This is a genomic window from Indibacter alkaliphilus LW1 (assembly GCF_000295935.2).
In the GTDB taxonomy this organism is placed as follows: Bacteria; Bacteroidota; Bacteroidia; order Cytophagales; family Cyclobacteriaceae; genus Indibacter; species Indibacter alkaliphilus.
On the sequence record NZ_ALWO02000031.1, the window covers coordinates 1 to 115,343 of the forward strand.

General features: G+C 39.5%; 107 protein-coding genes and 1 pseudogene (1 of these 108 running past the window's edge). 63 read left to right on the top strand and 45 right to left on the bottom strand.

What is annotated here, in order from left to right:
* From A33Q_RS08270 to rlmD, 4 genes are all read right to left on the bottom strand, one after another.
* A partial coding sequence (locus tag A33Q_RS08270) for an IS3 family transposase (protein ID WP_235062783.1) occupies positions 1–824 on the bottom strand: 824 nt, incomplete at its 3' end.
* Positions 821–1,216, bottom strand: a complete 396-nt coding sequence (locus A33Q_RS08275) for a transposase (protein ID WP_016254947.1) — start codon at positions 1,214–1,216, stop codon at positions 821–823. The genes A33Q_RS08275 and A33Q_RS08270, both read right to left, overlap by 4 nt.
* A 769-nt stretch (positions 1,217–1,985) precedes the next feature.
* Positions 1,986–2,363 (bottom strand): hypothetical protein, encoded by a 378-nt coding sequence (locus A33Q_RS08280; protein WP_009034455.1) that lies wholly within the window; start codon positions 2,361–2,363, stop codon positions 1,986–1,988.
* On the bottom strand, positions 2,360–3,772 hold the full coding sequence (gene rlmD / locus A33Q_RS08285) for a 23S rRNA (uracil(1939)-C(5))-methyltransferase RlmD (protein WP_009034456.1): 1,413 nt from the start codon (positions 3,770–3,772) through the stop codon (positions 2,360–2,362). Before rlmD ends, A33Q_RS08280 begins: the two co-directional genes overlap by 4 nt.
* 165 nt (positions 3,773–3,937) lie before the next feature.
* Here rlmD and A33Q_RS08290 point away from each other — a divergent pair, with 165 nt between their 5' ends.
* Together A33Q_RS08290 and A33Q_RS08295 are read left to right on the top strand one after the other, a co-directional pair.
* Positions 3,938–4,750, top strand: a complete 813-nt coding sequence (locus tag A33Q_RS08290; protein ID WP_009034457.1) for an SDR family oxidoreductase — start codon at positions 3,938–3,940, stop codon at positions 4,748–4,750.
* On the top strand, positions 4,751–8,689 hold the full coding sequence (locus A33Q_RS08295; RefSeq protein ID WP_009034458.1) for an AAA domain-containing protein: 3,939 nt from the start codon (positions 4,751–4,753) through the stop codon (positions 8,687–8,689).
* Positions 8,690–8,692: 3 nt separating this feature from the next.
* Here the strand turns inward: A33Q_RS08295 and A33Q_RS08300 are convergent, their stop codons facing one another.
* From A33Q_RS08300 to recQ, 4 genes are read right to left on the bottom strand one after another with little or no spacing between them, the layout of a single operon-like run.
* Positions 8,693–9,139 carry a gliding motility lipoprotein GldH gene (locus A33Q_RS08300; RefSeq protein ID WP_009034459.1) on the bottom strand — a complete coding sequence of 149 codons (447 nt, stop codon included), beginning with the start codon at positions 9,137–9,139 and terminating at the stop codon, positions 8,693–8,695.
* Position 9,140: 1 nt separating this feature from the next.
* Positions 9,141–10,535: a PSP1 domain-containing protein gene (locus A33Q_RS08305; RefSeq protein WP_235062784.1), complete on the bottom strand. Its 1,395-nt coding sequence runs from the start codon at positions 10,533–10,535 to the stop codon at positions 9,141–9,143.
* 42 nt (positions 10,536–10,577) lie between these two features.
* Entirely contained in the window at positions 10,578–11,873 is a 1,296-nt protein-coding gene (gene purD / locus A33Q_RS08310) for a phosphoribosylamine--glycine ligase (RefSeq protein WP_009034461.1), read from the bottom strand.
* A gap of 14 nt (positions 11,874–11,887) precedes the next feature.
* On the bottom strand, positions 11,888–14,068 hold the full coding sequence (gene recQ / locus A33Q_RS08315) for a DNA helicase RecQ (protein WP_009034462.1): 2,181 nt from the start codon (positions 14,066–14,068) through the stop codon (positions 11,888–11,890).
* 386 nt (positions 14,069–14,454) lie between these two features.
* On the opposite strand from recQ, the gene A33Q_RS08320 reads away from it, so the two are divergent.
* From A33Q_RS08320 to A33Q_RS21840, 4 genes are all read left to right on the top strand, one after another.
* Positions 14,455–15,528, top strand: coding sequence for a mannose-1-phosphate guanylyltransferase (locus tag A33Q_RS08320; protein ID WP_040490266.1), 1,074 nt, complete (start codon positions 14,455–14,457; stop codon positions 15,526–15,528).
* A complete protein-coding gene (locus A33Q_RS08325) occupies positions 15,528–15,869 on the top strand; it encodes a nucleotide pyrophosphohydrolase (RefSeq protein WP_009034464.1) in 342 nt (113 codons plus the stop codon). The genes A33Q_RS08320 and A33Q_RS08325 overlap by 1 nt, the downstream gene beginning before the upstream one ends.
* Before the next feature lie 107 nt (positions 15,870–15,976).
* Positions 15,977–16,456, top strand: a complete 480-nt coding sequence (locus A33Q_RS08330) for a hypothetical protein (protein ID WP_040490267.1) — start codon at positions 15,977–15,979, stop codon at positions 16,454–16,456.
* Positions 16,453–16,602, top strand: a complete 150-nt coding sequence (locus A33Q_RS21840) for a DUF2256 domain-containing protein (RefSeq protein WP_009034466.1) — start codon at positions 16,453–16,455, stop codon at positions 16,600–16,602. Before A33Q_RS08330 ends, A33Q_RS21840 begins: the two co-directional genes overlap by 4 nt.
* Before the next feature lie 19 nt (positions 16,603–16,621).
* Here the strand turns inward: A33Q_RS21840 and A33Q_RS08340 are convergent, their stop codons facing one another.
* The 3 genes from A33Q_RS08340 to A33Q_RS08350 all read right to left on the bottom strand — a co-directional run bounded on the left by A33Q_RS08340 (position 16,622) and on the right by A33Q_RS08350 (position 22,051).
* Entirely contained in the window at positions 16,622–19,060 is a 2,439-nt protein-coding gene (locus A33Q_RS08340) for a zinc-dependent metalloprotease (RefSeq protein WP_016254952.1), read from the bottom strand.
* A 64-nt stretch (positions 19,061–19,124) separates the two neighbouring features.
* Positions 19,125–21,227, bottom strand: coding sequence for a ComEA family DNA-binding protein (locus A33Q_RS08345; protein WP_009034468.1), 2,103 nt, complete (start codon positions 21,225–21,227; stop codon positions 19,125–19,127).
* Complete coding sequence (locus A33Q_RS08350; protein WP_009034469.1) at positions 21,224–22,051, bottom strand: PorV/PorQ family protein; 828 nt, start codon at positions 22,049–22,051, stop codon at positions 21,224–21,226. Before A33Q_RS08350 ends, A33Q_RS08345 begins: the two co-directional genes overlap by 4 nt.
* Before the next feature lie 291 nt (positions 22,052–22,342).
* On the opposite strand from A33Q_RS08350, the gene A33Q_RS08355 reads away from it, so the two are divergent.
* Entirely contained in the window at positions 22,343–23,065 is a 723-nt protein-coding gene (locus A33Q_RS08355; RefSeq protein WP_009034470.1) for a class I SAM-dependent methyltransferase, read from the top strand.
* Between the two features lie 67 nt (positions 23,066–23,132).
* Here A33Q_RS08355 and A33Q_RS08360 read toward each other — a convergent pair whose 3' ends face one another.
* Complete coding sequence (locus tag A33Q_RS08360; protein WP_016254955.1) at positions 23,133–24,575, bottom strand: BamA/TamA family outer membrane protein; 1,443 nt, start codon at positions 24,573–24,575, stop codon at positions 23,133–23,135.
* A gap of 72 nt (positions 24,576–24,647) precedes the next feature.
* Between A33Q_RS08360 and yidD the strand changes: the two genes are divergently transcribed.
* Positions 24,648–24,878 (top strand): membrane protein insertion efficiency factor YidD, encoded by a 231-nt coding sequence (gene yidD, locus A33Q_RS08365; protein ID WP_009034473.1) that lies wholly within the window; start codon positions 24,648–24,650, stop codon positions 24,876–24,878.
* Here yidD and A33Q_RS08370 read toward each other — a convergent pair.
* Genes A33Q_RS08370 through A33Q_RS08390 form a run of 5 tightly spaced genes read right to left on the bottom strand, consistent with a single transcriptional unit; the run spans position 24,860 to position 30,172 of the window.
* The gene (locus A33Q_RS08370) at positions 24,860–25,984 is read right to left on the bottom strand and encodes a prolipoprotein diacylglyceryl transferase (protein ID WP_009034474.1); all 1,125 of its coding nucleotides are present in this window, start codon (positions 25,982–25,984) and stop codon (positions 24,860–24,862) included. The genes yidD and A33Q_RS08370 overlap by 19 nt on opposite strands.
* A 42-nt stretch (positions 25,985–26,026) precedes the next feature.
* A complete protein-coding gene (gene nadE, locus A33Q_RS08375) occupies positions 26,027–27,874 on the bottom strand; it encodes an NAD(+) synthase (RefSeq protein WP_009034475.1) in 1,848 nt (615 codons plus the stop codon).
* A gap of 44 nt (positions 27,875–27,918) precedes the next feature.
* A complete protein-coding gene (gene rnc, locus A33Q_RS08380) occupies positions 27,919–28,659 on the bottom strand; it encodes a ribonuclease III (RefSeq protein WP_016254957.1) in 741 nt (246 codons plus the stop codon).
* 1 nt (position 28,660) lies between these two features.
* On the bottom strand, positions 28,661–29,914 hold the full coding sequence (gene fabF / locus A33Q_RS08385) for a beta-ketoacyl-ACP synthase II (RefSeq protein WP_009034477.1): 1,254 nt from the start codon (positions 29,912–29,914) through the stop codon (positions 28,661–28,663).
* 18 nt (positions 29,915–29,932) lie between these two features.
* Positions 29,933–30,172, bottom strand: a complete 240-nt coding sequence (locus A33Q_RS08390) for an acyl carrier protein (protein WP_009034478.1) — start codon at positions 30,170–30,172, stop codon at positions 29,933–29,935.
* A 152-nt stretch (positions 30,173–30,324) separates the two neighbouring features.
* On the opposite strand from A33Q_RS08390, the gene A33Q_RS08395 reads away from it, so the two are divergent.
* The 6 genes from A33Q_RS08395 (at position 30,325) to A33Q_RS08420 (ending at position 36,128) form a co-directional block, all read left to right on the top strand.
* Positions 30,325–30,753 carry an IPExxxVDY family protein gene (locus tag A33Q_RS08395; protein ID WP_009034479.1) on the top strand — a complete coding sequence of 143 codons (429 nt, stop codon included), beginning with the start codon at positions 30,325–30,327 and terminating at the stop codon, positions 30,751–30,753.
* Positions 30,754–30,766: 13 nt separating this feature from the next.
* The gene (gene pyk, locus A33Q_RS08400) at positions 30,767–32,197 is read left to right on the top strand and encodes a pyruvate kinase (RefSeq protein WP_009034480.1); all 1,431 of its coding nucleotides are present in this window, start codon (positions 30,767–30,769) and stop codon (positions 32,195–32,197) included.
* A 247-nt stretch (positions 32,198–32,444) separates the two neighbouring features.
* Positions 32,445–33,866: a fasciclin domain-containing protein gene (locus tag A33Q_RS08405; RefSeq protein WP_235062785.1), complete on the top strand. Its 1,422-nt coding sequence runs from the start codon at positions 32,445–32,447 to the stop codon at positions 33,864–33,866.
* A gap of 118 nt (positions 33,867–33,984) precedes the next feature.
* Positions 33,985–35,028 (top strand): sensor histidine kinase, encoded by a 1,044-nt coding sequence (locus A33Q_RS08410; protein ID WP_009034482.1) that lies wholly within the window; start codon positions 33,985–33,987, stop codon positions 35,026–35,028.
* Entirely contained in the window at positions 34,988–35,758 is a 771-nt protein-coding gene (locus tag A33Q_RS08415; RefSeq protein WP_009034483.1) for a LytR/AlgR family response regulator transcription factor, read from the top strand. Before A33Q_RS08410 ends, A33Q_RS08415 begins: the two co-directional genes overlap by 41 nt.
* A gap of 4 nt (positions 35,759–35,762) precedes the next feature.
* A complete protein-coding gene (locus A33Q_RS08420) occupies positions 35,763–36,128 on the top strand; it encodes a hypothetical protein (RefSeq protein ID WP_009034484.1) in 366 nt (121 codons plus the stop codon).
* Here the strand turns inward: A33Q_RS08420 and A33Q_RS08425 are convergent, their stop codons facing one another.
* Genes A33Q_RS08425 through A33Q_RS08445 form a run of 5 tightly spaced genes read right to left on the bottom strand, consistent with a single transcriptional unit; the run spans position 36,129 to position 39,875 of the window.
* Entirely contained in the window at positions 36,129–37,697 is a 1,569-nt protein-coding gene (locus tag A33Q_RS08425) for an NFACT RNA binding domain-containing protein (RefSeq protein WP_016254958.1), read from the bottom strand.
* Positions 37,698–38,462: an MBL fold metallo-hydrolase gene (locus A33Q_RS08430; RefSeq protein ID WP_009034485.1), complete on the bottom strand. Its 765-nt coding sequence runs from the start codon at positions 38,460–38,462 to the stop codon at positions 37,698–37,700.
* Positions 38,459–38,737: a hypothetical protein gene (locus A33Q_RS08435; RefSeq protein WP_009034486.1), complete on the bottom strand. Its 279-nt coding sequence runs from the start codon at positions 38,735–38,737 to the stop codon at positions 38,459–38,461. The genes A33Q_RS08430 and A33Q_RS08435 overlap by 4 nt, the downstream gene beginning before the upstream one ends.
* An 11-nt stretch (positions 38,738–38,748) precedes the next feature.
* Positions 38,749–39,126 (bottom strand): response regulator, encoded by a 378-nt coding sequence (locus A33Q_RS08440; protein ID WP_009034487.1) that lies wholly within the window; start codon positions 39,124–39,126, stop codon positions 38,749–38,751.
* Positions 39,123–39,875, bottom strand: a complete 753-nt coding sequence (locus A33Q_RS08445; protein WP_009034488.1) for an Hpt domain-containing response regulator — start codon at positions 39,873–39,875, stop codon at positions 39,123–39,125. Before A33Q_RS08445 ends, A33Q_RS08440 begins: the two co-directional genes overlap by 4 nt.
* Before the next feature lie 55 nt (positions 39,876–39,930).
* On the opposite strand from A33Q_RS08445, the gene miaA reads away from it, so the two are divergent.
* Positions 39,931–40,848, top strand: a complete 918-nt coding sequence (gene miaA / locus A33Q_RS08450) for a tRNA (adenosine(37)-N6)-dimethylallyltransferase MiaA (protein ID WP_009034489.1) — start codon at positions 39,931–39,933, stop codon at positions 40,846–40,848.
* Positions 40,849–40,858: 10 nt separating this feature from the next.
* On the opposite strand, the gene A33Q_RS08455 is transcribed toward miaA, so the two are convergent.
* The 3 genes from A33Q_RS08455 to A33Q_RS08465 form a co-directional block, all read right to left on the bottom strand.
* Positions 40,859–41,230 (bottom strand): hypothetical protein, encoded by a 372-nt coding sequence (locus A33Q_RS08455; protein ID WP_009034490.1) that lies wholly within the window; start codon positions 41,228–41,230, stop codon positions 40,859–40,861.
* Positions 41,231–41,232: 2 nt separating this feature from the next.
* Complete coding sequence (gene pfkA / locus A33Q_RS08460) at positions 41,233–42,207, bottom strand: 6-phosphofructokinase (protein WP_009034491.1); 975 nt, start codon at positions 42,205–42,207, stop codon at positions 41,233–41,235.
* 215 nt (positions 42,208–42,422) lie between these two features.
* Entirely contained in the window at positions 42,423–42,776 is a 354-nt protein-coding gene (locus A33Q_RS08465; RefSeq protein ID WP_040490268.1) for a single-stranded DNA-binding protein, read from the bottom strand.
* 232 nt (positions 42,777–43,008) lie between these two features.
* On the opposite strand from A33Q_RS08465, the gene A33Q_RS08470 reads away from it, so the two are divergent.
* Entirely contained in the window at positions 43,009–44,517 is a 1,509-nt protein-coding gene (locus A33Q_RS08470; protein WP_009034493.1) for a S10 family peptidase, read from the top strand.
* A gap of 74 nt (positions 44,518–44,591) precedes the next feature.
* On the opposite strand, the gene A33Q_RS08475 is transcribed toward A33Q_RS08470, so the two are convergent.
* A complete protein-coding gene (locus A33Q_RS08475) occupies positions 44,592–44,918 on the bottom strand; it encodes a hypothetical protein (RefSeq protein WP_009034494.1) in 327 nt (108 codons plus the stop codon).
* A 382-nt stretch (positions 44,919–45,300) separates the two neighbouring features.
* On the opposite strand from A33Q_RS08475, the gene A33Q_RS08480 reads away from it, so the two are divergent.
* The 6 genes from A33Q_RS08480 (at position 45,301) to A33Q_RS08500 (ending at position 50,103) form a co-directional block, all read left to right on the top strand.
* Positions 45,301–47,316, top strand: coding sequence for a tetratricopeptide repeat-containing sensor histidine kinase (locus A33Q_RS08480; protein WP_009034495.1), 2,016 nt, complete (start codon positions 45,301–45,303; stop codon positions 47,314–47,316).
* A 402-nt stretch (positions 47,317–47,718) separates the two neighbouring features.
* Positions 47,719–48,348, top strand: a complete 630-nt coding sequence (locus A33Q_RS08485; protein WP_040490270.1) for a response regulator — start codon at positions 47,719–47,721, stop codon at positions 48,346–48,348.
* A 5-nt stretch (positions 48,349–48,353) separates the two neighbouring features.
* Positions 48,354–48,509, top strand: coding sequence for a hypothetical protein (locus A33Q_RS22165; RefSeq protein WP_016254963.1), 156 nt, complete (start codon positions 48,354–48,356; stop codon positions 48,507–48,509).
* Positions 48,510–48,631: 122 nt separating this feature from the next.
* Complete coding sequence (locus tag A33Q_RS08490) at positions 48,632–48,892, top strand: hypothetical protein (RefSeq protein WP_009034497.1); 261 nt, start codon at positions 48,632–48,634, stop codon at positions 48,890–48,892.
* Between the two features lie 166 nt (positions 48,893–49,058).
* The gene (locus tag A33Q_RS08495; protein WP_316929408.1) at positions 49,059–49,424 is read left to right on the top strand and encodes a YceI family protein; all 366 of its coding nucleotides are present in this window, start codon (positions 49,059–49,061) and stop codon (positions 49,422–49,424) included.
* Positions 49,425–49,725: 301 nt separating this feature from the next.
* A complete protein-coding gene (locus tag A33Q_RS08500; RefSeq protein ID WP_009034499.1) occupies positions 49,726–50,103 on the top strand; it encodes a GxxExxY protein in 378 nt (125 codons plus the stop codon).
* Positions 50,104–50,239: 136 nt separating this feature from the next.
* Here the strand turns inward: A33Q_RS08500 and A33Q_RS08505 are convergent, their stop codons facing one another.
* Positions 50,240–50,539, bottom strand: coding sequence for a HigA family addiction module antitoxin (locus A33Q_RS08505; protein ID WP_009034500.1), 300 nt, complete (start codon positions 50,537–50,539; stop codon positions 50,240–50,242).
* A gap of 1 nt (position 50,540) precedes the next feature.
* Positions 50,541–50,825: a type II toxin-antitoxin system RelE/ParE family toxin gene (locus tag A33Q_RS08510; protein ID WP_009034501.1), complete on the bottom strand. Its 285-nt coding sequence runs from the start codon at positions 50,823–50,825 to the stop codon at positions 50,541–50,543.
* A 180-nt stretch (positions 50,826–51,005) separates the two neighbouring features.
* Between A33Q_RS08510 and A33Q_RS22170 the strand changes: the two genes are divergently transcribed.
* The 25 genes and pseudogenes from A33Q_RS22170 to A33Q_RS08625 all read left to right on the top strand — a co-directional run bounded on the left by A33Q_RS22170 (position 51,006) and on the right by A33Q_RS08625 (position 80,072).
* Entirely contained in the window at positions 51,006–51,146 is a 141-nt protein-coding gene (locus A33Q_RS22170) for a hypothetical protein (protein ID WP_016254966.1), read from the top strand.
* Positions 51,147–51,185: 39 nt separating this feature from the next.
* Positions 51,186–51,377 (top strand): hypothetical protein, encoded by a 192-nt coding sequence (locus A33Q_RS08515; protein WP_009034502.1) that lies wholly within the window; start codon positions 51,186–51,188, stop codon positions 51,375–51,377.
* 355 nt (positions 51,378–51,732) lie between these two features.
* Positions 51,733–52,077, top strand: coding sequence for a helix-turn-helix domain-containing protein (locus tag A33Q_RS08520; protein ID WP_009034503.1), 345 nt, complete (start codon positions 51,733–51,735; stop codon positions 52,075–52,077).
* Entirely contained in the window at positions 52,071–53,357 is a 1,287-nt protein-coding gene (locus tag A33Q_RS08525) for a type II toxin-antitoxin system HipA family toxin (RefSeq protein WP_009034504.1), read from the top strand. Before A33Q_RS08520 ends, A33Q_RS08525 begins: the two co-directional genes overlap by 7 nt.
* Positions 53,358–53,595: 238 nt before the next feature.
* The gene (locus A33Q_RS08530) at positions 53,596–54,885 is read left to right on the top strand and encodes an agmatine deiminase family protein (RefSeq protein WP_009034505.1); all 1,290 of its coding nucleotides are present in this window, start codon (positions 53,596–53,598) and stop codon (positions 54,883–54,885) included.
* A 210-nt stretch (positions 54,886–55,095) separates the two neighbouring features.
* Positions 55,096–55,617, top strand: a complete 522-nt coding sequence (locus tag A33Q_RS08535; RefSeq protein ID WP_009034506.1) for a hypothetical protein — start codon at positions 55,096–55,098, stop codon at positions 55,615–55,617.
* Positions 55,618–55,801: 184 nt separating this feature from the next.
* Positions 55,802–56,599 carry an SDR family NAD(P)-dependent oxidoreductase gene (locus tag A33Q_RS08540; RefSeq protein WP_009034507.1) on the top strand — a complete coding sequence of 266 codons (798 nt, stop codon included), beginning with the start codon at positions 55,802–55,804 and terminating at the stop codon, positions 56,597–56,599.
* A gap of 50 nt (positions 56,600–56,649) precedes the next feature.
* Positions 56,650–57,036 (top strand): amidohydrolase, encoded by a 387-nt coding sequence (locus A33Q_RS08545; protein WP_009034508.1) that lies wholly within the window; start codon positions 56,650–56,652, stop codon positions 57,034–57,036.
* Positions 57,037–57,190: 154 nt separating this feature from the next.
* Positions 57,191–57,271: pseudogene (locus A33Q_RS22580) on the top strand (DUF418 domain-containing protein); the annotation flags it as partial.
* A gap of 333 nt (positions 57,272–57,604) precedes the next feature.
* On the top strand, positions 57,605–60,388 hold the full coding sequence (locus A33Q_RS08550) for a TonB-dependent receptor (protein ID WP_009034509.1): 2,784 nt from the start codon (positions 57,605–57,607) through the stop codon (positions 60,386–60,388).
* A gap of 32 nt (positions 60,389–60,420) precedes the next feature.
* The gene (locus A33Q_RS08555) at positions 60,421–61,776 is read left to right on the top strand and encodes a hypothetical protein (protein WP_009034510.1); all 1,356 of its coding nucleotides are present in this window, start codon (positions 60,421–60,423) and stop codon (positions 61,774–61,776) included.
* A gap of 47 nt (positions 61,777–61,823) precedes the next feature.
* Positions 61,824–62,774 (top strand): hypothetical protein, encoded by a 951-nt coding sequence (locus A33Q_RS08560; RefSeq protein WP_009034511.1) that lies wholly within the window; start codon positions 61,824–61,826, stop codon positions 62,772–62,774.
* 12 nt (positions 62,775–62,786) lie between these two features.
* Positions 62,787–64,295, top strand: a complete 1,509-nt coding sequence (locus A33Q_RS21525) for a leucine-rich repeat domain-containing protein (protein ID WP_009034512.1) — start codon at positions 62,787–62,789, stop codon at positions 64,293–64,295.
* 357 nt (positions 64,296–64,652) lie between these two features.
* Positions 64,653–64,934 carry a hypothetical protein gene (locus tag A33Q_RS08570; RefSeq protein ID WP_009034513.1) on the top strand — a complete coding sequence of 94 codons (282 nt, stop codon included), beginning with the start codon at positions 64,653–64,655 and terminating at the stop codon, positions 64,932–64,934.
* A 181-nt stretch (positions 64,935–65,115) separates the two neighbouring features.
* Entirely contained in the window at positions 65,116–68,832 is a 3,717-nt protein-coding gene (locus A33Q_RS08575) for a hypothetical protein (RefSeq protein WP_009034514.1), read from the top strand.
* Between the two features lie 99 nt (positions 68,833–68,931).
* Positions 68,932–69,504, top strand: a complete 573-nt coding sequence (locus tag A33Q_RS08580) for a flavodoxin family protein (RefSeq protein WP_009034515.1) — start codon at positions 68,932–68,934, stop codon at positions 69,502–69,504.
* Between the two features lie 81 nt (positions 69,505–69,585).
* Positions 69,586–70,929, top strand: coding sequence for a DUF418 domain-containing protein (locus A33Q_RS08585; protein WP_009034516.1), 1,344 nt, complete (start codon positions 69,586–69,588; stop codon positions 70,927–70,929).
* A gap of 57 nt (positions 70,930–70,986) precedes the next feature.
* Positions 70,987–71,370, top strand: a complete 384-nt coding sequence (locus A33Q_RS22620) for a KilA-N domain-containing protein (RefSeq protein ID WP_009034517.1) — start codon at positions 70,987–70,989, stop codon at positions 71,368–71,370.
* 494 nt (positions 71,371–71,864) lie between these two features.
* A complete protein-coding gene (locus A33Q_RS08595; RefSeq protein WP_040490273.1) occupies positions 71,865–74,000 on the top strand; it encodes a S9 family peptidase in 2,136 nt (711 codons plus the stop codon).
* A 33-nt stretch (positions 74,001–74,033) separates the two neighbouring features.
* Positions 74,034–74,402 (top strand): DMT family protein, encoded by a 369-nt coding sequence (locus tag A33Q_RS08600; RefSeq protein ID WP_009034519.1) that lies wholly within the window; start codon positions 74,034–74,036, stop codon positions 74,400–74,402.
* Positions 74,399–75,214 carry a prephenate dehydratase gene (locus tag A33Q_RS08605; protein WP_009034520.1) on the top strand — a complete coding sequence of 272 codons (816 nt, stop codon included), beginning with the start codon at positions 74,399–74,401 and terminating at the stop codon, positions 75,212–75,214. Before A33Q_RS08600 ends, A33Q_RS08605 begins: the two co-directional genes overlap by 4 nt.
* Before the next feature lie 10 nt (positions 75,215–75,224).
* Positions 75,225–76,388 carry an aminotransferase class I/II-fold pyridoxal phosphate-dependent enzyme gene (locus A33Q_RS08610; RefSeq protein WP_016254975.1) on the top strand — a complete coding sequence of 388 codons (1,164 nt, stop codon included), beginning with the start codon at positions 75,225–75,227 and terminating at the stop codon, positions 76,386–76,388.
* A gap of 3 nt (positions 76,389–76,391) precedes the next feature.
* The gene (locus A33Q_RS08615) at positions 76,392–77,240 is read left to right on the top strand and encodes a prephenate dehydrogenase (RefSeq protein WP_009034522.1); all 849 of its coding nucleotides are present in this window, start codon (positions 76,392–76,394) and stop codon (positions 77,238–77,240) included.
* 195 nt (positions 77,241–77,435) lie between these two features.
* A complete protein-coding gene (locus tag A33Q_RS08620) occupies positions 77,436–78,140 on the top strand; it encodes an SIMPL domain-containing protein (protein ID WP_009034523.1) in 705 nt (234 codons plus the stop codon).
* A 411-nt stretch (positions 78,141–78,551) separates the two neighbouring features.
* Entirely contained in the window at positions 78,552–80,072 is a 1,521-nt protein-coding gene (locus A33Q_RS08625; RefSeq protein WP_009034524.1) for a M20/M25/M40 family metallo-hydrolase, read from the top strand.
* A 215-nt stretch (positions 80,073–80,287) separates the two neighbouring features.
* On the opposite strand, the gene A33Q_RS08630 is transcribed toward A33Q_RS08625, so the two are convergent.
* On the bottom strand, positions 80,288–81,256 hold the full coding sequence (locus tag A33Q_RS08630) for a DUF6807 domain-containing protein (RefSeq protein ID WP_009034525.1): 969 nt from the start codon (positions 81,254–81,256) through the stop codon (positions 80,288–80,290).
* A gap of 92 nt (positions 81,257–81,348) precedes the next feature.
* On the opposite strand from A33Q_RS08630, the gene A33Q_RS08635 reads away from it, so the two are divergent.
* The gene (locus A33Q_RS08635) at positions 81,349–82,566 is read left to right on the top strand and encodes a M20 family metallopeptidase (RefSeq protein ID WP_009034526.1); all 1,218 of its coding nucleotides are present in this window, start codon (positions 81,349–81,351) and stop codon (positions 82,564–82,566) included.
* Between the two features lie 39 nt (positions 82,567–82,605).
* Here the strand turns inward: A33Q_RS08635 and A33Q_RS08640 are convergent, their stop codons facing one another.
* On the bottom strand, positions 82,606–84,393 hold the full coding sequence (locus tag A33Q_RS08640) for an alpha-L-fucosidase (RefSeq protein ID WP_009034527.1): 1,788 nt from the start codon (positions 84,391–84,393) through the stop codon (positions 82,606–82,608).
* Positions 84,394–84,557: 164 nt separating this feature from the next.
* Between A33Q_RS08640 and A33Q_RS08645 the strand changes: the two genes are divergently transcribed.
* Together A33Q_RS08645 and A33Q_RS08650 are read left to right on the top strand one after the other, a co-directional pair.
* On the top strand, positions 84,558–85,355 hold the full coding sequence (locus tag A33Q_RS08645; RefSeq protein ID WP_040490274.1) for an endonuclease/exonuclease/phosphatase family protein: 798 nt from the start codon (positions 84,558–84,560) through the stop codon (positions 85,353–85,355).
* Between the two features lie 69 nt (positions 85,356–85,424).
* The gene (locus A33Q_RS08650) at positions 85,425–86,300 is read left to right on the top strand and encodes a 3-keto-disaccharide hydrolase (protein WP_009034529.1); all 876 of its coding nucleotides are present in this window, start codon (positions 85,425–85,427) and stop codon (positions 86,298–86,300) included.
* Positions 86,301–86,616: 316 nt separating this feature from the next.
* Here A33Q_RS08650 and A33Q_RS08655 read toward each other — a convergent pair whose 3' ends face one another.
* The 7 genes from A33Q_RS08655 to A33Q_RS08685 all read right to left on the bottom strand — a co-directional run bounded on the left by A33Q_RS08655 (position 86,617) and on the right by A33Q_RS08685 (position 93,031).
* Positions 86,617–87,504, bottom strand: coding sequence for a dienelactone hydrolase family protein (locus A33Q_RS08655; protein WP_009034530.1), 888 nt, complete (start codon positions 87,502–87,504; stop codon positions 86,617–86,619).
* Between the two features lie 283 nt (positions 87,505–87,787).
* Positions 87,788–88,729, bottom strand: a complete 942-nt coding sequence (locus A33Q_RS08660; RefSeq protein ID WP_009034531.1) for a DUF4097 family beta strand repeat-containing protein — start codon at positions 88,727–88,729, stop codon at positions 87,788–87,790.
* An 11-nt stretch (positions 88,730–88,740) separates the two neighbouring features.
* Positions 88,741–89,565, bottom strand: a complete 825-nt coding sequence (locus tag A33Q_RS08665) for a hypothetical protein (RefSeq protein WP_009034532.1) — start codon at positions 89,563–89,565, stop codon at positions 88,741–88,743.
* Positions 89,566–89,585: 20 nt separating this feature from the next.
* Positions 89,586–90,623, bottom strand: coding sequence for an outer membrane beta-barrel protein (locus A33Q_RS08670; RefSeq protein WP_040490275.1), 1,038 nt, complete (start codon positions 90,621–90,623; stop codon positions 89,586–89,588).
* 21 nt (positions 90,624–90,644) lie between these two features.
* A complete protein-coding gene (locus A33Q_RS08675) occupies positions 90,645–91,400 on the bottom strand; it encodes a hypothetical protein (RefSeq protein ID WP_009034534.1) in 756 nt (251 codons plus the stop codon).
* Complete coding sequence (locus tag A33Q_RS08680) at positions 91,393–91,962, bottom strand: RNA polymerase sigma factor (protein ID WP_009034535.1); 570 nt, start codon at positions 91,960–91,962, stop codon at positions 91,393–91,395. Before A33Q_RS08680 ends, A33Q_RS08675 begins: the two co-directional genes overlap by 8 nt.
* 160 nt (positions 91,963–92,122) lie before the next feature.
* Positions 92,123–93,031 carry a glycosyltransferase family 2 protein gene (locus A33Q_RS08685; RefSeq protein WP_009034536.1) on the bottom strand — a complete coding sequence of 303 codons (909 nt, stop codon included), beginning with the start codon at positions 93,029–93,031 and terminating at the stop codon, positions 92,123–92,125.
* Positions 93,032–93,340: 309 nt separating this feature from the next.
* Here A33Q_RS08685 and A33Q_RS08690 point away from each other — a divergent pair, with 309 nt between their 5' ends.
* Positions 93,341–94,864, top strand: coding sequence for a GH3 family domain-containing protein (locus A33Q_RS08690; protein ID WP_009034537.1), 1,524 nt, complete (start codon positions 93,341–93,343; stop codon positions 94,862–94,864).
* Positions 94,865–94,871: 7 nt separating this feature from the next.
* On the opposite strand, the gene A33Q_RS08695 is transcribed toward A33Q_RS08690, so the two are convergent.
* Entirely contained in the window at positions 94,872–95,438 is a 567-nt protein-coding gene (locus A33Q_RS08695) for a M48 family metalloprotease (RefSeq protein ID WP_009034538.1), read from the bottom strand.
* Between the two features lie 278 nt (positions 95,439–95,716).
* On the opposite strand from A33Q_RS08695, the gene A33Q_RS08700 reads away from it, so the two are divergent.
* The 3 genes from A33Q_RS08700 to A33Q_RS08710 all read left to right on the top strand — a co-directional run bounded on the left by A33Q_RS08700 (position 95,717) and on the right by A33Q_RS08710 (position 98,319).
* On the top strand, positions 95,717–97,255 hold the full coding sequence (locus A33Q_RS08700) for a DUF4394 domain-containing protein (RefSeq protein ID WP_009034539.1): 1,539 nt from the start codon (positions 95,717–95,719) through the stop codon (positions 97,253–97,255).
* 151 nt (positions 97,256–97,406) lie between these two features.
* Positions 97,407–97,853, top strand: a complete 447-nt coding sequence (locus A33Q_RS08705) for a nuclear transport factor 2 family protein (protein WP_040490287.1) — start codon at positions 97,407–97,409, stop codon at positions 97,851–97,853.
* A gap of 10 nt (positions 97,854–97,863) precedes the next feature.
* Positions 97,864–98,319, top strand: a complete 456-nt coding sequence (locus A33Q_RS08710) for a GNAT family N-acetyltransferase (protein WP_009034541.1) — start codon at positions 97,864–97,866, stop codon at positions 98,317–98,319.
* Positions 98,320–98,615: 296 nt separating this feature from the next.
* Here the strand turns inward: A33Q_RS08710 and A33Q_RS08720 are convergent, their stop codons facing one another.
* From A33Q_RS08720 to mltG, 5 genes are all read right to left on the bottom strand, one after another.
* On the bottom strand, positions 98,616–99,824 hold the full coding sequence (locus tag A33Q_RS08720; protein WP_009034543.1) for an acetate/propionate family kinase: 1,209 nt from the start codon (positions 99,822–99,824) through the stop codon (positions 98,616–98,618).
* Positions 99,825–99,955: 131 nt separating this feature from the next.
* Entirely contained in the window at positions 99,956–102,055 is a 2,100-nt protein-coding gene (gene pta / locus A33Q_RS08725) for a phosphate acetyltransferase (RefSeq protein ID WP_009034544.1), read from the bottom strand.
* 82 nt (positions 102,056–102,137) lie between these two features.
* On the bottom strand, positions 102,138–103,094 hold the full coding sequence (locus A33Q_RS08730) for a YihY/virulence factor BrkB family protein (protein ID WP_016254982.1): 957 nt from the start codon (positions 103,092–103,094) through the stop codon (positions 102,138–102,140).
* Positions 103,095–103,105: 11 nt separating this feature from the next.
* On the bottom strand, positions 103,106–103,513 hold the full coding sequence (locus A33Q_RS08735) for an acyl-CoA thioesterase (RefSeq protein WP_009034547.1): 408 nt from the start codon (positions 103,511–103,513) through the stop codon (positions 103,106–103,108).
* A 1-nt stretch (position 103,514) separates the two neighbouring features.
* A complete protein-coding gene (mltG, locus tag A33Q_RS08740; RefSeq protein ID WP_009034548.1) occupies positions 103,515–104,558 on the bottom strand; it encodes an endolytic transglycosylase MltG in 1,044 nt (347 codons plus the stop codon).
* A 74-nt stretch (positions 104,559–104,632) separates the two neighbouring features.
* On the opposite strand from mltG, the gene A33Q_RS08745 reads away from it, so the two are divergent.
* The 4 genes from A33Q_RS08745 to A33Q_RS08760 all read left to right on the top strand — a co-directional run bounded on the left by A33Q_RS08745 (position 104,633) and on the right by A33Q_RS08760 (position 109,021).
* Positions 104,633–105,037: a (deoxy)nucleoside triphosphate pyrophosphohydrolase gene (locus A33Q_RS08745; protein WP_009034549.1), complete on the top strand. Its 405-nt coding sequence runs from the start codon at positions 104,633–104,635 to the stop codon at positions 105,035–105,037.
* Positions 105,038–105,134: 97 nt separating this feature from the next.
* A complete protein-coding gene (locus tag A33Q_RS08750; RefSeq protein WP_009034550.1) occupies positions 105,135–105,764 on the top strand; it encodes an L-threonylcarbamoyladenylate synthase in 630 nt (209 codons plus the stop codon).
* Positions 105,765–105,788: 24 nt separating this feature from the next.
* Positions 105,789–106,415, top strand: a complete 627-nt coding sequence (locus A33Q_RS08755; protein ID WP_009034551.1) for a WbqC family protein — start codon at positions 105,789–105,791, stop codon at positions 106,413–106,415.
* Between the two features lie 74 nt (positions 106,416–106,489).
* A complete protein-coding gene (locus A33Q_RS08760; RefSeq protein WP_009034552.1) occupies positions 106,490–109,021 on the top strand; it encodes an ATP-dependent Clp protease ATP-binding subunit in 2,532 nt (843 codons plus the stop codon).
* 256 nt (positions 109,022–109,277) lie between these two features.
* Here A33Q_RS08760 and A33Q_RS08765 read toward each other — a convergent pair whose 3' ends face one another.
* The gene (locus A33Q_RS08765) at positions 109,278–110,381 is read right to left on the bottom strand and encodes a fatty acid desaturase family protein (RefSeq protein WP_009034553.1); all 1,104 of its coding nucleotides are present in this window, start codon (positions 110,379–110,381) and stop codon (positions 109,278–109,280) included.
* A 94-nt stretch (positions 110,382–110,475) separates the two neighbouring features.
* Positions 110,476–110,661, bottom strand: a complete 186-nt coding sequence (locus tag A33Q_RS08770) for a hypothetical protein (RefSeq protein WP_009034554.1) — start codon at positions 110,659–110,661, stop codon at positions 110,476–110,478.
* A 591-nt stretch (positions 110,662–111,252) separates the two neighbouring features.
* On the opposite strand from A33Q_RS08770, the gene A33Q_RS08780 reads away from it, so the two are divergent.
* From A33Q_RS08780 to ctlX, 5 genes are all read left to right on the top strand, one after another.
* A complete protein-coding gene (locus tag A33Q_RS08780; RefSeq protein ID WP_009034555.1) occupies positions 111,253–112,734 on the top strand; it encodes a potassium/proton antiporter in 1,482 nt (493 codons plus the stop codon).
* Between the two features lie 6 nt (positions 112,735–112,740).
* The gene (locus A33Q_RS08785; RefSeq protein WP_009034556.1) at positions 112,741–113,094 is read left to right on the top strand and encodes a hypothetical protein; all 354 of its coding nucleotides are present in this window, start codon (positions 112,741–112,743) and stop codon (positions 113,092–113,094) included.
* A 142-nt stretch (positions 113,095–113,236) separates the two neighbouring features.
* Positions 113,237–113,653: a hypothetical protein gene (locus A33Q_RS08790; protein WP_152527394.1), complete on the top strand. Its 417-nt coding sequence runs from the start codon at positions 113,237–113,239 to the stop codon at positions 113,651–113,653.
* An 83-nt stretch (positions 113,654–113,736) separates the two neighbouring features.
* Entirely contained in the window at positions 113,737–114,645 is a 909-nt protein-coding gene (locus A33Q_RS08795) for a hypothetical protein (RefSeq protein ID WP_009034558.1), read from the top strand.
* Between the two features lie 27 nt (positions 114,646–114,672).
* Positions 114,673–115,343, top strand: the 5' portion of a protein-coding gene (ctlX, locus tag A33Q_RS08800; RefSeq protein WP_009034559.1) for a citrulline utilization hydrolase CtlX. 265 nt of this gene lie beyond the right edge of the window; the window shows 671 of its 936 coding nt (coding positions 1–671); the start codon lies at positions 114,673–114,675; its stop codon lies off the right edge, out of view.

A 115,343-nucleotide genomic window follows, 5' to 3' on the forward strand; every position in this document is an offset into this window, starting at 1 on the left:
CTTTCTTGGGCAGATAAATGTACTAATTTTTGATAAAATCCCATAGGAGTAAATCTCATTTTGAAAGCTCTGTGTAGTCTTTTTGTGTTGTAGTGTTCAACTGCTTTTCCCACTTTTTTCTTCAGGTCTTTTAAGTCCTTAATCTGCCATCTTTTGAGGTATTCATTTTTAATAATTCCGTTGATTCGTTCTGCATAAGGATTTTCCCATGCAACTGTTCCCATACTGATGTGAATATGGTTTTCTTTTAGTAAACAAGTATATTCCTTACTACTATACTGGGATCCTCTGTCTGAATGATGGATCAAGCCCCAAGACCGGTAATTCATTATCTTGAGAGCCATTTTCATAGCCTCTGTATTTCCTTCTGTCCTCAGATGATCGTTGACTGCATATCCTACTACCAATCTGGTATAAACGTCAATGATAAACACCAAATAATAATGCTCACCGTTTAAGTGAAAATAGGTTATGTCGCTTTGGATTACCTGAAATGGTCTTTTTATTTCCATCCCCTCTATCAGGTTGGGATAAATATAAGCCCCGATATAAGTAGTTCTATGATAATTACTTACACGTTTGACTCCATAACCTAATTCCATGAAAATCTCACAGAACTGATCCCTTCCCATAAAGGATGGGCGCAATGTGTAATACATCTTTTCAACCCCACAACCAGGGTGTTCTTCCTTGAGCTGATCAGCTAATACAACTAACTCTGAAAGCTCCTTATCAAAAGACTCCTGTCTTTTCTTAGCCTGATGAACGGCTTGCTTGCTCACCCCAACAGTCCGATAAAGTTCGCTAAGTGAATAGCTCATCATTTTTTGGTTGGATTGGAACCACCAGAGAGTGGGGTGTTGGAGTTTTTTTTAATATCAATCGAATAGTTCTCCTTGGCCAGATCAATCATCTTCTCTAGGTAATCAATCATGATCTGCTTCTGTCCAACTGCCCTTTCTAGCTCTTTAACTTTTTCTTCAAGTTCTTTAAGCTTATTAGTTTGACTATCCTTCATCTCAACTATCCTGATATTTTTTTCATTGTAGGTCGAATACTTGTAAATCCATCTGTAAATAAGAGCATTCCTAATACCATAAAAACGTTCTATNTGAACAACAGACATCACTCCTTTCTCATAATCATCAACCAATTTACGCTTAAATTCCTCAGAAAATCTTCTGTGGGAATTAATCCTTTTTCCTGTTTTTAACATCTAGTTTATGGGTTAAAAACGGTCAACCTATTTCAGGGAATGACAGGATGAAAAGGAGAATCGAAGATTGAGAGTAGACTGCCAGCCGTGAGAGGAGAGCCAAGAATCCAGAGCCAAGAGCCAAGAATCAAGATTGGAAAAGTGATCAAGAATCAAGACAGAACCAAATGCCATAGGCATGACAGATATAATAGCCCGGGAATTTATTGCTGGGTTTAAATATTAAGTGTGAGTTTTCAAAGTGCCGTAGGATTTCCTGCCAAAGCTATGGTACGGACGATATTCAAAACAATCATAAAAGTGTCATGTAATTTTAGGACTTGGCAAGCAGGAAAAGTAGGGGTGAAGAAGAAGGGTAGTAAAATCCCAGAGGGATTTCCTGTTGGTAGCAAGATGTCTCAATAATGGGGTTTCAAGCCTGTAGGGCTTGCCTGATGTTTTGAAAAAAAATCAATTAAAATTGAATGTCGAATGATTGAAGTCTAAATTAGATGGGAGAGCCAAGATAAATTTTAGATTTTACCATGTAGATTTTAGATTTAAAATCGCAAAAAGACCAGTGATAATCTGATAGGAAAGTTTGGCCGAAAGGACTTTACCGTCAGGTTGTGCCTCCGGCACAAATCTTTGCGTCCTCAAAACGATTGCTTAAGAAAGTACAGAAAGGATATAGCCGTAAAGCTCAATTATCATCAACCAATTCTTTGCGTCATTGCGGGAAAAAGAATTTCGAATTTTAATTGATAAATAATGACGTATCCTTACTCCATCAATCCTCCGGATAAGGAATATATACAAAACTGGTGAAGTCCTGATCGACTACAAATAGGCAACAAAATTCATCAGGATCTTTATAGGCCTTTTCAAAATCTTCGATCAATTCCTCAGAAACAAGCTTTCTTTGGATGAATTCATCGATATAGGTGATGTAATAATTCCAGTCCAGCTGTTTTTCTTCTTTGCCCAAAAGCAACTGGCCAATTGGCTGTTCTTCTTTGGAAATAGGGAAAATGGGATACCTGGAAAACTTTCTGCTCCTCACTTGATAGGAAGCTTCCTTGAGTATCTCAGATACTTTTATAAAATCCTTGGTGATGGTTCCCAGGTATTTTCCGTTTAATTCTGGATCATTGAAATCTGAAATCATGATTTTTTCAAAGTTAAGCGTACAACATTTTCTACATGATACGTTTGCGGGAACATGTCCACGGGCTGTATTTTATCCAAGCTGTATTTTTCTGACAATAAAGCGACATCTCTGGCCTGAGTGGCAGGGTTACAACTCACATAGACAATCTTCGGGGCCTCAAGCTGGAGTAACATATTGACCACGTCTTCATGCATTCCGGCTCTTGGTGGATCGGTGATGACTACATCGGGCTTGGAATGCGAAGCAATAAATTCATCATTGAGCATATCTTTCATGTCTCCGGCATAAAAGAGCGCATTGTTTATTCCGTTCACTTCTGCATTGAGTTTGGCATCTACAATGGCTGCTTCCACATACTCAATACCAATCACCTGCTTAGCTTGCTTGGCTACAAAATTGGCAATGGTACCAGTCCCTGTGTACAAATCGTACACTACCTCATCACCCTGAAGGTCTGCAAATTCTCTTGTTACTTTGTACAATTCGTAAGCCTGTTCAGAATTGGTTTGGTAAAAAGACTTGGGTCCGATTCTGAATTTCAGACCTTCCATTTCTTCTTCGATAAAAGGCTTGCCCGCGTAGGTCACTACCTCCAGGTCATGAAAGGTCTCATTTTTCTTCAAATTGACGATGTATAGCAGGGCGGTGATTTGCGGGAATTTATTTTTCAAAAACGCCATCACCATGTCAATTTCTTCCGTTTTGTCTGCTCCGAACTGTACAATCACCATGCTTTCACCGGTACTGGTACTACGGATGATCAGGTTTCGAAGTAAACCGACCTGATTTCTGATATCATAAAAAGACAGCTTATTGTCCAGCGCAAATTCCCTAAGTTCATTTCTGACTTCATTGGAAATATTGCCTTGCAGGTAACAATGCTCGATATCTACGATTTTGTCAAACATCTTCGGAATATGGAACCCCAATGCATTTCTTTCAAACTCTGCTCCTGAATCTATTTCTTCCCTCGTCAGCCAGCGGTTGTTGGAAAAAGTAAAGTCAAGCTTATTTCTATAATACCGGGTATTATCCGAACCTATAATTGGTTGGACTTCAGGCATGTTTTCAACCTTCCCAATCCGGCTAAATTGATCCACTACCTGTTGTCTTTTATAGCTTTTTTGCAAATCATAGTTGATGTGTTGCCACTTACAACCTCCGCAGGTACCGAAATGGCTGCAAAAAGGCTCTATTCTATCTTTGGAATACTCATGAAAGTGTACCGGTTCCCCTTCCATAAAGGAGCTTTTGCCTCTTGTAATTCTGACATCTACGACATCTCCTGGTGCCACATCTTTCACAAATACCACTTTCCCGTCATGATGTCCCACGCATTTTCCCTCAGTAGCAATCCTTTCTATCTTCAGGTCGGTGACCACCTTATTTTTCATCTTTCTTGACATGGGCGCAAAATTAAGAAAAAAGCCTTAGCCCCTACCGTTTTCCAAATAAGATTCCTAAAAGCCCTCCGATCTGATGGGCCTAAAAATAATATTTCGGTCAAAAGCCATTTTACTTTCACAGCTCCGGCCTATATTTTTATCTTTATCCCACAAAAGAGCTTATAAATGAAATTCAAAGATAAAGTAGTCATCATTACCGGTGCCACATCTGGAATTGGGGAAGCCTGTGCCATGGCTTTTGGGAAAGAGGGAGCTAAGGTGGTGATCACAGGAAGAAAACAAGTGAAAATCGATAATAGCTTACATAGACTACAGCAGGAAGGAATAGAAGCAATGGGGGTTCTGGCAGATGCTGCTTCTGAGACAGACAATGAAAAAATAGCCCTGGAGACCATCGAAAAGTATGGAAAGATTGATGTTTTGATTAATAATGCAGGGATTTCTATGCGTGCTCTTTTTGAGGATCTTGATTTGGATGTGTTCAAAAAAGTGATGGACACCAATTTTTATGGAGCGGTATATGCCACTAAATACTGCTTGCCTGAAATCCTCAAAAACACCGGAAGCATAGTAGCCGTGTCTTCCATTAATGGTTACCGTGGAACTCCCGCCCGAACAGCTTACACTGCAAGCAAATATGCAATGAACGGGTTTTTTGAGGCTCTTCGAACAGAAGTGATGAAAAGAGGCGTACATGTGCTTGTGGCAAGTCCGGGTTTTACCGCCTCCAATATTCGGAACAATGCGCTTACAGCAGACGGGCAGTCTCAGGGAGAATCACCAAGGGAAGAAGATAAAATGATGAGTGCGGAAGAGGTTGCTGCGGAAATCCTGAAAGCTACGATCAAAAGAAAAAGAGACCTTGTCTTGACCAAGCAGGGGAAATTGGCAGTATTTCTGAATAAGTGGATGCCTGGAACTATGGATACATTGGTGTACAATACTATGGCAAAAGAAAAAGATTCACCTTTCAAATAGATGACGCTCAAAGAAACCCTTCAGATCTACTTGAATAGATTAGTTGACTTATCCAGCAGAAATAGGTCAATTTATCTTTATAAGCTACTCAGCAGTCAGATGATAGACTTGAAGGATTTAAATTTTTTGAATGGATCTGCTGATTTTTCAATTATTCAAGAGCTTTTGGGGAAGAAAAAGAAAATACCCTTAATTGCCCTGACAGATTTGAGGGATGAAAAAAACAACCTGATATCAATTAGGCTGAAACGACTTCAACACCTCAGCAAGACAATAGAAGGAGAGACCGGAGAGAAAAGCCTTCAACTGGCCTGGCCCTTTGTAGAAGGTAAACTGATGAACGGACAACTGATACGATGTCCTTTGATTTTTTTTCCTGTGGAATTGGTCAAAGAGGAAAGACAATGGATATTGAAAAAGGTTAGCTCTGAAGAGCCGGAATTTAACCGTTCTTTTCTATTGGCATTGACAAATGCTGGGCAACTGGATTCGAAAAAAATCATGGATGAAAATCCGGTTGGAGGATTTTCCAAGGAAGCAGTTGCTTTTAGAAATAACTTATACGCATGGATTAAGGGAAGATTACCTATCAACTTTTCCCAAGAACTATATGAGGATAAGTTAACAAGATTTCCGGACGTCAACCGCTCCTTGGATGAAGATCGATTAGGATTTGGTCAGTTGGCTTTGAAACCCTATGCTGTTCTTGGACATTTTTCCCAGAGTGCTGGGTTTTTGATTGAGGATTATGAGCATTTGATTACCCAGGAGGACTCAGCTGACTTGGAGCAGCTTTTCGAAAAATACTTTACCAGGGAAAGTGAGTCTCTGGAATCTGCCAGGGAGGAGCAGATGTATACGGTTTTTCCCATAGATGCAAGTCAGGAAAATGTACTCAAAGCGGTAAGGTCAGGGCATTCCTGCGTGGTGGAGGGACCTCCCGGTACAGGTAAGTCCCAATTGATCAGCAATCTTGCCATCGATTACATGTGCAGGGGAAAAAGGGTGCTCGTCGTCTCCCAGAAAAGGGCAGCTCTTGATGTGGTTTTCAACCGCCTTTCGGAAAATGGCTTTGGTGCTTTTTTAGGGTTGGTACACGATTTCAGAGGGGATAGAAAGGGGTTGTTTGAAAAAATAGCTGATCAGATACAGTCCTTGGAAAGGTATCGGGAGCTCAATAGAACGGTAGATGCCATCCAGTTGGAAAGACAATTTTCTCAGCTCTCCAGACTAATTGAAAGTCATTCGGAATATTTTGAGGATTTCAGAAAAGCTTTGTTCAACACAGAAGAGTGTGATGTCCCGATCAAAGAATTGTACCTAAGCTCAACTTTGGAAGAATCCTATTTTGACATGATCCAGCATTACAAAAGGCTGACTTTTGATAAGGTACCTGACTTTTTGAGGGATTTTAAAGAGTACGGAGTTTATTACCGTAAATTCCAGCAGTCAGATTCTTTTTGGTTGCACCGGGTAGATTTCAGTAATTTTTCGGGTAGTTCCCAAAACCGTATTTCTGAAATTCTGGATGAAATTGTTTTGTTCAAATCGCATATTTCAGATTATTTAAAAAAGGGAGAGAGTTTTGAACCTGCAGTTCTTTTTGAGCTTTTTGGCAATAAGGTAAAATTCGGTCAACTCATTCAAGAAATGCGGGACCCTGAGACAAAGGAAGTTCTGATTAGGATTTCGGAGGTGAAAACTGAGGAAATTGACTTGCTGTGGCTTCAAAACAAACTGGATACTGTAAAAAAACTTCTAGCACATGAGGGAGTTGATTGGTACTGTTCGGATGAAGAGGTAGAGGAATGCTTAACCCTAGCTATTCAATATGCAGCCAAGAACAAAAAGTGGTGGTCGGGTTTTGACTGGCCATGGGAAAGGAAAAAATATCAGAGAATTTTAGAACTATTGGAGGCTAATCAGCTTGAGAAAGAAGAAATAAATATTTTGATTTCCAAGCTTGAAAACAGGCAAAACCTCAACCACCAACTGACTCTGCTATCTGCAAAGGATTGGCTGGAGTTGCCTTCAAGGCCTTTTGATTTCACTTCTTTCAATCACTTTGCGACAGTACACCTGGCCGCTGTCCAGACCAAATTGACACTTCATGAGTGGGGTAAAACCGGTGAGTTTATTTATTCCAGGATCAAAGATCCAGTAAATAGTGAACGGAGCTTGGATTGGTTAAGGGACCAAGTGAATTACCTGGAAAGCAAGCTGGGGCAATGGCTTGTTTATTTTTCAAAAATTCAAATACAGCATCTATTTGTACAAAGCAGGGGGAAGGATATTCATGCCCTGAAAAATGAGCTGCCCAAATTTTTTGATGAATTGGTGGCTTTTGATGGGCTCAGAAAAAGGTTAGGTTCAGTTGAAATAGCATTGATGGAAAAGATATTGGATACCTATCCCGAAAGTTCATTCAATGAGATGGTTGGTTTTTTTCTTTCGGGATTGAAGCATGCTTGGATAGATCATATTGAAAAAAAATATCCTGTACTTCGTGAGATCAGCACTCCTAAGGCACTGAATATGCAGGAGGAGTTGATGAGTGCTGTAGTAGAGAAATGGAAAATATCACGTTTTATTGCTGAGTTGCGCCTGCGTGAAAAGACCTTTCAAGAGTTAGAATTTAACCGTCTGGGGAACCTTCTGACATACCGTGAACTGCTTCATCAAGTAAGTAAGAAAAAACGAGTTTGGAGTATTAAAAAGCTTGTTGAATCCTTTGAAAGTGAAATCTTCCGATTGGTACCTTGTTGGTTGTGTTCACCGGATACAGTTTCAGCTTTGTTTCCAATGCAGCAGAGTTTTGACTTGGTCATTTTCGATGAGTCTTCCCAGTGTTTTGTGGAAAGGGGTCTACCAGCAATGTTAAGGGGTAAGCAGGCAGTGATAGCGGGTGATTCCTGTCAGCTTCAGCCTTTTGATCTATACCAAGTGAGGTTGGATACAGATGAAGAGGGGTTGGAAACGGAAACCGATTCACTTTTAAATCTAGCCTCAAATTATTTTCAGAAATTTTGGCTTCAAGGGCATTATAGAAGTAGTCAGCCTGAGTTGATCTATTTTTCTAATAGGAAGTTTTATGGAGGTAGGTTGGAAATGCTGTCCCAAAGAGCATTGTTAAATCAGAAGATAATGCCTTTTCAATTGCATCATGTAGAAGGAGTGTGGGAAAAGCAACAAAACCATTTAGAAGCAGATAAGGTCGTTTCTGTAGTCAGACGGATTCAGTCAGAAAATCCGAAAGACAGCATAGGTATCATTACTTTCAATTTTTTTCAAATGGAACTCATTCGGGAAAAATTAGAAGTGGAGAGGCAAATTGATCTGGAAAGGCTTAAAGTCAAAAATATAGAGAATGTTCAGGGAGATGAATTTGACCAAGTAGTTTTTTCCACCGGTTATGCCAGAAATAAAAAGGGAAAGCTGATTGCAAATTTTGGATTGCTTTCCAGGCAAGGCGGCGGAAACAGACTGAACGTAGCCATTACCCGTGCCAAGAAAAAAATCATTTTGGTGACGAGTCTGAATTCCAGAGACTTTAGCCAACAACAATTGAAGAATGAGGGAATTGCTCTCTTAAAAAATTATTTCAGCTTTATTGAGAGATTGGTCAATGGGGAAGAATTGGAACACGAGGAGAGGAAATTAAGAGGCTATGAATCTGCTTGGTTTTTGAAGGACAGATTGGCTGAAAGACATAAGGAATTGAATCTTAACATGTATTCTGCCTCTCTGTGGATGGATATGGCTATCCGGGAGAATGGGAAGTATAAAGGTGCAATACTTTCAGATGATGATAGGTTGTACGGTGTAGGCAGTGCTAAGGAAGCATTTGTATATCACCCACTCCAACTGAAAGAGAAAGGCTGGCCTTATAGATTTGTATTCAGCCGGCAATATTGGATGGGGCAGGACTTTTTGGGCTAGGTCTTATTTGACTCTTTTCAAGCCTACAGCTTCAATTCCTCGAAGGTTTTCTAAACGCATGTATTGGACAAAATGAATAGACCTATAATTTTCTCCTGATTCTATGGGTAAAGTATCAAACCGGGCATAAGTATTTCCGTACCCAGTTCCAAGTGGTTTGCCCGAAGTGCTTTCAAACAATGGGATATTGACCAATTGGGACTCAATTTCCTTTCCTGCAGAGTCCAAAAGAAAATATCTCAGGTACAGATTTCGGAATTCGTAGTCCTGATTGTATTTCACAGCAATCAGAGAAGCTGAGCTTTCCAAGGGATCTTCAAAATGAAAGGATACGGTATCGTTCAGGATCCAGGATTGGGATTCCATACCTTGGTATTTTTCAAAAACCCTGTCGGAATCACAGGCGCAGAGCATAGCCGTTGCCATTACAAAAAGGAAAATTCTTTTCATTCTATTGGTCCTTGTTCTGATCACCTTTGTTTCTGGGTGGAAATTTTCTTCTTCCCCTATTCTTTGGTCTAGATGGATTTTCGTTGGTATTGCCCGAATTAGGATTATCCTGCTTGGCTTGAGTCTTCGGTGTAGCCTTACCTCTATTGGGTTGATTTCTTCTTCCGGGCTTATTATTTCTCCTGTTTTCCTGGCCTTCTTTGGTGTTATCTCGATTGGGACTTGAATCAGTTTTGGGCTGATTTTGTCTGTTGCTTCCAGAGCTGGCTGATTGGTCAGCGTCAGTTCTTGGTTTTTTTCTTTTTTTCTTTTTCTTCTTGGTACTGAATTTTTTATCCAATCTCTCGAGTTCCAAGGTGGATTTGATCGCTTCATTATCAAACTCCTGCTCTTTGTTATTCATCAGATCAAAAGGAGTGATACCTTTTTCATTGAGTTCCTGAATCTCTTTGACTCTTTCACAGGTGATTGAATGCCAGTTATTGTCATTGTTATAACTGAACCACATCAGCTTTCTGAAAATATCGGTCTTTTGCAGTTTGGCTGTACCAGTCTCAGTTTGCAAAGGTCTATCTACAGTAGGTACATCTTCCAGCGCCTGCATGTAGGTGTCGAGCTCGTAATTGAGGCAGCATTTCAATCTTCCACATTGTCCGGAAAGTTTGCTTGGGTTTAAGGAGAGATTCTGGTAGCGGGCTGCTGAGGTAGATACACTTTTGAAGTCATGAATCCAGGTAGAGCAGCAGAGTTCGCGTCCACATACTCCGATTCCTCCCAATCTACCGGCCTCTTGTCTCAAGCTTATTTGCCTCATTTCCACCCGGATTTTGAATTCAGAAGCAAGGAGCTTGATCAATTCTCTGAAATCTACCCGGTCATCTGCTGAGTAGTAAAAAGTTGCTTTTGAATTGTCTGCCTGAAACTCTACATCTGAGAGTTTCATCTGAAGATTCAATTCATCAATGATTTGCTTGCTACGGTATAAGGTGGGGATTTCTCTGTTTTTGGCATCGTCCCATTTTTCAATGTCTTTTTGGGTAGCAATCCGGTAGATCCTCAGAATGTTGTCATCATTTCTGATTTTTCTTTTCTGCATTTGAAGCCTTACAAGTTCTCCTTGAAGGGAAATGTACCCGATATGATGTCCGTTTGGAACGTCCACGACTACTGGGTCACCTGTTGTCAAGTGGAGGTGATCTACATTTCGGTAATACTCTTTTCTCCCGCCTTTAAATTTGACTTCTACAATATCGAATTTATCTACAGTTGGAATGCCCATATGGGACAACCAATCAAAAGAATTCATTTTATTACAATCGCTCGTACCACAAGTGCCGTTGTTTTGACAGCCCCCGCTATTCCCAGTGGTGGTAGAGCAGCTACTACATCCTGCCATAATTATATATTAAGGGAGCATTTGCTCCTCCTCGATTTGGGTTTACTTGATTAACTTCAAAATGTCCTGACCAATATCCCTTCTGAAATATAGGTCTTTCCAACATACTTTGGAAACTGTCTCGTAAGCATTGTCCAAAGCTTCCTGTACTCCCTTTCCTTTTCCTGTCACAGCTAATACACGACCGCCGTTGGTGAGAACTTTGGAACCTTCCAGTTTGGTACCTGCATGAAAGATCAGACTTTTATCCCCTGTTTCAGCTTGCTCCAAACCTTCAATTTGATCTCCTTTTTGATATGATTCAGGATATCCTCCAGCCACCAAAACCACTGTGGTTGTGGTATAGTCCTGTATTTCGATGGTGTAATTGCTGAGTGTTTGCTCACCCATATGGATCAGCATTTCCAGGAAATCACTTTTGATTCTTGGTAAAACTGCCTGAGTTTCAGGATCGCCCATTCTTACATTATATTCTATCACATATGGTTCTCCCTGAATATTCATCAGTCCGATGAAAAGGAAGCCTATGTATTTAATCGCTTCTTCGTCTAACCCATTGATGGTTGGCTTGACCACTTTTTCTTCCACTTTGGCCAGAAACTCAAGATCAGCAAAGGGGACAGGGCTTACCGCACCCATTCCTCCTGTATTCAACCCCTCGTCGTTTTCCCCTATTCTTTTATAATCTTTTGCCTCCGGAAGAATCCTATAGCTTTTGCCATCGGTAGCCACAAATACGGAAAGCTCGATGCCATCCAAAAATTGTTCAATAACTACTTTGGAAGATGCTTCTCCAAACTTACTGTCAAGTAACATTTCTTTCAGGGATGCTTCTGCTTCTTCCAAGGATTTACAAATCAGGACACCTTTGCCGGCAGCTAGGCCGTCAGCTTTCAAGACGATAGGAAGGCTTTGTGATTTTAAATATTCCAGACCTTCTTCTAGATTTTCTTTTGTGAATGTCATGGAACTTGCTGTTGGAACCCCATGTCTTTCCATGAATTTTTTGGAAAAATCTTTGGATCCCTCCAAGTGAGCACCTTTTTGACTCGGTCCTATTACCGGGATATGGCTTACTTTGTCATTTAGCGCAAAGTAGTCCACTACACCTCTGACCAAAGGCTCTTCTGGCCCTACCACGATGAGGGCTATGTTTTTTTCCAGAGCGAAACTGCTCAGTTTTTTAAAATCATTGGGTGAAATATCTATGTTTTCAGCAATCTTGGCAGTGCCAGCGTTACCCGGTGCTACAAAAAGTTTAGAGCATTTTGGGCTGTTTACGATTTTCCAAGCGAAGGCGTGCTCGCGGCCTCCGCTGCCTAATAATAATATATTCATGCAGTAATTTCAGTTTAATTGGCGTGGTCTGAGATAAATTTGATTCTATAAACCCGGATCTCTTCTTCAGCGAAGTCTTCATCTTCCAATTCGCTCAGTGCCACTCTTATATTATCTGTATCAGCAGTCATAAAATACTCATGGAGTGTATCTTCCCTTTCTTCATCCATGATATTTTCGATGTAGTAATTGATATTCAACTTAGTGCCGCTATAAATTATTTGTTCAATTTCCTGAAGCAATTCTGCCATGGAAATGTTGAGATTATCAGCGATCTCATCTAAATTGATCTTTCTGTCTACTTGCTGAATAATTGAGATTTTTACTTTTGACCTGCTTCCGGCAGTCTTGACGACCACATCTGACGCAGTAATGATCTCGTTTTCCTCTACGTAATTTTCTATTAATTTCAGAAAAGGTGTTCCAAATTTAGTGACTTTTCCCATACCCACCCCGTTGATTTGGGCCAATTCTTCGCGGGAGGTAGGATACACAGTAGCCATTTCCTCCAGGGAAGGATCCTGAAAGATGACATAAGGCGGTAGGCCTTTGGCTTTTGCGACTTTTTTCCTTTCAGCTTTTAGCAGTTCGAAAAGTTTTTCATCATATGCCTTTCCTCCACCTGCAGGAACTTCATCCGGAGTTTCATTTTCTATCATTTCCTCAAAGTTATGGTCTTTGAAAATAAAAAATGAATAAGGAGATTTGAGGTATTCAAGTCCTTTGGCAGTGGTCTTGATCACTCCATAGTTTTCGATGTCTTTTTCTAAAAAACCACCAATCATGGCTTGTCTGATGACAGTTTTCCAGGTCCTTTCATCTTCGTCTTTGCCTAAGCCAAAGACGGAGAGTTTATCATGCTTATAGCTTTTGATGTAATCATTGGATTCACCCCTTACCACATTGACAATATGGTCCATATTGAACCTGCTAGAAGTTTCTTTGACTGCGCCAATGACAGCAGTAAGGTGTTCGATCCCATCAAATTTCTCTTTGGGCTTTTTACAATTATCACAATGGCCGCAATCGTCTTCCAGCATTTCACCAAAATAGTGCAGTAGAAATTTCCTTCTGCAAATAGAGCTTTCAGCGTAAGCTGCCATTTCCTGTAGTAGAATTTTGGCGTTTTCCCTTTCTGTTACTGGCTTGTCTTTGTTGAATTTCTCAAGTTTGACAATGTCATCATATTTGTAAAACATCAAGCAATGACCTTCCAGGCCATCACGCCCTGCACGTCCGGTTTCCTGATAATAACCCTCAAGGGATTTGGGTACATCATAATGTATCACATAGCGTACATCCGGCTTATCTATTCCCATTCCAAAAGCAATGGTAGCCACGATGACGTCAACTTCTTCATTTAGAAAGTCATCCTGGTTTTTCACCCTCACATTTTGCTCTAGTCCTGCATGATAAGGTGCGGCTTTGATGCCATTGACTTTTAGTAGGTTGGCAATCTCTTCTACCTTTTTTCTACTCAGGCAATAAATGATTCCAGACTTTCCTTTTTGGGATTTGATGTATTTGATAATCTGTTTTTTCGTCTCATTTTTCACCTTTGGTCTTACCTCGTAATAGAGATTGGTCCGGTTAAAAGAAGACTTGAAAAGATCTGCTTCCTCCATTTGAAGGTTACGTTGTATATCTTGCTGTACCTTGGGTGTGGCGGTAGCGGTTAGGGCAACGATTGGCAGATTTGAGCCGATTTGGGCTATGATGGTTTTGATTTTTCTGTATTCAGGCCTGAAATCATGCCCCCATTCAGAAATACAATGGGCTTCATCGATAGCCACAAAACTCAATTTGGCATCTTTTAAGAAAAGCACATTTTCTTCTTTGGTCAGAGATTCAGGTGCTACATAGAGCAACTTCGTCTTTCCCGAAAGCACTTCTTTCTTGACCTTGTTTGTTTCGGTCTTATTCAGCGTTGAATTGAGGAAATGGGCATTGATTCCAAAGGCGTTGAGTTGGTCCACCTGATTTTTCATCAGGGCAATAAGAGGTGAAATGACTATTGCTGTACCATCCTGTATGACTGCGGGGAGTTGGTAGCAAAGTGATTTACCAGCTCCTGTTGGCATGATAACGAAAGTATTATTGCCTCTTAGAACATTGTCTACAATTGGCTCTTGGTTGCCTCTAAACTGGCTAAAGCCGAATATTCTTTTAAGGTTTTCTTTGACGGTTTGATCCACAATAAAATGATGTTTAATGTTCCACCTTGGCGGTATTCATTAAAGTATAAAGGAATTCTTTTTTACCTTTGATACAAATCTAATGATTACCAACGGCAATTTTGAAGTTAACAAAAAATATTAAAAGTGTAGCTATAAATCCTTTCCAATAAGTATTCAAAGTTAAGTATCTAAAAGGATTTTGATGAAATTACATTATTGCCAACTTTCATACAGAAAAATGTTCACTTCCGATATACTGATTATCATTCCAAAATCAGCTCAGGTTAACTTTCAAAGGGCTGCTTTTTCGGAATTACATGACTGGTTTACGTGAAGTTTAAATTTATCATTGCTTTTGTGCATATTCAAAAAGAATTACGGTAGTTTAAGAAGGATTCCATCAAATGCAAGAAAAGACATACATAGTAATCATGGCCGGGGGAATTGGCTCCCGTTTTTGGCCTTATAGTAGAAATAGCAAACCCAAACAGTTTTTGGATGTGCTGGGAACTGGAAGAACACTCCTTCAAATGACTTATGACAGGTTTTCTAAAATAGCCCCTGACAGTTTTTTTTATGTAGTGACCAATAAAAATTATCTTGATCTGGTCAAAGATCAGCTTCCGGGAATTCCCGAAAACCAGATCTTGACAGAACCTCTAAGAAGAAATACAGCTACCTGTGTAGCGTATGCTACTTACAAAATCTCTAAAAATGACCCTGATGCAAAGGTCATTGTAACTCCGTCTGATCATTTGATTGTTCAGGAAGAAAAATTCCATGAAAAAATAAAGTTGGCTTTGATGGGTTGTGAAAAGAACGACAGGCTGATTACTATTGGTATTAGGCCAAATCGTCCGGAAACTGGTTACGGCTATATCCAATATTATTCCGAGCCGGGCAATCATGTCAAAAAGGTCAAGACATTTACCGAAAAACCAAGCCTGAAGTTGGCCAAGACCTTTCTTGAAAGCGGTGACTTCGTATGGAACTCAGGGATGTTTGTATGGAAAGCAAAAAGTGCCATCAATGCATTTGAAAAATACATGTCAGAAGTAGCAGAAGTCTTTGAAGAAGGCTTGGCTTACTACAATACGGATGAGGAAGAATCTTTTATCAAGAAAGCATATTCACTGGTGAAGAACAATTCAATAGACTACGGAATCATGGAGAAGTCAGATGAAGTTTATGTTGTATTGGGAGATTTTGGTTGGTCAGATCTGGGCTCTTGGTTGAGCCTTCATGAAAACAGCAAGAAAGATAAAGCCAATAATGTGGTGGAGGCAAACGCAATTCTTTACGACACTCAAAACAGTTTTGTTAAAGTGGATTCCAAAAAACTGGTGGTCATTCAGGGTTTGGATAATTATCTCGTAAATGAAAGTGATAATGTGCTGTTAATCTGCAAGCTGGATGCTGAAAAACAATTTAGGACTTTTGTCAATGATGCTAAAAATAAAGGAGAGGATTTTGTGTGATGGATAAAAAGGATATAACGATCTCAGAAGCTCAAAAAATGGTTGATGAATGGATACAGACTGTAGGGGTCCGATATTTTAATGAATTGACCAATACAGCCATTCTTATGGAAGAGGTAGGGGAGTTGGCGAGGATCATGGCAAGAAAATACGGTGAGCAATCTTACAAGGATTCAGACAAAGGGAGTGATCTTGGAGATGAGATGGCAGATGTACTTTGGGTCTTGATTTGCCTGGCAAACCAAACAGGGATAGACCTGACTGATGCTTTGAAAAAGAATTTTGACAAAAAAAATATCAGGGATAAGCATAGACATCAAGAAAACAATAAGCTGAAGTAGGCGTTTTTTATTGTATCAAAAGTTTACAATTTGAGAAATTATGGTTTGCAATTTAAGAAAACTGGTTTTTTTGTTCATGGTATTTTTAGTGGTAGTTGGATGTCAAGATGACAGAGAAGATCCGCCCAGATTTTTTTTACGGCAATTACAATCTTCAGGCTATTTCAATGAACCAAATGTTGGATATCAATGATGACGGTGACTCTAACCTGGATTTCCTGGGTCAATTAGAAAGCCTGGGCAGTGAACAAAACAATAGGATGACTTTTCTGGAAGGAGAAAATGATGAAATGTTTTTTAATTTTTATTATCCCAATGTTTTGACTGAGCAGAATGGAGTACCGATCATCAGGTTTGTTACTGAAAGTGTTTCTCTGTTCGTAGACTTCAATGAAAATACAAATCAATTTGACATTAGTGAACAAAATCCTCCTAATATAGAGGTAGGAGAAATAATTTCTTTGGACTTGATCGATCAATTGACATTAGAAGTCATTATCAATAAAAATCTTTATGACTTTCAGGAAAATGAGTGGAAGGCGGTAACAGTAAATTACCAATTTGTGAGAGGGCTAATCAGTACATGAAAAAATCAAATTTACCCACTAAGTTATGCCCGGTCTGCAACAGACCTTTTACATGGAGAAAGAAGTGGGAAAAGAATTGGGAAATGGTAAAATATTGTTCTAAGAAATGTGCAGGTAATAAGAATAACAAAAAAGGGTTGGCTTAAGCGCCAACCCTTTTTTTTGTCAAAACTCAAAATCACAGGACATTTCATCTGAACCTATCGGTGCTCCGTCCGGAACGGAAATAGTAGCAGGAGTTGATAATTCTTCAGGAAGACTTAAGAATGTCTCAATTTTTGAAGCTAAGTAAACTCCATGATTGGCAGCAGAAGTGTTTTTGTTTTTGGCATTTTCTGATTTCATGTTTTTGATACTTGCCAGTTTTGCCCGGGTATCTGCTTTTACAATTGAGTTTGCGGCGGGGTCTTTAGCTAGCTTGATCATGTGATCTATAAGTTTGTTTTCACGCATCAGTATGACCTGTCCCTCATAAGTGTTTGGAATATCATTAAGGATAAGTTTACTGGAAAGGTTATTCAGATAACTGTTGAAAGAAGGAAGGCTATTGTCAAAAGCCGCCTGCTGTGCCAGCCTGTTGGCTCTACCTGCCTCCAGCATGAATCCCAATGCCATATCTACCACATTTTCTGCTGGAGCTAAAGGGTCAAAATTCAAACCTACTCGGGACGGGAAGGTTTCCCTATTTCTGGAGTACCCCATAGGTCTTGGCGGAATGATATCTACAATTGAAGTGGGTAAGATAAGGTTCTCAGGAGCAATAGCTTTCAATAAAGCTTCAAGGGCTTCACTTTGCGTTTTGGCATCCAGTCTGGATTGAGTTCTCTGGTTGTCCCCTTTTACTTTGTAAGTGTAATCAAGCCCTCCGATAAGTTTGGAAGTAGCTTCAATCTGGTAGCGGTGCATGAGGTAAAGAGGTACCAAGACTTCCTCCATCAAGGCTTCTGGCTGTCCGTTTTCAATAGCATTTCTTCCAAAAGTTTCGAGGCGCTTTTTCCGGATTTCCATCATCCTGAGTAATTCTTCAGGTGCGGAATCTCCATTGGCCCAAAGGTGCGCTTTGGGATGGCTACCGCTTGGATGTCGTGCATCTACATCGGAAATAAAAGTGTGGCCTGCAGCATAGGTGTCTTCCAAGATTTGGCTCAAAAATTCTTTCTCATTTTTATTTTCAGGGACTGTTGCATAACCATACTTGATAGCCCATTTGTCCCATTCTCCGATCTTGTCATCATAAGCTTTGGAGAAGTCCAGGGTACCAGAATTGTCCATGGTGATAAATGGGTAGGGGTAATCCATGACAGAAGCTCTATTGGTAGGGGCAGAAGCGTAGGCATGTGCCAGTCCTATTGTGTGTCCGATTTCATGAGCTGATAGTTGTCTTAATCTAGCCAAAGCCATTTCCAACATTTTTGGATCAGCCGGTTTGCCATCTTCAAATGGCTGCAAAAGACCTTGAGCAATCAAATAATCCTGTCTTACTCTCAAAGAACCTAATGAAACATGTCCTTTAATGATTTCTCCGGTACGTGGATCTCTCACTGAAGAACCATAAGACCATCCTCTTGTTGACCTGTGAACCCACTGGATGACATTGTATCTGACATCCATCATATCTGCCCCCTCAGGCATCAATTCTACCCGGTAGGCATTTTTAAATCCAGCAGCTTCAAAAGCTTCAGCCCACCAGTTTCCCCCTTCGAGCAAAGCAGACCTTACAGGTTCTGGTGTTCCTCTGTCCAGGTAATACACAATGGGTTTGATAGGTTCTGATATTTCAGCATTTGGATCTTTTTTTTCCAATCTATGTCTGGAGATATATTTTTTGACAATAGGCTCACCAATGGATGTTGTGAAATCCATATAAGAAATATGGAAATATCCTGCTCTTGGGTCAAATTCCCTAGGTTGATATCCATCATCAGGCAATTCAATAAATGAATGCCTTTGTCTGACAGTCACAGCTTCTGGTGAAGGAGTTACAGACCTGATGTAATTTCCGGCTGGGGTTCCCGTTAATGTCACGATGGCCTCTACTTCAGAATTTTTAGGAAAATTTTTTGTCATGGGATAATGGATAGCACTTCTCGATGCATCAGGCTTGTAGCTGCCTTGCTTGGCATTGCCCAGTTTTTCCCCAACCATGTGGGCATCTTGAGTGTAAAAGGATGTAGCGTCTATAAGGTATTCACCATCTTTTGCATCTGTAATTTCAAAACCCCAGATAACAGATTCCGCAAATGCATCCTGCACTGACTTGGCTTCATCTGGATTGTCCGTGTAGGAAGCCCTGAAGTCATAGTTTTTATGGACCAATAAAATTTTGTTTCCTGCTTTTCTGAATTCAACTACTCGTGTTCTTCCCAATTGGCCTTTATCCAATCCAAGGTCATTGGACCCAACCCCTGCGGGAAGGGAATTGACATATAAGAATTCATAATCCAGTTTGTCTACTTCAAGGTAGATTTTCCCTTTATCCTCATCAGTATAGAATGTGAAAAATCCATCTTTTTTCTCCATTTTGCTCCGATCAGGACTTTGTGAGAACGATGAAATGGAAGTAAGTAAAAAGAGCGTGATAATAAGTGTAAATGTTTTTTTCATGGTATAGCGGTTTGATTCCCAATTTATCAAAAACATCCAACTGTGGTGTTACCGATTAAAGAAATTATCTATTGAATTTATACCTCATCTGTATCACTGCTTCTGTAATCCGGTTTCCCTGAATCAGTTGCAATCCAGATCCAATTTGATTCCTATCGGTATATTGAGTCCGTGAAAATCTTGCCCAGATCTCAAGCTTGGGATTTATCCTGTACTGGCCTAAAATATAATATCTCAACCCCTGTCCGTGAAGGGATGGAATGGAAAAAAGCCACAGTACATTTCTCTCATATAGAAATTGTCTGTTATCAAAATCATCTGTATCAAAAAATGCCAACCTGCTGGAAAGTCTCCATTTCTGATAATCCACATTGAGGTCTTGTGAGATGGCAAAACCTCTGGTCACCTTGCCTCCAAAATCAAACGAGGAACCCATGACTCTTGACTTGATACTCCAATTTTGACTGAGGCTGTAATCCAAATTGAAGACGTAATTCCATCTCTTTCCCTGATCCAGGATGTAGCTTGATTGGAACCTGGGATATTCGCTGATATTTCTTCCCTTGGATTCTTCTCTGATCTGTGCAAAAAGAAGGATTTTTCGTGAAGGGCTGTAAGTGAACCTGCTGAGCCATTCATAGCCTTGGGAAGGCGCATAAGTTCTAAACCTTAACCATGGGAAAGTAAATTGGTCATAGTAAAATGCCCAATTATATTTTCTGTTAGGTTTGAAGTTGAGACCTAAATATATCCCTCTTTCGTTGATAGGTCTGGTGCCTTCCGAAAATGCATTTCCATAAAATGTATGAAAATCTCTGTCAAAACTTCTCCAAAGTAATGAAAGGGAGAGTTTGGGGTGAAGGCTGCTCATCATCCCAAAAATATGACCTTGTCCCCTGCTTTGTGAGACAGCAGATTCTCCAAAAAAGAAATAATTTTGAAAATTATAAGCGAAGTATAGGCTATGAATTTGATTTTCCTGACCATGGAATTCAAACTGATTATAAGGTTGTGGCCTCCTGACAAATGGTTGACTGAACTGGGTTAAAAGTGAATTGAAACCTAGCTGCAGGTTTTTTGCATTATTTTGGAAATGGATATTGGCACCCAGATTCTTTTCCCGGATTTGATTTTTGTATCTGATTTCAGTGGCTGTCCTGTGCAAACCTGAGGTCTGCAAGGAAGTGATAATTGCTTCATCTCGTTCAAGGCTATCAGAAAGGACCTGCACATTACCATGTCGGGGTGCATTGGAGGCCAGAAGAGTAATGCTGATAGGCCCAGCTTGATAGCTTGCTGCTACTCCTCTGAAAAAACCAAATTCCAAAGCAGAGGTGTAAGGACGAATTCCAATGGTACTTCTCCTCACTGTAGTAATGGTTTCTCCGCCTTTCCCTGTCGCAAAACCAGCTCCGAATACCAAGCCCTGTCCAGTCTGCATTTGAAAATCACCCAAGCTGATAGCTTTCCACCTGCCCTGATTGTACACTGTAAAATGATAGGAGAAAAAATTAAATCCATACCTCTTGGTTTCTGGATCCCAAGTGAACTGTTCTCCCGGGTCTTTGTCCATAGTGAATCCTAAACTGAAATCTCTACTTTGTTGAATCCTGAACCTGACATAAAGATTATTTGGATCTCCCAGATATCTGCTACTCAGTCTTCCATTAGCCAAAGTGTCCGGAGGAGTATACCCTCTGCGGGTTTCCAAGACCCGGTTTGCTCTAAGGATTAAGTAGGCATCTTTGCTTTCTTTGATTCTATCCAAAAGTGGACCTTGCTTTCCCTCTGTTTCATCCAGTACTACAAAGGGCAATATTTTATAAATAGTCTCGAGGTCAAACTCAGGTATTGCCTGAAGCTCATATAAGGATAAGATTCTGCCAAAGTGACTTCTATGCTGGAAAAAGCTATTGATCTGGGCAGGACTAAGGATAAAAATCGATTGCAATTCCTCTGGATTGGTTTTGTTAAGGTTGATAGGATTCAAAAAAAGTTGGAGTAAGCTCTCGTACAAATCATCATAATCCTGATCCTCTCTCTGCATACCAAAAAGGTCTTCTACCAATATTTCCAAGTTGATTTCACCTTTCCTATAGGTCTGTGAAAATATAGACAGGGGTATGATCCATAGCAGCAGCACTATGACACAGAATCGCATTTTCATTTCCTGCTGAATAGATAGTTGAAAGAAAAATGCTGGGTATTGCCCAAGTAGGGGTTTTGATTGGAAGCAAAGTCTATGTGGAATCTTTTGGCTCTAAAGCCCAATCCGAAGCAAAGTCTCTGCGGTTGGTTGTTCATGCCTATTCTTCCCCATATTTTTTCATGAAGGCTGTATTCAACCCCAACTTTCAGAATAGGGGGGAGAATCAGGTCTTTTTCAACCTCAATGTTGACCATGATATTTTCTGCCGGCCTGTAGGAAATCCCAGATTTGAAGACAGAGGGCAGCTGATCAATGGAGTTTTTTCCAAAAGAAGCGCCGCTGATGTTGTAGATATGGGCCCCGAAAAACAGCTCTGGAGTTATTTCTGCAATTCCTCCCAGCTCGAAAACAGCAGACCGGCCTGTTCCAAATCCTTCAATGCTGGTTTGGAAATAACTTGCTTTGATACCTATGCTCGCTATTCCGAGCTTTTGTGCCACTCCTAAGCCGATTTGGCTTTGTGAAAAGATATCTTCTCCAAAAGTGGAAACTGATATTCCGTATGAAAATTGATCGGCGCTGATCACCATACCGGCAGCAAGAGTAGTCAACTCACTCAGATTACCCCTGTGGTCGTAAGCAAAGAATACCTGTGACTCTTCGACTTCAGTGAGAGCACCCACGTTATTGAAAATACTCCAGGCATCTCCAACGGTCACATTGGTATTGCCCATACCTATACTTCTAGCTCCATTTGGGTGGGCGGGTTGTCCAGATTGAGCCAAAACTACCCCCTTAAATAGAATAGTACTTAAAAGGAATATTGAAACATACTTGCTCATTTTCTAAAAAATTATTACAACAAATAGCCAATAGATCAAAAATAAAAAGGCTGATTTTTAGAAAAAAGGAGAAGGCCGAACTTATCCGTTTAATTTCAATATCAAAGTTTTAGCTATCTCTGAATTCAATGGACACTACCGGATGAGTCAGTAATTCTGTCTTTTGGATTGATGGTTGAATGAGTTGTATTATTTGATTTTTTAGATCAAAAAGGTTTGTATAGGCTTATTGTTTGATATAATAATCCCTATTTTAAAGATTCTCCATTTTCAAAAATCATAAACCAACTTATGGATAGGATTGAATTGATTCAGAATATTTTCCAAAAAACTGACTTTGAAAACTACCTTGAAATAGGCTGCAGAAAAGGTAAATCTTTTTTGCCAATTCGCGCAAAAAATAAAGTTGCTGTAGATCCTGTTTTTAAAATAGCCATAAGCAGAAGATTAAAATGGCTCATGAAATGGCCAGCTAACTTCCAGGCTGATTATTTTCAGCTTGAGAGCGATGTTTTTTTTGAAACGCAGAAAGATTACTTACAAAATTTGGGTCCTTTGGATGTGGTGCTTATTGATGGGCTTCACAATTTCAGGGCTTCTTTACATGATGTTCTTCATTCCTTGACTTACCTCAATGATGAAGGCCTCATTATCCTTCACGACTGCTATCCGCCCCATGAAGCAGCAGCGGTATATGCTGATGTATTTCCCACAGAAGAACAACAACAGCAATTGAAAGGGTGGACAGGTGAATGGTGTGGGGATGTTTGGAAGACTATTTCCTATCTTATGGGGAAATATCCTGACTTATTGGATGTTGGAGTGATCAATACTGATTATGGCCTTGGTTATGTAAGATTCAAAACCACACCACTTTCCCGGAAGTTTGAGGTAGATGAGGATTTATTTGTTAAGGTCGATCAATTGACTTACAAGGAATTGAAGTCAGATCCAGAAAAAATCATCAATCTAGAACCAGCCTCCTTTAGTGATACTGTTTTGAGTTGGTACTAAGAAGCGAGATGCTAATCAAGTTTTTATTTTAGTGTTCTTGTTGCAATTCAAAATTTCACTATTATTCTCAAAAAGGAGCCCTGATATTCAGGAAAAATGCCCCTTCATTTTGACTATTGATGGAATATTCCAGACGGAAAACCATGTCATAAAGTGTGACTAAATCCAGTCCTAAGCCATAGCCGAAAAGGTACTGGTTGGTCAGTCTAAGGTTTTCGGGAATTCTGTTTCGGTCATTGACATAACCATGATCAAAATTTGCACTCAAGTAAAGTTTGATGGGAAAGTATGCGAATTCCTCCAAAGGAACAAAATCTCCAATGTTATACCCAAGATCAAGGAACTTGAACCTCAAGCTGTTTTTATGGACAATGACCTGTTGCCCTTCAACCACATTCAATTCATAGCCCCGGATAAAGTACGGGTTATAGCCAATACCTCTTACTAATGTGAACGGTTGTCTCTGTCCCAAAAAAGCATTAAAAGATAAACCACTGACCAAGTGAAATTTGTCATTGAACTTGGTGTATTTGTTTGCATTCATGGTAAACTCCCAATCCTTTACATCATCCCCACCAAAAAGACCATACCTTGTCAAAGCAAGATTGAGTAGTTGGCCTTGGGTGGCGTAAAGGATATTGTCTCTTTTGTCATGCCTGTAATTATACCTTAGGGCAAAGTATTCCAGGGAATTGGTTCCATGAATAAAGAAATTCGGATTTTGGGTAAACACATCTTCGTCTATCCATGTATTGTTGTACCCAGCTGTCACATAGTGGAAATTATAGAAACTACCTCTGTAGGTGTATGTTAGAGAAGCTGATCTGTTTCTTCTGAGAATATCCTCTTCTTCGTTACTGTAAAAAACCTGCTTATTGCCAGAAGACCTGACTTGAAGATTTCTTTGGGTGAAATACATGCCTTGGATAGCAAGGCCGTGTTTTTGTTTTTTATCAATATAAGGCTTGTTATACAAAACCTCAAAAGTACGGATGAACCCCATTTGACCACCGACTCTAAGTCTTTCATTTCTTCCGCCCACGTTATTATGAACCAATCGACCCCCATAGTTAACCCTTGAAAGGTCTCTGTTTTGATTGGTCCACCATTCTGCAAGGTTTCTGTCGGCTAGATTGAGAATAATGTTGGGTATGATATACCACCGTTCTGTCACTGAAACCAACAGCTCAATCTGTTCAGAACCTGTGATAAGTGGAGTGATTTCTACTTTGTTGAATAATTGTAAATTGTAGATTTTTTTCTGGTCTTCCTGGATCAGAGAAATTAATTCTTCCCAATCGTAGCTTACCCCTGTCTGAAGGTCTATTTCTCTGAGAATGATATTTTTTTTGGTTTTTTTATTCCCAACGATAAAAATATTGTTGATCACGACCTTGTCAGGTGTGTTGAGGAGAATGTTTTCGGCTGCATCATCATCTTGGCCCAGGACCTCATTATTTCCACCAAGAGCTATCCATAAACTCAGGGTTAAAAAAGAATATGTGAGCATTGATTTTAACACAGCAACCGAATATTGTATTATTGGAACTTAAAGTTTTAGAATTGCTTTATTGTTTCAAACATGCCAAAATTGAAAACTATTCTACGCAAGATTGCAATTTTTCCTGTCTTGGTATATCAGTATATGATATCACCATTATTTCCTGCCTCCTGTAGGTACACACCCACCTGTAGCCAATATACGAAGGAAGCTATCCTCAAGCATGGGGTTGTCAAAGGAGGTTGGTTGGGGATTAAGAGAATTGCCAGTTGTCATCCTTGGGGAGGGCATGGTCATGACCCTGTACCCTGATTCTCCAAAGGCTTAAATCCTTTTTTTAATGCCAAGCCCACTAAGATTAATCCACCGATAACCAAAGGTATGCTTAATGTCTGGCCCATATTCAGAGTTAAACCTTCTTCAAATTCAACCTGGTTTTCCTTTAGGAATTCCCAAATAAATCTCATTCCAAATACAGTTATGAGGAAAAAGCCTAAGAATAAACCATCAGGGATTCTTGACTGATAACGGTACCAGGTTCCGAATAATATCAGAAATATGATGAAATAGGAAATTGATTCATAAATCTGGGTTGGATATCTGCTTACTCCAAAGGTGTAAATAGTAGCCAAGTAATGGTCCCCCTTATCCTGAAGTTCATAATTTAGAGGCGTATCAGGATTCTCAGCCAGGTATTTTTGAGAACTTCGGAACCTGGTGAGTACATATTTCACATCTGTTTCCAAAGTTCTTCTTAAATCAGCTTCTTCATAAGAACCTTTTTCTATTTCAAGCTCAAAATTGACAGGGACTATTCCATTTCCCTTTAGCTCTTGATCTCTATTGGAGGGTTTGTAAGCATTTACATCCACCACAGGTACACGGAGAGTTTCCAGTATTTCTTCCGCATCACGGGCAAAAACAAAACCGCTGTCATTATCAGTTGGTTTGCCACCAATCTCAGAGTTCATCAGGTTACCTATCCTGATCATAGCTCCTACCATTGCCGTTACGATAACAATTCTGTCTACTACCCATAGGTAACTCTGTCCAGGCACTTTTCTGGAATACATATACAGAGCGATCAATATTGCAATAGCAGCTCCATGGCTAGCCAGTCCCCCTTCCCATACTTTAAGAATGTCAATGGGGTTGCTCAGGTATTTTTCAGGTTCATAAAAAAGAACATGGCCTAACCGGGCACCGATGATTGTAGAAAGAACCATGTAAATGGTCAGTTTATCTACGAGTCTTGAGTCATGCCCTTCTTTATTGTAGATATAAATCATGATTTGCTGGGAGATGATAAATCCCAAAGCAAAAAGAAGACTATACCACCTCAATCTTTCAAATCCTGAAAAAACTGCAGGGTTTGGGCTCCATACGATATAGTTTAAAACACTTTCTAGGCTCAACATGCTATTTTTAGTTTGACTGCAAAGGGGTGAATTTACCTTTTTTTAGTAAGTATCCAATTCTTTAAGTTCTTCTTCATAACCTCCTGACAAAATCGGGAATCTATACCAGGTTTTTGGATCCACATTGAATTCATCCAAATGGAAAGAAGGTGCTAACCGTTCTCTTTTCCATTGATTTCGGGACCAAAGTCTGAAGAATTTTTTTATGTATTCTTTAAGTAAATCTGCTTCAATTTCCAATTCTTCTTTGAGATTTAAAAAGACGTCGATAGGAGATCGTCTATCTCTGATGGCTAATTTTTCAATGGCCAAAATAATGGAATAAGGCATTAAGTCAGTTTCATCAGTTTGCTGATTGTCGCTTGGCCTGAGTTCTGCTGTTGGCTGAAGGCCATTCACTTTTGCCAGTCCTTTATAACCAAGCGTAATTTCTGCCCACTTAAGCCATTGTATGATAAAGTATTTGTCCACCGCTGCAATTGGAGAAATACTTCCGCTTGTATCTCCATCCATGGTGGTATATCCAACATCCCCTTCGCTTCTATTGGAGGTGCTCAGCAAAAGCGCATGATTGATATTGGCAAGCATCCAAATGATTGGGGAACGAGCCCTTGCCTGGATATTTTGCAATGCGATGTCATCAGCTTTCCAAGTCAACCTTCTGCCAATAGCATTTTCAATTTTTTCAGTATATCCCTTTACTTCATCTCCGATTTCCCAATGTTTGAAAACCGCTCCAATGCTTTCTGCTAAAGTTTTAGCTGACTGGAATGTTGAGAAGGAAGAGTTTTCAGAGGCCTGATAGGCTGTGGTCAATAACAGTCCCACAATCTCTTTGACAGGATTATCTGTTTGGGGTATGTATGACATTCCAAGCTTCCCCAAAAAGACCGGCACACCCAGTTCCTCACTTCCCCTTCTGACCATTTCTGCAACCAAGACAGCAATAGTGGATGAGTCTGCACCTCCACTGAGAGAGAGGACAAAGCCTTTACTTTTGCTTTTTCTCAAGTAATCATAAAGCCCAAGACTAGCTGCCTGGACAAATTCTTCATTTTTGTCGATAGGGGAATTGATTGGCTGAAGGTCAGATTGGGCTTCGGAATGTTCAAAATATTGTACTTGGAAATCCTTGTAAGAAAGCAGTTTGTTTTTCAGAAGAAGTTCACCATAGCGGGCGACCATGATTTCCCCATCAAAGATCATTCTGCCTGATTCATTGCCCAACAGGTTGACATAGAAATAAACAGCATGTAAAATTATAGAACTTTTCTTGACCAGCTCTTCTCTTTCCTTGGTCTTTCCCATGGCAAAATGACTTGCCGAAGGATTGAAAATCAAATCCACATGACGGTCTTTTAGTCTATAGCCTGGTCTGGCATCGCCTCTCCAAGCATCTTCACAGATTTCAAAACCGTATTTGAATCCTTTTTTATCAAAAATCATATCCCCTAAAGGGATGTCTTTTCCGAAAAAGTCAAAAGTCAGGATTTTTCCTGCTTCCCAAGGTGTAAACCACCTGAATTCATAATGCACACCATCAATGGCCATAAACTGTTTGGCTACGATACCTTTGAGTTCATGGTTTTCAATGATAGCCATACAATTATAGACCTTCTCCTGTATTCTAACGGGAAGCCCAACAGCAACAGTAATGTCTCCACAAAATGGGAGTAGTTTTTCCAGTTGCTTGACGGCTTTTTGGGGAAACCAATAGCTCAGGAAGAGATCTTCACTTCCATAACCCGTAATGGCCAATTCAGGAAAGCAGATTAGGTCTGCTTTTTCTTTTTGAGCTTCCTGAATAGCAGACTTAATATGTTCCAGATTGCCCTTCCAATCTAATGGTGTCTGGTTGAGTGTGGCACAGGCGACTTTGATACTTGACATAAATATTCAGAAAACAAAAAAACACCAAAATCAAATATAGTGTTCTAAATGGCGATATTCAGTTTTTCGCAGGCATTTTTGGCAGCTTCCTGCTCTGCTTTTTTCTTGGTGCTTCCCTTACCTTCAGACAAAGGGTTTCCGTCCACACAAAGTTCCACAAGAAATTCCTTAAATCTTTGATTGCCACTTACGGCAACCATTTTGAAGTCTATTTCCTTATTTTCTTTTTGTGACCATTCAATGATTTTACTCTTAAAATTAGCCGTGGTGTTTATTATATCATCCACATCAAAATGAATGATGATCCTTTTCAGAATAAATTTTTTGCAAAATGCATAACCTCTATCTAAATACACAGCACCGACAAGCGCTTCTAAGGTGTCTCCAAAAATAGATTTATGGGCATTGAGGTTTTTCCCTTTGTATTCTTTTTCAATGACTTTTGACAGGCCTATTTTTATAGCAATCTGATTGAGAGCCTCTCTATTGACCATTCTCGACCTGGTTTCTGTAAGAAAGCCCTCGTCCCTGAAGGGAAATTTCAAGAACAAAAATTCGGCTACCACAGATCCCAGAATGGCGTCCCCCAGGTACTCCAGCCTTTCATTGGAAATCTTCAATCCATTGATACTTTCTTCAGAGATGGATGCGTGTTTGAGGGAAAGTTTGTATAAATTCAAATTAAAAGGCTTGCTGCCTACCATGTGTTTGATGGAGTCAGCAAGCCTTTTTTCGTATTTGTCATAAAAGATCGCTTGTAATCGGAGTAATCTGGATAGTTTCAATTTACTCACTGATTTTTTTGAAGATGACGGAAGCATTGTGCCCACCAAATCCAAATGTATTACTTAGCGCAGCTCTTATTTCTCTTTTTTGAGCTTTATTGAATGTCAGATTTAGCTTAGAGTCAAATTCCTCATCATCAGTGAAGTGGTTGATGGTAGGAGGTACCAGACTATTTTGGATAGAAAGAATAGACGCAATAGCTTCTATAGCTCCAGCTGCACCCAAAAGGTGACCTGTCATTGATTTGGTACTGCTGATATTCAATTTGTAAGCATGTTCCCCAAATACTTTTTGGATTGCTTTAACTTCACTGACATCTCCTAGTGGAGTAGAAGTCCCATGGACGTTGACATAGTCTATATCTTCAGGCTGCATTCCTGCATCTTCTAAGGCATGAAGCATTACATTAGTTGCTCCGGCTCCATCAGGATGTGGTGCAGTAATGTGATATGCGTCAGCTGTCATTCCCCCTCCAACTATTTCAGCGTAAATCTTTGCACCTCTGGCTATGGCATGATCATAATCTTCAAGGATCAGACATCCTGCACCTTCTCCAAGTACAAAGCCATCCCTTTCTTTGTCAAAAGGTCTGGATGCCGTTGTTGGAGAATCATTTCTCTGCGAAAGCGCTTTGAGTGCATTGAAACCACCAACACCGGCTTCGGTGATGGTTGCCTCTGTGCCACCAGTGACAAAAATGTCTGCCTTGCCTAACCTGATGTAATTGAATGCATCAATGATGGCGTTGGTTGCAGAAGCACAAGCTGATACAGTAACGAAGTTCGGCCCTCTAAAACCATATTTTATGGAAATAAAACCGGCACAGATATCGGCAATCATTTTAGGGATAAAGAAAGGGTTGAACCTTGGGGTTCCATCTCCTTTAACGAAATCGGTTACTTCATCCTGAAATGAACGAAGGCCGCCAATTCCTGAACCCATGATGACACCTGCTCTGTGAAGGTTGATTTTTTCAAGATCCAGTCCTGCATCTATAATCGCTTGGTCTGCTGCGATCAAACCCATTTGGGTAAAAAGATCCATTTTTCTCGCCTCTTTTCTGTCAATAAACTGATCAACGTCCAAGTTTTTGACTTCACAGGCGAATTGTGTTTTGAATAGAGAGGCATCAAATCTAGTAATAGGTCCAGCACCGCTCACACCATTTGATAGTCCGTTCCAAAATTCCGGAACGGTATTACCAATTGGTGTAAGGGCACCTAAACCTGTTACTACAACTCTTCTTAAATTCATAAATGAATTTTAAGTGATTTATGATTTAACGTTTGCTTCCAGATAGCTGACAGCTTGACCTACAGTGCCAATCTGCTCTGCTTGATCATCCGGAATAGAAATGTTGAATTCTTTTTCGAATTCCATAATGAGCTCTACTGTGTCCAGAGAGTCAGCCCCTAGATCGTTGGTGAAGCTTGCCTCAGGAGTAACTTCAGATTCTTCAACGCCTAGTTTATCAACGATAATGGCTTTTACTTTTTGTGCTATGTCAGACATTTTTTGAACAGTTTAAATTAAAACACTCCGCAAAGAAATATATTTAAAACCTTAATGCCAAAAAAATGATGGAAGTAAATTCAAAGTATGGCAGGCTTTCAAGAAAGTTGATGGAATATTCCTAACTTTGTTTTTTCTAAATTCTTCCCTTAATGAAGAAAATAAAGCTGATAGTTGAACATAGTTATGATTTTGAACTTTTGGGAATTGTCGCACCCCTCAAAGACTATAAAATGGCTTGGTTGCTCAATCAAAACCTGGGTTTGCATCTGGTGAAAAACCCGGATTTTAGAATGGAATTCAAAGACGATGTCAAAATTGAAATTTCCCGGTTTATGGAGGAAAAAGAACATGGATTTGTGCAACTGCTCAAGAATAAATCCCTGTCGCCAGACATTCATTCTGCTTATCTTGTTCCTGAACTTAGGATCATGGATTACTTCCTTCTCCTGCAGGATCACACCTTCGAATTGAATATTAATGCTTATATTGAGCGCTTAAGTCAAGTTCGTCTCATCCAGAACATTGTTAAACTTGATATTTCAAAAATCAAATCAAAAGAAAATCTACTTACCTATTAATTCTAAATTAAATATGAGTATTGCTCTTTACAAAAAAACCAAAATTCTAGCAACAATAGGCCCAGCATCCAATAACTCAGACACTTTGGCAAGTTTGGCTAGTGCAGGTGCAAATGTGTTTAGACTGAATTTTTCTCATGGAGATCACAAAATCCATGCGGAGGTCATCAAGATGATCAGAGCCCTCAATGAAGAGAAAAGCCTGAACTTAGGGATTCTACAAGATCTTCAAGGCCCAAAAATCCGTGTGGGAGAAATGGAAAATGGAGGTGTATTGATCTCTGCGGGACAAAAAATCACGATCACAAATGACCCTGTGGTAGGAAATGCAGAATTAGTAAGTACAGTGTATCAAAATCTCCCCAATGATGTCAAGGCAGGTGATAGGATCCTGATCGATGACGGGAATATTGAGCTTGCTGTGAATAACACTGATGGCAAAAATGTAAGATGTGTTGTAATTCATGGAGGAATGTTGAAGTCCCGAAAAGGAATCAATCTTCCCAATACTAAGGTGTCAGCACCTTCCCTTACCGAAAAAGATCTTGAAGACCTTGAATTCGGTCTTGAACAAGATGTGGATTGGATTGCGCTTTCATTTGTTCGATCTGCGGATGATATCAAAGATTTGAGAGATAGAATCCAGGCCGCAGGAAGGGATTGTAAAATCGTTGCAAAAATTGAAAAGCCAGAGGCTCTTCAGAATATTGATGAAATTATTGAGGCTACAGATGCAATCATGGTAGCTAGGGGTGACCTTGGTGTAGAAGTTCCTATGGAAACCGTTCCCTTATGGCAAAAACAAATGGTTCAGAAATGCAAACTGGCCTGTAAGCCTGTGATCATTGCCACCCAGATGTTGGAGAGCATGACTACTCATCCAAGGCCAACCAGAGCAGAGACTAATGATGTTGCTACTGCTGTTTTGGATGGAGCTGATGCTGTGATGCTTTCTGCCGAAACTGCCTCAGGACAGTTTCCTGTAAATGCGGTGAAGGCTATGAGCAGTATCATCAACTATATTGAAAACAACTCGGACGTATTCCATCATTTGTATAAGATTCCGGAAGATGACCCTAACTTTTATTCGAAAAACCTGACCTTAATGGCGGCAAGGCTTTCTAGAAACGTGAAAGCCAAAGCACTTGTCGGTATTACAAGTTCGGGAATGACGGCGTTGAGACTTGCATCATTTAGGCCATTGGCCAATCTATTGGTTTTTACAAGAAATAAGAAATTGATGACTCAGCTAAGTTTAGTGTGGGGCGTAAGATCCTATTATTATTCCAGCAATATTTCTACAGATGCCACTTTCATGGATATTCAAAACCAATTGAAAAAGGATGGTTTCGTCAAAAAGGGTGATATTATCATCAATACAGCTAGTATGCCACTGAAAGCCAAAGGCAGAACTAACATGCTTAAAATCCATGAAGTAGAGTAATTAAAGACCACCATATATTGTTTGAAAAAAGCTGTTTACTTGTAGACAGCTTTTTTTTCTTCAACTGATTAATATTGAGTGCTTTCCTTTCGTTTATTTTTTAATCTGCAATTCACTGAGTAATAGCTACGGTTCAACCATTAAATAAGACAGTTCAAAAAGTAAATAAATCCATTTGAGAAAATAGATGTTTATACACTAAAACTAAACATTATCAACTATGGAAAAATTATTTAAGTACATGTTAATGGGTGCATTTCTTTTTGTGATTGCAGCCTGTAATGATGAAGACGATCAACCACCGGTGCAACCAGATCCAGAAGCACCTAACTTGGTAGAAGCAGCAAATGAAGCTGGTCTGACTACTTTAGTAGCAGCTGTACAGGCAGTTCCAGGTTTGGCCCCTGCACTTTTAAATGCTGAAGCAATTACTGTTTTCGCTCCAACAAATCAAGCATTTGAGGCAGCTTTGGAAGCATTTGAGGCAAGCAATCTTAATGAACTTGTAGAAAGGTTGGGAGGCGTAGAGAACTTAGAAACAGTCTTAGGTTTTCATGTTGTTCCTGCAGTAGCTTTTGCTGCTGATTTAAATGCTAATAATACTTTTACAACATTAGCTGGACAGTCTCTGGATGTAAATGTTAGCGGTGGAAATGTTACAGTGGTTGATGCTACTGGTGCGACAGCCAACGTGGTTACTGCAGATGTGGAAATTGCAAATGGTGTAGTTCATGTAATCGATGGTGTATTACTGCCAGAGCTTGAAGATGCTGAAGAGCCTGCTCCAAATCTAGTGGAAGCAGCAACTGAAGCTGAATTAAATATTCTTCTTTCTGCAGTCACTGCTGTTGATGGCTTAGCAGACGCTCTTTTAAACGCTGAAGCAATTACTGTATTTGCACCAACTGACGAAGCCTTCGCTGCAGCCTTGGAAGCTTTCAATGCTGAAACTTTAGATCAATTGGTTGCTAGAATTGGTGGTGTTGAAAATCTTGAAACTGTACTTGGATTTCATGTTGTTCCAGCTGTTGCTTTTTCCGGAGATCTTGAAGCCACAAATGTATTTCCGACCCTAGGCGGACAGGAAATCACGGTGAATGCAGGCTCTGAAGGTGTAACTGTTACAGATGCTTTAGGTAATACGGTAAATGTGATTGCTGCTGATGTGGCAATTGAAAATGGTGTAGTTCATGTTATAGATGGTGTATTACTTCCTGAATTGTCTTTTCCAAATATTGTGGAAGCAGCAGTTGCAGCAGATTTGACTGTTCTTATAGAGGCTGTATTGGCAGCTGGTCTTGATGAAGCACTTCTTGACGCTGAAGATGTAACAGTATTTGCTCCAACCAATGAAGCTTTTGTAAACTTGCTTGCTGCTCTGGAAGTAGATTCTTTAGAAGAATTGATTGATGCTTTAGGAGCAGAAGCTGTTGCGACTGTATTACAATTCCACGTAGTACCTACGGTTGCATTCTCTTTTGATTTAGCAGAAGGTGACAACGAAGTTCCTACATTAGCAGGTGAGAATCTCACTGTTACAAGAAATGGTTCTACAGTAACCGTGACAGATGCTGCTGGAAGTACTTATTCTGTGGTAGCTGCAGATGTTGCCATTGAAAATGGTGTTGTCCATGTAATTGATGGAGTTTTACTTCCAACATTAGACTAAACTCTAAAAACAAAAGGTAAGGGTTTTCCTTACCTTTTGTTTTCTTTTTTGATCTCATAATAATCTAACTCTCCTTCTTCTTACGTTAGTTTCTGAAAAGTTTTTAAACCATACCCCTATGTTTGACCACCGCTACAAATTTGTGTTTCCGGGTTTGCTGGCGGTTTATTCATTTTTGAATATACAGTTGTTAGATGGAGACAGGTTATTCCAAGCAGAAATTGAGTCCAGCAAGCTTTTTTACCTTATTTTCTTTCTTTGTTATGCAGTTTGGTTAGCTAACTGGCTTATTGAAAAATATGCTTTAAAGAAGTTTGAAAAGCACCATCCACTCTTGATTCAATTTGGTTGCAGTCTTGTAGCGGTGAGTTTGATATGTTTAATTTCTGTATACGCTACTGGGTTGTTCTTTGGAGATCCTTACAGCTATTCAATGACCAATCTCTTGCTAACCAGTGGTTTTTCTTTTAGAATCAACCTTTTTCTCAATAGTATCAATGCTATTTATTTTTTCAGCAAAAAACTAAAGGAAAAGGCAGTAGAAGCAGAGAGGCTTCAAACATTGAATATGTCCGCAAAACTGGAGTCTCTTAATTCTCAGATTAATCCACATTTTTTCTTCAACAATCTCAGTGCTTTGTCGGCTTTAATCCATGAAGATGTAAAATTGGCTGATGCCTACCTTCAGAAGCTGTCAACGATTTATAGGTATATTCTTAACAACAAGGATAAGGAATTGGTCAGTTTGCGGGAAGAACTTAATTTTTTAAAAAATTATGTAGCTTTGTTAAGTATCAGATTTCAGGAATCTCTGAGCTTTAAAATTGAAGTAGATGAGTCTTGTACAAATTTACTCCTGCCCCCTGCTGTACTACAACTATTGGTCGAGAATGTGGTCAAACACAACTATTTCACCATTTCTGAGCCTATTGAGGTTTTGATTCATGCTGACTGCGATTACATTATTATACGCAATAAAAAGCAGTTGAAAGATGCAGTTGACTTTTCAACTGGTATTGGTCTTCAAAACATATCCGATAGATACAGGTTTCTAGGAAGTGAAATCAATGTAATGAATGCAGAGGGATACTTTGAGGTAAAGCTCCCACTGATAAAAACTTATGAGAACCGCAATCATAGAAGACGAGCCACTAGCCCTTAGTAGGTTGGAAAAAATAATCAGGCAGTATAGGCCTGACTGGGATGTTTTGTATAAAGGTCAAAGCATCAAAGAACTCAATTCCATTCTAGAAGAAAAAGATGCTATAGATCTCTTACTTTGTGATATTCACCTTGCTGATGGGTTGAGCTTCAAAGCACTGAAAGGTAAAAGTCTTAATTTTCCAGTGATTTTTATAACCGCCTATGATGAGTATGCACTTCGCTCTTTTGATCACAACTGTATAGATTATATTCTCAAGCCGATAGATGAGGAAAGACTACTCAGATCTTTTGAGAAAGTCGAGAGTTTTGGAAAAAATACGGTCAATGAGCAATTCACCCCTGATTTTTTTGAAAAAATCATTAGGGAATATCAAACCAAGACTTACAAAAAAAGATTTTTGAGTAAAATTGGGAAAAGAATAAGGTTCGTCCCAGCAGAAGATGTTTCCTACTTTCTATCCGAGGGGGGCGTAACTTACTTGGTAGAGAGGGAGTCCAATAAAAAATATCTTGTTGATTACAGTCTTCAGGAGCTGGAAGAGTTTTTATTGGACCCTAATAAATTTTACAGGATCAATAGGTCAACGATTATACATTTAGATGCTTTAAATGAAATGAAGCCCTACATCAATGGCAGGTTGTTACTTTCCATGAATGTTGTCAGTGATACAAAAATCATAGTGGCCAGAGAGAGGGTTCAGGACTTTAAAATATGGATAAATCAATAAAATTATGGTGAAAAAGCTCTTCATTTTTTTTGTTTTCAGCGGTGTTTTTAATTTTGCCTTTGGTCAAAATGACGTAGCTAGATTAGATTCTTTGGAAAAAACCGTCCTATTGCTTGAAAAAGAGGTCTACAACATTAATCTAAATCTCCACCAATCTCAAAGCCAACTGAAAGCAGGTATTCTTGTCGCAACTGTTGGCTATACTGTAACCATCATTGGAGGACAACTTCTCGGAACCAGACCTCAACTTGGAGAGGCCTTACTCTATGCCGGTGGGGCAATTGGGATAGCAGGGACAGTGGTTTTGGTTAGAGGCTTCAATAAAATCAGTCTTGGACCTCCCAGACCTCCCAAGAGGTATCAGCCATGATCAAATGGAGTTTTTGGGGCCTTTTGGGCTAACCATCAAGACACTTTCCTTATCGACCATGACCGCTCCTGGTGCAGAACCTTTTACTTTTCGTACAAACTTAGCTGGAGTGCAAATTACCGGTGCCAAAGATTCGTTTTTATGCTTCGAATAATACGCAGCCAATTCGGCAGCCCTTTCAATGACAGTTTTGGGGAAATTTATATCTGACCTGTATTTGAGGATTACATGTGAACCTGAAACATCTTTTGCATGAAGCCATAAATCATCTTTCCATACAAAGTGTCTTAGAAGTTCGTCATTTGCCTTTGCGGATTTACCTACGAGTATTTCAAAACCCTCTTCTTCAAAACGCTTGAATGGCACCTGTTCTTCTTTTTCCTTTTGCTGTCCTACCAATCGGTTGGTCTTAACAAAATCTTTCAGTTCCCTGAAATGGGAGATGTTATTTATTTTTTCAATCCATGATAGAGATTGATTAAGCTGAATCTGCTTCTGTTCCAGGTTTTCTTCCAAATGCTCAATTTCCTTTTTTCGGTTTTTTGACTTTCTATACAAGGATTCTGCATATTTTTGAGGAGTTTGATTTGGTTTGAGTTTGATCAATTCTTCCTTCTGGGTATAAAAATTAAATAATGTAACATCTTTGGTTCCCGTAGGAATAAGGTGAAGGTTGGCCATGATGATGTCAGCCACTTGTGATGGTGCCCCCCCCTCTTTTATTTCCTGTAACTTTTCCTTGGTTTTGGCGATGTAAGCCTTTGTTCTTTTTTTTTTTTCTTCAAAAATCTTCAACCATTGATTTTTTTCCTTTTCAAAAGCCTGAACGACTACTTTGTAGCGAAACAGTTCATTGCATGCCTGGATTGGGTCAGCAGTATCAAAAATAGCCTTTTCTTCAGGAAGAAGGCTGAGGTTGAAATTCACGCCTTCTTTGACTATGCTGTAGTGAGGAGTGTCTAAAAGTTCAAAGAGTTCGTTGATCAGGTTCCACTTTTTTTCTAAACTGCCTTCAATATATCCTCGTTGTTTTAACCACGCTCTCGGGATTTTTCCCAAAGTCGGAATAAATTTCGAGGCATTCCCTTCAAGAGTCTCAAACCGCTCGTAGCCAAGATCTAAATCAACATGAAGTGTGTCAAATTGAGTGTTTTTATCATCTCTAAGCTCGTTTCTGAAAAGCAAGGCCGGTAACTTAGAGCCTGATTCATATAACAAAATATTGCTTCTTGTTCCGTGAAGTTTAAAAACCAGCTTAATTCCTGAGTCCAACCCTATCCAAAAGGCTCTTTCGTTTGAAAAAACCTGTATTTCTTCGATACTATTTCCCGGTAGTTGAGGGAAAAGGGAAATGGTGTTTTTTTTACTTCTTTTAAAATCTTCAGGGAAAGAAAGTGCTGATACAACAGGCAGGAGGTTAGCTCTGATATAAAGCTGTGAACTGTCATCAACACAGCCTATGACGAGTTCATCTTTGTTTTGTGAAAAACATTCCACAATAGATTTACCCCTTAGCTGTTTTTCAAGTTGAGGACAGAGAAACCTGAGAAAATGGTAATTGAAATGCATTTAATTGACTTGTATTTTGAGACCATCGTAGGCAAGTCGGATGTTTGGAGGTAATCCATTTTCTATTTCATGATGAGTTCCCAGTTTATGGCTGATGTGTGTGAAGTAGGCCATTTCAGGTTTTAATTCTTCAACAATTTCCACAGCTTCTTCCAGTGTGAAATGAGAGATATGGTGAGTTTTTTGAAGTGCGTTTACTACCAGAACTTTGGTTCCTCTGATTTTATCCATTTCTTCAGGTGAGATGGTTTTTGCATCAGTAATGTAAGTAAAGTCCCCGATTCTAAAACCAAAAACCGGCAACCTATAATGCATTACCTCAATAGGGATAATCTCAATGCCCTCTACTGTAAATGGTGCGTTTTGAATTACATGTGGCTCTACTGCTGGGACTCCGGGGTATTTGATTTCTTCAAAAACGTATGCAAATTCTTTTTTTATCTGAGTGAGAACTTTTTTGGTACAAAAAATTGGCATGTCCTTCTTCTGTACGAAATTAAAAGACCTAATGTCATCCATTCCTGCAGTATGATCCTTATGCTCGTGGGTGAAAAGTACAGCGTCCAATTTTTTAATTCTTTCCCTCAGCATTTGGGATCTAAAATCAGGCCCCGTATCAATGACAATGGACTTGCCAAAAACTTCAATGTGGATGGCACTTCGGGTTCTTTTATCTCTGAAGTCTAGCGAACTGCATACCGGACAATCACAACAGATTACCGGAACTCCCTGAGAAGTGCCTGTGCCTAAAAATGTAACTTTCAAAGCTTGAGTTCAGTTTGCTGAAGCTCTCCAATCAAGTCCTGTATTTTCTTGTCTTCAAAGTCTTTGGGTTTAAACCCTATGTCTTTAATGATATCTATCAGGGTATTGATTTTTCCGTCCAGCGTGTAATATTTATTGATGATCACAATTTTACTTTCTTTCAGTATGCAGTATCCGGATTTGAAATTTCCTTTTTCGTACCTCAAAATGTATTCGGAGGCTGCAAAGATATTTTCGAGCTTATCCAGAAAACTTTTGGTATACTTGATACTCATGACTTTGGGACTTAAGAAAGGTGTTTTCTGACTGTGGCTAGTAGGAGGTCATAATCAAGGGGCTTTTGTACATAATCATCTAGGCCTGCTTTCTTAAAATCATCCAATGTGTAATTCTTGTAATTCCCTGTGATGGCAACAATAGGTATACCTGCTTTTTCTTTGTCCTGCAAAGACCTGATTGCTTTGGTACACTCAATTCCATCCATTACCGGCATATTGATGTCCATCAGGATGAGATCAAAATCTTCCTTTTCCAAGGAATCCAACACTTGTTTACCGTTCTTCACAGCCTTGATTTCATAATTTTCAAACATCAATACATTCTTGGTGAGATTGATGATGACTGAACTGTCTTCGGCTACAAGCACTTTTCTTGACTTTGTCATGGATAAAATAATTGAGTATTTTGAAAATGGGTTTTGAACGAACTATAAAGTTTCTTTAAATATAAATAATCCTCAAAGGTATTTTCAAAGTTGCTGTTTTTTATACTTTTTTCAAATGCCTCTGCGAATTTATAAAGCTGTATTGCGCCTAAAGTACCTGAATTTCCCTTTAAAATATGTAATTTATTCCCTATTTCAGAAAAATTCTCTGACCTTATGGATGATTCTATCTCAGAAAGCAGTCTTTCTGATTCTTCAAAGAAATCTTCAAAAACTGTAAGAATATTTTGAGGATTGTTGTACTTCAAAAGCTGGGAGATGATTTTCTGATCTATGATATCATAATCTTCCCAATCCTTTGGGGCTGGAGTTTGTGCAATAGAACTCTCTTCAATAAATCTTTGAATGGTTTCAAGAAGCAATTTTGGTTTGACCGGCTTCGGGATGAAATCATCAAAACCTGTGGACAGAAAGTAATCCCTGTCGCTTTCTGTGGCGAATGCTGAAACGGCAATTACAGGAGCCATAGTGAGCTGATCTGATCTGAGAGATTTCAAGGTATTGATCCCGTCCAGAATAGGCATTTGAATATCCATTAAAATAAGATCAAACTCATCATTTTGCAGTTTTTGAAGTGCTATAGTTCCATTTTCAGCAGTATCAAAATTATATACCTGCCCGATGATGTTTTCGAAAACCCTGCGATTCAGGTTGTTGTCATCAACTATTAGTATCTTTTTATTTTTCATTTGATTTGTGATACTTTTGGCAAGTATACTCATAAGATACTAAAGTAATGTTCCTGTGGGAGAAAAGAAATATTTAATTGTTATAGTAGGGCCAACAGCTGTTGGAAAAACAGAATTGTGTATCCAATTGGCCAATTGGATGGACACTGAAATCGTATCTGCTGATAGTAGACAGTTTTTTATCGAAACCAATATTGGAACGGCTAAACCTAGCCCAGAGGAGTTATCAAGAGCAAAACACCACTTGGTTGATTTTATTTCAATTGAGAATAATTATGATGTTAAGTCTTTTGAAAAAAATGCACTTACTGTCTTAGATAATATTTTCAAGGAACGCGAAACTGCAATTCTAACTGGAGGTTCCGGAATGTACGTTGATGCGGTGTGTAAGGGGATGGATGATATTCCAGATGTAGATCCAAAAATCAGGGCACAGGTAATCGAGGAGTATCGATCTAGAGGCTTAACCTACCTACAGGAAGAAGTCAAAGAAATCGACCCGTCTTACTTCGAAAAAGTTGATATAAACAACCCTCAAAGATTGATGCGTGCCGTTGAAGTGTTTAGGGGGACAGGCTTTCCATTTAGTTCTTTTCGAAAGAAAAAAACAGCCAATAGACCTTTTGAAATCATCAAAATTGGATTGGAAAGAGAAAGACAGGAACTGTATGAAAGGATTGATAGGCGTATGGATATCATGCTGTCAGAAGGACTGAAAGAGGAGGCAGAAAAGCTGTTCCCCTTGAGGAAACTGAATGCACTGCAGACTGTAGGGTACACAGAAATCTTTGATTTTTTGGAAGGGAAATATGATTGGGAAGAAACTGTACGGTTATTAAAAAGGAACTCAAGAAGGTATGCAAAAAGGCAGTTGACTTGGTTCAGGCGGGACGAAGAGATCAAATGGTTTCATCCGGAATCTGTGGAAGAGATTAAAAAATATATTGAGGCTAGTCTTGTCAAATCAGAATGACACTCAAATATCAATCAATGGCTTTATGCCCCATCAATTTGGCCACATAGCTGTATGGTTTTTTTTTGACTAGCTTGTTGTATTGGGATACGATAAGTTTAATCCCTTTATAGGGTTCTGATACATTGTTTTTGAATTTTGCTTGCTGATCTACCTGGAGCTCTGTTTTTGCCTGAATATAGATAGTTTTTAGGTTTTGGAGATGGGGACTGTCAATATTTACAACTTTTTGATCTGACAAATTCATTTCATTCAATGCTACCAGCATTTCTTTGAGAAGCGCCTGGATTCTTGCTTTCTTGGTATTCATGCTGTGGTTGACAGTCATGAAGAAAAGAAAAATCGCAGCACTCATTGTGGCAATAATTGGAATAAAACCCATGTTTAAATACTTAAGATTTCCAATAATTTAAGGTGATCATCTTTGAGATGTTTGGTTTTAGTGACACAGTCTTCAAAAGCTGTATAAATGACCTCTCCATTGACAATCCCGGCCATGCAATTTTGTTTGCCCATCATAAGTCCCTCTACTGCTGCCATACCGCATCTGGAAGCCAATACACGATCCCTTGCTGTTGGGTTTCCTCCTCTTTGAATATGTCCCAAAGTAGTGACTTTAAATTCTTTATCGGGATCGTTAATTTTAGTTTTCACCTTTTCCATGATTTCTTCAGCACCTCCTTCTTCGTCTCCCTCTGCAACCACGATTATTGAAGAAGATTTAGATTTTCTGAGGTTTTTGAGTGATTTAGTGACTTGTTTGAGGTCAGTTTGGGTTTCGGGAAGCATTACAAATTCAGCCCCTCCGCCAATTCCACATTCCAAGGCTATATATCCTGAATCTCTTCCCATTACTTCTACAAAAAAGATTCTGTCATGGGCCGCTGCCGTATCTCTGATTTTATCAATGGCCTCCAAGGCTGTATTGACTGCTGTATCAAAGCCAATGGTGTAATCAGTTCCGAAAATATCGTTGTCTATAGTGCCTGGACAGCCAACTGTAGGAATACCATATTCTTCAAAAAATACTTTTGCACCGGTAAAGCTACCGTCACCTCCAATGACTACCAAGCCTTCAATTCCAAAATCCTTTAATTTTTGAAAGGCTTTTTTTCTGCCCTCTGCAGTCCTGAACTCTTCACTTCTTGCAGATTTCAGAATTGTGCCACCTCTTTGGATAATGTTGCTTACAGAATAGGAATGCATTCTTTTGATTTGACCATTTATCATGCCCTCATAACCATAAGAAACACCATAAATTTCCAATTCCTTAAAAATCGCAGTTCTTACCACGGCTCTTATACATGCATTCATTCCTGGGGCATCCCCACCGGAAGTCAAAACAGCTATTTTTTTCATGTTCAATAGGCTTTTAAAGTTCCAAAAATACTCATAATTGGAAGCAAACAGTAAGATTCTTAAATTTCTTTGGGGAATAATTGTGTATTATCAGAAGTTCAGCCTTTTAAACCGGAAACTTAAAAATGGTTTATTTCAAAAATTGAAAAATGAGGCCGCCAATGGGAGCTAGTCTAAATTGGTGTGGTTCTAAAAATACTGGCGGCCCCGAATTATTAATCTGCCATCTGAGCGACTCTTTCGCCCAAAAGCATGACTTGGAATGTAACTACTTCGGAATAATATTTCTTATTCCCGTCTTTGTCCTCATAAGTTCTGTTGGATATCTTTCCATCTACAGCTATTTCGGAGCCTTTGTCGGTATACTTTTGTACTATCTCAGCAGCTTTTTCCCAAGCTACCACATTGTGCCATGTGGTTTCTTCCACACTCTCTCCTTTGTCATTTTTGTAAAAATCCTTGGTGGCCATTCTAAAGGTTGCCTTGATTTTTCCACTTTCTAATTCTTTAATTTCAGGTTTGGTACCTAATCTCCCGATTAGCTGTACCCTGTTTCTCATGTTACTCATTTTGATAATTGTTTAGGTTGATCTTAATTGAAATTTTAATTGCCCTTAAAGCTTTACCCTAATTTCGGAGCTATGGCTGAATCTCTCCTAATTTTAATCGGATATATCCGTTTATATCCGATTAATCCTGCTGATTTGCCTTTAAAGCCACTTTTGTATAAGATCAGGCATTTATTTCACCTTTCTCATTAAATATGTAGATTGACCATCTGAAACCAATACTTATAGCGACATGAAAAAAATCAACCTTTTTATTTTCTTGTTTATCTTGGGGTTCTCCTTGGCAAATGCTCAGGAAAAAGAATCCAACAAAGATATTCCGGAAGCCCAAGTTTTCACTTCTACGCAGACTGTGAGGGTCAACGGAACAACACATAGCCTAAAAACCCGAGCCGGCACCATGTTGCTACGGGATGAAAACAATGAGCCTATCGCTTTACATGGGTTCACTGCATATTTTAAAGAAGATGGTCCTTCCAAAAGACCGATTATCTTTTCTTATAATGGTGGACCTGGATCTTCCTCCTACTGGCTTCATATGGGAGTAATGGGACCAAAGAGAATTGTAGTCAATGATCCTGGGTATACGCCTGCTGCACCTTACGAACTGGTCAATAATGATCATTCAATTTTGGATATGGCGGATGTGGTGATGATGGATCCAATTGGAACAGGGCTCAGCAAACCTGTCGGAAAAGCTGAAGGTAAAGATTTTTGGGGTGTAGATCAGGATATCAGGGCAATTAGCTTGTTTATCATGCAATTTCTGAAGGAATACGACAGACTTCAATCACCCAAATACCTTTTGGGTGAAAGCTACGGAACGATGCGTAATGCAGGTGTGATGAAATATCTGTTGGATAAAGGGTATGCACTCAACGGAGTGGTAATGGTTTCATCGGTATTTGACATCAGGTCTTTGGCTTTCCCAGTTCAGGAAAGTACTTCCTATTTGGTTCACTTTCCATCTTATGCTGCGACAGCTTGGTACCATGACAAAATCGCCAACAAAAATCCGGACTTGGAGGTTTTTGTAGATGAAGTAAGAACATTTACAGAGGAAGAATATCTGCCTGCCTTATTTAAAGGGGGGAGACTTTCTGATTCTGAAAAGGGAGCTATAGCTTCCAAAATGCAACAGTATACAGGAATTTCTTCAGAAATTTGGAAAAGAAATAATCTCAGAATGCGTGCAAATGAATTTTTTAATGAATTGCTGAGAGAAGAAGGAATGACTGTTGGAAGGTTGGATTCAAGATTTAAAGGGATCAACCCAATGCCTCAAAATCAATATTCAATTACAGACCCTCAGAGTGACGCCATCTCCCCTGCCTATACAGCTGGATTTTTGGATTACTTTCATAGAGATTTGGGTGTGAGTAAGGACCTTACTTACAAAACATCAGCCTATGCTTCACCGGGCTTTAAGTGGGACTGGTCCCACAAAGGCAATGAAGGTTGGGGAAGTATGATTTCTATCAATACTGCAATTGACATGGCTGATGCCATGAACAAGGATCCCAATCTGAAAGTGCTGATGATGAACGGGTATTATGATTTGGCTACTGTATTTTATGGAGTAGAACATACTGTAGATCAGATGAATCTTAGACCGGAAATCAGAGATAATATCATCATGACTTATTACGAGGCAGGACATATGTTTTATACCCATATGCCATCTTTAATCAAATTCAAAAAGGATCTGGCAGATTTTATCAAGGATACAACGCATGATTAGTTTTATGTTTAAAATCAAAGTAAAAAAAGGCACCCCAAAATTTCAGGGTGCCTTAATTTTAATGCAAAGGAAAGTTAATCTTTTTTCTCATTTCCGTTGGCGTCATACTTTTTAGACATTTCTTTGCCTTCATGGTCAAATTTGACCGCATAATATATTTTGCCATCTTCACCCATCATCTGCCATGCTTCTTTGATGCTGGCATCCTTGGTTTTTCCATCTTTTTTAATTGCCTCTTTTACTGGTTCAGGCAATCTATCCTTTTCGATTTTCACTTTTTCTTTTTCCTGAGTGAAAGAAATTTCGATTGCATTTACATTGTTAGGAGTAGCGATTGTCACCATTGGTGCAGCTGCAAGTCCTAAAACAAAGATTCCTGGAATAATTAATTTGGTTTTCATAATAATAGTTGGTTTAGTAAATAGATAATTTATTTATATATGTAAAGGGTAGTTAACTACCTCATTAAATTCAAATGATATTATTCAGTAATTATACCAAAAGTAAAAAAAGATAAAAAAATCACATTTAAAGTAAATTTATAGTAAAAAACAACAAATAAAAGTAGTAAAAAAATAATAAGATTATCAATATGGGGAATTACATACACAAAAATTTTCCCCAATCCCCAATTAATTTCTGATGATTGATTAATTCAGTTTTGATTTCTTTTTTATTGATTTAAAGACATGGTTAACTTATTGAGTTCTATAAAAATAAAAGATAATGTTTGTCTTGATAATGGTAATCTTCTTATCTTCAGAAAGATAAATATGTTTTGGGATGAGAAGTTTTATGTTTCTGTTTTTTCAGACGGTTTTTATTTCCTCAGCGTTTGCACAGACCAATCTTATCGATAGCCTTCAGATTATCATTTCTCAAAATAGACAGGATACTATCCACGCCAAAGCTTTGATGGACTTGGGAATTACCTTAGAGCGGTCAGACTTAAAACGCTCCACGGAAAATTATTGGGCAATTCTGAAGATGCCGGATAGTCGGCCTTTTGACAAATTCAAAACAAATGCCGCAGTTCGCTTGGCAGGGAATTACTCGGCTATGGGAGTTTTGGACTCTGTAGACTATTATTTTGATCAGGCCGAATCATTCCTTCGATCCAACCCAAATGACCAGAAGTTGGCCTATACACTTTACAATGGAAGGGGAATTCACCTCAACAGAATAGGGAAATTTGAAGCTGCACTTTCAGCCTATGACAAGGCCATCTCTTTAGACCATCAGGTTATTGGCATGGATAATGTTGCTGGTCTTTATATCAATTTGTCCAATGTCTACAAGCAAATGGATAATCAGAAATCCAATTTTGAAGTGACTTACAAAGCCTTGGATATTTTTGAGAAAACCCAAAATAAGACAGGATTAGCATTTGTGTACAACAGTTTAGGTACCGCCCATTATCACATCAAAAACTATGATGATGCTGAAAAATACTTTTTGAAATCCATGGAATACAGAAAGCTTCTTGGGGATAAAAGGGGAGAATCCATGGTTTTGGGAAATCTGGGCAATGTCTACATGGATCAAGCGCAACATCAAAAAGCTAAGGAATATTTCGAATTGGCCATGGAGATGCAGGAATCGCTTGGCCTGAAAGAGATGGTGGGGATTCAACTTTATAATATCGGAAGAAATTACCTCTTGATGGAAGAACCGGAGCCTGCTTTGGCGCATTTCCAAAAAGCTCAAAATGTATTTAGAGAGGCTGGTATCAGTACTTACGATTCCAAAATTTTAGCTGATTTGGGAAAAGCTCAAAGCTTGTTATCACAGGAAAAAGAGGCTTATCAAAGTTTGAAGATGGCTACAGAAACTGCTTTGCTTCAAAAACAATTCGGAGAAGCCATCACTGCTTTCAGAAACTTAAAGGAATACTATCTGACTCAGGGCAAATTTCAGGAAGCACTTGAAGCTCAATCCAAAGAGTATGCCTATCGCGATTCTGTAGGGATCGGAGCATTGCAGGCGCAGCTCAAAGAACTGGAATCCAGATATGCTTTGGATCTGAAAGAAAATGAAATCAGTTTATTGAAAACAGAACAGCAATTAGACAGGGTTGAATTGGCCAAAAAGAAAGCCAATCAGAACCTGATTATCGCAGTATTCACTTTTTTTATCATTCTTGCTGGAATTTTGGTGAATAAATATCGGATCGTAGGCCGTACCAAGCGCCTTTTGGAGGTGGAGAAGCTTAGGAATTCCATAGCCAGAGATTTGCATGACGACTTGGGAAGTACCTTGTCCAGTATTCATATTTTATCGCAAATGGCTTTGCAAAAGAAGGAGTCACCCGACATAGGTCTTTTTTCGAAAATCAATGTCCAAACAGCTTCTATGATGGATAAACTCAGTGACATCGTCTGGTCTATTCATCCCAATAATGACAGCTTAGAGCAGTTGCTCAGCAAGATGCAGGAGTTTGCCGCCGAGATTCTAGATCCGAAAGGGATTACCTACCAATTCGAAGTAGGAGAGGGTGCTGAGCAGATCAAATTAGATTTGGAAAAAAGAAGAAATCTGTTTTTGATCTTTAAGGAAGCGCTCAACAATGCCGCCAAATACGCAGAGAGTAAGCATTTGGATATCAAGCTCAAGATGGAGGGAGGCAGGCTGCATCTATTCATCAAAGATGACGGAAAGGGCTTTGACCAGGAGTTGACCAAAAAGGGGAATGGGCTTTTCAATATGCAGCAAAGGGCCAGTATGATGGGAGGGAATATGGTAATCGAAAGCTTTCCCAATATGGGTACAACCATCCAACTGAGTGCACCTATCACATGATGCTTTCATATCACATGATTGGGGTATTTTCTAGTATGATGATTTTTGGGATATTTAGAAGAATTGAAATATGGTTGAAATACGATAGAAATAAGATTGAAATATGCTGTGCGAAATAAGGTGGAAATAATGTTGAGATATGCTTCGCGAAATAGGGTTGAAATATGTTGATTGAAATTAAGTGGAAATAAGTTCTTCTTTTCGATAGATAGATTAGCGTAATAAGGTTGAAATAAATTTCACCAAAGTTATTTTTCAATGTAATTAATTGCACTTGACTGCGGATGGCTAAAGAATATTTCTCCGAAAGCTTATTTCAAAATATTTCGCAAAAGGCATATTTCTATTTATTTCAATAAGAGGAGTTTGCCATAATACAAAGTTCCATTGAATACCAAGAATATGTCCATTAAGGTTTTATTATACGAAGACAACGACCTCCTTCGCGAAAGCATCAGTAGTATGGTGACTTTGAATGATGGGATGGAATTGTTGGGGGCTTTTTCGGATGCCAATAATGTAGAGGAGGAGGTGAAGACTTTTCGACCTGATTTGATTTTGATGGATATTGAGATGCTGGGAAGGACGGGGATTGAAGCTACGGCTTTGGTGAAAAAAACATCACCTGAGGCAAACATTTTGATTCTGACTGTTTTTGATGATTCCGAAAATGTGCTGAATGCAATTAAAGCCGGTGCCTCAGGATACTTACTCAAAAAGTATATTGCCAATCGTCTGTTTTCTGCTGTGGAAGAAATATTGGAAGGTGGTGCTCCCATGTCTCCTGCCGTGGCCAAATTGGTGATACAGTCTATGCAAAAGCCACTGCAATCCGTGAATTATGGGCTGACTGAACGGGAAAAAGATGTTTTGGTATCTTTAAGTAAAGGCAACAGCTTCAAATTGATTGCTGCCGACTGTAAAATCAGTATCGATACGGTGAGAACGCATATCAAACATATTTACGAAAAGCTCCAAGTGCATTGCCAGACAGAGGCGGTATCCAAGGCGATAAATGAAGGGTTGGTATAAAACCTTTGAGGTCTTTTTCAGACCTCGAAGGTTTTGAAGAATTGAATGTGGTTGGGGTGAATAGATTGATATTAGTGGATATTTTAGATATTAGGATATTAGTAGACCTGCCAGGTTTTGAAAACCTGGCAGGTCTGGATTTTTTGAAAAATGAACATTAGTTGATAGCTTTTGATTTTTCTTAACGGATTTTTTGTCCATTGACATTGGCAGGGAAAGGACTTATTGAACCAAATGCACCTATAGGCACATTTCCGGCAATCGCTTATGGAGCTGGGTTAATATGCGTGTTTGGTTTGTGGATAGTGGCTTATTGGCAAATGCTATGGCGGATGGAGTCTTAACTCTTCCTGAATTGGAAGCCCTCAATCCAAGGAAAGGAGTGGCTTCCCGCTACGAAGAGTACAATAAGCCTAGGTCTGAGGAAGACTATTTGTTGGTAATAGAATCAGAAGGAACGATACCTGGCACCAATCAGAGATTTGAGTATAAGGTGATTTCTAGAACTAAGTCTAGACAAGATGTTGAATTGAGGATTTGGTAACATAGACCTGGCAGGTTTTCAAAACCTGCCAAGTCTTTCTAGGTGCACTTCAACTTTTCTAAAGTTTAAAACTTTGGAAAAGTTTTTCAGAAAGTATATCCCCTGATTAGGGTATTGTGATAGGTATCCGAAAGCGGTAACTTGTCTAAGTAATTCATAATTAAGTATCCAATTCAAAATCAAAAATGCAGGGATAACTGTGGACGGCACCATCTCGGATTGGGAAGTGGAGGTGGATTTTGATTCAAAGAAATTGGCGCAATCCAGCATACGTGGAAAAGCCAATCCTGAGAGTATCCAAACTGGTATCAAATTGAGGGACAAGCACCTTCATGGGAGAGAGTACTTTCATGTCCAAAAATTCCCTTTCATTAGTTTGGAATCCAAGTCTTTTCAGTCAAAGGGCAAAAACACTTTTGTAGGGATTTTTGAGCTACAGATCCGGGATGTGAAAAGGGAAGTTGAAATCCCATTTACTTTGTCCCAAACAGGAAAGCAGCAGAAGTTTAAGGGTGAGTTTGTAATTGATTGATTGGATTTCGGGCTAGGAGAGAAGAGTTTGGTTCTTTCTGACGAGGTGAGGATCATTATTGAGTTTTAGATCTAAGATTTTAGCTTTTTTGTTCACGCAGCGGGCGCAACGGTTTCACGCAACGTTCGCAACGAATAAGATGTCCATATTTCGCTGCGGTCGCTGCGTTTTATCTCTGCGGTCGCTGCGTGAAATTTTTAAATGAAAATGATTAAACGGATAATTAATCGATTATCCCTTGCCTCAGAATTGGTAGAAAAATTCTTTGATTGGAAATTTGATAAAAACCAATTTTTAAGTCATGAAGGAAAATGAAATTGCAACTGTCATTCTGGATAAGGCTTTTGAAATTCATAGAAACTTGGGCCCGGGATTATTGGAGTCAGTTTATGAAAAAGCTTTGGAGTTTGAATTGATTCAGGCTGGTATTTTTGTGGTATCTCAAGTGTCGGTCCCTCTTATTTACAAAGAAATAAAATTTGAAGCAGGCTTTAGACTTGATTTGCTGGTTGAAAACAAGGTGATCGTAGAAATTAAAGCCAACGAAGCTCTAGCACCTGTACATTTTGCCCAAACCTTGACCTATTTGAAGCTTTCAGAGAAAAAGCTTGGTCTACTTATAAATTTCAATGTCAAATATCTTAAAGATGGGATTCATCGAATTGGGAATAATCTTTGATTTTAAAAATTGATGGTTTCACGCGGCTGGCGCAACGTTTTCACGCGGCGAACGCAGCGAAAAAACGGCAAGAATTCGTTGCGATCGTTGCGTTTTCTCTTTGCGCACGTGGCGTGAAATTTTTTTAAAAAAACCATCAAACACCCGAATCTTCAACAGGAATGATTTTATCCAGTTCTTTTGATTTTAAATCTTGTTCTTCTTCTAGGTCAAAGTCATCCTGTAATCCTAACCAAAATTTAGGGCTAGTTCCGAAGAACTTACTTAATCGAAGTGCAGTATCAGCAGTAATCCTTCTATTGCCCTTGATGATTTCAGAAACTCTCGTTTGAGGAATAAATGTTTCCTTAGCCAATCTGTAAGCAGAAATTTCCATAGGAATTAAAAACTCCTCTAATAAAATTTCACCTGGATGAATGTTTTTAAGCTTTTCCATTTTATGAATGATAATCTAATATTTGAACTTGGTAAGCATCATCATTGTCCCATACAAATATGATCCTCCACTGATCATTGATTCTGAGACTGTAAAATGAAGATAGATTTCCTTTGAGTTTTTCAAGTCTATTTGCTGGTGGAATCCTCAAATCTTGAAGACTTTGGGCATTATGAAGCATTCTTAATTTTCTTCTTGCAGTATGCTGAATTTCATTTGGTAGTTTTCTTGAAACGATACCTTTCCAAATTTTTTCAGTTTCTTTATCACCAAAATTTTTTATCATTGGTACTGTCTTGCGTTACTAACGTATAAAGTTAGTATCTTGTTTTTAATTTCGCAACACACTGTTTGATTTTTAAACGTTTTGCCTCGATATCACATAATAAGGGTATTGTCCGCACTGTTTCATTCTAGTACATATATAGAATATTCATTTTCAATGTTTTACCAAACCACCAACACTATGAAAGTTCAAACTGAAAACATTCTGGCCCATACCTGTGTGATAGTGGGCTGCGCTGCCTTGATTAGTACAGTCCTTTTCCTAATTATGATGCTATCGGATTATTTAAAGGGCTTTTTATCTGTAGCTTCATTAGGTTGAGGTAACTATCTATGTTTTAATTATGATCAATTTTTGCCCATGAAAGCATATGGCTTGTTCTTTATTGTTTTGATTTCTTGTACTGGCAAAGTAGAGCTGACGCATGAAGAAAGTGAGTTGAAAAAGGTGACCCAAGAGAATTTTTTGAGGGTATTTGAAGCAGTGGGACAAAAAGCCGCTGAATTGCAGAAAGTTGAGCAGCCAAGGATTGCTAAAATTTTATCTGATTAAGATGTTAAATAGTTTAAAAGTTTCTCGCAACGAGCGCAACGATAAAAACGCTACGAACGCAAAGGCAGTCAATATATCATCGCTGCGGTCGTTGCGATACCCTTGGCTCTCGTTGCGTGAAACAATTATTAATACGCTTTCTTGAAAAACTATTTTTGAAAAATGCTTTTGTAAAAACTATTTCATCAATCAAAATTGTTATTTATAAATTAAAATAACGAATGAAATAATACTCGTTAATAGATTGAATTACCATTAATGAATGAAAAATCATTCAAATTATGTTTTTTTTGTATTGAAAAATATTTGTACATTTGTATGAAAAATAAGTCATAATAGCTTAATTTGTCATTTAATGAATGATTTTTCATACATATCGTATGTAAGTGATGGAGCGCTTCTCAAAAAAATTGGAGGCTTTATCAAGTCCCGCAGGATTGAGCAGAACCTTACGCAAGATGAAGTGGCGGAGCGGGCTGCGATCAGTCGATCTACCCTCAGTTTATTGGAGAGGGGAGAGAATATTGCGCTGACCAACCTATTGAAGATACTTCGGGTCTTGGATGCGCTGTATGTGTTGGAGCATTTTCAAGAAGTAAAGCCCATCAGTCCTATGCAGCTGGCCAAAGAAGACGAGGCCAAGTGGAAAAGGGCTTCCAAAAGCAAGAAATCTTCCCCTAAAGATGATCTCGGATGGTAAGGACGGCTTATGTCAAGCTCTGGGGGCAGCGGATAGGGGCAGTGGTATGGGACGAAAGTCAGGAATTGGCTTTTTTCGAATACGACCGAAGATTTGCCTCTGGTAAACTCGATATCTCACCGATTCGGATGCCGCTTGGAACTCGTATTTATGGCTTCCCTGAATTAAGAGGCAATGCGACATTCAAAGGACTTCCCGGTTTGTTGGCGGACTCCTTACCTGATCGTTATGGAAATGAATTGATCAATGGCTGGCTTGCCCGTCATGGTAGGCCGGAAAACTCACTGAATCCCGTTGAACTACTTTGTTTCATCGGAAATAGAGGCATGGGTGCTTTGGAATTTGAGCCTTCTACATTGCCTGCTCAAGAGCAAGGTCAGTTTTTGGAGCTATCAAGTCTGATAGAGACAACCAAAAAATTGTTGGAGAGCAGGGAGCAGTTTGAAACGCATACTGACCAAGCCATGCGCGATGTCATGTTGAATGTATTGAAGATGGGAACCTCTGCGGGGGGAGCGAGACCCAAAGCCATAATTGCATACAATGAATCCACAGGAATGATCCGGTCGGGACAGACTTTGCAGGAGGCTGGATTTGAACATTGGTTAATCAAGTTTGACGGGGTCAATGACACACAATTTGGAGAGACCTTTGGTTATGGACGAGTGGAGATGGCCTACTATGCTATGGCGATAGATGCGGGTATTGAAATGGCTCAAAGTAGGCTGATTGAAGAAGAGGGCAGGGCACATTTTATGACCAAGCGCTTTGACAGGATGAATGGAACTGATAAGCTTCACATGCAGACTTTTTGTGCTTTGCAGCATTTTGATTTCAATAATGTGAGTAGCTACAGCTATGAGCAGTTGTTTCAGACCATGCGCCAACTTCGGCTTACCTATGCCGAGGCAGAGCAATTATTCCGCAGGATGGTGTTCAATGTTTTGGCCCGCAACTGTGATGATCACACCAAAAACTTTGCTTTCCTGATGGATCAGGAGGGGAAATGGAGTCTTTCTCCGGCCTATGATATTTGCCATGCTTACAGGCCTGACAGTGTCTGGGTCAGTCAGCATTGCCTGAGCATCAATGGCAAAAGGAAGGATTTTGTACTAGACGATTTTTTGGCCATTGCCAAGCAAAATTCTATCCGAAACCCGCAAGGGATTATCCAAGAAGTACAGGAGGTTGTTTCCAATTGGATGGACTATGCAGGAAAATATAAGGTGAATTCAAAGCTTTCAGAAGCGATCGCTGCTACTTTAGTGAAATTAGTGTAGCTGCTAGATTTGATTATTTTTTTACTTCTCAAAATTTTAACCATCACATCATTAGGGTATTGTGGGCGTGATGAATTTCAGAGAAATTTAGGGAAATGGTTTCACGCTACGAGCGCAACGGATTTAACGCAAACCTTGTCCCGAATTTCGGGAGGGCGCAATGGAATTAATTTAAAAAATCACCGCGTTCGCCGCGCTTTTCTTTGCGTTCGCCGCGTGAAACAAAAATCCTTAATCCATGAAAAATATAATTTTCTTTGTCTTTTTGATCGTGATTATTTTCTCCTGCAAGCAAGAGCGAAGAGATCCATCAAATTTTTATTATCCTGCTGAATGGGAACCACAGGAAGCCATATTATTGGGCTGGGCTGAAAGGGAACCTGGGTTTTTTCCCCTGGCTGCAGATGTGGCACGAGCGCTTGAAGGTTCCACTTCTGTCATATTTGTAGCAGATACCAGTGAAAACCCAATGGTTTTTAAAGAATACTTGTTGGAACAAGGCTTAGATACTGCAAAATTTACGTTTTTATCCGTACCGATTAGGCAGTCGTTGGCACTTAGGGACATTGGTCCAGTGTACTTGGTGAATGGATTGGGGGAGAAAAAAGTAGTAGACTTCCGATGGTCCTATCAAGACTATTTTGAACGTTTTTTGATCGAAAAAGGAATAGACGCTGACAAGGCGAAATCGGACGTGTCCTTTTTCGACCGAAACCAAAAAACCGACAGTCTTTTGGCTGTAAAAGATGGATTAGAGGTGATTACTTCTGACTTGAATCTAGATGGGGGTGCATTAGAAGTCAATGGTAAAGGTAGCATATTGCTGAACGAAGAGTGGATGTTTATGGTCAATCCGACTTCAACCAAGGAAAGCATGGAGCAAGAGTTGCAACGAACATTGGGTGTTCATCATTTTATTTGGGTAGGAAAAGGCCTTGTAGAAGATGGTGATGTGTCGAAATTCATCATACCTGGATACATTGCATTAGGTACAGGTGGTCATACGGATGAATACATTCGATTCGCAAATGCCAATACGATTCTTCTAGCATGGGTGGATGAAGAAGAAAAAAACCTACATCCCATACATGCCGAGAATCACAAAAGGATGCAGGAGACTTATGAAATTCTGAAAAAAGCAAAAGATCAAGATGGGAGGCCCTTTTCTATCATTAAAGTCCCATTGCCTGACCTTCGGTATAGGCCCAATGTGGTTGTAGAAAGATGGGCAATGAGTGATTCCACGATTGGGAAAGAGTTTTTTGCCCCTAATCAGGGCGTGCAAGTTGGAGATACCCTTCAATATTTGTCGTCTTCTTCCTATTTGAATTTTTTGATTTCAAATGACAAGGTTTTATTGCCCACCTACTTACATGTAGGCAGTTCGCCTGAAAAAGAAGAACGTGTAAAGGAAATCTTTTCAACCCTTTACCCTGATAAAAAACTCGTTTGGATAGATGCTACAACCTATAATTGGTGGGGTGGAGGTCTTCATTGTTACACCAAGCAAATGCCCAAAGTGAATTGAGAGTTAGGGATTTTTTTATAATACCATCACATCATTAGGGTATTGTGGGCAACTTGAATTTGAGAGAAATTTAGGGTTAAAAGTTCACGCGGCGACCGCAGAGAAAAAAAACGCAGACCTTGTCCCGAACATCGGGAGTTCGCATCGGGAGGGTAAAATCGCTGCGCTTTCCTTTTCGCTCACTGTGTGAAACAAAAATTTTAAGAAATTATGAAAAACCTATTTACATCCATTTTACTCTTTTTGTTTTTCGGCCATGCTTTCCCACAGTCTGATGCTTTACTAACTAAAAATCCATCAGGAATAACCCAATGGGAGCCATTTATCGGGAAATGGAAAGGAATCGGCTGGAGGTTGACAGAGGATGGTCAACAAACAGAATGGCATCATGCCTATACCATTCAATTCAAACTGGATGGGAGGCTCCTAATGCTGGAAAATACCACAACAGTGAAAGGGGAAGTTCACCACAAAAGCCTAATCCTAGGGACTTATGATGAAAAAGCCAATAATTTTCCCCTTCGTGTGTACTCTACGCTAACACCGGAAGGGGATTATTCAGGAGTTTTTGAAAACGGGGCATTCATCTATTTCATGAACAAGAACTTACGTTTTTCCATGCATGTAAATGAAAAGGGACATATCTATGAGATCGGGGAAATGAACTTTGGCGATCAGTGGGTGCAGGTTTTTGAAATGCTTTCTACCCGACAAAATTTAAATGAAAAATAAGCACCCCCGTTTTTATCTGACCATAACCATCTTTGCGTATTTCGTGGCGTACGCTGCGAGAACCTCATAACGAAAAACCTTGAAATATTTCACTCCTGCTTATACCTGACTATCATGTACTTTCAGCGTGTAAATTCTTTAAATAGCGCGTAATTCATATTAGTTAATCCTATATATAAGATAGATGAAAACATCAAAACAAGTAGTTTGGATTACCGGTGCTTCTTCCGGAATTGGAAGGGAGATGGCACTGCAATATGGGGCTAAAAATTATGCTGTGGCGGTTTCCGCACGGCGTATGGATTTGCTAGATGCGCTCGTCAAAGAAATAGTAAAACAAGGCGGAGAAGCATTTGCCGTTTCTTGCGATGTGACAGACGAATCTTCCATTCAACGTGCAGTCAGTCAAATTGTGAGTCAATATGGCAAAATTGATATTGCTGTGGCCAATGCAGGGAGCGGTGTGATCGGGTTTTTGGAAAACCTCAGTAGGGAGGAGTGGACCAGACAACTGGATATTAATGTAATCGGCCTGGCAATGACGGTGAAGCATGTATTGCCAGAGCTAAAGAAGACCAAAGGAAAGTTAGTATTGATAGGTAGTATTGCTGCTTGTATTCCCAATCCATACCTCAGCGCTTATGGCGCAAGTAAAGCTGCTGTGCATAATATCGGTGAGTCTCTTCAGGTAGAACTTTTAGGTACAGGAGTAACTTGCACGACAATTCATCCTGGTTTTGTTGACAGTAATATCACAAGAGTGGACAATAAAGGCCATTTTAATCCCAATGCCAAGGTCCCTCGCCCTGCCAATCTTATTTGGCCAACAGACAAAGCAGTTAAAGATATGATCCGGGCCATTGACAAACGGGAAAAGCTAGCAGTCATCACAGGCCACGGAAAAGTCTTTGTTTTTTTGGGGCGCTTCTTTCCTGGCCTAGCAAGGGTTATGATGGCTAAGCAAATCAAAGAGATTTCTTAATCATTGTGATGAAATATGTTGCTCCGCATGAACCCCAAAACTAAAAACACATGAAAAAACTCTCGCTTTTCGCACTCCTAGGTTGGATCTTTTTGGCTTGTTCCAGTCCTTCGCATGAACTATTGTTATCCAATGTTAATGTGATAGACGTAGTCACGGGAGAAGTGCTTCCTAACCGAACAGTCGCCATTGACGGTGATGAAATCACAGCCATTTATACCAAAATCATCAAGCCCCAAGCAGGAACTGAAGTGGTAGATGGAACAGGGAAATACCTGATCCCAGGGCTGTGGGATATGCATGTGCATAATAACTGGAACTATGAAGATACCAACGACCTCTTAGTAGCCAATGGTGTAGTAGGGGCAAGAGAAATGTGGGGGGATATGGAAATCAGGAAGAAAATGTATGGGATAGCTATGCAGAAAGCTTTTTGATGCAATGTGATACTGCCAATGCTATCCAATACTACCAAAAAGCATTGGATATCTATCCCTGTAATCATGTAATTGAAAAGCGATTGCTTGCATTGAAGCCTTAAGTTCAACAACTTTTCCAAAGTTTTGAACTTTGGAAAAGTTTAAGTAGTGGTTAAGTAATTATAGATTTGGTCCACTAGAGTGGCTTTGGAGGAAGCTGACTTATTGTAAAATATCAGCATTGGGAAAATAGAGATAAAACATAATAGGACACTTTGAAAACATCAAATATATTTTATACATATTCATTGGTCGTATAAAAAAAACTATTATTCATTATTCTTTCAAGCTTTATAATATTTACAGTTTTGACGACTCTGATTTTAAACATTAATTTTCTTTTTCCCCTTAACATTAAGGTAACCCAATACAGTGATCTATTGGTACATTTTTCAAAGTTTTTAACTGAATAGGCATGCCCTGATTCAACAGATATAATATCTGGCTAACATTGAACTGGGTAATGGTAACAAAACATAAACATTAAGGAAATGAAGGGGTAAAAGGGATTGTCCACATTTGTGGCATGAAAAGAATTTTGCTGTTCTTCTTAATAATCATTGCTTCTTATTCATCTTTAAACGCCACCACGCTATCAGGTTTTGTTCAAGACAAGGATACCGGAGAGCCTTTGATTGGTGCTACTGTAGAAGTTAAATTATCTGGTGAGAAAAAATACGCTATAGTTGGTTTGGATGGTTCCTACGTGATCAAAAATGTGCCAGTAGGCAAGCATTTGGTAGAAGTGTCCTTTGTTGGATATTCCAAAGAGATTATGGAAGTTGAGTTTGTCAACGGAAATGTTGTCAAGAAGAATTTTGAACTCATCTCCGAATTGAGTGACCTGACAGAGTTTGTCTTATCAGCTTCAATGATCAAGGGCTCAGAAATGCAGGCAAGAAATTTAGAACGAAGTTCTCCAAATACCCTTAATATCATATCCAAAAGGGCTATAGAGCTCTCTCCTGACATTACTGTTGCCAATATTGTACAACGTGTATCGGGGCTTTCTATAGAAAGAAATGCCAATGGAGATCCACAACATGCTATTGTAAGAGGGATGGACAAAAGGTACAATTATACCTTGATCAATGGTGTGAAGATTCCTTCTCCAGACAACAAAAACAGATACATTCCATTGGATATTTTTCCAGCACAATTACTGGAAAGACTGGAGGTTTCAAAATCTCTGAATGCATCTATGGAAGGTGATGCCATAGGTGGAGCTGTGAATTTGGTGATGAAAGATGCTCCAGAGGAGTTTATGTTGGAAGGGGATGTCCAATTAGGATACAACCAAATCAATATGGATCGTGGTTTTTATACTTACGATAGAAGCCCGATCAATAGGCGCTCCCCTTATCAGCAATTCGGTGCAGACTATTTTGCCGAAACCTCAGATTTTCCAACTCAAAACATGATTCTTCAAAATGTTATGCCGCTGCCGGATGTTATCGGGAGTTTGACTTATGGAGATAGATTTTTGAAAAACAAGTTGGGGGTTATGCTCGGTGGTAGTTTTCAGAATAGTTACCGGGGTGTTGACAGTCAATGGTATAGAGTGGGATTGGATAATTTTGGTTCAAACAGACCTACTTTACAGAGGCTTCAGGAAAGAGAGTCTTCAACTCAGCAACAGCGTTATGCGATTCACAGCAAGCTTGACTACAATATCAATGAAAACCATATCCTGAAATTTTACTACGGAAATTACCAGCTGAATGATTTCAGGGTTAGGGATATGTTAGATACTGATACTGAGGGTAGAAATTTCAGTGTTACTGAGGGAAACGGCATCTTGACCTACATAACAAGATTTACGAGTAGGTTTCAGAACATCCAAACATTAAATCCCAGTGGAGAACATAAACTCTCTAATAACTTCATCATAGACTGGAACGCTGTCGCCTCAATAGCCAAAAGTGAATCCCCTGATGATGGCAATTTTATCAGAAATGGTGAATTGGCCAATTTTGAAGAACTTCCTCAAAACATTGAAAGAAGGAACAACAGAAGATGGGAAAATAACACGGACAGGGACCTGACTCTTTATCTCAATTTTACCTATTCGCCTAAAGTAATCAATGATGAGACCCAGGTGAAGTTTGGTGGAATGTACAGAGATAAAGAAAGAGAAAGCTTTTTTAACAGGTATATATTTGATCCTTTTAATCCTGCCTTCCAAATTCAGGAAGTACATTGGGAGACCTTCGAAGATGTGAATTTCCAATTATTAAATCCTCGTGGTGGAGTATCTGATCCTTTAAATTTTGAATCTTTTGAAAGAATCGCTGCAGGGTATGTTACTACCAAATGGGATATTTTCAATACAGAAATCCATGCAGGCGTAAGGGTTGAAATGACGGAGCAAGGATATTCACTTAGGGTTGCCCAACAAAATGTGAACCCTGATTCCAGTCAGAATTATCTTGATTTACTTCCTTCTTTAAGTTTTAAACACAGACTTAATCCAAAAACCAATATCAGAGCTTCTTACTATAAAGCTTTGGCAAGGCCTGGCTTTCATGAAATAGTGCCTTACAGAATGTCTGAAGATGATGGTTTTGATGAATCAGGAAATCCGGGTCTGAACCGAGTACGGGCTAACAATTTCGATATTAGATGGGAGCACTTTCCCACTTTAACAGAGCAGATTTTCCTTGGGGCCTTTGTGAAAGATATTAAAGATCCAATTGAATACACATTGGTTAGAGATAGGGTGTTTTCCGGGCCCCTAAGTTTAAGACCAAACAACTTTGGAGATGCATTGAACTGGGGAGTTGAGGCTGATTTTATTAAATATTTCAGAAGAATTGGAGTGCGGATGAATTACACTTATACCAATTCAAGAATAACTACCACTAAAATCACAAGAAGAAGGGAAGACCCGAATGATGAAAGTTCCCAATTGGTTCAGGTAATGGAAGATCAGACAAGACCTTTACAGGGGCAGGCTGATCATATTGGTAACCTTAGCATTATGTATAAATCTGAGAAAACAGATATTCAATTGGCTGCGGTTTACACAGGTGAAAGAATTGAATTCGTATCGCCATTTTTGGATAATGACCATTGGTCCAAGCCGATCACTCAGCTTGATTTTTCTTTCGATCAAAGAATCAATAAGTTCTTAACCCTATTTGTCAGAGTTAACAATATTCTCGACTCACCTTATGAATTATTCATCAAGAGTCCTTTAGCCAGGGAAGGAGCACTTTTCCCATATCAGAACAATCCAGAAGAAACCATGGTCAGAATTGATAGGTTTGGACAGTCATACAGAGTTGGATTGAGATTTAAAAGAAATTAAAGAATCATAAACTAAACCTTAAATTTAAAATTATGAAAATGACTAATTTGTTAAGATCATCATTCATTGCAGCCATGGTCTTCGGATTTGTGGCATGTTCTGAAAATGATCCAGATCCTACTATTCAGGAGCCGAATGAGGATGATGATGAAGAAGTAGTAGCTTCTCCTGAAAACATGTTTGGTGAAGTGGAAGGTGTTTGGCCGGCTGGTTCAACTTACACGATCACTGGTGATGTAGTAGTTCCAGAAGGTAGCAGTTTGACTATTGAAGAAGGTGTAACTGTCATCATTGACGGAGATGGTCGCCAAGGAAGTAGTCCTGAAATTGTTGTTAGAGGTAGTCTTTATGCTTACGGGACAGAAGATGCTAGAGTAAGATTTACTGTTCCCGAAGGTAGAAGAACTGTAGCCAATACATTTGCTGGACTTTGGGGTGGGTTCACAGCTACCGAAACTGTAGGAGATTTGGTTTTTGAATATGCTGACATTGAGTATGCTGGCGCTCCAGGTGAAGCCAATAACCCAATTGTTCAAGAAGGTGAAATTTCTGAAGGTGAACCAAGATATGCTATCTATATGCAGGATGATGGTTTAACTTCCAATTTTATTGTGTGGCATACAAGAATTGCTTACAGTAAAGATGATGCAATCCGTTTGAATGGAGCAAAGACCCTAATTGCTTATTCTACATTTGAACTGAATGGTGAAACAGGTGGAGAAGCGGTTAATACAAAATCAGGTACAGTTGGAGATTTTTGTTTTAACCTTGTTTATGGATCTGCAACCAACGGTCTAAAAGTAGCCAACTCAAAAGGCAGAACGCCACAGGCCGATAATTATTTTTATAACAATACTATTGTTAATTCAGGCTGGAGAAGGGTTCAGGCTGGACGAGGAGGTTCATTGAATTATGAAAATGGTTCAAGAGGACAATGCTTCAACAACCTGGTAGTAAACTCAAGATACGGTTTGAGAATGGTTCCACCAGATGATCAGCCTGATTTGGCCAATACAGAATGGGGATTTCAGTACTACTACGGGGATGAGGAGATTATTGTAGAAGAGTTCTATCCTTCTAACGGAACCATAGGCAGAGTAGAGGACCAGCCTAGACCATCTTCAGATGTTGCAGGAGGCGTAGGAGAAAATGACCCTCTTTTTGCCAATTATACACTTGGAAGCTTTAATATCGAAGCTGCCAGAGAAGGGTCCTCTGTGGAAAGGTTGCCTTCAGACGCTGACTTCAGGCTAAGTGCTGATTCTCCTGCTTTGGATGGTGCTAATACAACATTTTCTCCTAGATATGCTTCCTATGAGGTAAATGGGAAAACTTATACTACTCCTACACCACAAACATACTTTGGTGCTTTTGGACCAGCTAATTAAAATTTCAATTTAATGTTTGGGAGCCTAAAAGCTCCCAAACTTTTTTTATGAGTAGAATATCACAAATAGCCTTATTATTTGGTTTTCTGGTTTCATGTAATGAAGCCGAGTCACCAATTGATTTTTGGCAAAATCACACTCCATTCGAAGTGGACTATTTAGATGCCAATATGGAAAGGTTAGGTGTTTTTGCCTCTCCAGCAGAATCTAGAGGCACTTCCACACTTATAGAAGCTTCTGGCTTGGCCTATTCAAGAAAAAACCCTGGCCATGTATGGTCTCATCAGGACAAAAATAATGATAATCGCTTCTTTTTGCTTGATGCCAATACCGGTGAAACAGTTGCGGCATATAGGATCCCGGGAACTAGAAACAGAGATTGGGAGGACATTGAAATCGCCAATGGACCTGACGAGGGAGTTGATTATTTATACATCGGGGACGTAGGAGACAATGATCAGGTGTACCCAAATTACACGGTTTACCGGTTTGAAGAACCACAATTTGAAGAATCGCACAGGGGGCAAATTATCGATTTGGATATTGAATATGACGAGATCAAGTTTGTCTATCCTGAAAAAAGTCATGATGTGGAATCTTTGATGGTAGACCCCCTTACAAAGGATATCTATTTGGCTACTAAGAGGGATTTTAGATCCATTCTTTTTGTGCTTCCCTATCCACAGATACTTTCCGAAAGGAGTACAGCTATTGAAGTAGGTTCCTTTTCTTTTACGAGGGCAACTGCTGGAACAGTTTCAAAGGATGGTATGGAGGTCCTGATTAAAAATTATGATAGGATTTACTATTGGAAAAGAAACTCTGGGCAGAGTTTTTTAGACCTCATGAGCACCAAGCCATCCATAGCACCCTATAATCCAACTGAAGCAAAAGGTGAGGCAATTTGCTTTGACCATGATGGAGGTTACTATACGTTGAGTGAATTCTCAAATGCCATTATTCCAGAGCTTTATTACTACAAAAGACTACAAAATTAAACTAATAAAATCATGACTAAACTTTACAATTTAAGAACAATGATGCTGGCTTTGCTTTTTGGAGCAATGGCCATAGCGTGTACAGATGATCCAGATACACCTCCAGCCCAAGATCCAAATGATGAGGTGGTTGTCTTTGAGGATGAGCTATTGGAGGGTTTCATCAAGAGTGATTTGAACATTGGTTCCAACGATGACATAACTGTTGGACGTTTGGCAAACCTGACAGAATTAAACGTTGCCAATACTCAGGTAAGCTCAATAGCAGGCCTGGAAAAAGCTACTAATCTCGAGGTTTTGAATCTCAATTTTACCAATGTGACAGATATGTCACCTATACAAGACCTAACAGGCCTCAAGGAGTTGAACTTGTGGAACCTTGATCTGGAAGGTGAAGGTGCTGCAATCCTTGATTTTGTCCAAAATTTGAATGAGCTTGAATTCTTGGACCTAAGAGAAACGCCTACCTCTGATATTTCAAGGTTGGCCGGAAAGTCAAACTTGAAACACTTAAACTTAAGAGAAGCTAATGTTTCTGACCTTTCACCCTTGTCAGGAATGACACAATTTGAATATTTGAACTTCAACAGATGTGGCAATATCACCGATATTTCCCCACTTGATGGAATGGTGAACTTATATTACTTGAGTTTAAGAAATGCCGAAGTTGGCGATGAGCAGTTCAAGCAATTTTCTCAATACACCAAATTGGTGGAATCAAATATCAGAAATACCGGAATTACTGATATCACACCTTTGGTAGCGATTTTTGAAGCTGGAGCATTCACACAAGAATTATCAGATTTGTATGGTAACAAAATCTCCCTTGATCTCCAGAACAACAATATCACGAATCCATGTTTGATAGCCCAGTGGGTAGACCAATTCCCTCAGGGAGAGCTAGAAGGCTGGGATGGCGCTGCTTGTGGAGATGCTGTTGAAGCTTCTTTTTTTGAAGATGCAGGATTAGAAGGCAGAGTAAGAGAGATCTTAGGTCTTGGAGATGATGACGAAATCACAGAAGAATTACTGTTGACTGTAGAAGAATTGGACTTAAGAGGTACTACTACATCTAATGTAGCTGGGGTGGAAAAAATGCCAAACCTCACCTTTGTAAGATTGGATGGGACAGAAGTTTCAGACCTTACGCCATTTAGCGAGCATACCAAAATCACTTATTTCAATATCAATACAGTCACTGGTATCACTGATATTTCTCCACTTGGAAATAATGCCGACTTAGGTACTTTGATTGCAAGAAATATTCAGTTTGGAAATGAAGGTATGGAAACCATTGCCAAATTTAAAAAACTTTGGAGACTGAATATGAGAAACACAGGAGTTACAGATCTCTCTGTTTTGGCCGATCTAATGGAAGAAGGAGCACTTCAGAATGATATGGCTCCCGAAGGAACGGCTATTTTAGATATAAGAGAAATAGAGGCTGATTTCTGCGTCATAGCTGCCTTTAGAGATGAAATTGGGGATTTAAGTGGAGGAGATTTCTCGTCTTGTGATTGATTTGGCTATATCCTTTGATAAAAAATCATAGGATAAAGTTTAGTAATCCTATTTTTGGAAACCTTACCACCGAATATAGCTTTCGGTGGTATTTTTTTATCCTAAATTTACCCTAAAAAGGTTGGAAATTGTCCCTAAAGAAGCTTTCAAACCAATACCATCGTGCCGGTACTGTATTATTATGAAAGGCTGAGGTGATAAGCATGCCTTAAAAGGATAATTGGTCTGATTTTGTTGTTGGCCTGAGATTCTTCATTTTGAGTACGATGATAAAGGGAGGAATTATAGACTTTCCGGCACTTTCTTTTTAAATTCCTCGTATCTTTAAATGTAGTAAATACTCAATCCTGATTAAATATGAATTCTAAAGCTAACTTCAAAGATTTGCTTCTGATAGCTGCTAATGAGCTTAAAGATCTGACAACTGTGGAAAATCCTGACTTTAGATTGGAGCAGGCAGAATACAATGAGACTACAAAAGAATGGGATATAATTGTTTCATTTTTGGTTCAAAATACTAACCTTAGAAAAACAGTATTTGAAATCCCTTCATTTAGCTTGGAATATGAAAGAATATATAAGAGGCTAAAAATAAACTCTCAAAAAGAGGTAATGGGTCTTTACATTTTTGAAAATTAAAATGAAGTTAATTGATATCAATGCGCTTATTTTATTAATTGTTGGATTAATAGACCCCCGCCAGATTAATAAACATAAAAGGCTTTCGATATACGAACAATAGGATTAAAAGTTTTTCAATATAAATTATTGATTTTCAGTATTTTTTGTAACTTCCCCTTGATTTTTAACCTGAGTTTTCATGGGATTCCGTAAGATGAAAATATGGATATTTTTTTTAGTGGCGATTGTAATGGTGGGATTTGTACTCTTCCAGCAATCACAGGATAATAAAGTCCAATTGGATAATCAGGCCATTAGAAATCTTGAGATGGTAAAAAGCAAGTTTTTTGCTTTCTATCATTCCTTTTTGGCTGAGCAGGAGGATAGATTTGTCAGGTACATGATTACTGAAAATTTGGGCAAAAGTAGTTTTCCAAGTGAATGGCAAGCATTTGCGCAACGGCTCAAATCTATCACTGGAGAACAATACAGGGAATTTAAATCCTTGGATAAACAGGATACAGTAAAGCCATCCCTTGAAATTGTCTCCTCAAATGGACAATATCTGATACAGATAAGGAAATATCCTGTAAACCAGGAATTTTTTGAGCAGGGAGAATTCAATATGATTGGTCCTTTAGGAACCCCTTCTCGGATAAATCTGACAATACCTTTGGAAAATGCACTCAGCCTGTCTGCCCAACATGATTTTTTCGAAAAAATTATTTTGGCAGATGAAAATGGAGAAATCCTTTATCCTTCCCCTGATATTGGGAAAAAGCTGCTGGTTTTGACAGAAAAATCCGGCTTAGATCTGCCCATCAACAAGGTTGAGATACAGCATCAAGACCAATCCTATTATTTGTATTACACTCCTTTTTTTCTGGAAGGCAAAAAACTGACTCTTGGGGGATTGATCAGCAAAAAACATTATGAATCATTGGGCTTTAGAGTAGACTTCAGTTATTTGTCATTGTTACTTTTTTTGTTGGCTGCAATGGTTTTTTCCCTGCCCATCATTTCTTTGTTTGGCTTTCGGCGTGGAGATGTGTTGACGAGGTTTAAGGTTTTCAGTGTTGGGCTTTCACTTTTCGGGTTTATGCTGCTGATGGGTTTTGGGTTTGCATTTGTCAAGGACCACCATCCCTACTCAAAAAAGGAGCATTCAAAGCATCGAAAGGGTATTGGTGAAGCGATAAAAAAAGAAATAGATCGTAATTGTGATTTACTGAGAGAACCATTTGGCAATGGAAGCCTGAAGGAGTTTTTGACGATAGATTGCCAAGGAAAGATGCAGACTTTGGTCTTAGGTGATAAGAAACTCCCAGGAATTGGTTCTTTTATCAACTTGTCTGAAAGGGAATATTTCACCCATTTTTCCAAAAAGAATTTTCAGGAATGTAATGATCCAAAATCACATGAGCCTCATTTTTTCATCGGAAGCCAATACTCGAGGAAGGACGGGAATCTCGAAACTGCAATCAGTAAACTTGATACTTTGGCTTGTGAAGTAAATGCTGTGACCTTTAAATGGGAATCATTAAATCAGCTTTCAGACAAACACAGGTTTATTTTGGTGAAAGACAATGGAGATGTGATTTTTAAAAGTGAAAAGGTTAAAGCTCCTTTTGATAACCTATCACAGTTGCTTTCTAATGAGAATTGGTTCCTGCTCAAAAACATCATGCAGTCCAATAGGGATGTTTCGGAAGAAATTGTTTGGGATTTAAACCTTCATGTGGATGGATATTCCTATATCATGAATCTCCAAAAAATCCCTGTTGATAATTTGGACCGGTCCGCTTGGCTGATTTATCTGCAGGATGAGCACTTAGAGCATTCCTTTTCCTTTTTTGTAGTTTCGGAAGCATTGGTGTTATTGACTGGATATATTGTGCTGTTGTTGTTTTTAGCAATGCTTAGGTGGTCATTCAGTCCAAAACCCAAATGCAGCCTTTGGTCGGATTTTTCTTATCTGCACCTCTATCCCAACCGACATAACTCTTCAAATTATCTGTTTCTTATCATTTTGTTCATCATCCAACTATTGGTGCTTTTGGGAATGTACCACAACCTTTCTGTAAACATATTCACACTTTACTTTTTTACCCTGTGCTTTATGGTGTTTTCTTCTCAGGTAGTTTTCATTTTTCTGGAAATGAAATGGACAGCAGATACATCCGCTATGGATGAAAGGATTAATCGGTTATATGCCATCAAATATTTGGGTATCACTACCTTGATTTTGCTCTTTTTGGCCATTTTATTCGAAGGAACATTTCAGCATCCTTTTTCAGCTTATCTCTTTTCTATAATCCTGATTTTATTGAGTTTCATCTGTTGCGTGGTGAAGGTATATTTTCAAAGGTATCTTCAAGTATTAAAAGATGGTAGAGGTGTCATCTGGCTGAAAAATCAGATTCCTTGGCTACAGACCAATCATCTCTTTGCTTGGTTTTTCGTGCTGTGGGTGACACTGATAGGCTTCTTCCCAGGTTATATGATTTTGTCAATGACTTTTCAGCAAGAAAAAGAGGTCTGGCAGGCGAAATCCAAAACTCTTCAAGAAGATGCAGCAGTTATTTCTCCATGGGTTGAGGATTATAGCCAGAAAAGAAAAAACCTCTTCACGGCTTTTCCGATCAGAAAGGATGAAGAATTACTTCAATTTGTCGCTACATCCCCTGCCAACATTGAATTTCTGATCAGGGAAAAAAGAGAGTGGAAGCCGGATTACTCGTCATTTTCGGAAAATGGAATTCAGTTTTTCAGGAATATAGAGTTGGATGATTTTTTCACCATTTTAGCCTTTGCCCTCTTTTTCTGGATAATTTATTGGCTCAATAAAACAGTGACCAAAAAAATGTTTTTTGCAGGAGGGATCAATCCAAGGCTGAGTGAAACGATCTCAGCTATTCAATCCAGACTTCTGGAAAAAAGAAAGTCTGACCAAGTGGAAGTGGAGGAGAGATTTCAATGCAGGTTTTTCTTTATCCACCGATTGATTTCCGATGGGAACAGTGATTTGGTCGCTAAGTTGTTTAAGGTTGATATTGGAAAAATCCGTGCTTTCGATGGGAAAGGATTAAATGTTTTGGATGATTTTTCAGCTAAAATGGATGGCATAAAACAAGATCAAATTGAGGTTATATTGGTTGAAAACATACATTGTATTCCGGACAGTGGCAAGTTTGTCGAGAGACTTTCGTCCCTGATGGCATTTTGTGAAAAACAGAATATACTCTTGGTGCTAGTTTCAGGAATTTCATGGAAACAAATGCTAGCTAAAGTGGACGGAGAACAGCAAAGGTTACATTATTCTGAAATTTTTAGTCCCTTTATTTTTACATATATCCCCATCAAAGACAAAGATTTTTCAAAGAGTAATTTTGAACATATCAGTATGGTGATTGATGAAAATGAAACAATCCAGGATGATGTGGAGACCAAGCTTTTATTAAGGCAGCGGTTTTTTAAAGCTGATTATACCAATATTTGGGCGGAATTGAGTCTTGAAGAGAAGAAAGTTACCTATGAGTTTGCAGTTCATGAATTTCTCAATTATGCAGCTTCTCCGGTTATTGTCGAGCTGATTCAAAAAGGAGTGCTGGTTTATGAAGAGGGGATGGACCGTTTTACCTTATTCAGCGATACCTTCAGGTATTTTATTTTACTCCATGTTACAAGAGAAGAAAAGGAGATTTTCAAAAATCTTGAATTGAATACAGGGAATGCGCCCTCCATCCAGATCGCGGTTTTTAGTTTTGTGCTGATTTCCGTAGCGATGATCAGTTATTTTGACCGAAGCTTTTTGGATGAAGCAACAGCCTATGTAACCGGGATAGTGGGCACCTTAGGTGGGATTTATTCTGTATTTAGGAGTAAGTTCTGGAAAAATCCAGTAGTAGCCCAATGATCAATTATTGAGTAGGATACCGGATCTTTGAAGAAGGTATATCAAGGAGTTTGAAGCAAAAGTTCTGTTCGTTACTTTTACTTCACAATTGACGATCCTATGAAAACATTTTCCAAATTGTTTTTTTTTCTGGCCATTTTTTCATGCGTCAGTCTAAAAGCCCAGTCTGAAAGAAATATCCTGATCACTTACCATTCCGAGTCCGGGAAAACCCAAGCCATGGCAGAAGCAGTAGCAAAAGGGGTGGCGGAAGTTAAGGGTGCTGATTTTGTCCTCAAACCTATAGCTGAAGTAAGCGAACATGAAATCCTACAGGCCTCAGCCATCATCTTAGGGTCTCCAGTTTACAATGCCAATATGACTCCTGAGGTACAGGCTTTCATTAATTCCTGGCCATTTGAGGGAAGACCACTGAAAAATAAGATTGGTGCAGTTTTCGTTACGGGAGGAGGTTTTTCGATAGGGGAGGAAGCCGTCATGTTTAGCATGATCCGATCCATGATGATTCACGGGATGATTATAGTAGGTGGTGAAGAACTGGAAGCTGCTTTTGGAGCTTCAGCGATAACAGGGGAAGGTGAGTTTGCCGAAAAGGAAGTGCAGGAGATTTTTTTAAAAAAGGCTGAGGGATTGGGAAAAAGGGTAGGTGAAATGGTTTTGAAATTTTATTAGGTGAAAAATTATCACATCATCATGTGATCTGAAATTCAATGGATTAGGATTATATTTGTTAAACTTTTACTTCCTGATCTTATGGCATTATCCAGCACCACTGAAGTCGAACAAATTGAGCAGGCACCCAAACCCGCTGTTTTTACTGAAAGAATCGAAATTATAGATATCATAAGAGGTGTTGCACTTCTGGGCATCCTTATTTTGAACATTCCATATTTTTCCATGGAGGAGTACTTCTCAGAACCATGGTCACAGGACACCTCCAACCCCAACTTTTGGGTGCATGCCGTGAATGTGATCCTTTTTGAAGGGAAAATGAGAGCATTGTTTTCCATGGTTTTTGGAGCAGGAATAGTGCTTTTTACCACCAATAAGGAAAAGTCAGGACGGTCTGCTACTTGGCTTTTCTACAAGCGGATGATCTGGCTGACCCTTTTCGGTCTGGCCCATGCCCATTTGATTCTTTGGATAGGGGACATCCTCTATTTCTATGGGCTGATAGGAATGCTGGCTTTTCTTTTTAGAAAAATGAAACCTAAATACCTGGCTATGGGAGTGCCTATAGTTGCGGTTATAGGTTTTGTGGCAAGTACCCTTTTTATGCAGAACATCAGAGGCGAGTACCTTGCATACAAAGAAGTTAAGGCCCTTCAGGACTCGGGAGTTGAGCTTGGAGATGACCAACTTGCAGCACTGGATGCTTGGGAGGAAACCAGAAAAGAAATGATTCCAAACAAGGAGGAAGTGGTGGAGAATACCTTACTGATGAAAGGCAGCTATGCTGATGTGGCCAGTCATATCAGACCTAAAGCTTGGGATGGACAGACCAAGTATTTGATCTTTTCAGTTTGGGACATGTTGGCTCTGATGCTTTTGGGAATAGCATTGTACAAATGGGGTTTTCTGACAATGAAATGGACTCAGGCACAATACATCAAAACCATTTGGATAGGATATGGCATAGGTTTGCCTTTGGTGATTTTTTCCTTTGTGTACAATACCATACATTTTCACAATGTAGAATCAGCGCTTGCTTTTTTCGAAAAACACTCCATCAATTGGGTGGCTTTGATCTATGATTTTCAGAGGATACTCATCATGATGGCGCATGTGGCTTTGGTGATTGTATTGTACCAAAAGGGCCTATTTTCTTGGCTGATGAAAGGTTGGCGCGCTGTGGGCCAATTGGCATTTACCAATTATGTCATGCACTCTGTGATCTGTACCTTGGTGTTTTTTGGATATGGACTCAGTCAGTATGCAGAATGGGAATATTTTCAGCTGTATTACCTAGTAGTAGGGATCTGGATTTTTCAACTGCTTATCAGTCCGATATGGTTGAAGTACTTTCTTTTTGGGCCCTTGGAATGGCTATGGAGGTGCCTGACTTATGGCAGGATTCAGCCTTTTGTAAGGAGGTGATCCAAACCCCTCGAATTCGAGGGGTTTAGAAAACAAGCAGGGTTGAACAGCTTTGTGATGACCCCAAAACGGTGGATAGAACGTACAAATGCAATCGGAATAGTTTCAAAAGCAGGACGATACGGAGGAACTTTTGCACATAAGGACATTGCTTTGGAATTTGCATGGTGGATTTCAATAGAGTTCAAGCTTTATATAATAAAGGAGTTTCAACGTTTAAAAGATGATGAGAATAATCGACTGAAATTAGAGTGGAACTTACAGCGAACCATTTCGAAAATCAATTATAAAGTACAAACGGACGCAATCAAGGAAAACCTGATACCAAAAGAAATCACCAAACATCAAGCAGGTTTGGTGTATGCCTTTGAAGCCGACATATTGAACGTAGCACTTTTTGGAATTACGGCAAAAGAATGGCGAGACATCAATCCTGACTAAAAAGGAAACATTAGGGATTATGCAACCTTGGAACAATTGGTTGTATAAGCAATATGGAAAGCATAAACGCATTGCTCATTGAACAAGGCTTGCCACAAAAAGAACGACTTTTTCAACTCAATAAAGTTGCCATAACCCAAATGAAATCCTTGCTCGAAAGTAAAGTGCTTCTAAATCCCGCATTACGCTACTACTTGACCGTTTTGCCAAATAAATACCAGTTCCATCGCATATCGAATTCCTGAATTCAATTTTTCACTTTTTGCCGGATTCTTTTCGAAGACCTGGAGAGGGGCTTCTTTGCATTTCCGGATAAATTTTAGAAGCCAATAATTTAACTTGCAGTTCTTTATAATCTCCATGACAAGAATTCAATCAAAACTGTTGCTTGACCCAGGTAATGCCCAAGTATTACCAAAGATGGATTTTTTATCCTTATCCATGATGAATACCTTACATTTGTTCCAAGTTTGACTTGCATGAGTTGACAGACCATGAAAAATAAAATCAAAAACCTTTTAATATTCAGTCTCACAATGAGTACAGCGTGTTCGCAAGAAGAACCGGATTTTCAATATCCGGTAGTGTATCCCCCAATGGCCGAAGTAAAACCTCATGAAATTATAGCCAAGCATGGCCATGTGAGAGTGGACAATTATTATTGGCTCAATGACCGTGAGGATCAAAAGGTCATCGACTACCTCAATGCTGAAAATGCTTACATGGATACCATGTTGGCCCATACCAAGGATTTTCAAGAGCAGCTTTTCAAAGAGATGAGAAGCCGCATCAAGGAAGATGATGCATCTGTGCCTTACAAGCTGGATGATTTTTATTACTATACCAAATATGTAGAGGACGGTGAATACCCTATTTACGCAAGAAAAAAGGGTTCCATGGATGCTGAAGAAGAGATTCTGGTAGATGGTAACGAATTGGGAAAAGAAGAAGCTTATCTCAATTTCTTTACTTCGGTCAGTCATGACCACAACCTGATCGCCATCATCAAAGATACACAAGGAAGAAACTTTTATGACGTATCTATCAAAGACCTCAGAACAGGAGAAATGCTTGAGGACAAAATCGAAAATATCAGGAGTTCCGCAGTTTGGTCCACTGATAACAAATCCTTTTATTATTCTATTCCGGACCCTGTCACTTTGAGAAATTATCAGGTTAAGAGACATGTTTTGGGTCAGGATGCTTCTCAGGACGAAGTGATTTTCGAAGAAAAAGATCCAACACTCAACTGCGGGGTTGGGCTTACTAAATCAAAAAAATACATCATCATTGGTTCAGGAAGAACAGATGCTTCTTATGCTTTTTATATGGATGCGGATAAGCCAGGAAATCCTAAACTTATTGCTCCAATAGAAGACAATGTCCAATATAGTGTTGACCATGCCGGAGGAGAGGATTTTTATATACATACCAATCAGGATGCGGTAAATTACAGGTTAGTAAAGGCTCCTGTATCCAATCCTTCCAAAGCCAATTGGTCGGATGTAATTCCAAATCGCTCAGATATTTTTTTGGAAAGTGTAGACTATTTCAAAAACTACATGGCTGTGGAAGAAACCAAAGAAGGGCTCGCAAGGATCAGAATAGTCAAATTTGAGGACGGTTCAGAATACGAGATTGAATTTGACGAACCGGCCTACTCTGCTGGCCTGGGTTACAATCCAGCTTTTGACACAGAGGTGGTGAGGTATTCCTATACTTCCATGACTACTCCCAATTCTGTTTTTGATTTCAACATGAAAACCAAAGAGAAGGAGCTGATGAAAGAGCAGCCGGTTTTGGGTGATTTTGATAAAAATAATTATCAAACTGAAAGGGTGATTGTCACTGCCAGAGATGGTAAAAAGGTACCTATGTCCATCGTCTACAGAAAAGATAAATTCAAAAAGGACGGAAGCATGCCGGGTTGGATATATGCTTATGGGTCTTATGGCTACTCCATGGATGCTTCTTTTAGCAGCAGCAGATTGAGTTTATTGGATCGGGGAATGGTGTATGCCATAGCCCATATCCGTGGAGGTCAGGAAATGGGAGGGGACTGGTATGAAGATGGGAAGATGATGAATAAGAAAAATTCCTTCTATGATTTCATTGATTGTTCCAAATGGCTTCAGGACAATGGTTACGTAGCCAAAGACAAGCTTTTCGCATCAGGAGGAAGTGCAGGCGGCTTGCTGATGGGAGGGATCCTCAATATGGCTCCGGAGGTGTACAGAGGTGTGATAGCCGCGGTGGCCTTTGTGGATGTGGTGACCACCATGATGGATGAGTCGATCCCATTGACCACCTTTGAATGGCTGGAATGGGGCAATCCCAACATCCAGGAGCAATACGAATACATGCTTTCCTACTCACCTTATGACAATGTAGAGACCAAGGATTACCCGCATATTTTGGCTACTACTGGACTACATGATTCGCAGGTGCAGTATTGGGAGCCCGCCAAGTGGGTGGCAAAGCTCCGCACTATGAAGACAGACAATAATCGCCTCTTCCTTTACACCAATATGGACGCTGGACATGGTGGTGCCAGCGGTAGGTTCGAAAGACTCAAAGAAGTAGCAAGGGAGTATGCCTTTGTATTCGATATCTTGGGAATCAGAGAATAGCTTGATTTCTGATTTAACATAAATATCGCAAAGATGAAAGGTGTTTTTACAATTCTCTTATTGGTGCTTTCCAATACATTTATGACATTCGCATGGAACGGCCATCTGAAATTCAAAGAATTGAAATGGTTCGAAAACCTGGGGCTGATTTCTATTGTACTGATCAGTTGGGGGATTGCTTTTTTTGAGTATATCTTTCAGGTGCCTGCCAGTAGGATTGGGTTTAGAGAAAATGGAGGTCCTTTTTCTCTGGTTGAGCTCAAAGTATTGCAGGAGGTAATCACATTGGTGGTTTTTATGGTTTTCACGTTTCTTTTTTTCAAAAATGAGAGTATCAAGGTCAATCATATTATCGGGTTTGGGTTCTTGATCCTCGCAGTTTATTTTATCTTTAAAAAATGAAAATTTCTATTCAGGGTATTCCGGGTTCATTTCACCATCAGGTAGCACTTCAGTATTTTGGAGAAGATTCGGATGTGCTTGGTTACAAAACTTTTGAGGAAGTAGCCAAAAGTGTCCGAACAGGTGAATCGCAGTTTGGGGTAATGGCAATTGAAAACTCCATAGCTGGAGCTATATTGCCAAATTACGAGTTGATTGACAGGTATAGCCTTCACATATTTGAAGAGTTTTACCTTCCTATTTCCCATAATTTAATGTGTCTTCCTGATCAAAAGATCGAGGATTTAAAAGTAGTCAGGTCTCATCCGATGGCACTTTTACAATGCAAAAAGTTTTTTCAAGAACACCCTTCCATTACTTTGGTAGATGATGTAGATACAGCTACTGTTGCCAAAAGGATTAAAGATGAAAAATTGGCTGGAGTCGGAGCAATTGCAAGCAGTGTAGCTGCAGAAATTTACCAATTGAAGGTTTTAGCAAAGGATATTCAGACTGTGGAGAATAATTTCACAAGGTTTATCTTATTACAAAAAGACAAATCTGTTCCCACATCCATTCCCAACAAAGCTTCCATCAAAGTAACAATCAGCAATGAAAGAGGTAGTTTGGCGAAACTATTGACCCAAATGAGTGATTTGGAGCTTAACCTATCCAAAATTCAATCCATTCCTGTTATAGAAAACCCATGGAATTATTCCTTTTTTATCGACACCCAATTCACAGATTACAACCAATACCTCAAGGCAATTGAATCCATAATAAAATCGGGGGGAGAAGTCAAGGTCTTTGGGGAATACCAAAGCGGAAAGTAAAATTGAGGAGATGAAAGGATTTGCTAAGCGGACTGCAGAAGTATCGGAATATTATTTTTCTAAAAAATTAAAGGAGGTTCGCCGCTTGATTGAAGAAGGGGTACCTGTAATCAACATGGGTATTGGAAGTCCGGACCTTCCACCGCATCCCGCTGTGATCAAGGCACTGCAACAATCTGCATCTTTCCCTGAAAGCCATGGTTATCAAGGCTATCAGGGTATTCCTGAACTGAGACAGGCGATCTCATTTTTTTACAAACAAAACTATGCTGTACTCAAAGACCCCCAAACAGAAATCTTACCCCTGATGGGTTCTAAGGAGGGTATAATGCATATTTCTATGACCTTTTTGGATGCAGGGGATGAAGTACTCGTACCAGATCCCGGTTATCCAACCTATGGAGCCGTGGCAAGGTTGTTAGGTGCAGAAGTAAAGACTTACCCCTTGACTGCTGCCAATAAATGGTATCCTGATTTTGATGTTTTAGAAAAATCAGACCTTAGCAAAGTTAAATTGATGTGGTGCAACTATCCCCACATGCCCAGTGGCGCAAAAGCAGACACTGTCATCTTTCAAAAGTTCATCAATTTTGCCAAGAAGAACCAGATAGTATTGGTGCATGATAATCCTTACAGTTTTGTACTTGAACGAGAACCCAAAAGTATTTTCCAGGTTGAAGGGGCGTCAGAAGTAGCTTTGGAGCTCAATTCATTGAGCAAATCCTCCAATATGGCAGGATGGCGGGTTGGTATGGTGATGGGCAGAAAAGACTGGATCCAAGAAATAACTAAGGTCAAGAGTAACATGGATTCAGGCATGTTTTTGGGTTTGCAAAAAGGAGCTATTGAAGCCTTAATGTTGGGGAATGAATGGTATGATTTTCTAAACGGCACTTATAGTGCTAGAAGGGATCTTATTTGGGATTTGGCAACTTTGCTAGGGTTAAGCTTTGAAAAAGAAAGTTCGGGGCTATTTGTTTGGGCAAAATTACCTGAAGGAAGCAACAGCTTGAACTTTGTAGATAAATTATTGGAGAAAGCTCACCTTTTTATCACTCCGGGAGATATATTTGGAAGTCAAGGAAGTGGCTATGTAAGATTTTCATTATGCTTACCTGAAGAAAAAATTCTCGAAGCCATCAATCGAATCAAATCAATCGAACCTATACATTAAAAAATGAAAAACATTCATATCATTGGATTGGGCCTTTTGGGAGGTTCATTTTCCCTAGCCCTCAAAAAAGTTAAGCCTGAATTGAAAATTACAGGCTTTGACGCCAACCTGAATCACCTGAAAGACGCCCATACGCTGGGAATCATTGATGAAGCTTCAGAAGATATACCCCAAGATACTGATGTAGTTATATTAGCTACGCCAGTGGACTCATTAGAAAAACTCCTGATCAAAGCCTTGGAAGAGGTGGGAGAAAATACATTGCTGATTGATTTTGGTTCTACCAAAGAGGCCTTGTGTAAATCAGTAGCAGATCATCCTAAAAGGGCTCAGTTCCTTGCGGGTCACCCTATTGCAGGAACAGAATATTCTGGACCGAAAGCGGCTAAAGATGACCTTTTGGAAAAGAAAGTGTTTATCATCTGTGAGATGGAAAAAACCGATGTTCATCTCAAGGGAATGGCCTATGATATCTTTGAAGCTTTGAATATGAAATTGCGTTTTATGGATCCTGAGGAGCATGACCGTCATTTGGCATTTGTTTCTCACCTTTCGCATATTTCCTCCTTTATGCTGGGAAAAACAGTTTTGGATAAAATGGCTGATGACAAAAATATCTTTGACATGGCGGGAAGTGGCTTTGCCTCAACAGTTCGACTGGCAAAAAGTTCTCCGGGAATGTGGGCCCCTATCATGCAGGCCAACAAAGAGAATATCTTGGAATCTCTTGATGCCTACATAGCGAATCTTCAGGTATTTAGAGAAAAAATTCATTCGGGAGATACATCAGAATTGTCTTCTGAGATGAATGAAATCAATAAAATCGGTGATATTCTTGATTTGGGGAAATAGGATTTCACTTTTGAAAGGGGCAGACTCAAGGGAAAGTATCTTGGCCAAATGATTTTATAAAGTATACAAAAGAGTATAGAGCGTTAAAATTTGTGAAAGTTGAAATACTGGAGGACTTTTTGAAATGTCTTACGTCATGGGATTAGAAGACTCTAGTTGGGGTTCCTAGCTTTATTTTGTTTAAATTTATTTATTATGAAAAAGGTCATTTTCTTATTGCCGATGTTCTTGCTTACCTTAGGGGTAATGGCACAGAACCAAATGATTGAAGTTGAAGGGAAAAGTGAATTGCGCATCTTGCCTGATGAAGCCCTCATTTATCTTTCACTCAACGAAAAAGCGATGAAAGTTTCTGACGCTACCAATGCGCTGAACAAAAAAACCAAGTCTATAGAAGACGCACTCAAAAAGACCGGGTTGAAGAATTATGAATTCTATGTTGACAACTACCATGTGGGAGTCAATAGGATTTATGCGCGCAACACCAGTAAGGACAGTGGTTATGTTGCCTCGCAGACGATAAGGGTCAAAGTTTCCGATACAGGAGCAGATTTGGTGAAAATTACTGAGACGCTACATCAGTCTGCTGTTATGGGATTCAACATCCAGTTTTCAGTATCTGATCAACTAAGGAAAGACTCGGAAAAGGTACTTATCGAGTTGGCAGTGGCAGATGCAAGAAGAAAGGCAGAAATCATAGCAAGCTCATTAGGAGTCAGCGATATCAAAGTGCAACGTGTGAGTTATGGCAATCCACAGAAGGATTTCTTTCCTATGGCCAGAGAATCTAAAATGATGATGGCAATGGACATAGCGGAAGATCGTTCGGAAGCAGTATTCAGACCTGAGGAGAGAAAAATAAACGATAGTGTAACCATTGGGTTTACCTTTAAAAATTGATGGAGGTACAAACTCTCAAAGACAAAATAAAACCATCTTCGGATGGTTTTTTTATTCCTTTAAGCGGATCATTATCAAAATTCTTTTTCAAGTATTAAAATGATTTAATATTTAAAAAGTACAATATGTATAAGAATTTTTAAATTTTTACTTAAAAAAAAGTTGAAAAGAACTCAAAAATACCCTGTACAGGGTATTTTTTTTAAAACTCAGGGACTGTACTTTTACATCGGGTGATTAAGCAACTTTTCAGACAATTTTTTCTGAAGTATAAAAAAACCTCGGGGCAGGATTTGACTGATAATTTTTTAAACTGCCCTACTTTCACTCCCCGACCGTTTATCAAATGTGTTTTTTAATCTGAGCTACTTAGGTTAAATTTCTAAGCTTTTATCAACCAATCGATTAATTATGAAAAGATCAATACTATTTATTCTCCTGTTGGCTTTGAGTATGCAAATGCATGTTTTGGCTCAACAGCAGATTGACCTGGAAGAAGTTACAGATGCTTATTTCTTAAAAGGAATTGGTATCCTAAATGATATTCTAAGCATGCCTAACGATTCCAATATTCCCGAGCAGCTGGTAGCCAATATTGCCTGGTGTGAGGAGAACCTTGAAAAAAGAGGGTATTCAACCAAGCAACTTCAAACAGATGGGGCTCCTTTGGTCTTAGGGTTTAGAGAAGTGCCAAATGCCCAAAAGACTGTACTTTTTTATTTTCATATAGACGGTCAACCGGTAGATAGAAAAAGATGGGAGCAGGAAGATCCGTATCAGCCTGTTTTGAAAAAAATGAATGCCCAAGGAAAATGGGAACAGATTCCAATGTCTTCACTCAGCGATGATTACGATGCTGATTGGAGGATTTTTGCCAGATCATCTTCAGATGATAAAGGACCATTTGCCATGTTTCTTACAGCATGGGATGCCATGGTTGACAATGAAATGATGAGTAATTTCAATGTCAAAGTTATTTTGGATTTTGAGGAAGAAATTGGATCTCCAAATCTACCTGCTGCTGTCAATAAATATAAAGAAGACCTCAAAGCAGACATGATGTTGATCATGGATGGTCCAAGGCACCTGAGCAATAAACCAACGATTAGCTTTGGAGCAAGGGGAATCTCCCAGATAACCTTGACAACCTATGGGCCAAGAGCTGCCCAGCACAGTGGTCATTATGGAAATTATGCGCCCAACCCGGCTTTTAGAATGGCGCAGTTACTGGCTTCTATGAAGGATGATGATGGTAGAGTTACTATTCCAGGGTATTACGATGGGATTAATTTGACTCAGACTGAAAGAGATATTTTGAGCCAGGTTCCTGATGATGAAGGGGAGATTAAGAGTAAAATTGGAATTGGGACAACAGATAGAGTTGGGGGTACTTATCAGGAGTCTCTTCAATACCCATCATTAAATATCAGAGGTTTGTCTTCCGGATGGGTGGGTGATGAGGTCAGAACCATTGTGCCTGCTGATGCTACTGCTGAAATTGATATTCGCTTGGTTCCTGAATCTGATCCGGAAAGACTTTTTGCCTTGATCAGAAAGCATGTTGAAGATCAGGGATATCATATATTAGACGATGATCCTACAGATGAGGAGCGTATGAAATATCCTAAATTGATCAAGTGGGAAGGAAGTATTTCTTATCAGGCTTTCAGAACTCCTTTTGATTCTGAGCCTGGTATTTGGTTGAATAAGGCTTACATAAGGGCTTTTGGGGAAGAGCCTATCCGTAAAAGAATCAGTGGTGGTTCTTTGCCAATTTCACCTTTTGTGGAAGCGTTGGATAATATTCCTGCAGTGACGGTCACCACTGTCAACTCTGATAACAACCAACACGGTCCAAATGAGAACATTAGATTAGGTAATTACAAAGAAGGCATCAAAACCGCCTTGGCTATTTTGACGCAACCCTTATAAATTCAGGATTATAGGGGCTGGGGCTACTTGCCCATATATTAAAATACTTAATAAATGCCATCAAGACACAAAAGGGCAAAGAAATCACACTAAATTCTTTGTGAATGCTTGGTTCCTTCCTGTCTTGGTGGCAAATGTAATGTGCATTTCTTTCGATTTGGAATCCATTATTTCACTTTAGTATATTTCAATTTTATTTCGCCGAAGGCATATTTCTACCTTTTTATCCTATACTTTTCAAATTCCCAGGCTGACTCATCCTCACTCAAATCACCATCAAAAATCACCAATCCGTACCTTAAGGTATATTCATTTCCTGGTTCCAAAGTCTTGGCCTCATTTCTTGTAGGAGAGAAATTAATAAACACATTCCCTTTACCGCCTTCAGAATCCTTAGGCCATACCCTCACTGGTTCTGGGTGGCTCCAATTTTCAGGATGACTCATGATCAATAATCCTCCATATTCGTGAATAGACCTTGTTGGACCTTGCAATAAAAGCCATTCGGCCAGGCTCCCATCTGCTTCAGCTCTATCCAATCCTTCTGATGTGCTGATCTTGCTGTTTTCCGAATGCCAATCAGCCCTGCCCCTGAAACCAAGTCCACCTCCATATCGGTAATCCTCAAGTTTGATTTTGACCAAGGCTGTCACTCTACTGGTATATTCTAAGAGATAATGATTGCTAGATGGCTTCCAAACACGGATCGTAAGCACTTCGCGCATCGCTACTTGATTATTTTGCACATCCCAATGCTTTTGTAAGACTGTAATTTCAGCAAACTCTTCTTTTACTTCACAAGAAATTAAGCTGTCAAACTCAACCCTGCCCGTGCCATCACCAATATTCCAGAAATCAACATTTCTATCTTCAATACTTGTTTTGGTCCAGGGTCCCCAGATTCCATAATGATGATAATGATCTTCAGGCTGTATTCTTGTGAGCGTTTGTCCTGAAAGTGTATTTACAGGATGTAAAAAACCTGACTTTGAAAAAATGGAGTCTACACCTCTTGGCACAGGTTCTTTTACAGTCTGGTAGAATATGAGCAACTGATGGTCAGCGTAGATACCAATGCCTTTTTCTTCAGATTTGATAGATATTTGCTGGCTTCTACCACCATGTGCTAAGAGGCTTATCAGCAACGAAAGGCAATAGAGTTTTTTTCTTCCAAAAATGAACATAGTCACAATTTAACATGAAAATCACCAATGGTGTAGAACAAGGAGGTGAGTTTGATAAGTTTTTGATATAATGTGTCAAAAATTCACAAGCCATGACTTCACACTTTCGTATTTATTTATTTTTCTTCAGTCTCATCACCATCTTTAATATGCATGCAGGTATTGCACAGTCGATTTCTATAAGCACTAGCCAAAATACCGCATTGGAATTTATCAATGCTCAAGGAAACAGAGCAGCACAAATGCTAGTCGAAATAGGAGGAATCATCAGCCCGTCGGGAGAAGAATTGGAAAGAGCTGAAAAGGTAGCCGAATACATGAAAGAGATAGGTTTAACCGATGTGAAAGTGGAAGACATGCCCAATGCAATTGGAATCATTCCCGGTAAGTCAGATAAGGTTTTGGTTTTTATCAGTACCCTAGATGATTTGGAGACTGTGGCATTGCACCAAAGAGAATCGGGCAAGCTTCCTTCCATTGAAGGTGAAAGGGTAGTGGGGCCGGGTACTAATACCAGTTCTATCACCGTATCCATGCTCTTGGCAGCAGAGGCTATTGTGAAATCGGGAAAACAACCGAGTCATACATTGGTGTTTGCGGCAGTAGCCCAAGAAGAAACTGGACTCAAAGGGATGCATGCGGTATATGATACTTATAAAAATAACAGTATAGGGTTTGTGGATATTTTGGGGGATGGCAGAAATATCAGCTATGGAGCAATGGGTATACATTGGTACAAAGTCAGGGCTTTTGGTCCGGCAGGGCATACCCTCAGAGGAGGACTTCCCAATGTAAATCAGGCCATGGCCAAAACTATAGACCGTATTTTTCGAATGGACTACAAAGAAGACAGGACTGTAGTTAATGTATCTATAATAGAAAGTGGAAAAGTATTTAATCACAAACCGGAGGAAGCTTGGTTTTCTCTGGATATGAGAAGTCTGAATAATAACACACTTGCAGAAATGGAATCAAGGGTGAAAAAGATCCTTTCAGATGTGATGGAAGAAACAAGGATAGAAATGAAGTTGGAGCCTTACCAAATCACTCCCGGTGGGCAGATCCCAAATGCTTTGGAAACGCCTTTAGTTTCCCGTGCCAAAGCCGTAAGCGAATTCCTCGGCTTCACTCCGAATATGTCCAATGCGGGCAGCAGCAATATGAATATTGCCATTGCCGGAGGAACTTCGGCTATAGGGCTTGGAGGCGAAAGAGGCGGACAGCGTGGTTTCCCTGATGAATGGGCATCAATTCCAAATATGTTAACTGCTGCCAAACATGTTTACCTTTTGGGAAGCTTTGATTGGTAGGTATTAATCCGTTTCAAAATTATTTAAAAAAGGGGTTTTTTACTCAATCCAAATCCTATTGAATCTGATTGTGGTGGAAGGTTTGTCGAGAATTCTGAATTTTATGGTGTGGTAACCAACTTCTGAAAAGTCAAACTGCCCCAAAGGAAAGTCAATAAATTCCTCCGTATAATAATTCTGATTGGGCTCTACTACTACCTTTCCGGTAGGTTTCAGTTCAATTTCCATTTTTCTATCACCCAAGAGTATTTCTCCTTTGATGGGTTTTTTACCTGGGTTGGCAAATGATATACTGAGATTTTTTTGTTCTGTTTCTATGGCATAAAGCTTCCAGTTTAATTCCTGTCCCTGTGAGATATTCACATATTCTGGGGACACCATTCTTCCAGGAGGATCTAGTTTTTCCAGTTGTACATCTTTCTCCAAAGCATTTCCACCATGGAGGGCCACCCCTCCAAAGCTAGATTCCGCTGCCACATCTTTATCGAGTTCGGGTTGCTCATCAAACTCCAACACCACTACAGAAACAAAGGGATCAGGCTGTAGCCTTGGCAGGTGGAGATGTAAATTAGGCCCTGATTGGGTATGGGAAATGGGTTTTTGGAGCTTATCGGCAAGAAGGTAAACCTTTGAGGGTTTTGTCAAGACTCCTGTAAACCGAAGTGTTTTATCCAAAGGCCAATTAAATACCTGTAAAAAAATCTTGTCCTTTCCATTTTCTTTTTTGAAGGTGAGTTTGCCCCAATCGTATTGTCGTGGTCTCAGTTCCAATCCTCCTGCGCCAAAGATAGATGCTCCGTTGACTTCAAGCCACCGCCCCATATCTTCCAATCTCGAAATGGATTCATAAGGAAGGCTGCCATCAGCCCTTGGTCCTATATTTAGCATAAAATTACCATTGAGGCTGACATTGTTGATCAGGGCCTGAAGCAATTGATTGGTAGATTTCCAGTCATTTTCCAAAGCGTGGTAACCCCAGGAGTGGGCAATGGTTCCTGGTGTCTGCCAGGGATTTTTTTGATAAATAGCCCCCAGTTGATTATCTCCTAATGTTTCGTAATCTATATCAGGATCACTGACAGGTAGACCCAGCCTGGAATTGATCAGGCAGTTGGGCTGTAACTCTCGGACCAAACTGATCACCTGCCGCAATTGCTTTTCCTGAACTATAGTCTCCTCGTGGCCAAGCCACATGTCAAACCATAGTAAAGCCACATCTCCGTAATTTGTCAGCAATTCCCGTAGCTGTGGGATGACTTTTTCCTGCCAGTATTTGTCAAATTGCTCATCGCTTAGGTCTTGGGTCAGTTCTCTGTTATGGTCCCAGCCATAAGGGTGTTCCCAGTCCACCCAATGGGAATAATAGAAGCCCAACTTCATGTTGTGTTTTTTGCATGCAGCGGCCAACTCTGCCAAGATATCCCTGCTTTCCGGGTCATAATTCTTGAAGCTGTAGTTCCCTACTTTGGTATCCCATAAGGCAAACCCATCATGGTGCTTGGCAGTGATGGTGATGTATTGCATGCCAGCTTTTTTGGCCTGTATTACCCATTTTTCGGGATCAATATCCTCCCAAACAAATCGCTTGGCCAATTCTCCATATTCCTCATTTGAAATTCTGTTTCTGTACTTGATCCATTCAGCATAATTGTTGAAATGTCTGTGCTTTTCTCCTTTCCAGATTCCTTCAGCTCCACTGTAAAGTCCCCAATGAATAAACATTCCAAAACGGGCCTCGGTCCACCAATCGGATCTTAACTCTTGGGCCTGACCGGAAAATTGGATTGTTAATAAAATCAGAAGGAATGTTGAAAAAAGCTTATTCATAAATTCTGGGTTTGTTGGAACAAAGCTAAGTGCTCAGCCATGAACTACTTGATATTAAATTGACCTATTTCTGGATTTTGTTTTCAGGCATGTTATATTTTCATTGATTTTTGCCTAGTTTGACAATCATTGAAATCAGTTCTAGGAATTGTAAACCCAGCCAAATGAAAATATTAGCCATTCTGACTACTCTATTTTTCCTTACATTCGCTTCTCCCATGCTATTTGCCCAGAATAACCTGATCAAACTGATGACATACAATATTTATCATGGAGAAAATCCGTATAAGCCGGGCTCCACCAATATTGAAGAGGTTACAAGTTTAATCAGCGAAGTAAATCCGGATTTTCTTGCTTTGCAGGAAGTGGATAGCATGACTCAAAGAACAGCGGGCTTTGCTGGTAAAAAACTGGATCTGGCCAAGACTTGGGCAGAAAAAACCTCCATGAACGGGCATTTTGCAAAGGCAATAGACTTTAGTGAAGGAGGATATGGTGAAGCCGTTTTGACCAAAAGTAAAGCCAAGTTTGAATCTATAAGCCTACCCGTACCGGAAGGAGGGGAGGGTAGGAGTATGGCGGTGTCATATGTGGATCTTGATGGGGGGAATAGATTGGCTTTTGCAGGGACACATCTATGCCACGAAAGTCCTATCAATAGAGCAGCTCAAGTGAAAGCCATATTGGAGTATTTTAAAGACTTAGATCACCCTGTTATCATCACTGGAGATTTCAATTTTGAATCGGAGGAGGAAGGTTATGCCTTGATGGCGGAACATTTTCAAGACGCAGCATTGGTGGTTGATAATCCTGAGAAAACTTATTCCAGTGATGATCCCAAAATCAGGATTGACTACTTCTGGGTTCCTAAAAACTTTGAAATAGAAGTGGTCTCTGTTCAAACAATTCCAGTCGGTTACTCAGATCATTTGCCTTTGGTGATGGAGATAAAAATGCCATGAAGTATTTAGACTGGAGGCTTTTATAAATTTTCTAAAAAATCACTAATTACACCTAAACCCAAATTAACGATGAAGATTACCCATTCCTATCTTTTGGTATTTATCCTTTTTCTGGCCTCATGCGGCCAAAGGCAAGTTCAAGAAAATGCTGAATCCACAACAGCTCCAGAGTGGAAACAACTCTTCAATGGGGAAGATATGGATGATTGGATCATCAAAATTTCAAAACATGAATTGGGAGAGAATTTCAAAAACACCTTTAGGGTAGAAGAGGGGCTAATGAAAGTCAGGTATGATGGCTACGAGGCCTTTGATCAACAGTATGGACATATTTTCTTCAAGGAGCCATTTTCCTATTATGTTCTTAGGCTAGAATACAGGTTTGTAGGAGAACAGGCCCCCGGTGGGGAAGGTTGGGCTTACCGAAACTCCGGGGCCATGTTGCATTCCCAAGATCCCAAGACCATGCTGAAGGATCAGGATTTCCCAATTTCTGTGGAAGGTCAGCTTTTGGGTGGAGATGGGGTAAATGATAGGCCCACCAGCAATCTCTGTACGCCTGGGACACATGTGGTAATCCAAGGTGAGCTTTTTGAGCCTCACTGCATTAACTCCAATTCCAGGACTTATCATGGAGATCGGTGGGTGACAGCAGAATTCATGGTTTTAGGAGACTCAATTGTTCATCACATCCTCGAAGGAAGGTCTGTAATGAGTTATGAAAAACCGCAAATAGGAGGGGGGAATGTAAACCCCTATGATCCGGAAGTCAAAGTTGACGGAAAACTGTTGGACTCAGGTTACATTTCTCTTCAAAGCGAAAGTCATCCGGTTGATTTCAGAAAAATTGAAATATTGGATCTTTCAGCCTATGGTAAGCAACCAGATAAATTGGTTGAATACCTAAAAGTCAATGGATATGATGCTTTTACAGGAGAGAACTAGAAAGGTTTTAAAGGTTTTAGATATTATAAGATACTAAATTGATATTGGGATATTTGATTTTATGTTTTCTCACCAAAAGACATTTTTAACTTGATTTGAACTTCACTTTAGAACCCATATCCATAAAGATCTGTGATCAATAATCAATGTCGTTTAGTTTAGGGTAACTTTTCCAAAGTTCAGATTTGTAAACAATGTTTATTTTTACTTTTAATCCAACTTTGGAAAAGTTTAAATTCAACTTGTAGTCTTATCTAAACGACATTGGATAAATAAGATCGAATTTACTCAAACCATTTGTTTATTGGTCCATACTTCACTTCAGGTGCTTTTTGAAAAAGTCTATTGTCCTTCCCCAGGCCAGTTTAGCAGCTTCCTCGTCATACCTTGGGGTAGAGTGGTTGTGAAAGCCATGATTGACTTCTGGATAAAAGAATACCTCATAGTCTTTGCCTTGTTGTTTCAAGGCTTCCTCATATTCAGGCCACCCTGCATTCACTCTTGTATCTAATTCCGCAAAATGCAACTGCAATGGAGCCTTGATGGAAGGGACATCTTCCACTGTTGCCTGACCTCCGTAAAAGGGTGCCGAAGCGCCTAAGTCAGGAAGTCTTACGGCCATCATGTTGGACACCCAGGCGCCAAAACAGAACCCTACCACACCCACTTTTCCATTGCATTCAGGGTGGTTTTTCAGTAATTCATAGCCTGCAATAAAGTCTTCCAAGATCTCATTTCTGTCACGCTTGGCCTGCATTTCCCTGCCTTCATCGTCTGTGCCTGGGTAGCCTCCAAATGGAGTCAAAGCATCCGGGGCAAAAGCAATAAATCCAGCTGTAGCTGCTTCATGCGCAGTATCTTCTATATAAGGGTTCAGCCCCCTGTTTTCATGGACCACGATTATTCCCGGAAGTTTGGCTTTATTTCCTTTTGGCCTACTGAGTAAACCTCTCATTTTCCCAGCTCCCTTCGGAGAATCATAATCCAGGTATTCTGCATCAACCCTTGGATCATCTAGGTCAAATCTTTTGGCTTCTGCATAGTTGGGCAATAAATAACTCATCAATGCCGAAACAGTCAACCCCCCAACAGCAAATGTGCTGAGCTTGCTCATAAAACTCCGCCTGTCAATTACATTGTGGCAGTATTGGTCATACAGGTCAAAAATTTCCTGTTTAAGATTTTCTTTTTTGATAGGCGTCATAGGAATGATTGAATTGGTTTTCTATAAACAATAAACTAAGAAAATGTAAACAAAAAGTACTTTTAAAATCTAGGAACGGGAAAAATCAGTGATCAGTGAAAAGAGAAAAGCCCTCTGAAAGAGAGCTTTTTCAATCTAGTTCTTTTTATTCAAATTAGTGGGTAAGATTAAACCCGCCAGATTTTTAAACAAAACGTGTTTGTTTAATATCATGTCAAAAAAAATCTGGCAGGTTTTTAAGTAATTTTTTAACCTTAAAAGGAGGAGTAGAAAAGGTTAAAAATCAATTTTCTATAGAGATATTTCCGGAAGTAATACTTCCTTTGATATCATAAGCAGCTCCATTGTCAAGTGTCAGGGATCTGCCTCCACGAGAATTTCCTATGGTGATGTTTCCTGAGGTGGCTTTCATATAAAAATTAAAGTCTCTCAATTCAGAAGGTGTAATAATTTTGAAATTGCCTGATGAACCACTGATGTTGGTTTCTGGGCCTAGACCTGCGTTATTTGCATTCAGATTTCCAGAGGTCAGCCTCAACGAACCCAATTCGGCGATATTTTCGAGCTTTGCATTACCCGAGGATAAGCTTACACTCAAAAGCCCTTCAATATTTTTGGCTGTAATGCCCCCGCTTCCTGAGGAATATTTCACATTTCCCATAACATCTTCGATTTTGGCATTTCCTGAACCAACACTTCCCGCAATGTCACCTTGAATATTGTGAAGTGAAATATTACCGGATCCTGCTTTGGTTTCCACTTGGCCGATGATATTCCTAGCGGTCACTTTTCCGGAACCTACTTGTATGCTAGTCAATTCAGCCTTGACATTATCTACTAAGACAGTTCCAGAGCCACCACGCATTTCAAGCTCCATATTTTTTGGACCTGATATTCTAATATGGCCTTTGGTTCTCATATTTTTCCATCCAGATCCGGATGCATTCACTTTGTGTGAAATTTTGAGTACATCCCCCATGGTCACGAAAATTATGTCCTGGTCATGATTGTTGGATTCCAAAAATGCGTCTACCGATACTTCAGACTGCGAAGTATTTCCTTCATACGCGATTTCCAGTGCGCCGCCATTGACTTCTATCTTGCTGATTCCGGAGTAGGATTTATTGACATCTACCAAGGTTTTAAATTGCGCCTTTGCTGCCAATGGGAAAATCAGAGCGCCTAAAAAGAATAGGCTTATGTGAGTTAATATTTGTTTTTTCATGGCTTAGTTGGTTAAAGTATAATTCCGAAACTGATGGTATTTACCTGAGGTCCCTTATCGGTCTGGAACATCTCATTTAAATCGTAATTCATAAACAGATCCACATTGGCAACTCCGACTTCCAATCTGGCTCCATATCTAAAGTTGTTGACAAATAGATTGGTTCTTTGGAACTCCTTAGTTCTCTTGCCTTCATCGTTATTGTAAACAAATTTACCTCTTCCTCCCAATCTTGTTCCCACATAAGGACCGGCACCGATTCTGATTTTTCCATTTCCTGTGGTAAATGTTGGAATAAGTCCAGCACTGAGGTATGAGGCTGAGATTTTTGATTTGGTACCTCCTCCTGGTGAGTAGTCTTCAAACACAATCCCATCTTCGCCTCTTAGAGCTTGGATATTTCTGTCTTCAAACTTGAAATTATACCAGCTTACCCCTATCATACTTTTTAAGCGGAAATTCTTACCTGGCCTGTAAGTGTAGTCAAAGTTGATGGCAGGGTTCCAGCTTCCCCAAGCCCGCACTTCAGGGGCATCGGCACTTCCGATCCACTGGTTGATACCCAAATCAAATTGCAAATCCGTACTATGTGTGTTTGCTTTTTTGATGTACCTTTCCAATTCTTCATCCTCGTACACCTTTGGGCTGGAATAAAACTCGAAGGTTCTTCTTCCTTCTTTATTTTTGGAAATTTCTATCCTCGTGTCAAAGATGGAAAATACCGTGACGGCATTTTTGGTGCTTTTCTCTGGTTCTTTTTCTTCTGCATCTCCCTGACCAAAGGCCAGGGTAGATGTCATCAGAAGGATTGCGAAAAAAATCAATTGCTTGTTCATTGTGGTTTTTCTTTAGTTGGTTAGAAAATTATGCCGAATGCGATAGGGTTGACTTCGTACTGAGAACCTGTTTTGAAAAGGGTATTGAGATCATAAGTGGTAAAGAAATTGACTCTTCCCACACCTAATTCTCCCCTGATTCCATACCGGAAATTATTCAGGTGTGTGCCCACAGATTCGAAGTCTTTTCTTCTACCTCCTCCTCCGAGGTCTCTGTAAACAAACTTGCTCCTCCCTCCAAGTCTATAGCCTGCATAAGGACCTGCAGCTATTCGGAATCCTCTTTTACCTTGGTCATTCATTTGTCCAAAATCCAGTTTGAACAAACTCATAGCAGTTAGATAGGAGGCTGATACTTTGCTTTTAAAACCGTTGACATCTGTTCTCTGGATAAATTCGATGTCTCCGTCTCCACGGATAGCCTGGAAATCCCTGTTTTCAAATTTGAAATTGTACCATTGAACACCAAGTCCAAGGTCCCAATGAAAACCTTTGCTGATCCTTTGGCTTGCCATCCAGTTGAGGCCGACATTCCAACTGCCCCAACCTTTGACAGCCGGTGCACTGGTGTTTCCTCCTGGAGCCATTCCTCCTCCATCGATGTAATTGTTGATACCTAGATCGAGGTTGAAATACGTTCTGAATGGTGGATCGCTTCTTTTTCTAGTCCCTGTCTCTACTTTGACTTTGGTGTCTTTTCCGGATTCGTCCACATAAATTTTGATACCGCCGATATGTACCTCTGTTTCCGGGCCATCTTCCCTGACCCTGACGATTTCACGGCTTCCCTTTTTACTCTGTACTTCTACGACTACCAATTCACCCGTTTTCTCATCTACTTCAAGATCCAATTCCCGGATAATCTGGTTCACATTCATATTTTTCAGTCTTTCAAAATCTTCCTTGTTGTCTATGACAAGGATGATTTTCCCTGATTTTCCAAATTCTACAATGATGGAATCATTTTGTGCATAATTTGTCGCCAACTCAGGGGAATCAAATCCATGAGCTAAGGAAACCAAGCCCATCAAACAAAACATTAATAGGTATTTCTTCATGTTGGTAAAGTTCTTTATGGATTATTTACTACGTTCTCTTCTTGGGTTATTATTGGCAAATAGGTTTTCTTTTGCATCCTGCAGGTCTGCAAAGCCTTGACCTAGTTTATTCCAAATGCCTTCGATTTTTTCTACTTTCTCTTCCAGCTCACCGATCAATCCCTGCTTTGGAGCTTCTTCTTTCAAGCCTTTGGACTTAATGGTCACTTTGTAGACGGGTTCTTCCTCGACTTCATTTTTCAGGGCAATTGTTTCTGTGATTTTCAGCTCTGGAAGACTGATTTCGGGAAGTTCCATTTCTGTGATTTTGCTTTCCTCTCTGGGCGCTATTGCTGAAGCCACCATTTTTTCAGGAGCAGTCTCTAGTGGATTTGTTACCATTTGAGGCCTTGTTTGCTTCTGAGGAGTCGCATCAGGTTGCTGTACTTTTGGGACTTCTGTATCCGTTTTTTCTTCTTTCGGACTTGGGATTACTTCTGTTTCTGCGAAGGTCTCTATTTCCTGATTTTGAGTAGAACTGCTCACTTTTTCAAGGTCAAGTTCAGCTACTTGCTTCACAGCCGGCAGTTCATCATCAGTCCAATTAAGTAACACAACTCCTGCAGCGAGGAGGATAATGATGGCCGCGGCAATTTTGAGAAGGGGGAAGTATCCTTTTCTTTCATTTTTAGGCAATTGGCTTTCCAGCCTTTCCCAAGCCAATGCGGATGGTTTTTCTTCATGTGTTTCCAGTTTTTTTCTGAAATACTGGTCAAAGTTTTTTTCTGAATTAGCCATTGATTCTCCTTTCTTTAATTTGTTGATCGGCTATTTTCTGTTTCAATACATTTCTTGCCCGATTGAGCTGGGACTTGGAAGTGGATTCAGTGATTCCTAGCAAATCTGCTATTTCCGCATGACTGTACCCTTCTATAGCATAAAGGTTAAATACAGTCCTATATCCTACAGGAAGCTCCTTGATCAATTCCATCAATTCAGCTGTTTCCAGATGATTGAGCTCGTAAACAGCATCTGAGACCTGTAGTGTGCTGTCCATGCTGACTTCCATGTTCAGGTTTTTGTTATTTCTTAAAGTCAGCAGTGATTGGGTGACAATTATTCTTTTCATCCAACCTTCGAAGCTTCCTTTTTCCTCAAATTGGGTAAGTTTTTCAAAGATCTTCATAAAGCCCTCTATCATTACATCCTCAGCTACATCCCTGTCTTTTACATATCGGATGCAGATTGCAAGAAACTTTCCTGAGTATTGCTCATAAAGCTGCTGCTGAGCCTTTCGCTCGCCCTTCAGACAGCCTTTCAGCAAATCGCGTTCTGTGGTAAAAGTTTTCCTGAATAACATTTTGGTTGGCTTTCAAAGAGGTAGATACAGCTTCTCAAAAATAGGTTGCATTCAATTCTAAAAAAAAGTTAAATATTTTTTAACTACATCGTATTCATCGAAATCTGATTGTGAAAATATGCAGTAGTGTTCAGATGAATAGGTTATTGGGAAAATAAAATTATTTATGTCCTTCTTTGAGTTCGATTCTTATTTCTCTTGCTTTTTTTATATGGGTAAAGAACCATTTTCGGGTTTCTAAATATTGGGTTTTATGCTTTTCTCCACTGATTTTTTTGAGCTTGCTCCATGTGCGCATCAATTGGTAGTAGCCCACAAGCCAGGCAATGAAAAATGGCTTTCTTATATCAAGTAATTGGTGGAGTGGAAAGGTCCGTAATTTTGTGGACAAAAACTTTGGCAATTCCCTTGGTTTTCTGTCGTGTAAAACTGCAGCTGTCACTTGAATACCGATCTTAAAATCATAATACTGAGCTCTAGCAGCGAAATTGTTATCTTCTCCATAGTGGAAAAATTGGGGATGAAACAATCCGACTTTTTTAAATACCTCAGCAGGAACAAACCAAGAGGCGGCACCGGCAAATTTGACTTCTTGTACTGTGGATGGACTATTTTGACTTAAATCCAATTTAAGTTGTTCGGAATCCGGATTATATTGTTTCCTTACCTGATTGCCGAAAACCTGATCCAATGCTTTTCCGGATATGTTCAATTGAAGTGGGCTTATAATGCCATAATCAGGATTTTCTAAAGCCGTGATGAGTAGTTTTGAGATTGTGTCAGGCCGTACATAGGCGTCCTGATTAAGAAGGAAAATATGTGAATAAGCAGCATCTAAAGCCTTTTGGATTCCAATGTTATTGGCTCCTCCAAAACCAAGATTGGAAGATAGTTTGATCAGTTTAATTTTTTTAAGAAAAGGGGCAATTACATCAAGGGTATTGTCACTGGAATTGTTGTCCAAGATCATAATGTCAGTTTTTGTAGAGCTCTCAAGAAGCTGTTCTAAGCACCTACGGATCCATTTTGATCCATTATATGTAACAATGATTGTGACTACCTTGTCCATTTTCTATGATTACAAAGATTTCATATCCTTGATTTAAATTGATTGACCACACGCTCAATCCCAACGCAGTGTTGATTTTTGCCATTGATGAAGAGCTCATAAATGTTGGTTCAGTTAGGTACAAAGATGAAAAACCATTTTGGATATAAAAATCACCCCTCTTGTGTTTAAGAAAAGTTCTGGCATTTCAAATCTCGATTTTACTATGGTTCGGTCTTTGTTGATTAATTGCATTCAAAGGTTTTCATTTAAGATCATTGGGCTGTTTGAAATAGGCGAATACAAAGATCTTTTTTTAACTTAAATTTTATGGCATTAATAGGAGAGATAATCAAAAGAGCGGTTGAGACCGCAGATAAGGTTTTTACCAATTCAGACCATTCCGAAGCACAAATCGAAGTGCTGAGGGAATTGTTGAATACTGCAAAAAACACCTCATTTGGGAAGTATTATGAATTTGAGCAATTGCTGGAAAAGAAAGATCCGAGGCTGGCTTATTCAGAAATGGTCCCATATCATAGTTATGAAGAGCTCCGGGAACGCTGGTGGCAAAGGGTAATTGATGGAGCCCCCGATATTACTTGGCCTGGGAAAGCCGAATATTTTGCCGTTTCGAGCGGGACGACCAGTTCCAAAAAACATATTCCAGTAACTGAAGAGATGATCAAAGCCATCAGAAAAGGTGGTTTGCAACAAGTCAAGGCATTGGCTGATTTTGATTTGCCTTCTGATTTTTATGAGAAGGAAATCCTGATGTTTGGTAGCAGTACCAAGCTCAAAGAAGTTGATGGACACTATGAAGGTGAGATTTCCGGAATTTCTGCTAGTCAAATTCCTTTTTGGTTTGAAGGAGTGTACAGACCCGGGAAAGAAATTTCAGCCATTCATGATTGGGACGAAAGGGTAGAAGCCCTGGCCAAAGAAGCTCCTAAATGGGATATTGGTGGGATTTCAGGGATCCCTTCCTGGATTGAATTGATGATCAAGAGGGTCATTGCATACCATGAAGTAGAAACTATCCACGACATTTGGCCGAACTTCCAGGTTTATACTTCAGGAGGAGTTGCTTTTGAGCCATACCGAAAATCATTTGAAAAAATCTGTGGTAAGCCTATCACGGTTATTGATACATATCTAGCTTCTGAAGGATATATAGCTACTCAGATCAGGAAAGAAACAGAGGCCATGGCCCTGATTACTGATAATGGGATTTACTTTGAATTTGTGCCCTTCAAACCGGAGAATATGGATGAGAATGGTTCTGTGAAAAATGGGGTAAAATCTCTCACTATAGAGCAGGTAGAGGAAGGAGTGGATTATGTTCTGATCATTTCCACTGTTTCGGGCGCCTGGCGGTATATGATAGGAGATACCATAGCCTTTACAGATAAGAAGCGGGCGGAAATTAAAATTACTGGAAGAACCAAGCATTTTCTAAATGTAGTGGGTTCACATCTTTCTGTAATCCAAATGAACAGGGCAATGGAGGGATTAGATGAAGAGTTTAACTGTGATGTCAAGGAATTCACTGTTTCTGCCGTGGAGAAAGATGGTGAATATTACCATTCCTGGTATTTGGGTCTTGGAAGTAAATCTGATTTAGATGAGGAAAAAGTTGCCCAAAAGCTGGATGAAATTCTACAGGAGAATAATAAAAATTATAGGGTAGCCAGAAGCAAGGCTTTGAAAGGAGTAAAAGTCAGATTAATTCCTGATTCATATTTCCAAAAATGGACCGAAGAAACCAAACAAAAAGGAGGTCAGGTAAAAGTGCCTAGAGTGATGAAAGAAACTGATTTTAAAGAATGGGAAGCTTTTGTAGCTAAATTGTAAGACTCTATCAGACTTTGTCCAATTCTTCCATCATCAACATCACCTCCTCAGGGGGTAAATATAAACGATTGATTTTATCCAGATAGTTGGGGCTCATCCCTGCCTGGTTCAGGATAAAATCTTTTGTTTTCAGAATATATTCTCCCAATCCATGATTTACAGCGTAGGTATCAGCAGCTCTTTCGGCGGAGATTATAAAGCTTTTAGAACTTAAATAACCTATGCCGAACAGGATCAGTCCCCAGGTATTTTTATTAGTGTAATCCATGATATGCCCTAGTTCATGACCAATCCAACCCAGTAAAACCTCCTCCGGAAGATTTTCGATAGGAGTTTTTCTTCCTTTCATTTTAAAACAACGACTGATTTTGACTAGGTAAGTTCTTTTGCCAAACCCCAACATGGAAATGAATTTAGGCTGTGCCTGCATCACTGATTTTCTGATGTTATCGTTTATCGCAAACTCAATGGTGCGGTCTTGTAGTTCGGAATAAAAAGACAAAGCTCTAAGACTTACTTCTCTGATTTTTGGAGGTACGTTATCTTTGAAAATTACTTTCTTGGCTGATTGCATACTTTAAAATTTGCAAAATTGATGCTGAAATGAAAACTCCACTAAGAAGAGATTGATTTTTTAAAACTTAAGAACTAACTCATATCAATGGGAAAAATCTGGATTCAAGTATTTTATACCTGATTTTGTTTATAATTAAATGGTGATCAATTTTTGATATTTGCAAATTGACAGGTCTATTATAATTAAAATTTCAAAAACTGTGATTTTTTCAACTTTATAATAATCCGATTTTTCTTTTCAGTTCGTAAATCTTGCTTTACTAAATCCAACTAAACATGAAAAACTTCTTTAATTCCTTTAGGACTTCAGTCCTTTCGACAATGTTGGTTGCAGCTTTGGCTTTTGCTTGCAACGATGATGATAACCCTGCAATTCCTCCGATTGATGAGGAACCCACGCCGGGAATGGCCCCAGATGTGGATTTTATGGCTTTGACTGATGACAATAGAATCATGAAGTTCAATGCCCGCGATTTGGATTCTCCAATGGATATCAAATCCATTTCAGGAATATCAACAGGGGAAATGATTGTAAGCATAGACTATAGACCAGCTACAGGCCAGCTTTATGCTTTGGGGAGCTCAAGTAGGCTCTATTTTATCAATGAGAACACTGGTGAAGCTACTGCCCTAGGTGAGGGACCTTTCTCTCCAGCTATTGAGGGTGAAAATGCTTCATTGGATTTTAATCCTACTGTTGATAGAATAAGATTAGTGACAGGGTCTGGTCAAAACCTTAGGTTACATCCTGAATTAGGAACAGTGGTGGCAGAGGATGGAATGATCAGCGGAGGTGATAGCCCGGTAATCGGAGCTGTTGCATATAGCAATTCTGTCGCAGGAGCAAGTTCCACTGCTTTGTATGATATTGATTTTTCAGGAAATAAATTATTTATTCAGGACCCTCCCAATGATGGAGGATTGAGAGAAGTAGGTGACTTAGGCGTGGACTTTATGGGGCAGGGGAATTTTGATATTAGTCCTGACAACAGTGCTGCATTGGCAGTGACCTTGCAGGAAGGAGAGTCCAAACTTTTTACGGTCAATTTAGAGACCGGAGCAGCAGAATGGGTGGGGGTATTCGGTAATCGGGTTTTGGGTATCGCCTTCAAAACTGACCCTGTTGCTTTTGCTACTACCGGAGATAATAAATTGGAACGATTTAACCCCATGAGCCCAAGCTCCAATTCTGTGGATCTTATGGGGCTGAATGAAGGTGAAATGATTGTAGGATTGGATTTTAGGCCTGCAAATGGGGCTTTATATGCTATATCCAACCAAAGCAGAATTCTTACTGTCAATACTTCTAATGGAGCACTTACTCCTGTTGGAGACGGACTTTCACCCATGCTTGAAGGGGAAAGTTTTGGCTTTGACTTTAATCCAACAGTGGATAGGATCAGGCTGGTCAGCAATACAGGTCAAAACTTAAGATTGCATCCGGACTTGGGTACTGTAGTTGCTGTGGATGGAGACCTCAATCCGGGAATGCCATTTGTAAATGGTGCTGCGTATACCAATAACATTGCTACGGCAAATAACACTGTGTTGTACGTGATTGACAGTGAGGCAGGTCTGTTATATAGGCAAGACCCGCCAAATGACGGTGGTTTGGTAGAAATAGGAGCATTGGGCATAGATTTTACAGCTGAAAATGGGTTTGATATCGGTGGTATGTCAGATATGGCATTTGCACTACTAACAGTAGATGGAATGACAGGCGTATACAGTATCAATATCTCAAACGGTGAAGCTAATAAAGTAGCAGATTTTAATGTTTCAGCTACAGCTATGGCAGTTGGTTTGGGCTTCTAAGTAAAAACAAGTGTTTGCTTAAGTACCCATCTGGTCATCCCGATTTCGGGATGACTTTTTTGTATTATCTAATTTCTATAGGCTTATGGTTAAAATATTTTGGATTGAAAGGAATTGGCAATACCTTGATAATTCATTAAAAATCAAAGAAATGAAGAACCATATTGTCACGGTGATTTTATTGTTTTTTTCCTTTTATGGTTATGCACAAGGAGATTTTAGGAAACAGACAGATGAAGCGATTTATCAGTTGATTTCAGATTACAATACTGCCAGAGAAAATAAAAATGAGGAGCTGTTGAGGAGCATTTTACTGATTGACATAGACCAGTTGGTTTCTTCAGGAGAATGGCGTAGGGGTCTTGAGTCGGCTGTGGAGGGAATGAAAAATAGCTCGGAAAATAATCCGGGTGAAAGAAAATTGGAGGTTGATCAGATCAGATATCTCAATCAGCAAAATGCCATAGTGGATGCAAAATATACAATAAGCTCAGGAGATGGCAGCCAGAGAAATATGTGGAGTACTTTTATTGTAGTCATGACTCCTGAGCGTTGGATGATAGCAGCAATCAGAAATATGCTTCCTGCACAAAATTAAACTAGCCCTTATGTTGGAAATTAGCAGAACCCAAACTATAGATCCTGATTTCATAGAGCTTGTGATAGAGCTGGACAAAGAACTTGCTATCAGAGACGGGGAGGATCATGACTTTTATGACCAGTTCAATAAGCTGGATATGATCCGCCATGTGGTAGTGGCATACCTCTTTGGAACACCTGTAGGATGCGGAGCAATAAAATCGTTTGATGAACATCGAATGGAAATCAAAAGAATGTTTGTCAGACCTGATAGGAGAGGAATTGGAATAGCCAGTGACCTATTGATGGAACTGGAAATTTGGGCGGAAGAGTTGGGTTATGATTATTGTATATTAGAAACTGGAGTGAATCAACCGGAAGCCATTGCTCTTTACCAGAAAAATGGATACCTGCAAATTCCCAACTATGGTCAGTACCAAGGAGTTGAAAGTAGCCTTTGTTTTGAAAAGTTCATAAAAACTTAACTTTACATTCCGGATTGAATTGGGTAAATTTCTGATCATCAAAATTTTAGAGTCATGGCAAATTCCAAAATTCAATCTATTCCGACCAGAAAACTTATTAAGTCCCGTAAGGTATTATTGGCAGTAATGTTTGTCCCTGTCCTTTTGATTTTAGCTTACGCTTATATCATTCTTTTTACGGGGATTGAGAACCAACCGCTTCTTATGATGATACCTATAATAACCCTAGGAGGTATTTTTATCCCGGTGTTTCAATTGGGACAAATCAACTCAGAACTTAAAAGGCGGAAAAGGAATTAGGTTTTTTCCCCCTTTACGATACTATAAGTCTGTTGTCCGATTTCCAATTCCTCATTGGTAGGAATGACCAGTATTTTTGTTTTGGAGGATACTGTATTGACTTCTCTGATTTCGGAAGAAAGTTTTTGGTTGGCAAGCGGGTCCATTTGGATTCCAAGGAAGTCCATGTCCATGCATACCGCTGCTCTCATATCAGGATCATTTTCTCCTATTCCAGCAGTAAAAACAATTGCATCCAAGCCATTCATGGAAGCTGCATAAGCCCCAATATACTTTTGGATTCGGTAAGCATAAAGTTCATAGGCCAACTTCGCTTCTTTATCGCCCTTTTCTATAGCCTTTTTGACATCCCGCATATCACTGTATCCAGCTACTCCCAGCATACCGCTTTTTTTGTTAAGCAACTCATTTACTTCTTTTGGACCAAACCCCTTCTCATTTATCAGGTAAAAAATAATTGATGGGTCTATGTCTCCACAACGGGTACCCATCATCAATCCACCCATAGGACCTAAGCCCATGCTGGTGTCAATGGATTTTCCATTTTTTATGGCGGCCATGCTGGAACCATTGCCCAGATGGATGGTGATTATTTTTGAATTGTCGTTTTTGAGATATTCTATAGCTTTTTTACTGACATATTGATGAGAACTACCATGAAAACCGTAAGCCCGGATGCCCAACTCGAAGTACATTTCTTTGGGAATTGCAAACCTGTAAGCCCTTGGAGGCATACTTTGATGAAAGGCTGTGTCAAAAACAGCGACTTGTTTGGATGTTGGAAAAATCCTTTCAGCAACTTCAATCCCAGTGTAGTTTGGTGGATTATGGAGCGGTGCAAGCTCAAATAAAGCTCGGATTTTATTTTTGACCTCCTTGGTGATCAAGGCTGTAGAAGCGAATTGCTCTCCTCCATGAACTACTCTATGCCCAATAGCTTCCACTTCTCCAACATTTTTCAGTACTCCTTTTTGGGGATCTGTCAAAAGTTGGGTCACCAGTTCCAGTCCTGCTTCATGGTCTTTGAGATGTAGGCTTATTTGGAAAATGTCTTCTTCGGCGTCTATAAAAGTTTTATGCTTGATAGTGGAGCTTTCAAGACCTATCCGGTCCACCAGGCCAGAACAAATCGGAGACTCATTTGGCATATCAAACAATTGATATTTGATGGAGCTGCTTCCGGAATTGAGTACAAGGATTTTCATGATTTAGAGAAGTGAGATGTGAAATGTGAGAATCAATATGCGAGAGACAAGAGACAAGAAATAAGAATAGAGTTAGGTGGCTTAAAACCATTTACCAAATAACTATTAACTATTCACTAACTCCTACTTCCTCACCCTTCTTCCGCCTGAATGGCAGTAATGACAACGGTATTGTAAATATCATCTACGGTGCAACCCCGGCTTAGGTCGTTGACCGGCTTGTTCATTCCTTGTAGCATTGGGCCAATAGCGACTGCTCCAGTTTCTCTTTGAACAGCTTTGTAGGTGTTGTTTCCTGTATTCAGATCAGGGAAAATCAAAACCGAAGCATTTCCCGCCACCTTAGAGTCAGGCATTTTTTGTTTGCCCGTTATTGGATCCACCGCGGCATCGTACTGAATTGGTCCTTCTACTAAAATATCAGGCCTTTTTGATTTGACGATTTCGGTAGCGGCCCTTACTTTTTCTACATCTTCCCCAGAACCTGAGGATCCTGATGAGTAAGACAGCATGGCCACCCTGGGTTCTATCCCAAACTTAGCACTGGTATCAGCTGAAGAAATGGCGATTTCTGCCAATTGCTCAGCAGAAGGATTGATATTGATCGCACAATCACCAAATATGGTAACTCTGTCCGGAAGACACATGAAAAATATAGAAGAAACCAGAGAGATTCCTGGTTTGGTTTTGATAAACTGAAGCGCCGGTCTGATGGTATGGGCTGTGGTATGCACAGCTCCTGAGACCATCCCGTCTGCATGACCTTTGTGAACCATCATTGTACCATAGTAGGCGACGTCAGTCATCAGGTCACGCGCTACACCCAATGGCATATTTTTCCCTTTTCTTATTTCAAAGAGGGTATTGGCATAATCATCAAAATAAACTGATTCCTGAGGATTGATGATCTGGCAGTTTTCCTGATTGAGTGCCAAGCCCAGACGGTTGACTGTGACGGTGATTTCTTCTACATTCCCAAGTAGCGTAATATTGACAATTCCTTGTTTCACCAATCTGTCGGCCGCTTTTAATATTCTTTCATCATTCCCTTCGGGAAGCACAATGTGTTTTTTCTTACTTTTTGCCCAGCTGACCAATTGGTACTGAAACATGCGTGGTGTAATGCCCTGCGTTTTGAAATTTGCAATATTTTTTTCCAAAGCTTCCATGTCCATATACTTTCTGAAGGTGTTTACAGCCATATGGATTTTCTCGGGATTATCAGGGTTGATTTTGGAATGAATGCCCGCCACTTTGGTCGCAGCATAAAATGAAGGTTCTTCTACCCTCAGGATAGGCAATTGGGTATTGGAGCCTTCGATCAATCTTAGAACTGAATCGGGGACTTCAAACCCACCTGTGAGTACAATACCGGCAATTTTAGGATAATTTTTTGAAAGACTTGCCTGAAGTGTGGCCAGCACAATGTCAGACCTGTCGCCGGGAGTGACTATCAGTACATTTTGCTTGATGTGGTTCAGAAAATTGGCGATTTGCATGGCTCCAAAGATAAAATGGTCGGCTCTGTTGCTCAGTTGCTCAGCGCCAAACATAACTTCTGCATTGAGATGCTCCATAACCTCTTTCATGGTAGGACTTTTCAACTCAGTGATTTTGGGAATCACAGCTACCTGGATATCTTTTTTCAAACAGTTTTTGAGAGAGTCTTGTACAGCCTTTATGTTGTCTTTTCCTACTTTGTTGACTACTACACCGATTACCTTGACTTTTCTCTGGAGGAAATTATTGATTGTAACATTGACGGCATTGGTGATTTGGGAAGTAGATTTGCCATCACCGGATGCTACGATAATCACCGGGGTACCTAAGTTTTTTGCAATTGCCAGATTGGCATCAAATTCAAATGCTGTACCTTCTCCCAGGAAATCACTACCTTCAATAATCGTGAAATCATTTTCCTCCTCCAGACTTTTGAACTTAGAGATTATGGTGTCTATGATTTCATCCTGCATACCTGATTGGGCTAAGATATTTGCCTCTTCCCGAGTGTATGAGTAGGTTTTATCATATTGAAGTGGAAGTTTGAAATGACTGATTAACGTTTCAATATGGCTATCCGCTTTGATTTTGGGGTCTTGGTTGATGATAGGTTTGAAATATCCTATTTTTTGGGTTTTAGATAACAGCATATCTACCAACCCTAAGGCAACTATAGATTTACCGCTAAATGGTTCTGCTGTGGCTATAAAAATACTTTTATTGGATTTCATAAACTGTGTTTTTGAGAGTTCAAAATTAGAATCTTGGTAGACGCTTAAACCTGACTAAAATGAATCAAAAATATGATTTAAATCACGCTTTATTTTTTTTGCTGAATGCAATAGAATACCATCTCCTGTCTGCTGCTTTGTCTAAACTGACGTTGATTTCAAAGCATACTAATATAATAAGGGATGTGATAAAAAGCCAAAGCATCACTGCAATCATGGCGCCGATGGATCCGTAAAGTTTGTTGTAGGTTGCGAAATTGTTTAGGTAATAAGAAAAAAGGTAAAAACTGAAATTGATCAAAAAACCGGCGGTAACAGAGCCAACAGAGAAAAACCTCCACTTGTCATGCACAGCGGGAGCAAACCTGAAAATATAAGCTGTAGCAACAGTAAATACAGATAACAAAACCAAAAACCTGAATGCGGTCAGCATATAATAATAGAGGTTGCTGGATACAATCTCCCATTCTGAAATATGATATAAAACACTACTGCCCAAGATCATGATCACCACGGCTCCGCAAATGGTCATGACAAGTACAGTCACTATACTAACAGCGATCAGCCTTGTAGTCCAGAAGCTCCTGTTTTCTTTTGTTCGGTAGACTGCATTGAAAGCATTCATCATAGATACGACTCCATTGGTCGAGAGGAAAAGCGCTAAAAAGAAACCTATCGACAATAAGCTCTGTCTGGGCTTACTTACAATATCCATGATCGTGGCTTCTGCCTCCTGATAGATGCTCTCTGGTATAAATTCATTGATAAACAACAGTATATTATGGGTAGTGACATTTTTGAAGAAAATGCCTATATAAGGAATGATATTTAAGAGAAACAGCAACAAGGGAAACATGGCTACGGTAAAGCTAAATGCCATAGCACCAGCTCTTTCATTGATTTCATCCTTTTTGATCTGTTCCAAAAAAATCCTTCCTACATCATACAAGTTTTGGTCAGGATTGCCAAAGTGGATGTTCCTTAAAAGCTTTGCCTTTCTGGTTAGTTTGATAGAAAATAAACGTATCCATTTTTTCACTGAAAAATCTGTTAATCAAAATACGGCTGTAATAAATCTAACAAATATTGTGGAGGTCTACAGGGTCTGTGGTTTTCTTTTTTGAGAAAAGTCAAAGTAGTCCATCCTTTTGTCAGCAGCTGCCCTGCCTCATTGCTGACCTCATACTCGAATTTGATCCTGATGCCGGGCATTTCAGGGATACAGGTTTTGATGGTCAGCAATTCATCATATTTACCTGGTCTGAGAAATTGGGTATGGAGTTCCAAAACAGGCATGATGATGCCGTCATCTTCCATTTGACGGTATGAAAAGCCCGCTGTTCTCAGTGCTTCTACCCTTGCTACTTCAAAGTACATGGCATAGTTTCCGTAATACACATAAGCCATTTGATCGGTTTCTGCATAGCGTACTCTAACTTGGGTTTCTGCTTGGAACATATCAGTAAATTTTAGCTTTGTTGAGGGCCGCCTGATACTTACGGGCATTGCTTAAATGCTCCGACAGGTTGGTGGCAAAGGCATGATAGCCCGAGAAATCATCTTTTGCACAAAAATACAGGTATTTGTGATCCTCAAAATCAAGGACAGCTTGCAAAGCACTGATTTCAGGGAGATTGATAGGTCCGGGAGGAAGCCCAGTATATTTGTAGGTATTGTATGGACTCTCTATTTCTTTATGCACATTTAAGACTCTTTTGATACTGAAATCGCCAGCTGCAAAAACCAAAGTAGGGTCAGCTTGTAGTGGCATATTTATTCTCAACCTATTCAGATAAACTCCCGCAACCTTGGGTCTTTCATCGGCTTTTTGTGTCTCTGCCTGTACGATAGAAGCCAGTGTAGAAACTTCATTTTGGCTCAAACCTAGTTGTGAAGCTTTATTTTTCCTGTCTTCAGTCCAGAATTTATTGTACTCATTGTACATCCTGTCAAAAAGTTTCTCTGCTGAAGTATTCCACCATACCTCATAAGTATTGGGGATGAACATAGACATGATTGTCTCTTCTTCAAAGCCAAACTTCCGTATATAAACAGAATCAGAAAGTAGATTCATGAAGTGATCTTGATCTATCTCCAGGTTTCGGGTGATTTTTTCAGCTAGATCTTCTTTAATGCGCACATTGTTGAAGGTGATCATGACCGGTGTCTGTTGTCCGGAGCGAAGGAGTTTGACCAGATTGAGGTTGGTTGTTTTAGGAGGGATGGTATAAAGTCCTGGTTTTACAGATTCTTGGTACTTCAATACTTTGGAGACGAAGCTGAAAGTGATCACATCTTTGATGATATCCCCATTATACAAGGTGTCCACAACCGTTTGAAAGGTCGCATTACTTGGAATTCGGATCACTTGTCCTTCTTCTTTATCAATAAGAGCATTTGGACTGAAAAATGCCTGATAGAAATAGAAGGACAAGGATGTCAGCAGTACCGAAAATGTAACGATAAAGACTAGAAGGAATTTTGTTTTTTTGTCTCCCAACATATTAATTGCTTATACTCTAGAATAACGGCAAAAATAGAGATTTTTGTTCAAGGGGCTAATGAAGAATCAAATCTATGTCAAATCCGATTAAAGTTACCTGTGCGATTATTTTGCGGAATGGGAAAGTATTAGCCGCCCAGCGCGGTAGTAGTATGCATTTGTCCTCTAAATGGGAGTTTCCAGGCGGAAAACTGGAGGAACCCGAAACTGAAGAGGAATGTATCAAAAGGGAAATCAATGAAGAGCTCAGCCTTGAAGTTCAAATTGAAAGAAGCTTGCCAAATCATAGATATCAATATCCTGGGAAACGGGAAATTGAGCTCGTCCCATTCGTGTGCAGCTATATTTCGGGGGAATTACTTCTCCAAGAACATCAGGCTGCAGATTGGTTTGACTTTGAATCTTTGAAAAAACTGGATTGGGCTGAAGCTGACTTACCTGTTTTGGAGGACTTTTGTAAACTATACACCAAGGCTTGATGTTAAAAGATACGATAGGGTAAAGATACTGCCTTGAAACCTATTAGGATTTATCTGTATCTTTGAAGCGCTTTAATCATTTTTGACCGTCAGTCTTATGCCTGCAGAATTTATCAAATTATATCCCGAAAACCCGGAGATAAAAAAAATTGAAAAAATTGTCTCAGTCCTTCGAGATGGGGGCATAATCATTTATCCTACCGATACAGTGTATGGGTTGGGATGTAATATACATAACCTTAGGGCCATTGAGCGCATTGCTCTGATCAAAGGAATCAAACCCAAAAAGCATAACTTTTCATTCATCTGTTATGACCTGAGCAATATTTCGGAATATACCCGAGCGCTCAGTACCCCTGTTTTCAAAGTGATGAAAAAAGCACTTCCAGGGCCATATACATTTATTTTGGAGGCAAATAACTCTGTTCCAAAGATTCTCAACAGCAATAAAAAAACAGTTGGTATCCGTGTGCCTGACCACTCTATTCCAAGACTATTGGTCAAAGAGCTAGGTTCACCTATTTTGACTACTTCCATTCATGACGAGGATGAGGTGGTGGAATATTCCACCGATCCTGAATTGATCTATGAAAAATACAGGGACTTGGTAGATGTAGTGATAGATGGAGGGTATGGAAATAATGTTGCATCAACGGTTTTGGATTGTACAGGTCAACAAATAGAAGTTGTAAGAGAAGGGCTTGGTTCTGTAGATGAACTTTTTTGATCTTTGTCCAAAAAAATACTCATCATGGGGATTATAACAGAGCTTTTTCACCTTCCAAGTATTGAATATTTTACTGCTATTCATGGATTTGACGAAGTTTGGCTGGACGATCAAGAGCGATTCCAAAAACAAAGTTTCAGAAATAGAACTTCTATACTTTTGGCCAATAAAACAGAGAAACTTTCCGTTCCAGTTTATGGAGGGAATAAAAACCGGCCATACAAAGATATTCGTATAGATTATGAGCAGAAATGGCTGAATGTACATCTGAGAGGAATTCAATCTGCCTACGGCAAGGCGCCTTTTTTTGAGTATTACTTTCCTTATTTAGAGAAAGTATATTTAAAAAAACTGCCGTTTTTGATAGATATGAATAGGGAGTTACTGACAGTTTGTCTGACATTGCTTAGGTGGAAAATATCGGTAAAATTATTAAGTGAAAGGGATGAAAAGGCCGAAATGAGGGACTTGAGGGGATTAATCCAGTCGAAAGTCCATTTTACAGAACGGGATATCTATAGTCCCAAACCATACAGTCAGTTGTTTGGCGTAGACTTTGTCCCTAACTTGAGTATAATTGACTTATTGTTTTGTACAGGTCCAGAGGCTACGGCCGTGATTGCGGCTTCAAAAAAAATGAATGAACAATAGCCGAATGGATTGTGTTTTTAAAACAAATTAGGTAACATTAGTAAAGATTTCAAATCAAATCAGAAAGGATATAAATGGAAGCAAAATTTTCAAACAGAGTCAAAGAGGTGATCTCACTCAGTCGCGAGGAAGCTTTGCGTCTGGGTCATGATTACATTGGTACAGAGCACCTCTTGCTGGGCATGATTCGTGAAGGAGAAGGAGTGGCTGTTTCCATACTGAAAAAATTGGGAGTTCCCTTGGATGAACTCAGAAATTCAATCGAAAGGGCTGTCAAAGGGACGGCAAATCACAATGTAAAAAACCTTGCCAACATACCTTTGACAAGACAATCAGAAAAAGTGTTGAAAATCACCTATCTAGAAGCCAAAATCTTTAAAAGCCAACTGATTGGTACGGAGCATTTGCTCTTATCCATCCTCAGGGATGAAGACAACATCGCAACGCAAATACTTCATAAGTTCGATACCAACTACGATTCCGTAAAAGAAATGCTGGAGTTTCAGACAGATTCTGGACCAAGGTCCAAAGCAGAGGCCGATGATCCCGATGAGGATGGGTCCAAATTATTCGGTTCTTCATCCAGTGGTTCTTCGGGAAGTTCTTCCAAAACTTCAGGTGAGAAATCAAGAACACCCGTTTTGGACAATTTCGGAAGAGACTTGACCAAAATGGCCGAGGATGATAAACTCGATCCTATTATAGGTAGGGAAAAAGAAATTGAAAGAGTAGCGCAGATTCTTTCCAGAAGAAAGAAAAACAATCCAATTCTTATTGGTGAGCCAGGTGTAGGTAAAACTGCCATTGCAGAAGGTTTGGCCTTACGTATTGTGCAGAAAAAAGTATCAAGAGTTCTTTTCAACAAGCGTGTGGTTACATTAGATCTTGCCTCTCTGGTGGCAGGAACTAAATACCGTGGTCAGTTTGAGGAAAGAATGAAGGCTGTTATGAACGAGCTGGAAAAATCACCTAATGTGATTCTCTTCATAGATGAGTTGCACACCATAGTGGGTGCAGGTGGGGCCAGCGGTTCTTTGGACGCCTCCAATATGTTCAAGCCAGCTCTTGCAAGAGGAGAAATCCAATGTATAGGTGCTACTACTCTTGATGAGTATAGACAGTATATTGAAAAGGATGGAGCTTTGGCCAGAAGATTCCAGATGGTGATGGTAGATGCTACCACCCCTGAGGAGACTATTCAGATTCTCAACAATATCAAAGATAAATACGAAGATCACCACAATGTCATCTATACTGACGAAGCAATAGATGCTTGTGTGAAATTATCCGATCGTTATATTTCTGATAGATTCCTTCCTGACAAAGCTATCGATATTCTCGATGAAGCAGGAGCAAGAGTCCATATCAACAATATTCATGTGCCAGAGGAAATCCTCAAGTTGGAGCAGGAGGTTGAAGATATCAAGGTAGAGAAAAACAGAGTGGTGAAAAGCCAGAAATATGAGGAAGCAGCACAGCTTCGTGACAAAGAGAAGAAACTCTTGGAGCAGCTGGAAAATGCCAAAACCCGTTGGGAAGAGGAAAGCAAAACCAAACGCTACACCGTAGAGGAAGAAAATGTAGCGGAGGTAATCGCCATGATGACCGGGATTCCTGCCAAAAGAATTGCCCAAAATGAGGGAACCAAGCTGTTGACCATGGGTGAAGAGCTTCAATCCAAAGTTATAGGGCAGGAGCAGGCCATCAAGAAGCTGACCAAGGCTATTCAAAGAACAAGAGTGGGGCTTAAAGATCCTAAAAAACCAATCGGTTCATTTATTTTCCTAGGTCCAACCGGGGTAGGTAAAACTGAATTGGCCAAAATCTTGGCTACTTATCTTTTTGACAAAGAAGATTCCTTAATCAGAATAGATATGTCTGAATACATGGAGAAATTCTCTGTATCCAGATTAGTAGGAGCACCTCCGGGATACGTGGGTTATGAAGAAGGTGGTCAATTGACTGAAAAAGTCAGAAGAAAACCTTATTCGGTTGTCTTATTGGATGAGATAGAGAAAGCTCACCCAGATGTATTCAACATCCTTTTACAAGTTTTGGATGACGGTATTCTTACTGATGGACTTGGAAGGAGAGTGGATTTCAGAAATACCATCATCATCATGACTTCCAATATTGGAGTGAGAGATTTGAAGGACTTTGGAGCTGGTATTGGATTTGCCTCCAAGGCCAAGCAGCAAAGCATGGATGAAGTGATGAAGTCTACTATTCAAAGTGCTTTGAAGAAAGCGTTTAGTCCTGAATTTCTCAACAGATTGGATGATGTGGTAGTCTTCAATTCTTTAGACAAAGAGCATATACATAAGATTATCGATATCAGTTTGAAGAAACTCTTCAGTAGAATTACAGATCTTGGTTACACAATTAACCTTACTGACAAAGCGAAAGACTTCCTTGCAGAAAAAGGTTACGATCAGCAATACGGCGCAAGACCACTCAACAGGGCAATCCAAAAGTATTTGGAAGACGCCTTGGCAGAAGAAATTCTCAAAGGAGAACTTTCTGACGGAGATGTGATTGTCGCAGATTATTCGGGAGAAGGAGAGGAGTTGACCATTAAGGTTGACAAAAAAGAAAAAGCCGAGTGAGTTGTTTAACACCAGATTAATAGAACGGTCAGCGAAAGCTGACCGTTTTTTTTGTTTGGATCTCATAGGTTGAATGGAACCTTATTTTCTGATTCACTCTGTTCAAAAAAGTCAAGTAATAATAATCTCTTAGTGTTTTATATCTTTTTCGGCCAACAGCTTAAACTAATCAATAGGTTTTTGGATACCTTTCAGATTATAAAACTTGGAATTTTCAGCCTAAAAAAACAACATCCTAATATTCAAAAAAATTGCCCTAAGAAGCTAAAACCTCTTTCAATTGGGGTCTCTTCCCCATTTTTTTCAGGAAATTATAATGCGATCTTACAGCTCCGAAAAATGTGGTGTTTTCGTGATAAGGTAATCCAAATTCTTGAGCGGTATCCTTTACTATGTCGGAAATTACAGGGTAGTGCACATGGCAGATATTTGGGAAGAGATGGTGCTCAATCTGGTAATTTAGCCCCCCAAATAAAGAAGTGATGAAACTGTTTTTCCGAGCAAAATTTGCTGTGGTTTTCATTTGGTGAACGGCCCAAGGGTCTGAGATACTCTTGTTGGAATGTGTCTCAGGCATATCTGTTTCCTCTACGAGGTGAGCTAATTGGAAGATATTTCCCATAACCATTCCTTCTGCTAAATGCATCACCAATAGAATTGCCAAAATGTTGTACCATGCGAAAGGCATTACAATAAGTGGAATGATAAGAAAGATCGTATAATACAATGCTTTGTATCCAAATAGCTTGAAGTATTCTGATCGAGGAGGGTTTTTCCTCTTTTCTCTCAAGGTCTTGTCAAAAAACTTCATATAATCTTTTTTGAAAAACCAGGAAAGGGAGGATAAAGAATACAGCATGAAAGAATAGAATTGTTGGAACCTGTGGATAGGTTTCCACTCTTCAGTAGCATTTATCCTAATGATGCCAGGAGCCACCTCCAAATCAGCATCATGGTCTACGATATTGGTCAGGGTATGGTGGATTTGATTATGGGTAATTTTCCAGACATACTCATTGGCACCGATCAAATTAAAAAGCCATCCTAAGCTTGAGTTTAGCCACTTTTTATTGGAGAAAGAACCATGAAGTGCATCATGACAGATATTGAAGCCGATAAGTGTCATGGTGATCCCCAGTCCTGCTGCGAGCAGGAAGTGTATGAATATATGAAAATGGCCAAATACTAGCAGGCCGTACAAACTTATTAAAAGTCCAATTAGGATAATGGATTTTAGGACCATTTTCCAATTGGCTTTTTTGGATAAATTGTTTTTTTCGAAATAGAAATTTGTTTTATCTCTTACTGTTTGGAGAAACTGCGATTGATCGCTTCCCCCGAATTTAATTTTTCTGGACATACTGGTTTTGTTCAAGTAGTTTGTCGTGACTTGATGAATTCAAGTATTTTGGGGCTATTCTAGCAGGTAGGTGGATTGTAAAGGTGTTACTTAGTTATAAAAGTTGAAGCTCCGCAAAGATTGTTTCTAGTTCTGAGCGTGTTTTTGCCAATTTTGCAGATAAATTATCAAGCATACTTTCTCTATAACCCTCTTGGAATTCAAAGTCCTGATCCTCTAAAATGGAGAATTTTCTTTTTAAGAGAATTTTCTGCTCTCTCCAGCTTCTTAATATTTTCATAAATCGATTTTTTTATAAGGGGATCAGTTGGCTGGCTTGTCCAGTTGTAGTGTATATGTCGATGACTATCCCACTAGATATTGCTTACTTTTCACGCATCTTTTCCGGATTTTTAAGATTGAAGCCACCACCTACCAATATAGCATTAAAAAAAATGATAAAAGCTTTATTTCGAGAAAAGCTTAGTATTTTGACTTTGAAAAGGAACTTTTATTTTTTTCGACGGCCTTTTATTCAAATGCCGATAAATTCCAATGGTCATGAAAGAGGAGTTTTTTTTGCAGGAGATAGTTATTTAATTTTACGGAGACATCCTGAAGATTAAATTTCTGTTTTTCGATTTTTTTAAAGAAAAATGAATCAGTTTATTAGGTTTGTTTTGAATCAGGTATTGTTATGCCTCAATAATAGGTCTAAACTTTTTTATTCGGTAATATGGAATTATTTTCGTTCAAAAAGAGTCATATTGATAGTTTTTGCGTGATATACAATCATTGATTTAGCAATAGGGCAAAGCCTTCACTCTGGGTATCTGCGAAGTTAATGAAAGTGATTTGCTGATATGGTCTTCTTGTACCCTTATTTGATACTATGGATTTAACAATTGAGAATATATTATTTGTAGGGTCAGTTCTACTGTTTATCAGCATTTTAGCTGGTAAGACCTCCTATAAATTTGGTGTACCTACATTAATATTGTTTTTGGCAATAGGAATGGCTGCTGGCACAAATGGTATTGGCATAGAATTCGACAATCCCCGCATAGCGCAGTTTATCGGAATAGTTTCTCTAAATTTCATTCTTTTCTCTGGGGGATTGGATACGAGTTGGAAATCAATCAAACCTGTACTGGGACAAGGTATAATGCTTTCCACAGTAGGGGTTTTTATGACAGCTTTATCTGTAGGGTTGTTCGTTTGGGCCATTACTGATTTTAATATTTATGAGGGGCTGTTATTAGGAGCTATCGTTTCTTCAACTGATGCTGCCGCAGTATTTTCCATCCTCAGATCTAAAAGCCTTGCCCTGAAATATAAACTCAGGTCTACATTGGAGCTGGAGAGTGGGAGTAATGACCCCATGGCTTACGTTCTGACTATTGCATTTTTGGGTCTGGTTACAAACCCCGATGTTGGGACTCTGGATCTAATTATTCTTTTCTTTAGACAAATGTTCATAGGTGCAGCTTTAGGGCTGTTGTTTGGTTGGCTCAGCAAAATCGCCATCAATAAAATCAACCTTGGCTTTGAAGGACTTTATCCTGTCCTGGTGATATCCTTGATGTTTGTTACATTTTCCTCTACGGATTTAGTGGGAGGGAATGGATTCCTGGCTGTTTATTTATGTGCTGTTTATTTGGGGAATCAAGACTTGACTCACAAGAGAACTATACTCAAGCTCTATGATGGAATTGCCTGGTTGATGCAGATTGTACTTTTCCTTACGCTCGGTCTGCTGGTAACTCCGATAGAAATTATTCCATATATAGGTTTAGGTTTGGCAATTTCACTTTTCCTCATTTTTGTTTCAAGACCTATAGGTGTATTCTTCTCCTTGATTCCTTTTAAAATGAAAATGAGAAGAAGATGGTATGTTTCTTGGGTTGGCTTGAGGGGAGCAGTACCTATAGTATTTGCGACATATCCCTTGATTGCTGGCATAGAAAAGGCCAATATCATCTTTAACATTGTATTTTTTATTTCTCTGACTTCAGTATTAATTCAGGGAACATCCTTGTCAAAAGTGGCTGATTGGTTGAAAGTAGCCTTACCGCAAAAAGTCAAACCCCGCTCACCATTGGATTACTTTCTGGACGAAACCCCCAAAACTTCTATGGTTGAAGTTGATATTCCTTTTGAGAATCCGGTAATTGGAAAAAAAATTCTCGATATTGGCTTTCCTAAAAATGCAATAATTGCGATGCTTCGCAGGAATGGCAAATACCTGACCCCGAATGGTCAGACAGAGATCAAAGCAAATGATCAACTATTGGTGTTGGCTGAACATGAAGATTCCATCAGAGCAGTCTATAAGGCTTTACATTTGCCTGAGCCTGATTTAAGTGATGATTAATAAAGCATGAATAGAGCACTTCAAAAATGCATTTCATTTTTCGCAATACTGGCTTTATTGTCAGTATTGTTTTCGGGTGTGCAATTGAGGGGCGATCGATTGTATGGAGAGTTTTATGCAGAAACAATCAATGAAGGTACAGGTCAGGCTGAGTTTACACCTTTCTTATCGGGCATTCAGATTCACAAGTATAGTTCCAAATCGAAATACTTTCCACTTACTGACCAAATTATCCATTGGAAAAGAAAGCTAACTGAATTTACTCAGATTCAGTTGAAAAGTATCAAGACCTGGGAATTCAAGTCCCACTTTTCAGCTGCCAGTATAGAGGCTTTTTATACCTTCCACAGTTTTTGGTAAAATTATTTTTAATGAACCCTTTGTTTTGATTTCAAAGGGTGATCTGTGATTTTTTTAGAATAAAACCAAAAATAAAGCCATGGAATTTAATTCTTTAGGGGTTTTGATGATAATCACTATTATCATTCTGATCCTTTTCATAATGATGAAAAAAATAAAAAACAATGATAGTGATACTTCGAAAAAGCTCTTTACTGCCTTTGAAGAACGAATGGGCCTTACCTGTGATGTTATTGACCTTAAGGAGGAGATTTATGGAATAGGACTGGATCGATCAAGTAATACCATAATCTATTTGAATTTCGTCAATGGTGTTGAACAATGCATTGGACTGAGTGAATTCAAAGGAGTTTATGTCCATCGTGTGGAACAAAACAAACGCTCTTTTGGAAAGTCAAAGGAAATCACTGAATTTGTATTTATTAAGTTATTGCCTAAGTCAGATCTTGCAGGACAGATAAGTTTGGAGCTATTCAACCATAAATGGTACCCCTTCAGTATGGAGGAGCTGGAGCTGATAAACAAGTGGAAAAGGATTATTGAAGAAAACCTCAGTTAGGTTCAGGGGTTTAAATTAACAATCCTTAACCCCTCTGTTTGAAATTTAGGCTTGGGGTTTGCGTATAGCAGGATATGAATTCGATGAACTATTACTTTTATAAGGCTTTATTGATATTTATAGCCTTGCCTTTTCTGATATCTCAGCGAATACCACAGGCAAGGGTACTGCCTTTGGTTCCCACTTATCAGGAATCCCTTTTTTCAGGACCTAAAAAAGCGGGAATTCTGGAAAACAAGACCATTGATGAGGCTAGCGGTCTGGCTTTTTCACAAAAACATGAGAACCTGATCTATACCCACAATGACAGTGGTGGTGATCCTATTGTTTTTATGATAGACAATAAAGGGAAAAGCCAAGGACAAATTGTCCTGGAGGGTGCAAGCAATAGAGACTGGGAAGATATTGCTGTTGGCCCGGGACCTACCAAAGGTCAAAGTTATGTTTATGTAGGGGAAATCGGCGATAATAATGCTGTATATCCTGAAATCAAGATCTTTAGGTTTGCTGAACCTTCCACTCTCCAAGCGGAGATCAAGGTTAAGCCTGAAGTATTGACCTTAGTTTACCCCGATGGGCCAAGAGATGCCGAAACATTGATGGTGGACCCATTGAGCGATGATATTTTTATCCTTTCCAAAAGGGACAGTTCCAATGTGTTGTATAAGACTTCTCGAAAAAATTTCGGAAAAAAGGAAAAAATCGAACTTGAAAAAGTCATGAAACTGGACTTTACCATGTCGGTAGCAGGGGATATTTCTGTAGATGGGAGCCAGATTTTGATCAAGAATTACCTGATGGTTTTTTACTGGACGAGAAACCCCGGTGAAAGCATTCCGGAAGCATTATCCAGAAAACCTGCGATTCTTCCTTACAAGCCTGAGCCACAAGGTGAGGCCATCGGGTTTCATACCTCGGGGAAGAGTTATTTTACTTTGAGTGAAAAGCGCTTCAATGTAGAGCCTACACTCTACAGGTATGATAAAAAATAACTAATTTGGTTTTTCAATTAAAAGACTATGACCTTACAAACATCTTCCACCATTTTAATGGTAAGGCCTGCTAATTTTGGGTTTAATCCGGAAACTGCCGAGAGTAATTTTTATCAGAAAAGAGATGCCCGTTCCCCAGAAGCAATCATCCGTGCAGCTCAGGAAGAGTTTGATGGTTTTGTCAAAAATCTGGAAGATAAGGGAGTTCAAGTATTGGTAGTAGAAGATTCGGAGGAGCCAAAGAAAACCGATGCGGTCTTTCCAAATAACTGGTTTAGTACGCATGAAAACGGGAAGGTTGTGCTATATCCCATGTTTTCACCCAACAGGAGGAATGAAAGAAGAATGGATATAGTCCAAATGCTTATGATAAAAGGCTTTAAGGTAGATGAAGTAATAGACCTTACTTTTTTTGAAAAAGAAAATCAATTTTTGGAAGGTACCGGAAGTCTTGTTTTAGATAGGATAAATAAAATTGCTTATGCCTGCAGATCCGATCGCACACACCCTGTCCCCCTACAGTATTTTTGTAGGTTGATGGAATATGAAGAAGTATCTTTTGATGCCGCACAGACTATTGACGGAATAGTTTCTTCTATTTACCATACCAATGTGATGATGCATGTGGGTTCAGAGCTTGCCGTTGTATGCCTGGACAGTATTCCTTTGGCCACCGAGAAGCTGAAAGTTCAGGAGTT

Bases quoted from the DNA above. Each gene is read 5' to 3' on its own strand.
- A33Q_RS08280 (WP_009034455.1), bottom strand. From the start codon at position 2,363: ATGATTTCAGATTTCAATGATCCAGAATTAAACGGAAAATACCTGGGA.
- rlmD (WP_009034456.1), bottom strand. From the start codon at position 3,772: ATGTCAAGAAAGATGAAAAATAAGGTGGTCACCGACCTGAAGATAGAA.
- A33Q_RS08290 (WP_009034457.1), top strand. From the start codon at position 3,938: ATGAAATTCAAAGATAAAGTAGTCATCATTACCGGTGCCACATCTGGA.
- A33Q_RS08295 (WP_009034458.1), top strand. From the start codon at position 4,751: ATGACGCTCAAAGAAACCCTTCAGATCTACTTGAATAGATTAGTTGAC.
- A33Q_RS08300 (WP_009034459.1), bottom strand. From the start codon at position 9,139: ATGAAAAGAATTTTCCTTTTTGTAATGGCAACGGCTATGCTCTGCGCC.
- A33Q_RS08305 (WP_235062784.1), bottom strand. From the start codon at position 10,535: ATGGCAGGATGTAGTAGCTGCTCTACCACCACTGGGAATAGCGGGGGC.
- purD (WP_009034461.1), bottom strand. From the start codon at position 11,873: ATGAATATATTATTATTAGGCAGCGGAGGCCGCGAGCACGCCTTCGCT.
- A33Q_RS08320 (WP_040490266.1), top strand. From the start codon at position 14,455: ATGCAAGAAAAGACATACATAGTAATCATGGCCGGGGGAATTGGCTCC.
- A33Q_RS08325 (WP_009034464.1), top strand. From the start codon at position 15,528: ATGGATAAAAAGGATATAACGATCTCAGAAGCTCAAAAAATGGTTGAT.
- A33Q_RS08330 (WP_040490267.1), top strand. From the start codon at position 15,977: ATGACAGAGAAGATCCGCCCAGATTTTTTTTACGGCAATTACAATCTT.
- A33Q_RS21840 (WP_009034466.1), top strand. From the start codon at position 16,453: ATGAAAAAATCAAATTTACCCACTAAGTTATGCCCGGTCTGCAACAGA.
- A33Q_RS08340 (WP_016254952.1), bottom strand. From the start codon at position 19,060: ATGAAAAAAACATTTACACTTATTATCACGCTCTTTTTACTTACTTCC.
- A33Q_RS08345 (WP_009034468.1), bottom strand. From the start codon at position 21,227: ATGAAAATGCGATTCTGTGTCATAGTGCTGCTGCTATGGATCATACCC.
- A33Q_RS08350 (WP_009034469.1), bottom strand. From the start codon at position 22,051: ATGAGCAAGTATGTTTCAATATTCCTTTTAAGTACTATTCTATTTAAG.
- A33Q_RS08355 (WP_009034470.1), top strand. From the start codon at position 22,343: ATGGATAGGATTGAATTGATTCAGAATATTTTCCAAAAAACTGACTTT.
- A33Q_RS08360 (WP_016254955.1), bottom strand. From the start codon at position 24,575: ATGCTCACATATTCTTTTTTAACCCTGAGTTTATGGATAGCTCTTGGT.
- yidD (WP_009034473.1), top strand. From the start codon at position 24,648: ATGCCAAAATTGAAAACTATTCTACGCAAGATTGCAATTTTTCCTGTC.
- A33Q_RS08370 (WP_009034474.1), bottom strand. From the start codon at position 25,984: ATGTTGAGCCTAGAAAGTGTTTTAAACTATATCGTATGGAGCCCAAAC.
- nadE (WP_009034475.1), bottom strand. From the start codon at position 27,874: ATGTCAAGTATCAAAGTCGCCTGTGCCACACTCAACCAGACACCATTA.
- fabF (WP_009034477.1), bottom strand. From the start codon at position 29,914: ATGAATTTAAGAAGAGTTGTAGTAACAGGTTTAGGTGCCCTTACACCA.
- A33Q_RS08390 (WP_009034478.1), bottom strand. From the start codon at position 30,172: ATGTCTGACATAGCACAAAAAGTAAAAGCCATTATCGTTGATAAACTA.
- A33Q_RS08395 (WP_009034479.1), top strand. From the start codon at position 30,325: ATGAAGAAAATAAAGCTGATAGTTGAACATAGTTATGATTTTGAACTT.
- pyk (WP_009034480.1), top strand. From the start codon at position 30,767: ATGAGTATTGCTCTTTACAAAAAAACCAAAATTCTAGCAACAATAGGC.
- A33Q_RS08405 (WP_235062785.1), top strand. From the start codon at position 32,445: ATGGGTGCATTTCTTTTTGTGATTGCAGCCTGTAATGATGAAGACGAT.
- A33Q_RS08410 (WP_009034482.1), top strand. From the start codon at position 33,985: ATGTTTGACCACCGCTACAAATTTGTGTTTCCGGGTTTGCTGGCGGTT.
- A33Q_RS08415 (WP_009034483.1), top strand. From the start codon at position 34,988: ATGAGAACCGCAATCATAGAAGACGAGCCACTAGCCCTTAGTAGGTTG.
- A33Q_RS08420 (WP_009034484.1), top strand. From the start codon at position 35,763: ATGGTGAAAAAGCTCTTCATTTTTTTTGTTTTCAGCGGTGTTTTTAAT.
- A33Q_RS08425 (WP_016254958.1), bottom strand. From the start codon at position 37,697: ATGCATTTCAATTACCATTTTCTCAGGTTTCTCTGTCCTCAACTTGAA.
- A33Q_RS08435 (WP_009034486.1), bottom strand. From the start codon at position 38,737: ATGAGTATCAAGTATACCAAAAGTTTTCTGGATAAGCTCGAAAATATC.
- A33Q_RS08440 (WP_009034487.1), bottom strand. From the start codon at position 39,126: ATGACAAAGTCAAGAAAAGTGCTTGTAGCCGAAGACAGTTCAGTCATC.
- A33Q_RS08445 (WP_009034488.1), bottom strand. From the start codon at position 39,875: ATGAAAAATAAAAAGATACTAATAGTTGATGACAACAACCTGAATCGC.
- A33Q_RS08455 (WP_009034490.1), bottom strand. From the start codon at position 41,230: ATGGGTTTTATTCCAATTATTGCCACAATGAGTGCTGCGATTTTTCTT.
- pfkA (WP_009034491.1), bottom strand. From the start codon at position 42,207: ATGAAAAAAATAGCTGTTTTGACTTCCGGTGGGGATGCCCCAGGAATG.
- A33Q_RS08465 (WP_040490268.1), bottom strand. From the start codon at position 42,776: ATGAGTAACATGAGAAACAGGGTACAGCTAATCGGGAGATTAGGTACC.
- A33Q_RS08470 (WP_009034493.1), top strand. From the start codon at position 43,009: ATGAAAAAAATCAACCTTTTTATTTTCTTGTTTATCTTGGGGTTCTCC.
- A33Q_RS08475 (WP_009034494.1), bottom strand. From the start codon at position 44,918: ATGAAAACCAAATTAATTATTCCAGGAATCTTTGTTTTAGGACTTGCA.
- A33Q_RS08480 (WP_009034495.1), top strand. From the start codon at position 45,301: ATGAGAAGTTTTATGTTTCTGTTTTTTCAGACGGTTTTTATTTCCTCA.
- A33Q_RS08485 (WP_040490270.1), top strand. From the start codon at position 47,719: ATGTCCATTAAGGTTTTATTATACGAAGACAACGACCTCCTTCGCGAA.
- A33Q_RS08490 (WP_009034497.1), top strand. From the start codon at position 48,632: ATGCGTGTTTGGTTTGTGGATAGTGGCTTATTGGCAAATGCTATGGCG.
- A33Q_RS08500 (WP_009034499.1), top strand. From the start codon at position 49,726: ATGAAGGAAAATGAAATTGCAACTGTCATTCTGGATAAGGCTTTTGAA.
- A33Q_RS08505 (WP_009034500.1), bottom strand. From the start codon at position 50,539: ATGGAAAAGCTTAAAAACATTCATCCAGGTGAAATTTTATTAGAGGAG.
- A33Q_RS08510 (WP_009034501.1), bottom strand. From the start codon at position 50,825: ATGATAAAAAATTTTGGTGATAAAGAAACTGAAAAAATTTGGAAAGGT.
- A33Q_RS22170 (WP_016254966.1), top strand. From the start codon at position 51,006: ATGAAAGTTCAAACTGAAAACATTCTGGCCCATACCTGTGTGATAGTG.
- A33Q_RS08515 (WP_009034502.1), top strand. From the start codon at position 51,186: ATGAAAGCATATGGCTTGTTCTTTATTGTTTTGATTTCTTGTACTGGC.
- A33Q_RS08520 (WP_009034503.1), top strand. From the start codon at position 51,733: ATGAATGATTTTTCATACATATCGTATGTAAGTGATGGAGCGCTTCTC.
- A33Q_RS08525 (WP_009034504.1), top strand. From the start codon at position 52,071: ATGGTAAGGACGGCTTATGTCAAGCTCTGGGGGCAGCGGATAGGGGCA.
- A33Q_RS08530 (WP_009034505.1), top strand. From the start codon at position 53,596: ATGAAAAATATAATTTTCTTTGTCTTTTTGATCGTGATTATTTTCTCC.
- A33Q_RS08535 (WP_009034506.1), top strand. From the start codon at position 55,096: ATGAAAAACCTATTTACATCCATTTTACTCTTTTTGTTTTTCGGCCAT.
- A33Q_RS08540 (WP_009034507.1), top strand. From the start codon at position 55,802: ATGAAAACATCAAAACAAGTAGTTTGGATTACCGGTGCTTCTTCCGGA.
- A33Q_RS08545 (WP_009034508.1), top strand. From the start codon at position 56,650: ATGAAAAAACTCTCGCTTTTCGCACTCCTAGGTTGGATCTTTTTGGCT.
- A33Q_RS08550 (WP_009034509.1), top strand. From the start codon at position 57,605: ATGAAAAGAATTTTGCTGTTCTTCTTAATAATCATTGCTTCTTATTCA.
- A33Q_RS08555 (WP_009034510.1), top strand. From the start codon at position 60,421: ATGAAAATGACTAATTTGTTAAGATCATCATTCATTGCAGCCATGGTC.
- A33Q_RS08560 (WP_009034511.1), top strand. From the start codon at position 61,824: ATGAGTAGAATATCACAAATAGCCTTATTATTTGGTTTTCTGGTTTCA.
- A33Q_RS21525 (WP_009034512.1), top strand. From the start codon at position 62,787: ATGACTAAACTTTACAATTTAAGAACAATGATGCTGGCTTTGCTTTTT.
- A33Q_RS08570 (WP_009034513.1), top strand. From the start codon at position 64,653: ATGAATTCTAAAGCTAACTTCAAAGATTTGCTTCTGATAGCTGCTAAT.
- A33Q_RS08575 (WP_009034514.1), top strand. From the start codon at position 65,116: ATGGGATTCCGTAAGATGAAAATATGGATATTTTTTTTAGTGGCGATT.
- A33Q_RS08580 (WP_009034515.1), top strand. From the start codon at position 68,932: ATGAAAACATTTTCCAAATTGTTTTTTTTTCTGGCCATTTTTTCATGC.
- A33Q_RS08585 (WP_009034516.1), top strand. From the start codon at position 69,586: ATGGCATTATCCAGCACCACTGAAGTCGAACAAATTGAGCAGGCACCC.
- A33Q_RS22620 (WP_009034517.1), top strand. From the start codon at position 70,987: ATGACCCCAAAACGGTGGATAGAACGTACAAATGCAATCGGAATAGTT.
- A33Q_RS08595 (WP_040490273.1), top strand. From the start codon at position 71,865: ATGAAAAATAAAATCAAAAACCTTTTAATATTCAGTCTCACAATGAGT.
- A33Q_RS08600 (WP_009034519.1), top strand. From the start codon at position 74,034: ATGAAAGGTGTTTTTACAATTCTCTTATTGGTGCTTTCCAATACATTT.
- A33Q_RS08605 (WP_009034520.1), top strand. From the start codon at position 74,399: ATGAAAATTTCTATTCAGGGTATTCCGGGTTCATTTCACCATCAGGTA.
- A33Q_RS08610 (WP_016254975.1), top strand. From the start codon at position 75,225: ATGAAAGGATTTGCTAAGCGGACTGCAGAAGTATCGGAATATTATTTT.
- A33Q_RS08615 (WP_009034522.1), top strand. From the start codon at position 76,392: ATGAAAAACATTCATATCATTGGATTGGGCCTTTTGGGAGGTTCATTT.
- A33Q_RS08620 (WP_009034523.1), top strand. From the start codon at position 77,436: ATGAAAAAGGTCATTTTCTTATTGCCGATGTTCTTGCTTACCTTAGGG.
- A33Q_RS08625 (WP_009034524.1), top strand. From the start codon at position 78,552: ATGAAAAGATCAATACTATTTATTCTCCTGTTGGCTTTGAGTATGCAA.
- A33Q_RS08630 (WP_009034525.1), bottom strand. From the start codon at position 81,256: ATGTTCATTTTTGGAAGAAAAAAACTCTATTGCCTTTCGTTGCTGATA.
- A33Q_RS08635 (WP_009034526.1), top strand. From the start codon at position 81,349: ATGACTTCACACTTTCGTATTTATTTATTTTTCTTCAGTCTCATCACC.
- A33Q_RS08640 (WP_009034527.1), bottom strand. From the start codon at position 84,393: ATGAATAAGCTTTTTTCAACATTCCTTCTGATTTTATTAACAATCCAA.
- A33Q_RS08645 (WP_040490274.1), top strand. From the start codon at position 84,558: ATGAAAATATTAGCCATTCTGACTACTCTATTTTTCCTTACATTCGCT.
- A33Q_RS08650 (WP_009034529.1), top strand. From the start codon at position 85,425: ATGAAGATTACCCATTCCTATCTTTTGGTATTTATCCTTTTTCTGGCC.
- A33Q_RS08655 (WP_009034530.1), bottom strand. From the start codon at position 87,504: ATGACGCCTATCAAAAAAGAAAATCTTAAACAGGAAATTTTTGACCTG.
- A33Q_RS08660 (WP_009034531.1), bottom strand. From the start codon at position 88,729: ATGAAAAAACAAATATTAACTCACATAAGCCTATTCTTTTTAGGCGCT.
- A33Q_RS08665 (WP_009034532.1), bottom strand. From the start codon at position 89,565: ATGAACAAGCAATTGATTTTTTTCGCAATCCTTCTGATGACATCTACC.
- A33Q_RS08670 (WP_040490275.1), bottom strand. From the start codon at position 90,623: ATGAAGAAATACCTATTAATGTTTTGTTTGATGGGCTTGGTTTCCTTA.
- A33Q_RS08675 (WP_009034534.1), bottom strand. From the start codon at position 91,400: ATGGCTAATTCAGAAAAAAACTTTGACCAGTATTTCAGAAAAAAACTG.
- A33Q_RS08680 (WP_009034535.1), bottom strand. From the start codon at position 91,962: ATGTTATTCAGGAAAACTTTTACCACAGAACGCGATTTGCTGAAAGGC.
- A33Q_RS08685 (WP_009034536.1), bottom strand. From the start codon at position 93,031: ATGGACAAGGTAGTCACAATCATTGTTACATATAATGGATCAAAATGG.
- A33Q_RS08690 (WP_009034537.1), top strand. From the start codon at position 93,341: ATGGCATTAATAGGAGAGATAATCAAAAGAGCGGTTGAGACCGCAGAT.
- A33Q_RS08695 (WP_009034538.1), bottom strand. From the start codon at position 95,438: ATGCAATCAGCCAAGAAAGTAATTTTCAAAGATAACGTACCTCCAAAA.
- A33Q_RS08700 (WP_009034539.1), top strand. From the start codon at position 95,717: ATGAAAAACTTCTTTAATTCCTTTAGGACTTCAGTCCTTTCGACAATG.
- A33Q_RS08705 (WP_040490287.1), top strand. From the start codon at position 97,407: ATGAAGAACCATATTGTCACGGTGATTTTATTGTTTTTTTCCTTTTAT.
- A33Q_RS08710 (WP_009034541.1), top strand. From the start codon at position 97,864: ATGTTGGAAATTAGCAGAACCCAAACTATAGATCCTGATTTCATAGAG.
- A33Q_RS08720 (WP_009034543.1), bottom strand. From the start codon at position 99,824: ATGAAAATCCTTGTACTCAATTCCGGAAGCAGCTCCATCAAATATCAA.
- pta (WP_009034544.1), bottom strand. From the start codon at position 102,055: ATGAAATCCAATAAAAGTATTTTTATAGCCACAGCAGAACCATTTAGC.
- A33Q_RS08735 (WP_009034547.1), bottom strand. From the start codon at position 103,513: ATGTTCCAAGCAGAAACCCAAGTTAGAGTACGCTATGCAGAAACCGAT.
- mltG (WP_009034548.1), bottom strand. From the start codon at position 104,558: ATGTTGGGAGACAAAAAAACAAAATTCCTTCTAGTCTTTATCGTTACA.
- A33Q_RS08745 (WP_009034549.1), top strand. From the start codon at position 104,633: ATGTCAAATCCGATTAAAGTTACCTGTGCGATTATTTTGCGGAATGGG.
- A33Q_RS08750 (WP_009034550.1), top strand. From the start codon at position 105,135: ATGCCTGCAGAATTTATCAAATTATATCCCGAAAACCCGGAGATAAAA.
- A33Q_RS08755 (WP_009034551.1), top strand. From the start codon at position 105,789: ATGGGGATTATAACAGAGCTTTTTCACCTTCCAAGTATTGAATATTTT.
- A33Q_RS08760 (WP_009034552.1), top strand. From the start codon at position 106,490: ATGGAAGCAAAATTTTCAAACAGAGTCAAAGAGGTGATCTCACTCAGT.
- A33Q_RS08765 (WP_009034553.1), bottom strand. From the start codon at position 110,381: ATGTCCAGAAAAATTAAATTCGGGGGAAGCGATCAATCGCAGTTTCTC.
- A33Q_RS08770 (WP_009034554.1), bottom strand. From the start codon at position 110,661: ATGAAAATATTAAGAAGCTGGAGAGAGCAGAAAATTCTCTTAAAAAGA.
- A33Q_RS08780 (WP_009034555.1), top strand. From the start codon at position 111,253: ATGGATTTAACAATTGAGAATATATTATTTGTAGGGTCAGTTCTACTG.
- A33Q_RS08785 (WP_009034556.1), top strand. From the start codon at position 112,741: ATGAATAGAGCACTTCAAAAATGCATTTCATTTTTCGCAATACTGGCT.
- A33Q_RS08790 (WP_152527394.1), top strand. From the start codon at position 113,237: ATGATGAAAAAAATAAAAAACAATGATAGTGATACTTCGAAAAAGCTC.
- A33Q_RS08795 (WP_009034558.1), top strand. From the start codon at position 113,737: ATGAACTATTACTTTTATAAGGCTTTATTGATATTTATAGCCTTGCCT.